This is a genomic window from Streptomyces sp. NPDC055966, assembly GCF_042269865.1.
Classification (GTDB): Bacteria; Actinomycetota; Actinomycetes; order Streptomycetales; family Streptomycetaceae; genus Streptomyces.
On record NZ_JBHJYK010000010.1, the window covers coordinates 57,672 to 171,349 of the forward strand.

Here is a 113,678-nt window from a genome sequence, read left to right on the forward strand (position 1 = left end):
CAGCCAGCTCCAGATGCCGGCGGCGGTGCGGCGGACGTAGCCGGCGCGGACGAGGAGCTTGTGGCTGAGGACCTCGGCGTCCGCCGGGTCGTCGCGCAGGGTCTTCGCCATCAACTGGGACATGCGCTGGACCGGTGCTTTCGCCATGGCTCTCGTACTCCTGCCGGGTAAGGGTGATGTCAGGAGGTTAGCCGGGCCGCCTGTGCGGGCGGAAATCGGTTAGCGCCCGCGCAGCGGCAGCGGGGCGCCCATCACGGCGTACGGCCGCGGCGCGCTCGGGAAGTGGACCTGGCGGGCGAGGTCGACGTAGCCGAGGGAGAAGTACAGACCGCGGGCGGGGCTGTCGGTGTCGATCGCGGAGAGGATCGAGCGGGGCTCGGCGGCGGAGTCGGTGATCATAGTGATCAGCCGCCGCCCGATGCCCCGGTTCTGATGACCGGGGTGGACGTGCAGTTCGGTGATGACGAAGGAGTCGTCCAGCCAGTCGGCGTTGTCGTTGGCCCGGAGGTAGGGCTCCACGACGGTGGACCACCAGTGGGTGCGGGAGTTCGGCATGCCGTAGACGAACCCGACCAGACGCCCCCGGCTGGTGGCCCCGAGCGCCCGCGCACCCCGGTACTGCATGTGCCGCTGGACGATCTGCCGGCGTACGGCGACCTCGTCGGGCCCGAGCCCGAAGGCGACGGCCTGCACGGCCAAGGCCTCGTCGACGTGGGCGGCGAGGTCCAGGGGGCCGATGACGAGGTCCATGCGGGGAGGGTACAGGGAAGCCGACGGGGCCCGGTCCGCCTCCGGACGGGGTGCGACCGGGGGCCTAGGACCGGCGCAGGGGTGCGGCTCGATCCGGCGGCCGATGACCGGCGGGCGGGTACTGCCTACGGTCGGATGTCATGAGCATCGACAGCAGTCTGGACGAGGCATACGAACGACTGCACCACAGCGGGCCGGAGTTCGAGGGCTGGCTGAGCAACCACGGCCCGATGGCCGTGGAGGCACTGGTCAGGAACGGGCACGGGGACCGGGTGCACCGCTGGCTGGACCGCTACATGGACCGGCTGGACGAACTGCCGCGCGGCACGTCGCCCGTGACCGCCGACGACTGGCGTACGGCGCTGGGGGACCCGCGCCGGCTCGGCGACTGGCTCGTGTACTTCGAGCGCGAGGTGCGGGAGCGGCCCTGGCGCGCGGTGCTGGAGACGTGGTGGCCGAGGCTGCTGCCCGGTATCGCGGCGGGCGCCACCCACGGCGTGATCCGCACGGGCCACGCGGTGCACGCCCTGCTCGACGACGGAAACAGCGGAGATGGCGGGGCCGACGGGAACGGCGGGGCGGATCCTCGGCTGACCGAGCTGGGGCAGGCGCTCGGGTACTGGGCGGCGCGCTGGCAGCCGGTCACCGTCGTCGCGCCGTCCGGGGCGGCCGACCCCGCGTCCGCCCTCGCCGCGGTGCCACCGGTCCCGGACCGGAGCGCCGGGATCAACCACCGGCTCGGCCAGCTGCCCGAGACGGCCGGCTGGCCCGCGGCCCCGGCCGCGCTCCGGCCCGCCGCGGACGCGGACCAGGCGCGCGAGCTGCTGGCCGACGTGACGTCCGCCGCCGCGCTCCACTATCTGCCCCACGCGCACGGCTCGCCCGTCATGCTGGTGCACGCGGCGACCGCGCCCATGGCGGCGCTGCGGACCCTCCCGGCGCTCCCCCGCACCCAGTGGGTGCCGACTCTGCACGCGGCGTGGACCGCCGCCGCGGCCGTCACCGCGGCCTACCGCCCGGCCGCCCCCGCCCCGCAGGACGGCCTGCCGGCCGCGCCGGAGTCGGCGGAGGAGACGTTCGAGCTGGCCGCCCGGCACGGGGACGCGCACGTCATCAAGCTCGCCGACACCTGCCTCGACGTGCACCGGCGCACCGGACGCCCCGAGGCGCTCGCGGCGGTGATCCGGGCGGCGGAACTGATCGAGGGCATGTGAGCGAGAGGGTGGTGGCGTTCAGAAGAGGACGCTCATGAACGCGCCCACTTCCTGGAAGCCGACCCTGTGGTACGTCCGTCTCGCCGCCGTGTTGAAGTCGTTCACGTACAGGCTCACCACGGGGGCGACGTCGGCGAGGGCGTACCGCAGGACCGCCGCCATGCCCGGTGCCGCGAGCGCCCTGCCCCGGTACTCGGGAGCGACCCACACGCCCTGGATCTGACAGGCCTGGCTGGTCGCGGCGCCGATCTCGGCCTTGAAGACGACCTTGCCGTGCTCGTCGACGCGGGCGAAGGAGCGGCCGGCGCCGACGAGCTCGGCGACGCGGGCCTGGTAGAGCAGGCCGCCGTCCCCGGCCATCGGGGACACGCCGACCTCCTCGGTGAACATCGCCACGCACGCCGGCATGATCGTCTCCATCTCGTCCTTGCGGACGCGGCGGACGTACGGGTCCGGGGCGACGTCGGCGGACATCCGGTCGGTGACCATGAGCGGCTGATGGGAGCGGACCTCACGGGCCGGTCCCCAGTGCGGCTCCAGCAGACGCCACAGCCTGGCGGTGGCCTCGGCGGGCCCGACGATGGAGGAACAGCGCCGCCCGGCCCTGCGGGCCCGGTCGGCGAAGGCCCGCACGGCACGCGGGGTGGCGCAGATCGGCACCAGATTCGCCCCCGCGTAGCACAGGGACGTGAGCATGCCGTCCTCGTACCAGCCCCACATCTCGCCGCCGAGCCGCCACGGGTCGAGGCCGGCGATCTGGACGCGCGAGGTCACGAACGCGTTCGTGACCGGCTCGCGGTGGAGGACGGCGAGCGCGGCGTCCAGGTCGCTCGGTTCGAGCACCCGTGAGGTGGTCTGGGTCAACACGTGCGGGGCCTCGGGGCTGGGGATCTGCTGATCCTCCGCACTGTACCCCGAGGGGTGGTGGAGCGCTTAGTGGTGCGATCCGGCTGCGGGCGGACCCGGCAGCACGACCTCGAAGCTGCTCCTCTCCTGCCCCGGCAATCCGGGTCTCCCCGCCCAGAAGGTCACGGCGTCGTCCAGGGCCCGCAAGAGGATCTCGCGTTCGTCAGGGGCTTCCGACAGGACCGCGACGGCGTCGTCGATGACGACGAGGAAGCGCGTGGCAGCCATCCAGTGGAGATCGCGCAGGCAGTCCCGCAGGGCGCACCGCGGGCCGTCACGGGTGGTTCCCAGGCGGACAGCACCAGGTCGGCGACTGCCAGGAACCGGAGTCGACACTGAGCCGTGTCGGCACCCGACGCGGTCCAGCCGTCCGGGAAAGGCAGCGGGGGCGTGGCAGGCCAGACACCCCGACAGGAAACTCAGGCGCCGGCATCTCGCAGCCGCCGCGCGACGTCGATGTCCCGTTGCAGCGCACTGAGCCGGGGAGGCTCCCGGCTCGCGTCGAGGACGACGACGTGCAGCCGGTCACCGACCTGGGGTGGTGCCTCGCTCTCGTCCCACCAGGAGGGATGCTTCGCCTGGTCGATGAAGCCGGCCTCGCGGCCGGCTTCGACCTTTGCTCCCGCAGGAGCCACCGCGATCACGGTCACCTCCAGCTCCTGATGATTACGGAACGCCATGCCGCTCCTCATGCTCCACCGCCGGAACATCGGATTCAGACTTCATTGGCGTATGCGGTCAGCTTTGAGATGAAGGCCGTGTCAGCAACGACCCGAATACGAGCCTCAGATGACGTCAGGTTAAGGGTGACACCGTTGTCGGAGGTCAGTGAGACATCTGCTCTGATATCGGTCCCGAAGCCTTCCAGCGCGATCTCCTTGATACCGCTGAACGAAATCTCGACCTGCGTGGTGTTGAAACGCTGCACCGCCCACTTACGCGGAGGCTGTTCCGGGTATCGCGCGAGATCCAGGCGCAGCGTCAAGGTCGGTCCGTCTGTACGGAGTACCGCCTCGTGCAGGTGAACGCCCACGAGGTCCGGCGGGTTGCCCTGGTAGACGGAGGTAATGCCCTCCGGGTTGTGCAACAGGGAGGTCCATGACATGCCGACTCAGCCTTCCGGCCTGGGGAACTCGTACTTTTTTCGGGTCGTAGCGCCACGTCCCAGTAGCTCAGATCCACCGAAAAATTCTCTCCGAAGTCCCGCACGGTGATGCGGCCGACCGCGCCGGATCCTGCTACGGCTACGGCGGGCGACGAGGCGGAGACAACCCGTCGACGTCCGGCGTGGTCGTCGTACGCCGCCCGCGCCGCGCCCCCTCAGTCTGCACACCAGCCCGAAGGCCCGAGCAAGGACGACGAGTTCGCAACCGACGAGGGATGGCGACATACTGCTGCAGTGCGCTGAGCCGAAGCGGCTCGCGTCGAGGACCGCGGCAGGCAGCCTGTCCTACGTCATCTCACATTCGCCGAGTTCCTCCAGGAAGGGAGTCACATTTCCTGTGGAGTGATGAATTCCAGCACACTGCCGGTTAGACGTCCTCCACACACCGGACACTCCGCACGGAACGAGTGGGCCCGATAGCGCTCGACAAGGTCGGGGAACAAGGGAACATCAACCGTGAGATGGACCACTCGGAATTCCGAACCGCAGACGGGATGGGTAATCAGGTAGGGCTCTCCTACGACGGCTCCGGAGAAGTCCTCCCCCGTCGCCGTACCGGCGGCGACACGGCTGTCCAGGGCTGACAAGTCAGTACCGTCACTCCAGTGCAGGTAATAGCGGTGCAGCGGCCAGCCAGGACGTCCCCGGAGCACGATCCGGCGCATCCGCGGATGAGCCGCGAGCAGTCGGTCTTCCAACTCGTCGAACGTGGCGATCGGTTCGTCCGCTTCGACGAGTTCTCCTGCAGGAAAGTACTGCGTCTCCCACCGTCCGAACTTCACTGTCAGCCTGCCCACGGTTCCACCTTGATCATGTTCGGAATCAACACTTCGCTCTCCCCTGCTCCAGGCAAGCTCTGCCAGATCCCTTCGCTCGGGTCGATCATGGCACGATATACGGGACCCCCGTTGGCGAAGTACTTCGCGACCTCCGGGTCTGTCGTGAACGACATCACCGAACGGGGGCCGTATGCCTGCTGCATCTCCGTTCCGAACTCCGAATGGGCCTGAGCAAGGGCATCGGGACCACCCCACTCCGCGAGAGCAGCGGCGTGCGCCCTTTCCGAAGCCTGGAGAGCATCCTCGACGGAGCCGGTCGAGTAGTACACGTTCCTGGCCGACTCGCTCATGAGCAGACCCGTCTCGTCCGCAATCATATTCTCCGCCATCATGCTTGTACCTCGGTAAATCGGTACCTTCCCCCCCTGCGGGTAGGGGGACAAACCGAGGGGGTCCGTCCAGAGGTGCGGGCTGGACACGTAGGTGTTGGGGTTCGGGGCGGGCGCGAGGCCGAGGGGATCCGGGGTGACGTAACGCGCGGTTTCAGGGTCGTAGTGGCGGAAGAAGTTGTAGTGGAGGCCGGTTTCGGGGTCGTAGTACTGGCCAGGGAAGCGCAGCGGGATGTATCCGGTGGCGTCGGCGTTCCATGCCGTAGTGCCCCAGAGGGTACTGCGGGTACGCCAGGCGATCTCACCATGCTCGTCGACGAGTTCGACGGGGCTGCCGACCAGGTCGGTAACAATGGCGAAGAAGCGGCTGTCGATCTCTTCCTGGGAAACACGGGCGGAGTGAACCCGTTCCGTCTGGGCGATGGGGCGCCGCCCCTGATAGTCCCAGGTGAGGGTGACCGGGCTGGGCAAGTCCGTGGATGTCGTCGTCTCTTCGCAGAGGGTGGTGCCGTCCCAGGTGAAGTCGGTCCGCTCGACAACCGTTTCACCGTCCCCTGCGAGGCGGAGTTTCGCCACGCGTCGGCCCAGCGGATCGTAGACGTAGCGCCAGCGAGTGCCGTCCGGCGTGACGGCGGAAGTGAGCCGGTTCTCGCAGTCCCATGTGTAGCGCCAGTTTTCCGGTTTACGGGAGAGTCGGGTCTTCTGGCGGAGAGTGATGCGTCCGAGGGAGTCGTGCTCGTAACGGACGCTTCCTGCGCGAGTGATCCGAGTGCCGAGGTATGTGCGTTCCCCTGTGGCATCGTGACCGGGGTGAGAGGCCGGCCAGGTTGCCTGTGCCTGGTTGCCTGCCCCGTCGTAGGCATAGGTCTCGGTCCAACCCTCCGCTCGAACGGCGGTGACCCTGCCGCTCGCGTCCAGGTCGAAGTCGCGTCTGCCACCCAACTGAGCTTCGATGGCGGTCAGATGGCCGTCGGCACGGTAGGTGTATGCGCGCCTCTGCAGCGTGCGGTGGTCCGGTGACGTCACCGACTGGGCAGCAAGGCGTCCCGCGTCGTCAAACGTGTTGGCGAAGGAGAGGAACTCATCGACATGACGGTTGAGTTCGCGGCCCGCCTCATCGTAGATGAAATCTATGGTGTGCCCGTTGGCCGTCAACTGACGGCGGTTGCCTGCCGCGTCGAACGACCAGGTGCTGTGTGCGCCGGTGGGCGTGGTGCGGCCGACGCGGCGACCCAGAGCGTCATAACCGTATGTCATCGTCCGGCCGTTGACCGTCTCGGACTTGAGACGCCCGTAACGGTCACGGAGTAGCTCGAGAACACTGCCGTCCGGGCCTGTGGCATGGGCCAGTCGGCCGGTGAAGTCGTAGGCGTAGGTGGTGATGGAGCCTGCGGCGTTCTTGGTAGTGACCCGGCCCAGGGCGTCACGTTCAAACGCGATCTGCTGGCCGAGGGCGTCGGTGCGGGTGGCGAGCCGGCCTGCGACGTCGTAGGTGTAGGTCAGGACGCGGTCGTCGAAGTCGGACTCCGATACGAGACGGCCTGCGGGATCGTATGTGTAACTCCAGTTCAAACCGTCAGGATTAGTGACTCGAGTGAGTCGCAGTTCGGTGTCGTGAGTGAATTCGTAGCGGACCCCGTCCGGCCCTGTGCGGGCGCTCAGCAGGTCGAAGTGGGTGTATTCGAAGCGGGTGACGCCACCGGCGGGGTCGGTGTGGCTGGTGCAGTTGCCCTCTCCGTCGTACGTCCATGTCTCCGTGGTGCCGTCGGGAGCCGTGCGGCGGGCAAGGTGACCTTCCACCGTCCAGGCCAAGCGAGTGGTCGAACCTGTGGGATCGGTGACGTCCACGGGGCGGCCGAAGGCGTCCCGGGTGTAACGAGTGACCGCGCCCAGCGGGTCGGTCACCTCGATCGGGAGGCCCGCCTGATTGCAGCGGATGGCTGTCGTGTGGCTGAGCGGGTCGGTCACAGACGTCAGGTGACCGGCCTCCGAGTACGCGAAGTGAGTCGTCTGACCGGACGGGGTGGTTGCCGATATGCGGTTGCCCCGCTCGTCGTAGGCATGGCGATAGGTGTTGCCGTCAGTGCCCGTGATTCGTGTCGGCAGGCCGTGGGTTCCGTACTCGACGCGGGCCTCTTGGCCGTCGGGCCGGATGATGGCGGTCAGGTTGCCTTCGTCGTCGTAGCGGTACATCGTCGCGTGGCCCAGCGGGTCGGTGTGGGACAGCACGCGGTTGTAGCGATCACGGGTGAAATGGGTCGCCGCACCCAGCGGATCAATTTCGGTTATGACTTGGCCGGAGTCGTTGATCACGTAGCGGCGGGTGTGGCCCTCGTCCGTCACGGTGGTGGTGACGCGGTGACCCGTCGCCGGATCCGTACCGTCGTACGACAGGCGCAGCGCTACGTGGCCATGTGAGCCGCTCTCGGCGACGCAGCGGTCCCGGTCGTCGTACTCGTAGGTGTAGCTGCGGTTGTTCGTGTCCGTCCAGGACGTCACGCGAGCTCGGTCGTCGTAGCCGAAGCGGAGGGGGAGGCCGGAGGAGTTGACGACCTCCGTCAGGTGGCCTTCCGGGGAGTAGGCGTAGCGCTTCAGTTCCGTGTCGGTGCCGTCCGGCCCCGCGCCGGCCAGGTGCAGGGCGGTCACCCGGTCACCCTGTGTCGTGATCTTCAGGCGGTAGCCGGCGGACGACACGATGGCGAGTGGGGTGCCCTGCGCGTCGTACTCGAAGGTCAGCCAGTTGCCGTTGCGGTCGTCGATCTGCTCCAGGACCGCCCGGTCCGCCGACTGGTCGGCGAAGTGCCAGACCCGGCCCGAGAGCGGGTCCGTGATCGTGTAGCCGCCGTCCACCCGGACCAGGGGCCAGCGGTTGCTGCCGTGGGCGGGGAGTGTCGCGGTGTCGGACCGGGGGTGGGGGTAGGTGAGGAGGAGGCCGTCCTCCGTCACGAAGATGACGCCCTCGGCGTCGATCGCCAGGTGCTGGTCGAGAGTTGAGGACCAGGACGGGCCGAACCAGTGGCCCAGTTTGTAGCCGGACTCCACGCGGCGCGTGAAGACGAGAGGGAGCGTGCCGGGGAGGGTGACGTCGGTCTGCGGCAGGTACATCTTGCCGGTGACCAGGTCGACCGGGTCGGTGTTGTCGTCCTCGACCTTGTTCTTGGGGTTCTCCGCAGTGCCTTCCGGGTCCTCGCCCGCTGCCTGGCGGGCGGCACTGCGGGTGTCCGCCGCCGCGACGTCGCCCAACCCGTCCAGTTCGCTGGGCAGCGCACGGATTCCGGGGACGGAGACCCCGTCGAAGAGGGCGCGGAAGCCGCCCGCCTCGCCCGCGACCTTGGCCATGGCACCGGCGCCGCCGAACATGCCGCCGAACTCCATCCCGGACACGGCCGAGTCGCTGACCTCGTCCAGGTTGAAGCCCTTGCTCTCACCGGTGGCCATCGAGACCGGCTGGGTGACCGCCAGGTCGACCGTCACCGACTCGATGCCGCCCATCGCGGCCGTGGCCAGGGTGGTGCCCGCGATCGTGGCGATCTCGGTGGAGACCTCGACGCCCAGGGTTCCGGCGAGTTCCACGACGCCCGCCGTGGCCGCGGCCGCCGCGCCCTCGGAGATACCGGCCGTGAAGATCGCCAACGCCGTACCCGCGATGATCGTCGCCCCGACGATCTCCAGCTCGTGTTCCAGCTTCACGACCGCGTGGTGGACGGCGTCGGCGTACTTGTCCAGCGCCTTGGCCATGTCCCGGGCGCCGTCGGCCATGTCCTTCAGCCAGCCGTGGCCGTTGTTGTAGTAACGGCGCCAGTAGGGGTCGTCGAAGGCGGAGATCGCCTCGCCCTTGTTGTCCTCGATGATCCCGCGGGCCGTCCTGTTCGCCGCGGTCATGACCGTCTCGATGTCATCGGCGAAGTCACGCCAGGCCTTGGCCGCCGCCCGCAGCCCGTCCTCGTCGGCCGCCGGCCACCACATGCCGGTCATGTCCTGGACGATCTGCTTCGCCTTGTCCGCCGCACTCACTTCGGCTGACCCCCGCCCTGACCACCCGGCTTCGGATGGATCCGGCTGAACATCGAGCGGACCAGTTGCTCGTTGTCGATGTGGCCGTCCGCCATGTCGGTCATCGCTTCTTCGATGCTGGCCAGACCCTGGGAGAGGACGTCCGCGGCGTGCTCGATCTTCGTCACCAGCGGGCCGTAGGTGTCGTGGAACTCCTTGCCCTGCTTGTCGTCACCCCACGGCGAACCGGCCGCCGCGAGCGCCGTCTTGAGCTTGGTCAGCGCCTTGGTCAGATCGGTACTGTGCGTATGGAAATGCGGAGCCGTCTTCTTCAGATCCTCGATCTTGATGTCGAGAATCTTGCCGTCGCCGCCGCCCTGGTCACCCATGGTGCCGCGCCCCTCCCCCGTCAGCCAACTCATCGGTCCGAAGACCCTAGTTGGCAAGACGCGTTCGCAATCGAGAGCGGCACCAAGGGGCGGTAAAGCCACGTTCAGGATTGCGCAAGCCCGAGGAACGCCTGCCAGGCGGCCGGCGGCACTATGAGGGTGGGGGCGGTGGTGGGGTTCTGCTTTGAGTCACGGATGTGGATGGTGGTGGGGGTGGTGGCGATCTCGACGCATTGGCCGCCTTCGCCGTCGCTGTAGTTGGACTTGTGCCAGGTGAGGGCGACCTCGACGCATTCGCCGCCCTCGCCGCTGCTGTAGCTGCTCTTGAACCACGTCAGCCCGGACGACTCTTCGACGTTCATGTCTCTCCCAGCAACTTCTCTACGAGGGCCAGCGATTCGCGCGGCGTCAGGGCCTGGGCGCGCAGGAGGCTGTACTGCTCCTCCAACTCCCTGACCGTCGCGCGGTCGGCGAAGAGGCGGCTGTGCTTGTGCGCCTCCATGTAAGCGATCCTGCGCCCATTCTCCGTCTCGATCAAGCTGAACGGTCCAGCGAGCGCCGCATGCTCTTCGCGGTCGTCCGGCATCAGCTGGATCTGGACGTTACGCCGTTCACCGACGAGCAGAATCTGCTCCAACTGGCCTCGCCAGACGGTCGATCCGCCCAGACGCTTGCGAACTACGGCCTCCTCCATGACGAAGGACATGGTGGGTGCCGGTTTCCTCGCGAAGACTTCCTGCCGCGCCAGCCTCGCCTCCACCCGCTGCTCGATGGTCACCTCGTCCAGCAGGGGACGCCGCATGGTGAACACCGCCCGCGCATAGTCCTCCGTCTGCAACAGACCCGGAACCCCCTGCACAGCGAAGAAGTACAGAGTGACCGCCTTCTTCTCCAGCGCCGCAGCGTCCTGGAAGAAGGCTGGATACTGCGCCTTCTCCATGTCCTCAAGGAAATCGGTCAGTGCCCCGCGTGCGTTGAGCAACTCGTCGGCCCGCACGATGAACTTCGGGGGCGGGATCCGCCTGCCCTGCTCGAACGACGCGATGGTCGCCGCCGAGTAGCCGGTGAGGGAGCCCAGTTGGGCGCGTTCCATCCCGGCCTGCGTCCTGAACCGCTTCAGCAACCGCCCGAAGGCGACCGGCATGCCCGAGCCCGGCTCGGACTCACCCTCCGATTCCTGCACTTCCTCGCTCACACAACCCACAATGTCCTCGCGCCACCGTCCGTCACGGCGCGCACGCCGACAGCGGCACCCCGCCCTCGTACAACACCTGTTGGTCGAGGTGCAGCCGCTGTTCAACGTTACTGAGCGTGCGGGAGCGTAAACGGCATGAAGTCAGAAATCTCCACCCACGAGTTCGCCCACGAATTCGCGATGCGCTTCACCTCCACCCCGCGCGGCGCACGCCTCGCCCGGCGGCTCGTCTCGCACCGGCTGGACGAGTGGGGGCACCCCTACGACGGGCCCGCCAACGAGGCCGTGACGCTGATCGCCGCCGAGCTGGTCGCGAACGCCGTACGGCACGGGCACGTACCCGGACGGGACTTCCACCTGAAGCTCACCGGAGCAGGTGCGACCCTGCGGCTGGAGGTCTCCGACACCCGTACCGAGTGCCTGCCCGAGCTGCGGGTCCCGCAGGGCGAGGGAGGCCGGGGCCTGCTCCTGGTCGAGGCGCTCGCGGACAAGTGGGGTGTCACGCCACGGCGGCCGGGCAAGTCCGTCTGGGCGGAGGTACGACTGAGTCCCGCCACCGAGCGGTGACGGGACTCACGGAAATCGAGGGTCAGCCCGCGACGGACACCGACGGCTCGCCCGACTCCACGCCCGCGTCCTGCATCTTCTCGGCCAGCTTCATGGCCTCCTCGATGAGGGTCTCGACGATCTTGGACTCGGGGACGGTCTTGATGACCTCGCCCTTGACGAAGATCTGGCCCTTGCCGTTGCCGGAGGCGACGCCGAGGTCGGCCTCGCGGGCCTCGCCCGGGCCGTTCACGACGCAGCCCATGACCGCGACCCGCAGCGGGACCTCCATGCCGGTCAGACCCGCCGTGACTTCCTCGGCGAGCTTGTAGACGTCGACCTGGGCGCGGCCGCAGGACGGGCAGGAGACGATCTCCAGGCCGCGCTGGCGGAGGTTCAGGGACTCCAGGATCTGGGTGCCGACCTTGACCTCCTCCACCGGGGGCGCGGACAGGGAGACGCGGATCGTGTCGCCGATGCCCTGGGAGAGGAGCGCGCCGAAGGCGACGGCCGACTTGATCGTGCCCTGGAAGGCCGGGCCCGCCTCGGTGACGCCGAGGTGGAGGGGGTAGTCGCACTGGGCGGCGAGCTGCTTGTACGCCTCGATCATGACGACGGGGTCGTTGTGCTTCACCGAGATCTTGATGTCGCGGAAGTCGTGCTCCTCGAAGAGGGACGCCTCCCACAGGGCCGATTCGACCAGGGCCTCGGGGGTCGCCTTGCCGTACTTCTGGAGCAGGCGCCTGTCCAGGGAGCCGGCGTTGACGCCGATGCGGATCGGGGTGCCGTGGTCCTTGGCGGCCTGGGCGATCTCCTTGACCTTGTCGTCGAACTGCTTGATGTTGCCGGGGTTGACGCGGACCGCGGCGCAGCCGGCCTCGATGGCGGCGAAGACGTACTTCGGCTGGAAGTGGATGTCCGCGATCACCGGGATCTGGGACTTCCTGGCGATCGTGGCGAGGGCGTCGGCGTCGTCCTGGGTGGGGCAGGCCACGCGGACGATCTGGCAGCCGGACGCGGTCAGCTCGGCGATCTGCTGGAGGGTGGCGCCGATGTCGGACGTACGGGTCGTGGTCATCGACTGGACCGAGACGGGCGCGTCTCCGCCGACGGCCACGCTTCCGACCTGGATCTGCCGGCTCTTCCGGCGCTCGGCGAGCTTGGTCGGAACGGACGGCATGCCGAGAGAAATCGCAGTCATCTGCTGTGCAACCCCAAGTCGTGGATCAGGATCCGGTCCCGTAACGGCGGGCTCCAGGCTTCGAGATTACGGCACCGGCCCGGGCGGGAGCACATCCCGTCCGGCAAACCCACCCGATGGAAGGCGGCCCGGAAGATCATCTTCCGGGCCGCCGCCAACGTCGTGTGGCTACGAGATTTTCACGGGGTTAACCACGTCGGCGATCAGGACCAGGATCGTGAAGCAGACGAAGATCCCCGCCACCACATACGCCACCGGCATCAGCTTCGCCACGTCGAACGGGCCCGGGTCCGGGCGGCGCAGGACGCGGGCCAGGTTGCGGCGCAGGGCCTCCCACAGGGCGCCCGCGATGTGCCCGCCGTCCAGGGGGAGCAGCGGGAGCATGTTGAACAGGAACAGGGAGAGGTTGAAGCCGGCGAGCAGCATCACGAACATCGCCACCTGCTGGGAAGCGGGGATGTTCAGGGTGGCGATGTCGCCGGTGATGCGGGCGGCGCCGACGATGCCGACCGGGGAGTCCGGTTCGCGCGGGCCGTCGCCGAAGGCGGCGTTCCACAGGGCCGGGATCTTGGCGGGCAGGGCGGCGAGGGAGTCGACGGCGTCGCCGACCCGGTCGGTCATCCAGGTCACGGACTCGCCGAAGCTCTGGTGGACCACGCCGGTGGCGGAGCTGAAGCCGAGGAAGCCGGCCTTGACGTACTTGCCCTGGACGTACGTGCCGCTGGAGTCCTTCTTGGCGACCAGGTTCGTGGCGATCGTGGCGTGCAGCGTGAGCTGCTTGCCGTCGCGGTCGACGACGATCGGGACCGTCTTGCCGGCGCTGTCGCGGATCAGGTCGGAGAGGGTGTTCCAGTCCTTGGTCTGCTTGCCGTCGAAGGAGACGATCTTGTCGCGCTTCTGCATGCCGGCGGCCTGGGCCGGGGAGGCGGGGTCGGACTTCTTGCAGGTGTCGCGGTTCTCGCTCTGGGCGATGACGCAGGGGGAGACGGAGGCGACCGTCGTCGTCTGCTGCTGGATGCCGAAGCCCATCAGGACCGTGAAGAAGAGCGCGACCGCCAGGACCAGGTTCATGAACGGGCCGGCGAACATGACGATGACGCGCTTCCAGGGCTTGCGCGTGTAGAACATGCGCGTCTCGTCGCCGGGCTGGAGCTCCTCGAAGGCGGCGGAGCGGGCGTCCTCGATCATGCCGCGCCAGGGCGAGGTGGAGCGGGCGGAGACGCGGCCCGCCTCGTCGGGCGGGAACATGCCGATCATGCGGATGTAGCCGCCGAGCGGGACCGCCTTGATGCCGTACTCGGTGTCGCCCTTCTTCCGCGACCAGACGGTCGGGCCGAAGCCGACCATGTACTGCGGCACGCGGATGCCGAAGAGCTTGGCCGTGGAGAGGTGGCCCAGCTCGTGCCAGGCGATCGAGACGAGCAGGCCGACGGCGAAGACCACTATGCCGAGGATGAACATCAGGGACGTCATGCACGCGCCTCCGCGGTCGCCGTCGTGGCTGTCAGTTCACGGGCCCGGGCTCGTGCCCAGGTCTCCGCTTCGAGGACGTCCGACACGGTGAGTGAGGTTCCCGTGACCGGGGTGCCGTGTTCCTCGACGACCCGGGTGACGGTTTCCATGATCCCGTTGAAGGGCAGTGCGCCGCCCAGGAAGGCCTCGACGCACTCCTCGTTGGCCGCATTGAACACCGCCGGAGCCGTGCCCGCGAGCTGCCCTACGTGCCGGGCGAGGTTCACCGAGGGGAAGGCCTCGTCGTCCAGCGGGAAGAACTCCCAGGTGGAGGCCTTGCTCCAGTCGAAGGCGGGCGCGGCGTCGGGGACGCGTTCGGGCCAGCCCAGTCCGATGGCGATGGGCCCGCGCATGTCGGGGGGCGTCGCCTGGGCGATCGTGGATCCGTCGGTGAACTCGACCATCGAGTGAACATACGACTGGGGATGCACGACCACCTCAATGCGGTCGAAGGGAATGTCGTAGAGGAGGTGTGCCTCGATGACCTCCAGGCCCTTGTTGACGAGGGTCGCGGAGTTGATCGTGATCACCGGGCCCATCGCCCAGGTGGGGTGGGCGAGGGCGTCCTCGACGCCGACGTGCGCCAGTTCGGCCTTGGTACGGCCGCGGAAGGGGCCGCCGGAGGCGGTGACCACCAGCTTGCGGACGTCGGCCCGCGTTCCCGACGCCAGTGCCTGGAAGAGGGCGGCGTGCTCGGAGTCGACCGGGATGATCTGGCCGGGCTCGGCGAGCGCCTTGACGAGCGGGCCGCCGACGATCAGCGACTCCTTGTTGGCGAGGGCGAGGGTGCGGCCGGCCTCCAGGGCGGCGAGGGTCGGGGCGAGGCCGATGGAGCCGGTGATGCCGTTCAGGACCGTGTGACAGTCGGAGGCGGCGAGGTGGGTGGCCGCCTCCGGTCCGGCGAGGATCTCGGGCAGCGGCTCCCCCGCGCCGTACTCGGCGGCGAGCGCCTCGCGCAGGGCCGCCACGGCGTCCTCGCGGGCGACCGCGACGGTGCGCACCCGCAGCCGGCGGGCCTGCTCGGCGAGGAGGGCCACGCGGCCGCCGTTCGCGGACAGGGCGGTGACGCGGAAGCGGTCGGGGTGGCGCAGCACGAGGTCGATGGCCTGGGTACCGATGGATCCGGTGGAGCCGAGGATCACCACGTCCTTGGGGCCGTCGCCCGCGAGAGGGTCGTAGACGAGGTGCGGATCGGCGAGGGGTGCCGGATGGGCGGGGCTGTCGGTCATCTCTCCATTGTTGCCGCATCGGGCAGCGCTCCGGACAGGGCGTCCCCCGGGCGGGTGCGTTAGCAGGTTTCGTTGCCGGATGGAGTGATTCTCCCGATGTGAAGTACTGGTGAAGATCATGTGATAACTCTTCAGGCATGCCGGTCCACCGGTACGTCTTCGGGAGCGTCAGCGTCGGCGCCGGGAAGTACATGAAGATCCACACGGGCCGGGGTACGGACACCGCGACGGACAAGTACCAGGGCCGCCGCGCCTACGTCTGGAACAACGACCGGGACACGGCCACGCTCACCCGGTCGAACGGGGCCAGGGTCTCCTCGTGCTCCTGGACGAAGCCGGACGCGGGGCACACGTACTGCTGACGTACGTAAAGGTGACGTAAGTACTGCTGCCGTAGCGCGAAATCGCGCACGTGTGGTCGTGGATCATGGCATCCTTCCCGTTGGCGCCCGTCAAGTAGGGCGAAACGGGGAGGAGTCACCACCATGAAGCGCATGCGTACGACCACGGCCGTGCTGGCCACGACCGGTCTGCTGGCCGCTGCTCAACTGGGTCTCGCGGGCGGCGCGTTCGCCGCCGCGCAGACGCCGAAGGCCACCGGCTGCCCGGTCGACATCGTCTACCCGAGCCGCTTCTACATCGGCTCGAACCACTGGGTGACCAACGGGGGTCTGTACTTCGGCATCAAGAGCAGGACGGCGACCGGCTTCAAGCGGGTCACGTTCACCGTCACGGACACCAAGAACCTCCGCTTCGGCAAGGCCGGGGCGACCGGCGGCCGGATCACCCACAACTCCTCCACGTCGGTGTCCGTCTACGCGGGGACCCTCAAGGGCAGGGCGAGCCTCGGGATGAGGATCCCCACGCATCTGCTCAACACCCGTTCCTACGGGGTGAAGTTCACGCTTCACGGCTCCGGCTGGAACTGCGCCGTCAACCAGGGCACCTGGGGCAACTGACCTCAAGCGCCGTACGGGCGGCGTTCGTTCTCCCGGGTGGCCGGTCCGGGGGTCGCGTCGGCGATCCACGGGCCGTCCCCGGAGGGATCGATGATTCCCTCTTCCAGCCAGGTGTACGACCCGGCGAGCACGGCCTTGACCACCGTGTGGTCGAGGCCGTCCGTATTGGTCCACAGCCGGCCGAAGAGCTCCTCGATCCGGATGCGGGCCTGGTGGCAGAAGGCGTCGGCGAGCTGGTAGGCCTCGCGGCCGTGTTCGCCCTGGACGCGCAGCCGCTCGGCCCGTACGCAGGCCGCGCTCATCGCGAACAGCTCGGCGCCGATGTCCACGATCCGCCCGAGGAAGCCCTGCTTGGTCTCCATCCGGCCCTGCCAGCGGGACATGGCGTAGAAGGTGGAGCGGGCCAGCTTGCGGGCCGCGCGCTCGACGTACCGCAGATGCCCGGACAGGTCGATACCGTGCTTGAACTCGCCGTAGGACGTGGGAAGTTGACCGGGACCGGCGACCAGCTTGGGCAGCCACCTGGCGTAGAAGACGCCCGCGTTCGCGCCCGCCTTCGCCTTGTCCGTAAGGGACTTGTCGGGGTCGATGAGGTCACCGGCGACCGACAGGTGCGCGTCGACGGCCTCGCGGGCGATCAGCAGGTGCATGATCTCCGTGGAGCCCTCGAAGATGCGGTTGATCCGCAGGTCGCGCAGCATCTGTTCGGCCGGGACGGCCCGCTCTCCGCGCGCCTTCAGGGACTCGGCGGTCTCGTAGCCGCGCCCGCCCCTGATCTGGACCAGTTCGTCGGCCATCCGCCAGGCCATCTCGGAGCCGTAGAGCTTGGCGAGGGCGGCCTCGATGCGGATGTCGTTGCGGTCCTCGTCGGCCATCTGGGAGGACAGGTCGAGGACGGCCTCCAGGGCGAAGGTCGTGGCCGCGATGAAGGAGATCTTCGCGCCGACCGCCTCGTGCAGCGCGACCGGCTTGCCCCACTGCTCGCGCTCCGCCGACCACTCGCGCGCGATCTTCAGGCACCACTTCCCGGCACCGGCGCACATCGCGGGCAGCGACAGCCGGCCGGTGTTCAGGGTGGTGAGCGCGATCTTCAGGCCCGCGCCCTCGGGGCCGATGCGGTTCGCCGCGGGCACCCGGACCCGGTGGAAGCGGGTGACGCCGTTCTCGATGCCGCGCAGGCCCATGAAGGCGTTGCGGTTCTCGACGGTGATGCCCTCCGAGACGGCCTCGACCACGAACGCGGTGATGCCGCCCTTGTGCCCCTCGGACTTCGGCACCCGCGCCATGACGACGAGCAGATCGGCGACCACCCCGTTGGTGGTCCACAGTTTCACTCCGTCGAGGACGTAGCCGTCGTCCCCGTCGGGTACGGCCGTCGTCGCGAGGCGGGCCGGGTCGGAGCCCACGTCCGGCTCGGTGAGCAGGAACGCGGAGATGTCGGTGCGGGCGCAGCGCGGCAGGAAGGCGTCCTTCTGCTCCTGGGTGCCGAACATCTTCAGCGGCTGGGGTACCCCGATCGACTGGTGGGCGGAGAGCAGCGCGCCGATGGCGGGGCTCACGGAGCCGACCAGGGCGAGGGCCTTGTTGTAGTAGAGCTGGGTGAGGCCGAGACCGCCGTACTTGGGGTCGATCTTCATGCCGAGGGCGCCGAGTTCCTTCAGGCCCGCCACGACCTCGTCGGGGATGCGGGCCTCGCGCTCGATGCGGGCCGGGTCGATCGTCGTCTCGCAGAAGGCGCGCAGCGCGGTGAGGAACTCCTCGCCGCGCCGGACGGAGTCGTCGTCCGGGAGCGGGTGGGGATGGATGAGGTCGAGCCGGAAGCGCCCGAGGAACAGTTCCTTGGCGAAGCTGGGCTTGCGCCAGTCCTGTTCCCGGGCGGCCTCCGCCACCTGACGCGCCTCGCGCTCGGTGACGTTGGTACGGGGGGTGGTGGGGGCGGACATGAGGCTCACCTCGCCGCGAAGAGGGATGATGGGGGACCGTTCGCTACCGACCCGTGCTACTGGATCGTTCGTACCCGAAACGGACCGACCTCACCACCCCTCGCGCGTCCGTTCAGCCGATGCCCAGCGACGCGTTGGTTGCCCGGCCGTGGAGCACGAAAGGGCTGTCGAAGCGCTTCGACAGCCTCTGGACACCTCACCCCGGCTGAAGCTAGTGTCGATCTCACCCTCACTCACTCTAGTCGGTTACGCGCTCTGTCGAAGCGCTTCACATAGCTTGGAGAGCCGGATGGTCACCCTCGCCGAGGTCGCCCAGCATGCCGGAGTGTCGGCGAGCACGGTGAGTTATGTTCTCAGCGGCAAGCGGTCCATCTCCGCGACCACCCGGCAGCGGGTCGAGGAGAGCATCCGGGAGCTGGGCTACCACCCGAACGCCGGCGCCCGAGCGCTGGCGAGCAACCGGTCGAACATCATCGCGCTGATGATCCCGCTGCGCACCGACATGTACGTGCCGGTGATGATGGAGATCGCCATCGCGGTGGCCACCACGGCCCGCACACACGGCTACGACGTCCTGCTGCTCACCGGCGAGGAGGGTCCGGACGCGGTGCGCCGGGTCACCGGCAGCGGGCTCGCCGACGCGATGATCCTGATGGACGTCGAGCTGGAGGACGAGCGGCTGCCGCTGCTGCGGGGGACCGACCAGCCCTCGGTCCTGATCGGGCTGCCCGCCGACACGGACGGTCTGACCTGCGTGGACCTGGACTGGACGGCGACCGGCGCGCTGTGCGTGGCGCATCTGGCGGGGCTCGGTCACCGTGACATCGCTGTCATCGGCGAGGCCCCGGCCGTCTACGAGCGGCACACCGGCTTCGCCGAGCGCACCCTCGACGGACTGCGCGCCCGGGCCCGCGAGGCGGGCGTGCGGGTGCTGCACCGCCCGTGCGAGGGCGGGTACGACGCGATGGCCCTCACCCTGGCCCGGATCTTCGACGAGCGTCCGGGCACGACCGGGTTCGTGGTGCAGAACGAGTCGGCGGTGGAGCCGCTGCTCGCGCTGCTGCGCCAGCAGGGAAGGGCCGTGCCCGAGGACGTCTCCGTGGTCGCGATCTGCCCCGACCAGGTCGCCGTGCAGGCCTCGGTGCGGCTGACCTCGGTCGCCATCCCCGCGCAGGAGATGGGCCGGCGCGCCGTGGAGCACCTGGTGGCCAAGCTGGACGGGCGCGGCGGCGACGGCGTCGTCCTGCTGGCACCCGAGCTGACCGAGCGGGCGAGTACGGGACCGGCGTCGGCCGCGTCCTGACCTGCACCGACGGTGCCCTTCCCGGGCACCCCCCTGCCTGCGTCCCTGTCTGCACTCCTCACCTCAGGAGCCGCCGTGAACCAGCCTGCCGGTACTCAGCCCGCCCTCGCGCAGCCCAAGGTCAGCCTCGCCCAGTCCGCCCCCACCGTCGGCCGCCTCCAGGTACGGGAGGGGGCGCTGGAGTGGAGCGGCCGTCAGGAGACGGTGCGGATCGAGCCGTGGGGTCCGGACGCGGTCCGGGTGCGCGCCCGGCTCGGCGGTCCGGTGCTGGAGGGGCTGCCGGGGGCGCTCCTCGACTCCCCGCCGGCCGCCGAGGCGACGATCGCGGTCGGTGCGGCGGGAGGCAGGCTGACGGTCGGCTCACTGACCGTCGAGGTGAGCGCCGAGGGCATGCTCCGCTTCCTGCGCACCGACGACGGCGGCGAGCTGCTCGCCGAGGAGCGGGCGCACTTCTGGTGGCCCGGCCCGCGCCTCTACACGGCGGTCGGCAACGGCCACCACCGTCTGGAGCAGCGCTTCGCCGCCTACGAGGACGAGAAGCTGTACGGCCTCGGCCAGCACCAGCACGGGCGGCTGGACCAGAAGGGCCTGGTGCTGGACCTGGTCCAGCGCAACAGCGAGGTGAGCGTCCCGGTGCTGGTGTCCAGCCGGGGCTACACACTGCTGTGGAACAACCCGGCGATCGGCCGCGTGGAGCTGGCGGGCAACGGCACCCGCTGGGTCGCGGACTCGGCCCGGCAGATCGACTACTGGATCACGGCGGGCACCCCGGCCGACGGCCAGCGCGCCTACAGCGCGGTGACGGGCCGTACGCCCATGCTGCCCGACTGGGCGGCGGGCTTCTGGCAGTGCAAGCTGCGCTACCGCACCCAGGACGAACTCCTCGGCGTGGCCCGGGAGTACAAGCGCCGGGGCCTGCCGATCTCGGCGATCGTGTGCGACTTCTTCCACTGGACGCACCTCGGCGAGTGGAAGTTCGACCCGAAGGAGTGGCCCGACCCGGCCGCCATGGTCCGCGAGCTGGACGAGCTGGGCATCAAGCTGGTCGTGTCCGTGTGGCCGTCGGTGTCCCCGCTCTCGGAGAACCACCAGCTGATGGAGCAGCGCGGCTACTTCATCGGTACGCAGTACGGCCCCGTGGCGCACGCCGACTGGCCGGACAAGGAGGTCGCCACCCCCGTCCAGGTGGCGTTCTACGACGCCACGAACCCCGAGGCCCGCGCGTTCGTGTGGTCGAGGATCCGGGACAACTACCTGATCCCGTACGGCATCACGGCGTTCTGGCTGGACGCGTGCGAGCCCGAGCTGAAGCCCGGCTTCCCCGAGAACCTGCGCTACTGGGCGGGTCCGGGCCTGGAGGTCGGCAACCTGTACCCGCGCGAGAACGCCCGCGCCTTCCACGAGGGGCTGCTCGCGGCCGGACTCGGCGACGACGAGGTGATCTCGCTCAACCGCTCGGTGTGGGCGGGCAGCCAGCGGCACGGCGCGGCCCTGTGGTCCGGTGACATCGGCACCGACTTCGCGACCCTGCGGCGGCAGATCGCGGCCGGGCTCAACACCGCGCTGTCCGGGATCCCGTGGTGGAACACCGACATCGGCGGCTTCCACGGGGGCGACCCGGACGACCCGGCGTACCGCGAGGTGATGGTCCGCTGGTTCCAGTTCGGCACGCTGTCCCCGCTGATGCGGTTGCACGGCTTCCGCGACCCCGGTATGCCGCTCGGCCCGGAGATGACGGGCGGCCCCAACGAGGTGTGGTCGTACGGCGAGGAGGCGGGCGCGATCCTGGAGCGCTGTCTGCGCCTGCGCGAGCGCCTGAGGCCGTACATCCTCAAGGTCATGCGGGAGGCCCACGAGCAGGGCCTGCCCGTGCTGCGCCCGCTCTTCCTGGAGTTCCCCGAGGACCGGACGGCCTGGTCGGTGGACGACTCCTACCTCTTCGGCCGCGACCTCCTCGTCGCCCCGGTGCTGACGGCGGGCGCCAGGGCCCGCACGGCGTACCTGCCGGCCGGGGCGACCTGGACGGACGCCTGGACGGGCACCGCGTACGCGGGCGGTACGGCGGTGACGGTGGACGCGCCGCTGGACCGCATCCCGCTGTTCCTGCGGGACGGCGCGGTACTCCCGATCGCCGGATGAGACCGGGGGCCGGTCCCGTGCGGGACCGGCCCCCTGCACCGCCGGGTGGCTCAGCTGCTGCTGACGCTCTCGCTGTTGACGGTGAAGTTCAGCCCGCCGGCCGAGGAGGTGATCTCGAAGCCGAACTGGAGGTCACCGATGGTCACGTCGCCGAACCAGCCCTTGGTGTCCTTGATCCACTTCAGGATCGGCAGGATGTTGACCGAACCGGAGCTGGAGTTGGAGCTGCGGACGAAGGAGAACACGTCGTTGGATCCGTTGTTGCCCTTGTAGGCGGTCCAGGTGGAGCCGCCGAGGGTGACACTGCCCTGCGAGGTGCCGAGCGGGCCGACGGCGCCGGTCTTGTTGACCCAGAGCATGATCTCGTACTTGTGGTTCGTGTCCCAGATGTCGTACGCCGTCTCGTAGGCGCCGGACGACGGGACGGTGACGTTGTAGCTGCTGGTGAGCGAGGCCAGGGAGCTGACCGACTTGTTGATCACCTTGTTGGCGTTGGGGTAGGACTTGATGCCGCCGGTGTTCGGGTGGTTGGCGTTGACGCCCCAGTTGGTGCCGGAGTTGGCCCAGATGCACTGGGTGCCGGCGCCGGAGCCCCAGATGTCGTTGTAGAGGGTGTAGCCGTTCAGCGTGGTGCTGCCCCACTGGTCGCAGGAGGACCAGACGGCGGCGGAGGCGGGCGCGGCGGCGAGGCCGACGGTGGCGCCGAGGGCCAGGGCGGGGGCGATGAGCGCCGTGGCGGCCTTGCTGAGCGTGCGCAGTGCCATGGTGGCGTCCCTTCCGTTCCATGGGTGGGGGGATGTGCGGGGAGTCACCACGTCCCCAGGGTGAGGACGCGGTCTTCTCCGGCGACGAGGTCGAGCGGCTGTGCGCCGGAGGGAGTCCGCAGGTCGATGCGGGCGGTGCGGCTCGGCCGGAGGGTGACCGTGGCACGCCCCGGAGCCCAGCCGAGGTCGAGTTCGGCACCGAACCGGGTGCGCACGCCCCGGAGTTCGCCGGCCGGGCAGCTGTCCGGGACGGCGGGCAGCAGGACCAGCCGGCCGGGGGTGGACTGGACGAGCATCTCGATCAGGACGCCGGGCAGGGTGTGCGCGGCGTCCGCGTTGTAGACGTCCCGGTCGGGGTAGTGGGCGCTCATCAGCGAGGCGTGGAAGAAATCGCCGCCGAGGACCTCGCGCAGGGCGTCCTCGGCCCGGCCGGCGTCCCGCAGCCGTGCCGCGATCAGGGCGTGGTGCAGATGGCCGTGCGCCGAGTGGTTCTCGGCGCCGCGCAGGGCGAGGGCGCGGTGGGCGGCGGCGGCCAGGCCGGGGGTGTCGTAGGGATTGATCTCGTCGAGCGGCCAGACGCCGTAGAGGTGACTGAGGTGCCGGTGGTCGTAGGTGTCGTCCAGACCGGGCCAGGCCCATTCGGCGAGCGCGCCGTCGGAGTTGACCCGGTGCGGCGGCAACCGCTTCGCCAACTCGCGCCATTTCGCTGCCCGTTCGGGGTAGTAGCGGGCGGCGGTGAGCAGGGCGTGCCGGGCGGCGGACAGATCCATGGCGGCGTTGAGGGCGCCCCAACTCGCGTTCGCGGGCCGGTTCTCGGGCGAGTAGGAGGGCACGACGACGAGCCGGCCGCGCGCGTCGGTGCGGGTGAGGAAGTCCTCGTAGAAGGAGGCGACCTCGGCGAGGACGGCGCCCGTGCGCGGATCCCGCTCGCCCCGGGTCTCGTCGTGGTCGACGAGCGGCTTGAGCAGCCAGTCGGCACCGGCCGTCCACAGCTGGTGGGGGTACGCGCGGTCGAAGTGGTACGTCCGCCCCGACTCGCCGTCGGTGTGGGTGGGCGCGACCACGCCCCGGGCGCCGAAGATCGCGCGGGCGTTCTCGCGCCAGTCGCCGAGCTGGCGGTGGATCAGTTCCGCGAGCGCGTCGGTCACTTCGGGGAGGGCCGCGGCCGGTGCGGAGGCGGTCTGGAGGTTGAGGTTGGCGTTGGTGGTGAACGCCCCGGACCAGGCGGTGTCCCAGTCGCCGGTCCACAGGCCGGTGAGCCGGGGCGGCAGCAGGCCGCTGCTGGAGAGCAGGTGATAGCGGCCGGCGGCGAAGAGCCGTTCCAGCAGGGCGGGGCTGCCGGGGCGCCGCAGCAGCTCCGAGCCGGGCAGTGCGCGCTCGGCGGGGTCGGCGCCGAGGTCGAGGCCGACCCGCCGGTAGGCGGTGCGGTGCGACTCCAGGTGCCGGGCGAGCAGTTCCTCGTACGGCCGCTCGGTGCCGGACACCAGGTTCCGGAGCAGCCCGGCCTCGGCGACGACGTCGGCCTCGCCGGTGTGCCGCAGGACGCGGGTGAGCAGCAGCACCGGGCGGGCGCCGGTGACGCGGACGCCCGGCGGCTGGAGTTCGGCGCCGCCGGCGACGACGAGGGTCACGCCGGTGTAGGCGCGGTCGCCGCCGGGGTAGCGGGCGCGCAGGCTCAGCAGGGCGCCCTCGGGAGTGAGCAGGGCGCCGTGGCCGACCCGGAGCCCGGCCGGGGCGCCGGGCAGCCGGTGGTCGAGGCGGATGTCGAGGTCGCCCGCCGCGATCTCGTGCACGATCACGTCGTCCGCGCGGGAGACGAACGCCCGGCTGCGGAAGTCGGCGCAGACGGCGGTGACCTCGCCGGTGGTGAAGTCGGCGGTCCGCCGGTATCCGCTCCGGCTGTCGCCGGGTCTGCCGAGCCGTATCTGGAAGGCGGGATGGAAGGGCTGGACCCACTGGAGCGGGCGGCCGTCGGTGAAGCTCTCTGCGGCGGTGAGGTCTCCGTCGAGCAACCGGTCCTGGAGCGCGGCGAGTTGATCGGCGAGCCGGGGCGGGCGGGCGTGTTCGCCGCCGTTCGGCCGGACCAGGGTGTGCTGGGTGACGATGACCCGTTCGTCGTTCGGATCACCGAACACAAGGATGCCGTGCCGGCCGTTCCCGCTCAGGAAGGCGTCCTCCCAGCGCTCCGCCGGGGCGGGCTCCCAGGTCCCGTGCACGGGTGCGGGTGCGGATGCGTCGCTCATGGCCGCAGCACCGCCACTCCGTACCGGTCGAGGGTGACGAACCCGGTGACCGGCTCCCCGCCGGTCACCGCGTTGCGCCAGCGGTAGCTCCGCGAGGCCTCGGGGGTGGTTTCGGCGACGGCTTCGGCCGCGGTGGCTCTGGCGGGAAGGGTGAGGAGGGCCGCGGTGGCCGCGGTGCCGGTGAGGACGGTTCTGCGGGTGGGGGTGGGCATGGGGGGACCTCTGAGGGCGTGGGTGGACGGAGTTGCCGCCGGGCGGGGGTGGGGTCGCTCGCCCGCGCTCGCGGGGTGCCGCCCTGGGGGCACCTCCCAGGCCCTTTAGGCACTGGGGGAGGCACGACTCCGCAGGCCGGGCAGGTGAGCGCCTGAAGGCTCGGGTCACCCCTTGACCGCTCCCGTCAGCATCCCCTTCTTGAAGTGCTTCTGGACGAACGGCGACAGGACCGTCACCGGCAGCAGGGCCATGACCATCACGGCCATCTGTACGGCCAGCCCGGACAGTTCGCCCGTCTTGATGGCCTGCCCCAGCCCCACCGGGGCCTGCTGCTTCTGCACCAGCTGGATCATGACGTTCTGGAGCGGCATCTTGTCCTGGTCGTTGAGGTACAGGGACGCGTTGAACCAGGCGCTCCAGTAGCCCACCGCGTAGAAGAGGGTGATGACGGCGAGGACCGCGCGCGACAGGGGCATGACGATCTGCCACAGGATCCGGAAGTCCCCGGCCCCGTCGATGCGCGCGCTGTCGATCAGCTCCTGCGAGATGCCCATGAAGAACCCGCGCAGGACAAGGATGTTGAAGACGCTCACCGCGCTCGGGAGGATGAGGGCCAGGTAGCTGTTCATCAGACCCAGGGACTGGACCAGCAGGTACGTCGGGATCAGGCCCGCGCTGAAGAACATCGTGGCCAGCAGGAACATGAGGAGCCAGCGGTGCCCGAGGGTGCCGATGCGCGAGAGGCCGTAGGCGCACAGGACCGACACGGCCATCGAGAACAGCGTGCCGACCAGCGTGACCAGGACGCTGATGACCGCGGCCCGGGTGACCTGGCCGCCGCTCAGCAGTTCCTTGTACGCGACGAACGTGACGCCCTTCGGGATGATCACCAGTCCGCCCGCCCGGTCGATCGTCCTGCGGGACGACAGGCTGGTGACGATCACGATCCAGAGCGGGAAGAGGATGCCGAGGCAGGCCAGGGTCAGGACCAGGCCCTTGCCGGCGAGACCGGCCCTGCCCGGTTCCTCCTCCCACACCGGGCGGGGCGGCGCTGCCCAGCGGGACGGCGGCCGCTCCGGGACCGGCGGGCTGTCGATGACGGCGGTCACTTCTTGTACACCCCCTGCTCGCCCATGAGATGGGCCACCTTGTTCGCGGCGAGGACCAGGCCGAGGCTGACCACGCCCTTGATCAGACCGGCGGCGGCCGCGTAGCCGAAGTCCTGGTTGCGGACGCCGTTCCACCAGACGAAGGTGTCGAGGACCTCCGCCGCGCCGGGTCCGACGGCGTCGCGTTGCAGCAGGATCTGCTCGAAGCCGACGGTCAGGGCGTCGCCGACCCGCAGCACCAGCAGCAGTGCGATCACCGGTCGCAGTGCGGGCAGCGTGACGTGCCACATGCGGCGCCGGCGGCCGGCGCCGTCCATCGCCGCGGCCTCGTACAGATCGGGGCTGACCGAGGCCAGTGCGGCGAGGAAGATGATGATTCCCCAGCCCGCGTCCTTCCAGATCCCCTCGGCCGTGACGAGGAACTTGAAGGTGGACGGGTTGGTCATGATGTCCAGCCCGTTGTAGCCGTGCCGGCGCAGCAGCTGCGACAACACGCCCGCGCCGCCGAAGAGCTGCTGGAAGACGGCGATGACCAGCACCCACGAGAAGAAGTGCGGGAGGTAGAGCACGGCCTGGGCGAAGGCTCTCACGCGCGGTCTGACCACACTGTTGATGAGCAGCGCGAGCAGGATCGGCACCGGGAAGAACAGCACGAGCTGGAGGACGAACAGGACCAGGGTGTTCTTGACGGCGCTCCAGAAGGCCGAGTCCGCGAAGATCTGCCGGAAGTTGTCGAGACTCACCCAGGCGCTGTGCAGCATCGAGACGATGCCGTTGTCGCTGACGTAGGGGTTGTAGTCCTGGAAGGCGACGATGTTGCCGAGGATCGGCAGGTAGTTGAAGACCAGGATCAGCAGGACCGCGGGCAGTGTCATCAGCAGCAGGACGCGGTCACGTCCGAATCTGCGGCGCAGGCTCGGCTTCCCGCTCACCGTCCTCTTCCCGCTCGCTTTCCTCTTCCCGTCCACCGCCTCCTCCCCGTCCACCGCCTCCTCGCGGGTCCTGCCCGCGCTGTCGTCCGCCCCGGCCCTGCTCCGAGGCTCCGTGCTGTGGGACACGGCCGTCTCCTCGCCTCGTGCCTCGCCTCAGCCGGCCGCCGTGCCGTTCTCGTCGAGCAGCTTCTTGTACCAGTCGCGCAGCTTGTCCCCGCCCTTGCTCTTCCAGTCGGAGACGGCCTGCTGCATGTCGCTGATCTTCTTGCGGCCGCGGGTGATGTCGTCCTCCAGCTGCTCGAAGTCGTTGCCGAGGTCGGTGTAGCGGGACGGCTCGGTGATCATCTGGCCGTAGAAGCTGGACTTCCTGGTGAAGGCGCCCATCCGCTGCTGCCACTCGACCTGGGCCTTGGCGACGTCGGGGAAGTCGGGGTGGGCGATGGTGGCGGCGGGGCTCGCGACCATGACGTAGGCGTTGAGCACCTCGTTGTTGCCCTGGGTGGTCTTGACGGGAACGCCGTTCCTGACCGTGTAATCGGCGCCCTGGACACCGTAGTTGGTGGCCATGTACTCCTTGGTGCCGTACGGCGCGGCGGTGACGTCGGCGACGGCCAGCGCGTCGCGGATCACGGACTCCGAGGCCTTCTTGTTGACGAAGGCGAAGATGCCGGCGGGTTGTTCGGCCCACAGGTGCGGATCGCCGCCGTCGTGGCCGAAGATGTCCATGCCCCAGATCCTGTACGACGGGTTCTGGGCGGCCTGTTCGGCGGTGCGGCTCCACCACTGGCTGATGTTGTTGGGGTAGATCAGGAACTCGCCGGCCGCGAACTTGGGGCCCGGGTCGGGGGCGTTCTTGCCCATCAGGGAGTCGGGGTGGACGTATCCGGCGGCGAAGAGCTTGCGGGTCCACTCCAGCGCTTCGAGGTACTCCTCGGTCTCGATGCGGTTGATCATCTTTCCGTCGACGAGGTTCCAGCCGAGCGGCTTCTCGCTGCCGGAGAGCACGCCGAACATCTGGAACGCGGTCCACTTCATGTCCGTGCACGCCCAGCGCTTGGCCCTGGCGTTGGTGATCTCCTTGCACAGGGCCGTGAACTCGTCCGCCGAGCGCGGTACTTGATACCCCTGCTTGTCGAAGATGTCCTTGCGGTAGAGGGGCACGATGCCGGTGACGTACGGGGCGGGCTGCGGCAGGCCGCGCAGTTTGCCGCCGATGATGCAGCGCCGCCAGGCGTCGGTCGGGATCGCGGCGAGGTTCGGGTAGTCCTTGACCTTGTCGCCGGAGAGGTAGGGGCCGAGGTCGGCGAACTTGTTGATGATGGCGGTGGGTATCTTGCCGCCCATGTTCCAGCTCGGGACGACCACGACGTCGGGGACGTCGCTGGAGGCGAGGACGGCGCCGAGCTTCTGGTCGTAGGTGTTGCCGTCCTGGTTCTGCCAGACGACGTCGACGCCGGTCATGTCGTTCATCGCCCGGTAGTAGGCGTTGTCGCCCTTGGGCGGGGAGCCCCAGAACGGCGACATGATCGTGACCTTGCCGCCCTTGCCGAGCTTCTTGGGCACCGAGGTCTTCAGGGCCGCCAGGTCGGTCTTGCCGGTGAAGCCGATCGCCGAGCCGTTCTTCGCGGGGATGTCCGGGGTCACCACGGTGTTCGCGACGTAGGTGGGCAGCAGTTTCCGGTCGCCCTTGCCGCCGGAGGTGCCGCCGCCGGACCCGCTGTCCGACGCCCCGCAGGCGCTGAGCAGCGGCATGCCTCCGGCGACCACCGCGGCGGCGACCGCGGTGGAGGCGAGGAAGCTCCGCCGGCTGGGAGATTCTCTCCGGCCGGGCGCGGAGGAGGCGGAGGCGGCGTTCGGCGTCATTGCATCAATCCTTCGAGGTCAGTCGAAGCGCTTCGATGTTGCTGCGAGGTTAAGTGAACACATGGGGGCGCACAAGGGTCGCTCCCAAGATTTCCGCGATGCGCCGGGCCCTTGCCCGAGCGCCAACACCCCGTGCAGACTTGGCCGTATACGAGTGTTGATCAGACACGGCACCTTGACACCCCGGCCTCTCCCGTCCGAGCATCGAAGCGCTTCGAAAGCATCTCACCGCTCCATTCGCAAGGGGAACCGCCCGTGACCGTTGACCCGCCGTCCGCCCCGCCGTTCCGCGATCCGCATCTGCCCTTCGCGAAGCGCATCGACGATCTGCTGGCGCGGCTCACCCTGGCCGAGAAGATCTCCTTCCTGCACCAGTTCGCGCCGGCCGTCGAGCGCCTCGGCATCGCCGCGTTCCGCACCGGCCAGGAGGCACTGCACGGGGTTGCCTGGATGGGCCCGGCGACGGTGTTCCCGCAGGCCGTCGGGCTCGGCGCGACCTGGAACCCGGAGCTGGTGCGGCGGGTCGGCGAGGCGGTGTCCCGGGAGGTCCGCGCGATGCGGGCGCGGGACGAGCGGGTCGGCCTCAACGTCTGGGCGCCGACGGTCAATCTGCTGCGCCACCCGCTGTGGGGCCGCAACGAGGAGGGCTACTCCGAGGACCCGAAGCTGACCTCGGCGATCGCCACGGCGTACACGCAGGGCCTGCGCGGCGGCCATCCGCTGTACTGGCGCACCGCACCCGTCCTGAAGCACTGGCTGGCCCACAACAACGAGACGGACCGGGCCACCTGTTCCGCCTCCGTCCGCCCGCGTGTGCTGCACGAGTACGATCTGCGCGCCTTCCGCGAGACGGTCGAGGCGGGCGCGGTGGCCGGGGTGATGCCCGCGTACAACCTGGTCAACGGCCGCCCCAACCACGTCTCCCCGTATCTGCGCGACCCCCTGCGCACCTGGACCGAGGAGGAGCTGCTGGTCTGCTCGGACGCGGGCGCACCCTCCAACCTGGTCGACGCCGAGCACTACTTCGACACCCACGAGGAGGCCGTCGCGGCCGCCCTGCTGGCCGGCGTGGACAGCTTCACCGACCACGGCACGGACGGCTCGCAGATCACCGGACGCCTCGAAAGGGCTTATGAGAAGGGCCTGTTGACCGAGGCGGACATCGACACCGCCGTACGCCGCCAGCTCTCCGTGCGCTTCCGGCTCGGCGAGTTCGACCCGGCGTACGACCCGCACGCGGGCACCGGCGAGTTCGACACCCCGGCGCACCGGGAGCTCGCGCGGGAGGCCGCCGAGCAGGCGGTCGTGCTGCTGAAGAACGACGAGGACCTGCTGCCGCTCGCGCCCGACACCCGGATCGCGGTGGTCGGCCTGCTCGCCGACGAGTGCAAGCTGGACTGGTACAGCGGCAGCCTCCTGCACCGCTCCACCCCGCTGGAGGGCCTGTACGAGCGGTTCGGCGCCGCGCGCGTGGAGTTCGCCGAGGGCGTGGACCGGGTCCGGCTGCGCACCGCCGCCGGGGCGTTCCTGCACGTGGCGCCCACGGACGCGCCAGCCGAGGCGCGGGGCGCCGAGGGCGCCCTCGACCCGGCGCTGCTGGCCGGCCGCACCGATCTGCCGCCGCTCACCACGGACCCGGCCGGCACCGAGTTCGCGCTGGTGGACTGGGGTGAGGGCGTGCTGACCCTGCGCGCGCCGGACGGCCGGTATCTGTCGGTGGCCGACGACGGCTACGTCCGCGCCTCCGCCGACCAGCCCGGCGGCTGGGTGGTCCAGGAGACGTTCCGCCTCGAACCGCACCACAACGGTCACCTCCTCAGGCATCTGGGCACGGGTCGCCATGTCCAGGTCGCCGCCGACGGCGTGAAGGTTGCCGACGCCGAGGGCTCCGGCGACGTCTTCGAGGTGATCACGGTCGAGCGGGGCGAGGAGGCCGTGGTCCGGGCGGCCGAGCAGGCGGAGGTGGTGCTCGTGGTCGCGGGCAACGACCCGCACGTCAACGGCCGCGAGACCGAGGACCGTACGACCCTCGAACTGCCCGCACACCAGCGGCGGTTGCTGCACGCGGCCCGCGCCGCGAACCCGCGCACGGTACTCGTCCTGACCTCGGCCTACCCGTACGCGGTCGACGTGGCGCGGCTCCCGGCCGTCGTGTGGACCGCGCACGGCGGCCAGGCGGCGGGCACCGCCCTGGCCCGCGTCCTGGCCGGCGACGTCTCCCCGGCGGGCCGGCTCCCGCAGACCTGGTACGCCGCCGACGCCGACCTGCCCGGCCTGCTGGACTACGACGTGATCGGCGGCCGCCAGACCTACCTCTACTTCGACGGCCTCCCGCTGTTCCCCTTCGGCCACGGCCTGTCGTACGCGTCCTTCGGCTACGGCGATCTCGCGGCGACTGTCGCGGGCAGCGCGCTCCGCGTCCGCTGCACGGTGACGAACACCGGGGACCGGGCGGCGGACGAGGTGGTCCAGCTCTACGGGCGGGCCGCGGACCCGTCGGTGCCCCGCCCGCGCCGGGAGCTGCTGGCCCACCGCCGGCTCGGTCTCGCGCCCGGCGAGCGGGCCGAGGTGACCTTCGAAGTGCCGCTGTCCGCGCTGGAGTTCTGGGACGTGGCGCTCGGCGGCCCGCGCCTGGAGACCGGGCCGTACGACCTGCTGGTCGGCGCGTCCAGCGAGGACATCCGGCTGCGCACGACCGTGCACGTGGACGGCGCCCCGCCGGCCCCGCGTCCGGTGGTCCGGCGGGGCCTCGCGGGCGCGGACTTCGACGAGCAGTCGGGCATCGCGATCGTGGACCGGACCCGGACGGCGGGCGACGCGGTGACCGCGGCGCACGGCGGGACGGGCGAACTGGTCTACCGTGCCTGCGACTTCGGCCCGGGCGCGACCGAGGTGACCGCACAGCTCGCGGGCGAGGGCGTCCTGGAACTCTCCCTGGACGGCGGCCCGGTGCTCGCGGCCCTGCGGCTCGACACCCCCACCGACGGCCCGTACGCCTACACCACGCTCGGCGCCGGGCTCGTCGCCGAGGGCGTGCACGACGTCCGTCTCAGGCTGCGCGGCCCGCTGCGGCTCGCGCACGTCGGCTTCTCCGGCTGAGGGTCCGGAGGAGACCGACGACAGTGAAGGGGCCCGGCACCGAAAGGCAGCGGTGCCGGGCCCCTTCACCTGCTCAGGACGAATGTCAGCCGCGGCTCGCGCGCGCGAGGGCCGGCACGAAGGTCAGGGCGTTCAGCGTGCCCACACCCGTGGCCATGTCGTAGCCGTCGACGGCCTTGTAGCCCTTGACGCCCTGGTAGCTGTTGTCGGTGCCGTCGTTGACGTCGACGACGCCGGAGCCCTTGCGACCCATGAGGGTGTAGAGGGCCTGGTTGATGTCGCCCACGCGGTGGCCGCCCGCCTGGTCGGCGAGGGCGACGATGCCCGAGAACAGGGGGCTCGCCTCGCTGGTGCCGCCCGCGACGTCCCAGCCGGTGGCGGTCGGGTCGTAGCTGGAGTAGGTCCAGGCACCGCCGTTGACCGCGGCGGCCATCGAGATGTCCGGGGTGCCGCGGCGGGTGCCGACGACGTTCCGCACGCCGTTCTGGAAGGCCGGGCGGGTGAACACGTGCGACTGGCCGCCGCCGCCCGCGCCGTTGTCGTTGTAGACGCTGTCCGGCTTGACGCGCGTGCCCTTGTCGTTCAGGTGGAGCTGGGTACCGCCGATGGAGGTCACCAACGGGTCCGAGGAGGGCCAGGAGTTGACGCGGTACTTGTAGTAGCCCTTGCCGTCCGCGGTGGCGTCGGTCGCGCCGCCGTCGCCGGAGGAGGCGAGGACGGTCACGTGCTTGCGGGCGGCGTCCTCGAAGGCGTACCGCAGCTTCTTGATGCTGGAGAAGTCGCCCTTGTCGAAGCCCGGGAAGGTGTTCTCGGTGGCGCCGAAGCTCTGGCTGATGACGTCGCCGACCCCGTGGTCGATCATGTACTTCTCGGCGTCCATCATCTCCGGCAGACCGGTGGTGCCCTCGGTCTCGGCGACGGCCGTCTCCACCAGCACGATCCTGGCGTCCGGCGCGACGGCGTGCGCCATCTCCACGTCGAGCGTGGTCTCGCCGGCCCAGCCGGTCATGTCGGAGTTCTTCGGGTCGAACGGGGGCACCTTGCCCCACTTGACCACGTTGACCTTGGCGCTCTTCATCCCGAACTGCTTGCTGTACACGTCGAGATCGTGCTGGATCGTCGGCGAGCCGAACGAGTCCACGATGACGATCGTGCGCCCCTTGCCCGTGATGCCCTTCTTGTACAGCGCGTTGAGGTTGTACGCGGTTCTGTACTGGAGCGGGTTGTAGCAGTTGATGTGCCACTTGGCCTGGCACTGCGCGATGGGGAGGGGGCTCGCGACGTCGCGAGCGAGGGTGTGCCCCGCGATGGCCGGCTGCGCGAAGGTGTGCGGTACGCCGGCGGGCGCGGCGGCGGTGGCGCCGGCCGAGGAGACGGTCGCCAGGCCTGCGGCGACCAGTGCGGCGGTGGCGGCGGTGGCGGCGAGGCCGCGCCCGGTACGGGCTATGTGCATGTGTTCCCCTGAGTGGTCCGAAGTCGGACGTAGATCGGTCGCCTAAGTCGACACGGAACCCCACGGGTGAGTCATGCACAGAACAAGATAATTGACCCGCTTATGCCAAATCCTTTACCGGAGCACATCATTCAGCGGGAACACGAACGGCCGTTCCCCGCGCACGCGAACGGCCGCGACCCCCGCACAGTGGGCCGCGGCCGTCCAGTCCGACCTGTCCGTGGCAGGTCAGAGCGCGAGACCGGTGAGGACCAGCACGCGCTCGTATGTGTAGTCCTCCATCGCGAACTTGACACCCTCGCGGCCCACGCCGGACTGCTTGGCGCCGCCGTACGGCATCTGGTCGGCGCGGTAGGACGGGACGTCGCCGATCACCACGCCGCCGACCTCAAGGGCGCGGTGGGCGCGGAAGGCGGCCTGGAGGTCACGGGTGAACACGCCCGCCTGGAGGCCGTACTTGGAGTCGTTGACCGCGGCGAACGCCTCGGCCTCGCCGTCCACCTTCTGCACGCTGAGGACCGGTCCGAAGACCTCCTCGCGGGCGAGGGTGGTGCCGGCCGGGAGGTCGGTGAGCACGGTCGGCGCGTAGGCGGCGCCGTCGCGCTTGCCGCCGGTGAGCAGCTGGGCACCGGCCTCGACCGCCTCCGCCACCCAGGACTCGACACGCTTGGCCGCGTCCTCGCTGACCAGCGGGCCGACGTCGGTCGCGGCGTCGCTCGGGTCACCGGTGTTCTGCGCCTCGACGGCGGCGACGATACGCGGCAGCAGCCGGTCGTAGACCGACGCGTCGGCGATCACGCGCTGCACGGAGATGCAGGACTGGCCGCCCTGGTAGTTGGAGAAGGTCGCGATGCGGGTCGCGGCCCAGTCCAGGTCGGCGTCGGAGGCGTAGTCGCCGAGGACGACCGCGGCGCCGTTGCCGCCCAGCTCCAGCGTGCAGTGCTTGCGCGGCACCGAGTCCATGATCGCGTAGCCGACCTTCTCGGAACCGGTGAAGGAGATGACCGGCAGGCGCTCGTCCTGGACGAGGGCGGGCATCTTGTCGTTGGCGACCGGCAGGATCGACCACGAACCGGCCGGCAGGCCCTCGGTCTCGGCGAGCAGGTCACCGATGAGCAGGCCGGAGAGCGGGGTGGCGGGCGCCGGCTTCAGGATGATCGGCGCACCGGCCGCGATCGCCGGGGCGATCTTGTGGGCGCACAGGTTCAGCGGGAAGTTGAACGGCGCGATGCCGAGCACGACGCCCTTCGGGAAGCGGCGGGTCAGCGCGAGGCGGCCCTGGCCGCCGGCGTCGGTGTCGAGCCGCTGGGCCTCGCCGCCGTTGAACCGCCGGGCCTCCTCGGCCGCGAACCGGAACACGGAGACGGCACGGCCGACTTCCCCTCGGGCCCACTTGATGGGCTTGCCGTTCTCGGCGGAGATCAGCTGGGCGATCTCCTCGGTGCGCTCGGCCAGCCGCTTGCTGACGTGGTCGAGGGCGGCGGCGCGCACGTGGGCCGGGGTGGCGGCGAACTCGTCCCGCACGGCGTACGCGGCGGCCACGGCCTCCTCGACCTGGGCGTCGCTCGGCACGGCGACCTTGCCGACGAGCCGGCCGTCCCACGGGGAGGTGACGTCGAGGGTGTCCTCGCCGGTGACCTGGCGGCCGGCGAGCCAGAAGGCGTGGGTGGAAGTCATAGTGCGAGTCCCGGCCCTTCCGCGTTGGAGGTGTGCTGCTTTCGTGCTCCACGGTAGGGCTGGGGCGTCCGGCGGTCGCTTGTCCGACTCGTAGCAGTCGGGGCGGTGGGTACGCCGTATTGGCGAGGTGAGGTGGCGGGTCGCGCGCCACCGCTCACTCCGCCGAGGTCGCCTTCAGGGCGAGCCACAGCTCCATGCGTACGTCCGGATCGTCCAGGGACCGCCCGAGGATCTCCTCGACCCGGCGCATCCGGTACCGCAGCGTGTGCCGGTGCACACCGAGGTCCGCGGCGGCGGCGTCCCACTGTCCGTGCCGCGACAGCCAGGCCCGCAGCGAGGCGACGAGATCGCCGCGGCCGGTCGCGTCGTGCTCGTGCAGCGCCCGCAGCAGCCCGTCGGCGAACGCCTTCACCGCGTCGTCGGCCAGCAGCGGCAGCACCGACCCGGCGGCCAGCCGCTCGTGCTCGACCAGCACCCGGCCGCGCCGCCGGGCCACCGACAGCGCCTGCTCGGCCTGCTTGTAGGCCGCCGCCGCGGCGATCGGCCCGGCCGGTGCCGACAGACCCACGACCAGCTCCGCCTCGTCGCCCCCGGTACGCTCCGGCGCCGCCCGCGCGGCCTCCAGCGCCGCCGCGTACCGGGTGCAGGCGGCCACGGCCGCGCCCGCGTCGGCGGCCAGCACCACCAGCCGCTCCCCCTCGGGCACGACCAGCACGGCCTCGCCGGAGCGGGCGGCGGCGGACTCCACGCTCTCCGCGAGCCCGCCCAGGGGATCCCCACCGCTGTCGGCGACGACGGCGGTGCGGCCGGGGGCATCCGCCTGCGCCCGTGCCGCCGCACCGGACGCGGACTCGGCGACGATCATCCGGAACGGCGCGTCGAGGAGTCCGCCGTACAGGTCTCCGGCGACGGCCCGGGCGTGGTCGGGCTCCCCGGCGAGCAGCATGCGCAGCACGGCCGCGCCGACGCGCTGTTCGGCCGCGTGCAGGGAGCGGGAGCGTTCGGTGGTGAGGGTGAGCAGCGCGATGGCGGAGTGCACGGCGTAGCGCTCGGCGGTGCCGAGGGCGGCGGCGGTACCGACGGCGAGCGCGGCGCGCGGCCGGCGCCCCGTGCCGAGGGAGTGCAGCTCGACCCGGTCCTCGTGCTCGGGTCCGCCCACCACGGACGACGCGGGCGCGGGCCGCTCCCGCAGCCGTTCCACCTCGGCGGTCAGCCGCGCGGCCCGCCGTCCCGCCCACTCGGGCGCGGCGGCGACGACGGCGCCCGAGGCGTCGTACAGGGCCGCCCACCCGTCGACCTGCGCGGCGAGCGCCCCGAGCAGCCCCTCGGGGCCGGCGTTGAGCGTCTGCTTGGTCAGCTCGCGCTGTGCGGCGAACCCCGCCGTGACGGCACGGTACTGGTCGGCGGCGATGGCGGCGGAGACGGCCTTGCTGATGGCGAGGAAGGGTGTGCGCCGCGGCACCTCCAGCAGCGGCAGCCCCTCCTCGCGCGCGGCGTCGACGAGCGCCTCGGGAATCTCCTCGTAGTTCACCCCGACGGCGAACCCGAGCCCCACGACACCGGCCCCCACCAGCCGCTTCACATAGCGCCGCATGATCTGCGGATCCTCCGCGTCCAGCTTGAGGGCGGTGATCAGCAGCAGCTCGCCGCCCTCCATGTACGGCACGGGGTCGGCCAGCTCGCTCACGTGCGCCCAGCGGACGGGCACGTCGAGGTGGTCCTCGCCCGCGCGCACCGTCAGCTTGAGCGCGGAGTGGTGGACGAGCGAGGCGAGCGTGGGGGGCATGGGTCCTTCACGGTGAGGGGGCATCCACCGGTCTCGGCGATCTCGGCGGTCTCGGCGATCTTTTGGCCGCCGCGTATGAACGGCCCACCCCGATTCTGCCTCACCGTACGAGCCCGCGCCGCCCCCTCACCCCCGCAGATCCACGAGCAGCGGCGGCGCGTGCTCCCCCCGCACACTGGTCAACGACAACACGGCATGCCCCGCGGGCACCCCGTGCGCCAACTCCGAGGCCGACCACCGCTCCCGCTCGACCTGGCGGACGGTGACGGCGTCCGTGGTCACCGGCTTGCCCGTGCCGAGTTTGCGCACCGCGTGGAGCACCCGGGTCAGCGGCTGGTTCGCGTAGACCGTGTGTTTGGCGACCTCCTTCGTCTCCACCCACTCCGTGCCCCACGCCTGCGCGAACAGGGCACCCTCCAGGGTGGTGATGCCCGGGAAGGCCGCGTGGCAGCCGACGGCCGCGATCAGGGGCTGCCTCAGGTGCTCCGGCACATCGGCGAGAGCCCGCAGGCTCAGGACCACACCGGCATGACACTCCCGCAGCCTGCGCAGGGCACGCACCGAACCGGCGGTGATCGCGTGCGTCGCGTCGTCCAGCACGAGGCAGGCGAACAGGGACCGGTCGGGGCGTGTGGCCATGCTCGCCGCGAACTGGGCGAGGAGCAGCCGGGCCAGCAGTTGGGCCGCTTCCGGGTGGGCCCGTTCCGGCAGGTCGATCCGCACCCGCAGCGGGTGGTCAAGAGAGCGCAGAGTGAACGGCCGGGCATCGGCGGAGGTGTCGAAGAATCCGGCAAAAACCGGGCGGTCCAGACAGCCGAGCCGGTCGGCGAGCATTATCCCGGGGTCTCCCGGGACCCCTGCCTGGCGCACCCGCGCGTCAAGTTCCCGGCGCTGTGAGGAGTGTGTGTCCGGGTCGAGCATCTGCTTCAGCCGGTCCAGCACCGACGGCTCGCCGTCCAGCAGGCCCCGCAGTTCGGGTACGGACGGGAACCGGCCGTGAGCGGCCCGGAAGGGCCCCAGAAGCTGGGCCAGCACGGTCCCGGCACGCCGCAGGTCGAGCTCGGCCCAGTCTCCGGCGAGGACGTCGGCGAGGAGCGTGGCCGCTTCGTCGGGATCATCCGTGCCGCCGTAGAGATCGAGGTCGTACTTCGACGTCCGGTCCCCCGGCTTGATCACGACGTCATACGCCTGATCTGCCCCCATGGCCGTTCCGGCGGCACACACCATGACGAGCGCCGCCTGCCCGGCGAGGGCCTGGAGCCCGAGGGACTCGGCGACGGGCCGCACCAGGCGGTCGGTCTTGCCCGAGCCGGGCGGGCCGACCGCCAGAAGCGACGTGCCCAGCGTCGCGGGGTCCACGGCCGCGCCCGCGGCACGGTGGCCGGACGGCGTGCGCTCGACGTCGGCGTACCGGCCGATGCGCACCTGCGAGGTCAGCAGGTCGTGGGTGGCCGTACGGACCGGAAGGTCCCGCTGTCCGGAGGGGTGCAGGCAGGCTCGGGCGCCGTCGCGGAGCACGGCCGAGGAGAACGCGTCGAGGCGGGCCGGGTCGGCCAGCACGGAGCTCCAGGCCCGGCGGATCCGCGCACAGTCCACGTCGTTCATGCGCCCCGCGCGCCCCTCGTCGGCCAGCCGCTCGGCCAGCCCGTTCTGACCGTGGGCAAGCAGCTCGGGCCAGTCCGTACCGGTGGCGGGCCCCGCCGGCTGGCCGTTCGCGGTGGCGGTGCGGGTGCCCTGCACACTACGGAGCAGCCCCAGCCAGTCCCCCACCACCGCGAACGGCACGAGGATCAGCACCATGAGCACGGTCTTCAGGATGTTGAGCCGGTCGATCGTGGCGTGAGGATCCCCGGGCGGGAAGAGCCAGTCGTACGGTGTCAGCCCCGTAGCGAGCGTGTAGTACGGCAGCAGCCCGCGCCAGGCAATCAGCCAGGCGATGAGCCCCCCGAGGACGGCGGCGCGCAGGGCGCGCGACGGCTGACGGTGTTCCGTCACGTACCGCTGGAGGACTTCCTTCCAGTTGCCCACGCGTGCGAAGTAGTAGAGGACGAGGGTGGCGAAAAGGCTGTCGTAGACGGCTCCGGCGGTGAGCGCCGCACGGGGCGGGTGGAGACCAGCCCACCAGTCGGACGGTGTGACCAGCTCCAGCAGGACCCGCTTGTGGGGTACCAGGTTGTTGTTCCACAGCGACCACACGAGCAGGGCGGCGACGAGCGCGCCGACGGCTCCCGTCAGCAGCGCCCGGTCGGAGACCCGGCCGGCGGCCTCCTGGGAGCGGGGCCGGTATCCGAAGCGCCAGACGCCGGCGGAGGCTTCCGGACGAGGAGTGCGCAGCCAGGTCAGGAACGCCGGCCCGTCGGGCTTGGGCGGAACACCAGGTGGCACCGCGGGCATCGGCGGTACCCCTCCCTCCAACGGCGTAGCCGGGCGTGGTACCGGGTGCGCATGCGTGCCGCGTGCGTCGCGTGTGCCGTCGCTGTCCATCGCCCTTGCCCCCTGACCAGCCGTTCCGTCCACCGTCAGCGAGCCAATCTAACGCCCCCGCAGGGGGAGTTCACCGATTACGGGGCCGACAGGGCCGGGCGGGCGGGTGGAATGCGGGCGAACGGCTATGTCCAACGCGGACAAGGAATCGCGCCGACAACGCCCACATGGAGCATGCCCACCCCCCGTTCCCGGCCCTAGCCTGCGAAGAAAGACATGTAAGCGGCCGAAAACGCACGGCCCCGGACCGTTCGGGACACCGGACACCACGCCCGTACGCAAGATCATCAGGAGCCCTCATGACCGCACTTCCGCAGGAGCGCCGCGTCGTCACCGCCATCCCCGGTCCGAAGTCGCAGGAGCTGCAGGCCCGCCGCACCGCCGCGGTCGCGCAGGGCGTGGGCTCCACGCTGCCGGTCTTCGTCACCCGCGCCGGCGGCGGCGTCATCGAGGACGTCGACGGCAACAGCCTCATCGACTTCGGGTCCGGCATCGCCGTGACCAGCGTCGGCGCCTCCGCCGAGGCCGTCGTACGGCGCGCCTCCGCCCAGCTCGCCGACTTCACCCACACCTGTTTCATGGTCACCCCGTACGAGGGCTACGTGGCGGTCGCGGAGGCGCTGGCCGAGCTGACCCCGGGCGACCACGCCAAGAAGTCCGCGCTGTTCAACTCGGGCGCCGAGGCCGTCGAGAACGCCGTCAAGATCGCGCGGGCGTACACGAAGCGGCAGGCGGTCGTGGTGTTCGACCACGGGTACCACGGGCGCACCAACCTGACGATGGCGCTCACCGCCAAGAACATGCCGTACAAGCACGGCTTCGGGCCGTTCGCGCCCGAGGTGTACCGGGTCCCGGTGGCGTACGGCTACCGCTGGCCGACCGGGCCGGAGAACGCCGGTCCCGAGGCCGCCAAGCAGGCCATCGACCAGATGAGCAAGCAGGTCGGTGCGGACAACATCGCCGCGATCATCATCGAGCCCGTGCTCGGCGAGGGCGGTTTCATCGAGCCGGCCAAGGGCTTCCTGCCGGAGATCGTGAAGTTCGCCAACGACAACGGCATCGTCTTCGTCGCCGACGAGATCCAGAGCGGCTTCTGCCGGACCGGGCAGTGGTTCGCGTGTGAGGACGAGGGCATCGTTCCCGACCTCATCACCACCGCCAAGGGCATCGCGGGCGGGCTTCCGCTCGCCGCCGTGACCGGCCGCGCCGAGATCATGGACGCCGCGCACGCCGGTGGGCTCGGCGGTACGTACGGCGGCAACCCCGTCGCCTGCGCGGGTGCGCTCGGTGCCATCGAGACCATGAAGGAGCTGGACCTCAACGGCAGGGCCAAGCGCATCGAGGAGGTCATGAAGGGGCGCCTCACCGCCATGGCCGAGAAGTTCGACGTCATCGGCGACGTGCGCGGGCGCGGGGCGATGATCGCGATCGAGCTGGTCAAGGACCGGGCCACCAAGGAGCCGAACCCGGAGGCCACCGCGGCGCTCGCCAAGGCCTGCCACGCCGAGGGCCTGCTGGTGCTGACCTGCGGCACCTACGGCAACGTGCTGCGCTTCCTGCCCCCGCTCGTCATCGGCGAGGACCTGCTGAACGAGGGCCTCGACATCATCGAGCAGGCCTTCGGCCGCGTCTGAGCCACCCGTGCGCGCACTGCTGACGTGCCGTACGACAGGCCGTGTGAAGAAGGTGTGCGAGGTGGATGACGGGACGCTGTTCCGTCTGCCCAAGCGCGCCCGCCTGCCGTAGGTTCTAGGCAGATGAGAGATACACCCCGCCCACAGGGGACTGTGGGCGATTTCAGGCCGGGGCCTCCCCAGCTTCGACCTGGTCGTGCCCTCGCGCACACATCCGGCGCCTGACGGCTCCGGGATCTCCTCACCGATCGGACGGTCGCCGCCCCAAACCCCCCGGGGCGCGCGACGTTCCGATCCGGACGGCCGCCTCGGAACCACCCCCCCTGTTCCGGGGCGGCCGACCTCCTTCTCCGCGCCGCCCGCCCCGTCTGCGAAGCTGGGCGCCGTGTCGACCGTCGTCCGCAGCACCTCGCGCGCCCTGCGCGCCCTGCTTCTGGTCCTGCCGGCCGTGCTCCTCGCCCTGCTCACCTGGCAGGTCGTGGCGCACGGCCCACTGCTGCGCCTGGACGCCCGGGTCAGCCGGGCCCTCGTCCGTCCGGACACGTTCTCCGAGGTCCTCTCCGACCTCGGCGACATCCAGGTCGCCGTGCCGGTGCTCGTGATCGCCCTCGCCCTCGTGCTGTGGCGGGGCCGGCGCGCCGGTGCGAAGCGCTGGTGGCTGCCGCCCGCCGCCGCTGCCGTCCTCATGGCGCTGCTCCCGGCGGTCGTCGTCCCGCTGAAGGACTGGACCGCGCGGCCGGGGACCCCCGTGATGCCCCCGGCCGTCGGCTACTTCCCCTCCGGGCACACGGCCACGGCGGCCGTCGCCTACGGCTCCGCGACCCTGCTCCTGCTGCCCTGGCTGCGTTCCCCGGCTGCCCGCCGCGCCCTGGTCGCCCTCTGCGCGGCCCTGGTCCTCGGCGTGTCGTACGGCCTGGTCCGGCACGGCTACCACTGGCCGCTGGACGTGGTGGCCAGCTGGTGTCTGTGCACCGTGCTGCTGACCGTCCTCAGCCTGGTGATCAGCCGAAGTACGCGTCGAAGTTCTTCTGGAACTCCCAGTTCGCGTACCGGTCCCAGTTCACCGACCACGTCATCAGACCGCGCAGCGCGGGCCAGGTCCCGTGGGTCTGGTACGAGCCGCAGTTCGTCTTCTTCGTCAGACAGTCCAGCGTCTTCGTGACCTCGGCGGGCGCCACGTAGCCGTTGCCCGCCTCGGTCGAGGCCGGCATGCCGATCGCCACCTGGTCGGGGCGCAGCGGCGGGAAGACGTTGTTCGGGTCGCCGGCGACCGGGAAGCCGGTGAGGAGCATGTCGGTCATGGCGATGTGGAAGTCGGCGCCGCCCATGGAGTGGTACTGGTTGTCCAGGCCCATGATCGGGCCCGAGTTGTAGTCCTGGACGTGCAGGAGGGTGAGGTCGTCGCGCAGGGCGTGGATGACCGGGAGGTACGCCCCGCAGCGCGGGTCCTGGCCGCCCCACTTGCCGGTGCCGTAGTACTGGTAGCCGTTCTGCACGAAGAAGGTCTCGGGGGCCATCGTCAGGACGAACGCCGGGCCGTACTTGGCCTTCAGGGTCTTCAGGGCCGAGATCAGGTTCACGATCACGGGTGTCGTGGGGTTCTTGAAGTCCGTGTCGTTCGTGTCCAGGGAGAGCGAGTGGCCCTCGAAGTCGATGTCCAGTCCGTCCAGGCCCCAGGTGTCGATGATGTTCGAGACCGACGAGACGAAGGCGTCGCGGGCGGCCGTGGTGGTCAGCTGGACCTGGCCGTTCTGGCCGCCGATCGAGATCAGCACCTTCTTGCCGGCCGCCTGCTTGGCCTTGATCGCCGCCTTGAAGTCGGCGTCGGACTCGGCGTTCGGGCAGTCGGTGACCGGGCAGCGGGTGAAGTGGACGTCCCCGGAGGTGGGCGAGGTGGGCTCGCCGAAGGCCAGGTCGATGACGTCCCAGCTGTCGGGGACGTCGGCGAGGCGGGTGTAGCCGGAGCCGTTGGCGAAGCTGGAGTGGAGATAGCCGACGAGGGCGTGCGTCGGCAGGTCCGCCGAGCCGCCACCGCCGCCCGTGCCCGTCGTCGCCGTCACGGCCGCCGACTTCGCGGACTCTCCCGCGTCGTTGCTCGCCGTGACCTGGAAGCTGTACGCCGTTGCCGCCGAGAGCCCCGTGACGGTGGCCGAAGTGCCGGTCACGGTCTGGGACTTCACCCCGTCGCGGTAGACCGTGTAGCTCGTGGCGCCGGTCACGGCCGGCCAGGACAGGGCCACGGAGGACGCGGTGACGGATCCGGCGGTCAGGCCCGCGGGGGCGGCGGGCGGCTGTCCGGTGCCGGTACCGCTGCCGCCGGGGCCGACGAGGGAGATGTCGTCGGCGTCGTAGCCGCCGGTGCCGTACCAGCCGTGGGTGTAGACGGTCACCTTCGTGGTCGTGGCGCCGGTGGTGAAGGTGGTGCTCAGCTGCTGCCAGTCGGGGGCGGACTGGGTCCAGGTGGAGACGTCGCTGGTGCCGGTGCCGGTCGCGCCGAGGTAGACGTAGGAGCCGCGGACGTAACCGGAGAGCGTGTACGTCGCGTTCGGCTGGACGGTCACCGTCTGCGTGCACTGGGCGTCGTCGCTGCCGGCCGGGGTTGCCTGGAGCGCCGAACTCCCGCTGTGCACGGGCGAGTCGACCGTCGTACCGGCCGTACAGGTCCAGCCGGTGAGGCCGGACTCGAAGCCGCCGTTCGTCAGGACGTCCGCGTCGGCCGCACGGGCGGCCGACGAGAGCGCGGTGACTCCGGGGACGGCCAGAGCCACGGCCGTGAGCAGCGCGAGAAGGGGCCTGGGAGGTCTGGCGCGGTCCACAAGGGCCTCCGGTGTCGGGGGAGTTGGAGGAACGGAGCGGCCGCTCCGGGATCGCACTCAACTTGGTCCAGACCAATCGGCTTGTCAAGGTGTCCGGACACCCCCGCCGGAACGTCCGGCACCCCGGCCCTAACCGTCCGCACCCCCTCCTCCCCCGTCCCCGCCCCTGACCAGCCCTGCCGCCGCCTCGTGCATCGCCAGTTCCAGCAGCGCGGGGTCGGTCAGCGTGCCCGAGCCGTCCGGCGGCACCAGCCAGCGCACTCCCCTGGCCGTCCGGCCCGGGTGCGGTACGACGATCCAGGTGCCGGGCCCGGCGGTGCGGATGCCGGTGCCGACCCAGCGGGCCGCGGTGCCCGGTGCCACGAAGAACCCGACCCGGTCGTCGCCGAAGTCGACGAGGACCGGGCCGGGCCGGTCGAGGACCCGGGTGAGCACGTCCAGGGTCGGGTAGCCGAGGCGGCCGGGCAGGATCAGTACGTCCCAGGCCTTGCCGGCGGGCAGCAGTGCGACCCCGAGGGGGTTGCGTTCCCATTCCCAGCGGCAGGCGCCGGGATCCGGTGCGACGGATGCCAGCCATTCGACGGCCGTCTTCGCCCCAGTCATCAAGAAGGCCTCCCTGCTCTTCCTGTCGACGCGGTCGCGTCAGCAGGAGAGAGGGAGGCCGCCTCGGGGCATTACGCGGGTTCCGCGCACCCGATGGAGTGACCTGAGTCACACTTCAGGAGCGGGCGTCAGCTGTCGAAGCCCAGCCCCAGCCGGTCCATCGTCCGCAGCCACAGGTTGCGCCGGCCGCCGTGCGCGTCCGCGCGGGCCAGGGACCACTTGGTGAGGGCGATGCCGGTCCAGGCGAACGGCTCCGGCGGGAACGGCAGTGGCTTCTTGCGGACCATCTCCAGCTCCGTCCGCTCGGTGCGCTCCCCGTCCAGCAGGTCCAGCATCACGTCCGCGCCGAACCGGGTGGCGCCGACGCCGAGCCCGGTGTACCCCGCCGCGTACGCCACCCTGCCCTCGTGCGCGGTGCCGAAGAACGCCGAGAAGCGCGAGCAGGTGTCGATCGCGCCGCCCCAGGCGTGGGTGAAGCGGACGCCCTCCAGCTGCGGGAAGCAGGTGAAGAAGTGGCCGGCGAGCTTGGCGTAGGTCTCCGGCCGGTCGTCGTACTCCGCGCGCACCCGGCCGCCGTAGTGGTGGACCGCGTCGTAACCGCCCCACAGGATGCGGTTGTCGGCGGACAGCCGGAAGTAGTGGAACTGGTTGGCGCTGTCGCCGAGGCCCTGCCGGTTCTTCCAGCCGATCGCCGAGAGCTGGTCGGCGGTCAGCGGCTCGGTCATCAGCGCGTAGTCGTAGACCGGGACGGTGTAGGAGCGCACGCGGCGCAGCAGGCTCGGGAAGATGTTCGTGCCGAGCGCGACCCGGCGGGCCCGGACCTGGCCGTACGGGGTGCGTACGGCCATTCCGCCGCCGTAGCTCTTCAGGGTCAGGGCGGGCGTGTGCTCGTACACCCGCACGCCCAGCTCGACGCAGGCCTTCTTCAGGCCCCAGGCCAGCTTCGCGGGGTGCAGCATGGCCACGCCCCTGCGGTCCCACAGGCCCGCCTCGAAGGTGGGCGAGTGCACCTCCTCGCGCACGGCGTCGGCGTCCAGGAACTCGATGCCGTCCGCGAGGCCCTTCTCCGTCAACTCCCGGTGCCAGTCCTTCAGTTCCCAGGCCTGGTAGGTCTCGGTGGCGACATCGATCTCGCCGGTGCGCTCGAAGTCGCAGTCGATGCCGTGCCGGGCGACGGCGGCCTCGATCTCGTCGAGGTTGCGCCGGCCCAGCTCCTCCAGTTTCCCGATCTCGTCGGGCCAGCGGGCCAGGCCGTTGGGCAGGCCGTGGGTGAGGGAGGCGGCGCAGAAGCCGCCGTTGCGGCCGGAGGCGGCCCAGCCCACCTCGCGGCCTTCCAGGAGCACCACATCGCGCCGCGGGTCGCGCTCCTTGGCATTGAGCGCGGTCCACAGCCCGCTGTATCCGCCGCCCACGACCAGCAGGTCGCAGGTGTCGGTGCCGGTGAGGGCGGGCTCGGCGTGCGGCTTTCCAGGGTCTTCCAGCCAGTACGGGACCGGCTGGGCTTCGGAGAGAGAGGCGATCCAGTTGTCTTTGCCACGGCTCATGGCGCTTGGGGCCATGATTTCAACTCCCTACGAGGGCTTTCCTGAAAAGGCAGGACCTGAAACGGCTTATGCCTTTTGCTTGTTACGGCCGTTGGTGACGACCATCGAGAACAGTGTGATGAGGACGGCGACGAGGAACATGGCCGTACCGATCACGTTGATCTGGACCGGAGTTCCGCGCTGTGCCGAACCCCAGACGAACATCGGGAAGGTGACGGTCGAGCCGGCGTTGAAATTGGTGATGATGAAATCGTCGAAGGAGAGCGCGAAGGACAGCAGCGCGCCCGCGGCGATCCCGGGTGCCGCGATGGGCAGGGTGACCCGCAGGAAGGTCTGCGCGGGACCGGCGTACAGGTCCCGGGCGGCCTCCTCCAGGCGCGGGTCCATCGACATCACGCGCGCCTTGACCGCGGTGACGACGAAGCTGAGGCAGAACATGATGTGGGCGATGAGGATGGTGTAGAAGCCGAGCTGCGCGCCCATGTTGAGGAACAGGGTGAGCAGCGAGGCGGCCATGACGACCTCGGGCATCGCCATCGGCAGGAAGATCAGCGAGTTGACGGCGCCGCGTGCGCGGAAGCGGTAGCGGACCAGCGCGAACGCGATCATCGTGCCGAGGACCGTGGCGCCGATCGTCGCCCACACGGCGATCTGGAGGCTGATGGACAGCGAGCCGCACATGTCGGCGACGCCGCACGGCTGTTTCCAGGCGTCCAGCGAGAACTGCTGCCATTCGTAGTTGAAGCGCCCCTTCGGCTTGTTGAAGGAGAACACCGTCACGATGACGTTGGGCAGCAGCAGATAGGCGAGCGTCAGCAGTCCCGCGATGACGACGAGACGGCGCTTGAGCCAGTTGACGAGGGGCATTAGACCAGATCCTCCGTCCCGGCCCGGCGGATGTAGATCGTGACCATGGCCAGGATGGCGGCCATGAGGATGAAGGAGAGGGCCGCGGCCGTCGGGTAGTCCAGAATGCGCAGGAACTGCGTCTGGATGACGTTGCCGATCATGCGGGTGTCGGTGGAGCCGAGCAGCTCGGAGTTGACGTAGTCACCGGCCGCCGGGATGAAGGTCAGCAGCGTGCCGGAGACCACGCCCGGCATCGACAGCGGGAAGGTCACCTTGCGGAAGGTGGTCCACGGCTTGGCGTACAGATCGCCGGCCGCCTCGTGCAGCCGTCCGTCGATCCGCTCCAGCGAGGTGTACAGCGGCAGGATCATGAACGGCAGGAAGTTGTACGTCAGTCCGCACACCACGGCGAGCGGGGTGGCCAGCACCCGGTCGCCGGCCGTCCAGCCGAGCCAGTTGGTGAGGTCCAGGATGTGCAGCGAGTTCAGCGTGTGCACGACCGGGCCGTTGTCGGCGAGGATCGTCTTCCAGGCGAGCGTGCGGATCAGGAAGCTGGTGAAGAACGGCGCGATCACCAGGATCATGATCAGGTTCCGCCAGCGGCCCGCGCGGAAGGCGATCAGGTAGGCCAGCGGATAGCCGAGCAGCAGGCATCCGACGGTCGCGGCGGCCGCGTAGAGGACGGACCGCAGGAACTGCGGCCAGTACTGGCCGAACGCGTCCCAGTAGGTCGCGAAGTGCCAGGTGACCTTGTAGCCGTTCTCCAGCGAGCCCTGCTGCACGGAGGTGGAGGCCTGGTAGATCATCGGCAGCGCGAAGAAGACGACCAGCCACAGCAGGCCGGGCAGCAGCAGCCAGTAGGGCGTGAACCGGCCGCGCTTGCGCGGGGGCCTGGTCTCCCCGGGCGTGGGAGACAGAGGCGGGGGCGCCTCGGTTTCGGTGACGGTCGACATCAGGCGGCCGCCTCTTCCTCGGTGCCCGCGGAGCCCACCGTCCCAGCAAGCAGGGACTGGGCCGCGTCGAGGCCGAACGTGTGCGCCGGGCTCCAGTGCAGGACGACGTCGGCGCCGGGCACGAGACGGCCGTCGCGCTCGACGTTCTGGACGTACACCGCGAGTTCGTCGCAGACCGGGCTGTCGATGACGTACTGCGTGGAGACGCCGATGAAACTCGCGTCGGCGATCGTGCCGGTGAGGCGGTTGCGGCCCTCGGGTATGTCGCCCGCGTCGTCGGCGTGCGTGAGCGAGATCTTCTCGGGGCGGATGCCGACCAGCACCTTGCCGCCGGCCGTCGTGGGCGCCGAACATCGCGCCTTCGGCAGGACGAGCCTGCCGCCGCCCGCCTTGAGGACGATGTCGTCGCCGTTCTTGGTGTCGACCTCGGCCTCGATGAGGTTGGAGGTGCCGAGGAAGTTCGCGACGAAGGTGGTGTTCGGGTTCTCGTACAGGTCGGTGGGCGAGCCGAGCTGCTCGACGCGGCCCGCGTTCATCACGGCGACCGTGTCGGCCATCGTCATGGCCTCCTCCTGGTCGTGCGTGACGTGCACGAAGGTGATGCCGACCTCGGTCTGGATGCGCTTGAGCTCCAGCTGCATCTGGCGGCGCAGCTTGAGGTCGAGGGCGCCGAGGGGCTCGTCGAGCAGGAGCACCTTGGGGTGGTTGATGAGGGCGCGGGCGACGGCGACGCGCTGCTGCTGGCCGCCGGAGAGCTGGTGCGGCTTCTTGCGCGCCTGCTCGCCGAGCTGGACCAGGTCCAGCATGTCCTCGACCTGCTTCTTCACGCTCTTGATGCCGCGCCGGCGCAGCCCGAAGGCGACGTTCTCGAAGATGTCGAGGTGCGGGAAGAGGGCGTAGGACTGGAAGACCGTGTTCACCGGCCGCTTGTAGGGCGGCAGGTGGGTCACGTCCTGGTCGCCGAGGCGGACGGAGCCCGTCGTGGGCTCCTCCAGGCCGGCGATCATGCGCAGGGTGGTGGTCTTGCCGCAGCCGGAGGCGCCGAGCAGGGCGAAGAAGGAGCCCTGCGGGACGGTCAGGTCGAGCGGGTGCACGGCGGTGAAGCCGTTGTCGTACGTCTTGCTGATACCGGAGAGGCGGACGTCGCCGCTGTTGTCTGGTGTCGTCATCGTCGTCACGCCCCTGTGAGCTTCGAGAACTTCTGCTGGTAGGCCGTCTCTTCCTTCTGCGTCAGCGCGCGGAAGGCATGGGACTTGGCCTGCATGGCCTTGTCGGGAATGATCAGCGGGTTCTTCGCCGCCGAAGCGTCGATTTTCGCAAGGTAGGGCTGCACTCCGGCGACGGGGCTCACGTAGTTGATGTAGGCGGCCAGCTCGGCGGCGGGCTCGGGCTCGTAGTAGTAGTCGATGAGCCGCTCGGCGTTCGTCTTGTGGCGCGCCCGGTTGGGGATGAGCAGGTTGTCCGTCGACGTCATGTAGCCGCTGTCGGGGATGACGTAGCCGACGTCCGGGCTGTCCGCCTGGAGCTGGACGATGTCGCCGCCCCAGGCGATGCAGGCCGCGAAGTCGCCCTTGGTGAGGTCCGAGGTGTAGTCGTTGCCGGTGAAGCGGCGGATCTGGCCCTTGTCGACGGCCTTCTGGAGGCGGGCGATCACCGCGTCGTAGTCGTCGTCGGTGAACTTCGCCGGGTCCTTGCCCATGTCGAGCATGGTCATGCCGATGCTGTCGCGCATCTCGGTCAGGAAGCCGACGCGGCCCTTGAGCTTGGGGTTGTCGAGCAGGTCGGAGACCGACTTCACCTCGATGCCGTCGAGCGCCTTCTTGTTGTAGGCGATGACGGTCGAGATGCCCTGCCAGGGGTACGAGTAGGCGCGGCCCGGGTCCCAGTCGGGGGCCCGGAACTGGTCCGACAGGTTGGCGAAGGCGTGCGGCAGGTTGGACGCGTCCAGTTTCTGGACGTACCCGAGCCGGATCATGCGGGCGGCCAGCCAGTCGGTGAGCACGATGAGGTCGCGGCCGGTGTCGTGGCCGGCGGCCAGCTCGGGCTGGATCTTGCCGAAGAACTCGTCGTTGTCGTTGATGTCCTCGGTGTAGGTGACCTTGATGCCGGTCCGCCGGGCGAAGTGGTCGAGCGTGGGGTGGCTCTTGCCCTTGGCGTCCACGTCGATGTACTCGGGCCAGTTGGAGAAGTTGACGGTCTTCTCCGTGGCCGAGTGGTCGTCGGCGGAGACCCCGCCCTGGTTCTTGCTCGCCGCGGGGATCCCGCAGGCGCTCAGCGCCCCGAGTCCGCCGACCGCGAGCGCGCCGCCCGCCGAGGCGCGCAGCAGCGACCGGCGGGTCGGGGCCGCGACAGGGGTCGGGCGGTGGGGCTCGTAGTGCTCCATGCGCGTGGTGCCTTTCGGGAAGTGCCCTTGGAGGAGGTGCCCTTGGAGGGGGAGGTGCCGGCCTGGTCGGTGGCCGGGCGGGTGCCGAGCGCTCCGCTGGAAGCGCCGCGATGTGCCGTCGGTCGTCTGCGGGTCCGTCGTGGCCGGCCACGCAGTTCCGCGCCCCTTCGGGGCGTTGCCGAACCGGACCGGACTTCGCCGGGCCTGCTCAGCGGTCCCCGAAGACGGTGCGGTGCCAGTCCTTCCTCGCCACCGCCGTGTTGTCGAACATGACGTGCTTGACCTGCGTGTACTCCTCGAAGGAGTACACCGACATGTCCTTGCCGAACCCGGACGCCTTGTAGCCGCCGTGCGGCATCTCGCTGATGATCGGGATGTGGTCGTTGATCCACACACAGCCCGCCTTGATCTCGCGGGTCGCGCGGTTGGCCCGGTAGACGTTGCCGGTCCACGCGGAGGCGGCCAGGCCGTAGGGGGTGTCGTTGGCCAGCCTGAGCCCCTCCTCGTCGCTGTCGAAGGGCAGGACGACCAGGACCGGGCCGAAGATCTCGGACTGGACGATCTCGCTGTCCTGGGCGGCGTCGGCGACCAGCGTCGGCCGGTAGTAGGCGCCGTCCGCCAGCTCCCCCTTCGGTGCCTCGCCGCCGGTCACCACGCGCGCGTAGGCACGCGCCCGGTCCACGAAGCCGGCGACCCGGTCCCGCTGGACGTGCGAGATGAGCGGCCCGAGGTCGGTGCCGGGGGCGAAGGGATCCCCCAGCCGCACGGTCTCCATGAGCGCGGCGGTCCGCTCCACGAACGCCTCGTACAGCGGGCGCTGCACGTACGCGCGCGTGGCGGCCGTGCAGTCCTGGCCGGTGTTGATGAGCGCGCCGGCGACGGCGCCGTTGGCGGCGGCCTCCAGGTCGGCGTCGTCGAACACCACGAAGGGGGCCTTGCCGCCCAGCTCCAGGTGCAGGCGCTTGACGGTGGCGGTGGCGACCTCGGCGACGCGCCTGCCGACGGCGGTGGACCCGGTGAACGAGGTCATGGCGACGTCGGGGTGCCCGACGAGGTGCTCCCCCGCCGCCCGCCCGGTCCCGGTGACGATGTTGATCACGCCGTCGGGGAGGCCGGCGTCCGTGGCGGCCTGAGCGAACAGCAGCGAGGTGAGCGGGGTCAGCTCGGCGGGCTTCAGCACGATCGTGTTGCCCGCGGCGATCGCCGGGAGGATCTTCCAGGCGGCCATCTGGAGGGGGTAGTTCCAGGGGGCGATGGACCCGACGACACCGATGGGTTCCCGGCGGACGTACGAGGTGTGGTCCCCGGAGTACTCGCCGGCGGACTGACCGGCCAGGTGCCGGGCGGCGCCCGCGAAGAAGGCGGTGTTGTCGATGGTGCCCGGCACGTCGAACTCGCGCGTGAGCTTCAGCGGCTTGCCGCACTGGAGGGACTCCGCGCGGGCGAACTCCTCCGCCCGGTCGGCGAGCACGGCGGCGAAGCGGTGCAACGCGTCCGAGCGCTCGCCCGGGGTGGTCGAGGACCAGCCGGGGAACGCGGCGCGGGCGGCGGCCACGGCCGCGTCGACGTCGTCGGCGCCGGCCAGCTCGTAGGTGTACACCTCCTCGCCGGTCGCGGGGTCGGCCACGGCGTGGGTGCGGCCCGAGGTCCCCTTCGTCAGGCGGCCCGCGACGAACTGCGCACCCTCGGCGAACCGGTCCTGTGCGGGAAATCGTTCCGGGGTGGCGGTGCCCGGGTTGTGCATGTCGCTCTCCTCCGCCGTGCGCCCCGTCCCCGGGGGTTGGGTGGCGTAGCTCCAGCTCGATTTGAGTGCCGATCCTGACAGAGCAAGTGGACTCCAACAAGTGATTCCGTTGTTGCCTTTTGGTTACGCGACGGAATCTGTCGACCAGATGTCGAGTCGGGGCAGAAAAGGACGGACGGAGTGTCAGTGGTGCGTGCCAGACTCGCGTGCATGGGGAAGATCGACGGGCTCGAAGCCCTGATCAGCGAGGTCCGGTCCGGGGCCCGGGTGAAGTACCTGCACTTCTGGGGGCACCGGCCGACGAAGGACGGCAGCATCGGCGCGAGCTGTCTGAGCCAGTGGTGGCCGTCACCGTTCGTGGTCGACGGTGTCGAGTACGCGACGGCCGAGCACTGGATGATGGCGGGCAAGGCACGGCTCTTCGAGGACGAGGAGGCCGAGCGCAAGGTGCTCGCCGCCGGGCATCCCTCCCGGGCGAAGAAGGCCGGGCGGCTGGTCCGGGGCTTCGACGAGGAGATATGGGAGCGGGAGCGGTTCCGGATCGTGGTCGAGGGCAGCGTGCACAAGTTCGCGTCCGACGACGCGCTCCGCGCCTTCCTGCTCGGCACCGGTGACCGGGTGCTGGTGGAGGCGAGCCCGGTGGACCGGGTGTGGGGAATCGGCCTCGCGGCGACGGACGAGGCGGCGATGGACCCGCAGCGCTGGAAGGGCCCGAATCTGCTGGGGTTCGCGCTGATGGCGGCGCGGGAGAGGCTGGCGTAGCTCTCCCCCGGGCCGAGCGCCGCTCGGGTCGGCCGCGCTCGGGGGACTCAGTGGAGCAGGGCTATGACGACTGCCCAGAACCCCAGCACCAGCACGATGCCCACCGACCCGCAGATGAGCCCCGCCAGGGCCATGCCCGGGTTCGTCGCCTCGCCCCGCTTCGCCTTGCCCCGGCCGATCGCGCCGAAGATGATCGCGAGGATGCCCAGCACCAGGGCGATCGGCCACAGCAGGAAGCCGACCGTGGACAGGATGCCGCAGACCAGGGCGGCCGTGCCCAGGCCGTTGCTCGGGGCCGGCTGCATGCCCGGCCAGCCGTAGGCGTGCGCGGCCGGGTAGGCGCCGGGGTCGCCGTAGGCCGACGGCGCGGGCGGGTAGTACGGCAGCTGCCCGGGGCCGTCGGGCGCGATGGGCGGCGGGGGCACCGCCTCGGACGCCGGGTACTGCCCGAGGGGCGGGGCGTACGGCTGCGCGGGGGCGGCCGGGGCGCCGTACGGGTGCGCGGGCGGCGCCGTGGCCGTCGGCGGGGCGTACGGGTCGGCCGGGGCCGCGAAGGGGTTCGCCAAGGGCGCGGCGGCGGGGGCGGGCGGGGCCCAGGACGCCGCCGCGGCGTCGGTGGGCAGCGAGATCACCGTCTGCTGGTCATGGACCGAGCCGAAGGAGCCGAACCCGGGCCCCTGGCCGGGAGCCGGGGCCTGCGCGGCCGCAGGCACGGTACCCGCCGGGGCCTGCGGAGCCGCCGGGGCCTGCGGAGCCGCCGGTGCCGTGCCCGCGACCCTCTCCTGCGACGCCTGGCTCCCCGCGGTCTGCTCCTCCGCGGTCTTGTTCAGCGACACCGGGGACGACGCGGGCCGCTCGCCGGCACGTTGCTGCTCCGGTGGCGTGTGGTGCGGCACCTCGTCGGACATCGTGAACGCAACCCCCTCAACTGGATGTGTTCATGCTACGGGCCGCCCCGGACGGCGGCGCGGGCCGGGGGCCTACGATGATCCCGCGCAACCGATCAGCCGATCACCGCGCCCGCACCACGGACCGGTTCCACGGACCCCGTCCCGAACCCCGTTCCGCGGGCGCCCGTTTCCGGGGAGGACCCCTTGACCGACCACAGCTCCGCACCCGCCACCGGCACCGCCGACCGCGATCTGCGGACCTTCATCGCCGGCCTCCCCAAGGCCGAACTGCACGTCCACCACGTCGGCTCCGCCTCCCCCCGCATCGTCTCGGAACTGGCCGCCCGGCACACCGACTCCAAGGTCCCGGCCGACCCGGAGGCCCTGGCCGAGTACTTCACCTTCACCGACTTCGCGCACTTCATCGAGGTGTACCTGTCGGTGGTGGACCTGATCCGCACCCCCGAGGACATCCGGCTGCTGACCTACGAGGTGGCCCGTGACCTGGCCCGCCAGCAGGTGCGGTACGCCGAGCTGACCCTCACGCCGTTCTCCTCCACCCGGCGCGGCATCGACGAGCTGGCCTTCATGGCGGCCATCGAGGACGCCCGCAAGGCGGCCGAGTCCGAGTTCGGGACCGTGCTGCGCTGGTGCTTCGACATTCCCGGCGAGGCCGGGCTGGAGTCCGCCGAGGAGACTGCCCGGCTGGCCACCGACGACCGGATCCGGCCGGAGGGCCTGGTGTCGTTCGGGCTCGGCGGGCCCGAGATCGGCGTACCCCGGCCGCAGTTCAAGCCGTACTTCGACCGGGCCGTCGCCGCCGGACTGCACTCCGTGCCGCACGCCGGGGAGACGACCGGCCCGCAGACGGTGTGGGACGCGCTGACCGAGCTGAGCGCCGAGCGCATCGGGCACGGCACCAGCTCCGCGCAGGACCCGAGGCTCCTCGCGCACCTCGCCGAGCACCGGATCCCGCTGGAGGTGTGCCCGACCTCCAACATCGCCACCCGCGCGGTGAGCACCCTGGACGAGCACCCGATCAAGGAGTTCGCGAAGGCCGGGGTGCTGGTCACGATCAACTCCGACGACCCGCCGATGTTCGGCACCGACCTCAACAACGAGTACGCGGTGGCCGCCCGCCTGCTCGACCTGGACGAGCGGGGCCTGGCCGGACTCGCGAAGAACGCGGTGGAGGCCTCCTTCCTGGACGCTGCGGGCAAGGCGCGGATCGCGGCGGAGATCGACACCTACACCGCCGCCTGGCTGGCCCGCTGACCCCTTCCGTTCGACCGGGCCCGCCACAATGGGGGTCATGCAGACCGTGACCGCCGTGGCCCACCGCGGCGACCCCTACCGCTTCCGCGAGAACACGACCGACTCGCTGCGTTCCGCGCTCGACCAGGGCGCGGACGCGGTCGAGATCGACGTACGGCTCAGCCGTGACGGTGTCCCCGTGCTGCTGCACGACGAGACGCTGAAACGGCTGTGGGAGGTCGACCGGCCGCTCGCCGCGCTGTCCGCCGAGGAGGTGCGCGGGCTCACCGCGGGCGGTGTGCCGACGCTCGCGCAGGCGCTGGCCGCGACCGGTGACGCCCGGGTGATGGTGGACCTGTGCGGGCGGGTGGAGCGGCGCATGGTGGACCGGGTCATGGACGTGGTCCGGCAGTGCGGGGCCGAGGACCGCGTCTACTACTGCGCGCACGCCGAGGCCATGCTCGCCGTGCGCGCCGCCGACCCGGCCGCCGAGATCGCCCTGACCTGGACGACGCTCGCCCCGCCCCGGCCCGCGCTGCTCGACGTGATCAGGCCGCGCTGGCTCAACTACCGCTTCTCGCTGGTGAGCCGGGAGCTGGCCGCGCGTGTCCACCACGACGGCTACCTCGTCTCCGTCTGGACCCCGGACACCCGCCGCTCGATGAGCCGGCTGCTGGACCTGGGCGTCGACTCGGTCACCACGAACCGCGTCGAGGTGCTGCACGCCCTGCGCGGCGGCAGCTAGGCATCGGCTAGACGTCGGACCGCTGGGCGACGGTCGAGGTGTCCGCCGGGGTGGCGCGGGTGAGGTACTGCGGGACCGGGGTGTCGTCCCTGCCGGTGTCGCGGACCAGCCCGTAGCGCCTGGCGCCCTGGGCGGGGCCGGTCGTGACGTCCTTCTCGACGGCGTCCCAGGTGCTCGGGAGGACGCTCAGGCCGTAGTCGGCGCCGCGTTCGTTCTGGGTGAGGGTGACGGCGCCGTCGAGGTAGAAGTACTCGTTCTGCCACATCTGTTGCGTCCCGGGCGGCAGGACGTCGTAACCGACGGCTCTGCTGCCCATGCCCGTGGCGGTGGGGTCGGTGGTGCTCACGGGGTCGTCCATGCGCCGCCCGCCGCCCGAGGCCACATGGAAGAGCTTGCCCGTCAGGCCCGTCCAGGCGGGCATGACCAGGCCGCCGGAGCGGTACTGCGGCGAGATCTGCCAGCGGACCAGCACATAGCCCTGCCCGCGCAGCGTCACGCTCTCCCCGCGGTGGTTCATCACGGCGTGCGCGCCGCCGGTGCTCGTGACACCGGTCGCGGGCCGGCGGGGCAGGGCGGCCGGGCGCGTGTCCGGGTCCGGCGCCCGGTCGACGGCGTCGACGACCGTGCCGTACAGAGCGGTGGGAGAGGCCGACGGGGCCGGAGTCGGAGACGTGGACGGGGCCGGGGACGGCGGCCTGAGCCCCGGCGGTGCCACGGCCGTTCCGCTCGCCGTGGAGGTGACGGCCGGACCGCTCCCCGGCCGGTGGTGGTCCGGGGCGTGTACGGCGATATAGGCGCCGCCCGCCACGGCGGTCGCCCCCGCCGCCAGGGCCACGGCGGGCTTGGTCAGCGCGCCGAACACCTTCGCCGACCAGCCCACGGAGGCGCCGGCCGCCGCCGTCCTGCCGCCGAGCGCGAGAGACAGCGCGAACCCCGCCGGGACCGGCACCAGGGCGAGGCCGACCAGCAGCCGCTCCGCCGGGACGAGCGACTCGGGGGCGTCACCGCAGTAGCCGCAGCCGCGCAGATGCCGGGCCAGCCGTTTGCGCCAGACGGAGTCGGGCCGCCCGTCCCAGCGGGCGGTCAGCTCACCCAGCTCCGGGCACGCCCCGTCCAGCGCGCGCACGATGCCGCGCGCCGTCTCCAGGCGCCCCTTCAGCCGCTGGACGCGTACGGCGGCGTGCTGCCGGCTGATGCCGAGGCCCTCCGCCAGTTCGCGCCGGGTCAGCTCGCCCGCCACCTCCAGCCACCACAGCGACACCAGCTGCCGGTCCTCGTCGTCCAGCCAGCGCACGGCCCGCGCGACCTCGCGCCGCTGACCCTCCAACTGCAGCCGCAGTACGGTGAGTTCGGCGAAGTCGGCGGTGTCCGCGGCGGCGTCCTCGGCGAGCCGGTCGGCGGAGCGGCGGCGCGCCCGGTCCCGGAGCTGCCGCATGGCGATGGCCACGAGCCAGGACCGGAAGCTGTCCGGGTCGCGCAGCGAACCGAGGTTGCCGACGGCGCGCAGCATGGTCTCCTGCACGACGTCGTCGACGTCCGCGTGGCCGCCCAGGGCGCGGCCGACGATGTTGTAGACGAGCGGCAGCCAGCCCGCGGTCAGCTCGTCCAGGGCCCGCCGGTCGCCTCCTTGCGCGGCCGCGACCGTGGTGCGCCAGTCCCGCCCGTCCACCGATCCCGACTCCCGTTGGTGTCTCACTTGCTGTAGAGCAGCGTCCCGAAGCCGAGCTGGTCGTAGCCTCCGCTGTTCGGCCCGTAGTCGCCGCCCCCGCCCTCCGCGCGCACCTTCTCGGCCATGGCCGTGACGTACGGCGTGCTGAGCCTGCGGCGGCGGGCGTAGTGGTTGTGCAGGATCTCCCAGACGGGCCGGAGCTGGCCGCGGGCCGTGGCGGAGATCACGGTCTGCTCGCGCCACTGGCCGTGTCCGGTGCCCGAGCGCCAGCCGTACGGCGTGAAGGGCACGTCCGCGCCGAGGTTGTAGCGGGCGACGTACTCGGCGGCGTGCAGGAAGCGGTTGTCGCCGTAGCCGTAGAGGTCGGCGCCCTGGTTCCAGGCCATCTCGCAGATCGCGCCGAGCAGGCCGATGCCCATCATGCTGTGCCCCTGGTCGCGGCCGCTCTCCTGCCACTGGGCGAGGCCCTGCCCGGCGTAGCGGAAGGGGATGGCGTTCTTGAAGGAGCCGTTGCCCTCGCCCTTCTTGAGGTACGTCACGGCGCCGCGGAACAGGGCGTGGTCGTCGAGCAGGATCCCGATGGCCATCACCGAGGCGAGGTTGCACAGGTCCCAGTTGGCCCAGTAGTTGGAGATGACGGCGCCGTTGTGGCGGGTCAGGAAGTCGATGTTCATCGGGTAGAAGACCGTGCGCAGCATCTTCCGGAAGCGGGCGAAGTCGAAGTCCGGGTGGTCGCGGACGAGTTCGGCAGCGTTGGCGAACTGGTAGCCGTAGATCCCGGCGGCCAGGAAGCGGTCGGCGTTGCCGGTGAGCGTGGTGAGGGTGGCCGACCAGGTGTTGAGGAGGGCGACGGCCGTGTCGCCGTTGGCCCTGGTACCGCCGATCTTCCAGCGCAGGGCGTTCTGGTAGGCGGCGTGGATGTCGTTGTAGAGGACGGTGTAGTTCTGGCCGGGCACGGCGCCGCGGACGACGGTGGCCTGCGGGCGAGGCCGCCAGGAGCTGGCGGAGTGCGGGTTGGCGGTGAGCCGCTTCCAGCCGGCGAGCCACGGGTCCCGGCCGGCGGCGACACGGACCTTGGCGCGGTGCAGGTCACCGGCGTTGTGCAGCAGGCCGGGGTGGGTGAAGTGCTTGCGCCCGGCGGACGCCGTGGCGGCGGCACTCGCGGAGGGGCTCGCGCCGGCCGCGCGCGGGGACTGCGCGGCGTCCGCTCCGGCACCGGAGAACGCGGCGATCCCACCGCCGAGCACTCCGGCCGCCGCGAGTCCGCCGCCGACGGTGAAGAGGCCCCGGCGGCTGAGACGGTGCTTGTTGACGTGCTGGTGGGCGGGGCTGGGCATGAGGGGGACTCCGCGCGTGAGGGAACGGTGACGTGCGAGGAGACGGAGTGGAGGGGGCGCGGATAACAGTTTTCCGTCCGCCCGCGCACCGTTCTCGACGACGGTCCACGCACCGGCACGGCACCGGCGGGCCCGCCCTGCGGTCAACCGCTGACGGCCGGCCGGGGCAGCGCCTCCAGTCGCTTGATCTTCTTCCGTACGACGTACAGCGGGACGACCCCGAAGATCCCGAAGGACATGTCGATCAGGCTCCACCAGAAGGGGATCGAGCGGATCGGCCCGCAGACGAGGGCCAGCGGGACGATCCCGGCGCAGGCGATCATCCCGAACTCGACGACCCAGATGTTGCGGACCGGGTCGCGGTACGGCCCGTAGAAGGCGACGGCGATGACGAGATGGGCGAAGGCCAGCCAGTCGGTGCCGTAGAGAAGGAACGGGTAGTCGGCGTCGGCGGTGTCGAGCCCGTGCCGCACCCGCACGATCCAGTCCATCAGCCCCGGCAGCCGCTCCGGCACGGACAGCGCGCGCAACAGGCTCTCGGTCCAGCGCAGTTCGTGCACGAGGGGGAAGGCGGTGGCCCCGCTGAGGACGAGACACACCACGAAGAGGACCAACCAGACGCGAATGCCCTTGAGAAGGGCGGCTCTGTCGCTCATGACGGCAGCCTACGCCGACAATTGAACACGTTCAAAAGCGCCCGATGGCGAGCAGAAGCCCGCCGCTCCAGTTCCGCGAGCGGCCGCGCCTCCGACATCGTTGTCGAAGGCGCGGCCTGCGGAAGGGACGGTCGGACTATGGCGCGTAGACGGCGTCACTGCCGTACAGCTCCCTGGTGAACGCGGAGACGTCGGCGCTGCGATCGGCGCCGTCGAGGTTGTAGGTCAGGTAGACGCCGTACCCCTCAGCGACCGTGCGGCGGGCGAGGTCGGCGGCCGTGCTCTGCGAGGTCCCGCCGATCTCGACGGCCGCGGGCGACAGCTTCGACTTGGGCAGGGCGATGCCGGGGACCTGCCAGGTGCCGTAGTACGGGTTCCAGGCGTAGTCGAAGTCGGACGAGACGTCGACGCCGCCGTAGGACAGACTCGACGCGGCCGGGCCGATGTCGTAGAGGCTGATGATCTTGTCCGGCATGTTCGCGCGCAGTGCCGACACCAGGTACACGAACGAGCTGTCGTTGGGCTGGCCGGTCCCGTTGTTGCCGTACTCGGCGTACTCGTCGTCGAAGTCGATGCCGTCGAGGCCGTACTCGGCCACGGTGTCCGAGAGTTGTTTCGCGAACGCCGAAGCCGCCTGCCGGGACGGGAAGTTGGCGAAGCCCGCGCCCTGGTGGTTGCCGAGCACCGAGAGGACGACCTTGATGCCCTTCTGCTGCAACGGCCGTATCTGCGTGGCGGCGTTGTCGAGGACGCGTTGCACGTTCTCGTTGAAGTACAGGGTCGCCGCCTTCGTGCCCGTGTCGTAGTTGATGTTCGCCGCGAAGATCACGGCGATGTCGAAGACGTTGCCGCCGCCGCCCGCGAGGGTGTACTTGCCGACGTTCAGCATGCTGTTGTTGTTCACCTCGACATAGGCCACCGAGGTTGGTCCCTGTTTCGCGGGAGCGGGGGCCGCTGCCGCACCGGTCGTGGGGGTCGCGCCGAGGGCGAGGGCCGTAGCGGCCAAGAGCGCGAGCGCGGCCGTCCGTACTCTGCTGCGCACCGGAGTGAACATCGTCGATCGGTCTCCCATCGCATGGGGCGGCGCCCGACCTGTCCGCAAGCGCCGAGTGCCCTCCGATCTTTCCGCTCCCGTGACCGAATCCCCAGAACCCTGCGAGAGCTCTTCACGACTCCCACACCAACGGAGAGCGCGGGAGATCGGAATTGTCAGAGGGGAGCCGAGCCCCCGTCAGAGCCCCACGATCGTGTTCCAGCGCTTGGCGAACTCCACGCGTTCCGTGGAGGTGATGTCGCGGGCGATGGCGAGGCGCCCCCGCATGGTGGTGTCCGGGAAGATCAGGGGGTTGTCGGCGAGGGCCGCGGTGTCCTTGTCCTTCGAGGACGCCAGGACCTCCTTGGCCGCGGGGACCGGGCAGACGTAGTTGACCCAGGCGGCGAGCTTCGCGGCGACCTCGGGGTCGTAGTAGTAGTCGATCAGGCGCTCCGCGTTGGCCTTGTGGCGGGCGCGGTTGGGGATCATGAGGGAGTCCGACCACAGCTCGGCGCCCTCCTCGGGGACGACGAAGCGGATGTCGGGGTTGTCCGCCTGGAGCTGGATGACGTCACCGGAGTAGGCCTGGCAGGCGAGCACGTCGCCGCTGACCAGGTCCTTGGTGTAGTCGTTGCCGGTGAAGCGGCGGATCTGGCCGCGGTGGACCTGCCGTTCGACCTGGTCGCAGACGGCGTGGAAGTCGGCCGCCGTCCACCGGGTGATGTCCACCCCGTTGCCCTGCATGAGCAGCGCGAACGACTCGTCCAGGCCGGACAGGAGGGTCACGCGGCCCTTGAGGTCGCTCGCCCAGAGGTCCTTCACCCGGCGGATCTCGCGGCCCAGCTTCTTGTGGTTGTAGGCGATGCCGGTGATGCCCGACTGCCAGGGCACGGTGGACATGCGGCCCTTGTCGAAGGCCGGTGAGCGCAGCAGCGGGTCGAGGTACTTCGCGATGTTCGGCTGGTGGGCGCGGTCCATCCGCTGCACCCAGCCGAGGCGCACGAACCGGGCGCACATCCAGTCGCTGATGACGATCAGGTCGCGGCCGGTGGACTGGTGGTTCATCAGCGCGGGGCTGATCTTGCCGAAGAACTCGTCGTTGTCGTTGATCTCCTCGACGTAGTCGACGGAGATGCCGGTGCGCTTCTGGAAGGCCTCCAGGGTGGGCCGCCGGTTCGGGTTCTTGTCGTCGGTGTCGATGTACAGCGGCCAGTTCGCCCAGGTCAGCTTCTTGTCGGCCGCGGAGTCGTCCGGGGCGGCGCGGTCGCCGGGCTGGACGTAGGCGGCGGGCACCCCACAGCCGGCCAGCGCGCCGAGCGCGGCGGTGCCGCCGAGGGCGCGCAGCAGGGAACGGCGGGACATCACGGACGTACGAGAGGGAGTCTGGGGCACCCCGGAAGGATGCCCTCCCGCCCGCCGAACGGACAATCGACGCTGCGTCGAGCATGCCGTTCCCCGTCCGACACCTTGTCGATCGCGGTCGCGGGGCCGCGGTGTCGACCCGGTTGGGCGCCAACTCCCAAGGGGCGCGGGGAACTGCGCGACCAGCCCCCACGCGCCCGCACCCGGAACGCGGCCGAAACCCGCGGAGCGTTACGCGTCGAGGGACGTCATCACGTGCTTGATGCGCGTGTAGTCCTCGAACCCGTACGCCGAAAGGTCCTTGCCGTAGCCGGACTTCTTGAAGCCGCCGTGCGGCATCTCGGCGACCAGCGGGATGTGGGTGTTGATCCACACGCAGCCGAAGTCGAGCCGCTTGGACATGCGCATCGCGCGGGCGTGGTCCTTGGTCCACACCGAGGAGGCCAGGGCGTAGTCCACGCCGTTGGCCCACTCCACCGCCTGCTCCTCGTCCGTGAAGGACTGGACGGTGATGACCGGGCCGAAGACCTCGTTCTGGATGATCTCGTCGTCCTGCTTCAGGCCGGAGACGACGGTCGCCGCGTAGAAGTAGCCCTTGTCGCCGACCCGCTGGCCGCCCGCCTCGACCTTGGCGTGGGCGGGCAGGCGCTCGATGAAGCCGGAGACCTGCTTGAGCTGGTTCGGGTTGTTCAGGGGCCCGTACAGCACGTCCTCGTCGTCCGGCTGACCCGTCTTCGTCTCGGCGGCGGCCTTGGCCAGCGCGGCCACGAACTCGTCGTGGATGGACTCCTGGACGAGGACACGGGTCGCGGCCGTACAGTCCTGGCCCGCGTTGAAGAAGCCCGCCACGGAGATGTCCTCGACGGCCTTGGCGATGTCGGTGTCCTCGAAGACGACGACCGGGGCCTTGCCGCCCAGCTCCAGGTGGACCCGCTTGAGGTCCTTGGACGCGGACTCGGCGACGGACATGCCCGCGCGGACCGAGCCGGTGATCGAGGCCATCGCCGGGGTGTCGTGCTCGACCATCAGGCGGCCGGTGTCGCGGTCGCCGCAGACGACGTTGAAGACGCCCTTGGGCAGGATCGAGCCCATGATGTCGGCGATCAGGACGGTGGAGGCCGGGGTGGTGTCCGACGGCTTCAGGACGACCGTGTTGCCCGCGGCGATCGCCGGGGCGAACTTCCACACGGCCATCATCATCGGGTAGTTCCACGGGGCGACCTGGGCGCAGACGCCGACCGGCTCACGGCGGATGATCGAGGTCATCCCGTCCATGTACTCACCGGCCGAGCGGCCCTCCAGCAGCCGTGCCGCGCCCGCGAAGAAGCGGATCTGGTCGACCATCGGCGGGATCTCCTCGGAGCGGGTCAGCCCGACCGGCTTGCCCGTGTTCTCCACCTCGGCCGCGATCAGCTCCTCGGCGCGCTCCTCGAAGGCGTCCGCGATCTTCAGAAGCGCCTTCTGCCGCTCGGCGGGCGTCGTGTCGCGCCAGGCCGGGAAGGCGTGGGCGGCGGCCTCCATGGCCGCGTCGACGTCCGCCGCACCGGACAGCGGCGCGGTCGCGTACGCCTCGCCCGTCGCGGGATTGACCACCTCGGTGGTCCGTCCGTCGGCGGCGTCCCGGAACTCACCGTCGATGTAGTTGCGCAGACGACGCAGCTCGGTGCTCACTGCCGGCCTCCTGATTCAGGTACTCGCTGTTACTCGCTGTCCGATTGCTGAGACACCCACCCTAGTCGTCAGGCCCACGTTTTCAACACCCCCAGCGGTACCACTTCTGCGAAATCCGCAAGCTTCGAAGCCGTAAACAACGAATTTCATCGCTGGAGGGTTGCGGAACTGTCGAGACCTCGTGCACAGTGAAGTCGTGGCCAGTCGAAGCGCAGACCAGAGGGACTCCACCCGCGAGTCCAGGAACGGCAACAGCCCCCAGCTGGACGCCGTCTCCCTCGCCATCATCCAGCAGCTCCAGGAGGACGGCCGGCGGCCGTACGCCGCGATCGGCAAGGCCGTCGGCCTGTCCGAGGCGGCCGTGCGCCAGCGCGTCCAGAAGCTGCTGGACCAGGGCGTGATGCAGATCGTCGCCGTCACGGACCCGCTCACCGTGGGCTTCCGCCGGCAGGCGATGGTCGGGATCAACGTCGAGGGCGACGTCGAGTCGATCGCGGACGCGCTGACTGCCATGTCGGAAGTCGAGTACGTGGTGATGACCGCGGGCTCGTTCGACATCCTCGCCGAGATCGTCTGCGAGGACGACGACCACCTGCTGGACGTCATCAACAAACGCATCCGGGCCCTGCCCGGGGTGCGCTCCACCGAGAGCTTCGTCTACCTGAAGCTGAAGAAGCAGACCTACATGTGGGGAACCCGATAACCGTGACCCAGAAGGACCTCAGCCGCACCGCGTACGACCACCTGTGGATGCACTTCACCCGCATGTCCTCGTACGAGAACTCCCCCGTCCCGACCATCGTCCGGGGTGAGGGCACCTACATCTACGACGACAAGGGCAGGCGCTACCTCGACGGTCTCGCGGGTCTGTTCGTGGTCCAGGCCGGTCACGGCCGCACGGAACTCGCCGAGACCGCCTTCAAGCAGGCCCAGGAGCTCGCCTTCTTCCCGGTGTGGTCCTACGCCCACCCGAAGGCCGTGGAGCTGGCCGAGCGCCTCGCCGACTACGCGCCGGGCGACCTGAACAAGGTCTTCTTCACCACCGGCGGCGGCGAGGCCGTCGAGACCGCCTGGAAGCTCGCCAAGCAGTACTTCAAGCTCAAGGGCAAGCCGACCAAGTACAAGGTCATCTCCCGCGCGGTCGCCTACCACGGCACCCCGCAGGGCGCCCTGTCCATCACCGGCCTGCCGGCCCTGAAGGCCCCCTTCGAGCCGCTCGTCCCGGGCGCGCACAAGGTGCCGAACACCAACATCTACCGCGCCCCGATATTCGGCGACGACCCGGAGGCCTTCGGCCGCTGGGCCGCCGACCAGATCGAGCAGCAGATCCTCTTCGAGGGCCCCGACACCGTCGCCGCGGTCTTCCTGGAGCCCGTGCAGAACGCCGGCGGCTGCTTCCCGCCGCCGCCCGGCTACTTCCAGCGCGTGCGCGAGATCTGCGACCAGTACGACGTACTGCTCGTGTCGGACGAGGTCATCTGCGCCTTCGGCCGCCTCGGCACGATGTTCGCCTGCGACAAGTTCGGCTACGTCCCGGACATGATCACCTGCGCCAAGGGCATGACCTCGGGCTACTCCCCGATCGGCGCCTGCATCGTCTCCGACAGGCTCGCCGAGCCGTTCTACAAGGGCGACAACACCTTCCTGCACGGCTACACCTTCGGCGGCCACCCGGTGTCGGCGGCCGTGGGTGTCGCCAACCTCGACCTGTTCGAGCGCGAGGGCCTCAACCAGCACGTGCTCGACAACGAGGGCGCCTTCCTGCAGACCCTGCAGAAGCTGCACGACCTGCCGATCGTCGGCGACGTCCGCGGCAACGGCTTCTTCTACGGCATCGAGCTGGTGAAGGACAAGAACACCAAGGAGTCCTTCAACGAGGAGGAGACCGAGCGCGTCCTGTACGGCTTCCTCTCCAAGGCGCTCTTCGAGAACGGCCTGTACTGCCGTGCCGACGACCGCGGCGACCCGGTGATCCAGCTCGCCCCGCCGCTGATCTCCAACCAGGAGACCTTCGACGAGATCGAGCAGATCCTGCGCGCGACGCTGACGGAGGCGTGGACGAAGCTCTGAGCCTCGGTCCTCTGATCAGCTGATCATCACCGGCCCCGGTGCCGTCCGTTCGAGTGGGAACGGCGGCCCGGGGCCGTGTGCTGTCCGGCCTCCCGGCACCGGCTGCCTAGCGTTCCAGTGACCGATCGGCCCAGCCTTCGTTCCCCCACACGAGGGATGAGGCAAACGGGAAAACGGATCAGAACCGAGGTGTACGCCCATGGAGGCCCCACCGGACAACGACGTGCTCTGGGCACGCTCGCTGCACTACCGGCACCCCGACGGCTCCCCCGGGCTCGCCGGGGTCTCGCTCGCGGTGCGGGAGGGCGAGATCCTCGCCGTCACCGGCGCCCGCGGCAGCGGCAAGTCGACCCTGCTGTCCTGTCTGTCCGGCCTGGTGCCGGCGAGCGGCGGCGAGGTCTGGTTCAACAGCGTGCCCGTGCACACCCTCGGCCCGATGGCCCGGGAACGGCTGCGCCGGGACCGCTTCGGCTGGATCGGCCCCGCCCCGGTCCTGATCCCCGAGCTGAACGCCTGGGAGAACGCCGCCCTGCCCCTGATGCTGCGCGGCACCGGCCGCCGCCGGGCCAAGGTCGCCGCGCAGGAGTGGCTGGTGCGCCTCGACGTCGGCGACAAGTCCCGCTGCCGGCCGCACCAGCTCCAGCAGGCCGAACGCCAGCGCGTCGCCATCGCCCGGGCGCTGGCCACGGCCCCCACGGTGCTGTTCGCCGACGAACCGACGGCCCCGCTGCACCGCGGCGACCGCACCCATGTGCTGCGCACGCTCACCACGGCCGCCCGCTCGCACGGCATCACCGTCGTCCTCGCCACGACCGACCCCGACATCGCTGCCCTCGCCGACCGGACGGTCTCGCTGCTGGACGGGCGGCGCGTGCAGACCCTGTACCTGCCGGCGAGCTCGCAGGCGGAAGGCCGGGCCGCGTGCTCGCTCTCCGTCTGACCCGCGCGGCCCGGCCCGCCGTCCAGCTGCGCCGCCTGCTGGTGGCGACGGCCACCGCGGGCACCGGGTTCCTCCTGCTGTCCTGCCTCGGCTACGCCCTGGGCCACCCGGAGTCGGCCCACGCCGCCACGCTGCGCCTGGTCTGGTGCGCGGTGCCGCTCGCCGCCACGGTGTACCTCGCCCTCGCCGTCGCCCGCACCGACCCCGCCACCCGGCAGCGCCCCGGACTGTCCGCGGCGGGCCTCGGCCCGGCCCGGCTCATGGCGGTCTCCGCCCTGACCACGGCCCTGTCCTGCACGCTGGGTTCGCTGCTCGCCCTGCTGGCCTTCCTCCATCTGCGCGGCGACCTGACGGGCCTGCCCTTCGACGGCGCGGCGGCCGGCTTCCTGGCCGCCGGCCGGCCCTTCCCGGTCCCGGCGGCCCTGACCCTGCTGACCCTGGTCCCGGTCACGGCGTCCGTGACGGTGGCGCTGTCCCTGCGCCCGCGGGACCCGCGCCCCGCCACCCCGGCACCGCGCAGATTCGGCCGCTTCGGGGCGTACGGCGAGGTGAGGGGCCGCGAGACGTTCGGGGCGTACGGCAGGTTCGGCGCGCGTCTGGGCCGCAAGGCCGCGGGCGGCGGCACCAGCGTGACGGCCTCCGGCCCGGAAGCGGGCACCACCGCATCCGAATCCGAAGCCGGCCCCGAGCTCCCGGCCCCGGACCCCGCGCCGGAAGCCACCTGGGCCGACGGCACTCCCCCGCCTCCCCGGGACGCCCCCGCCGGTCTGCCCTGGGGCATCACCCTCGTCACCGCCGGCCTCGCGATGCACGCCTACGCCGCCCGCCAGGACCTCGCCGTCCTCGGCGGCTGGCTCCTCATCGCCATCGGTCTCGTCCTCGCCGCCCCCGGCCTCACCCACCTGTGCGGCCTGCTCCTCCAGTGCACCCGCCCCGGCGCCCTCCGGCTCCTCTCCGGCCGGGTGCTCATGGCGGAGGCCACCCGGATCGGCCGCCCCCTCGGCGTCGTCTGCGCGGTCGTCTCCGCCGGGTACGCCATGACGTCGCTGTACGCCGGCCCGGCGGCGGCGTTCGGCCCTCTGGCCGGCCTCGGCGCGCTGCTCGTCACCGGCTGCACGGTCGCCACCCTGCTCACCGCGGCCGTGGAGACCCGCCAGTGCCGGTCCGACACGACCGCCGCGCTGCTCCGGCTCGGCGCCCCGCCCACGATGCTGCGCGTGGCCGCGGCCCTGCGCGCGGCGGCCCTGCTGGCCCTGTTCGGCCCGCTCACCCTCGCCGTCGCCGCCCTGGCGGCGCTGCCCGTGGGCCGCTGAGCAGCGACGGCGGAAACCGCGGCGACTGCGGACGCGGAGACTGCGGAGAAGATCCGCCGAAAGACTTCCGCGATCGCCGATGAGTTCGAGCCGGCCCCCCGGTCTACCTCTCGAACACGCTGACCCCAGCACGCACACCACGGGAGAGAAACCCCATGTACCAGCAGATGATCTTCGTGAACCTGCCCGTGAACGACCTCGACGCCTCGAAGAAGTTCTTCACCGAGCTGGGCTATTCGATCAACCCCCAGTTCAGCGACGAGAAGGCGGCCTCCGTGGTGATCAGCGACACCATCGTCGCGATGCTGCTCACCAAGCCGTTCTACGCGACCTTCACCGAGAAGGAGATCGCCGACGCCACGAAGACCAGCGAGGTGCTGGTCTGTCTGAGCGCGGAGAGCCGTGCGAAGGTCGACGAACTGGTGGACAAGGCGATCGCCGCGGGCGGCACGGAGACCGGCCCGACCCAGGACCAGGGCTTCATGTACGGCCGGGCCTTCGACGACCTCGACGGCCACACCTGGGAGGTCATCTGGATGGACCCCGCCGCGATCGAGGGCTGAGCCCACTCCGCCCGGACGTACGCGCCTAGCATGGGCGGGTGGATCCGACACCCGCCCAGCCGCTGCGGGGCGCCCGCAGCCGGGGCATCGAGTCACTCGCCGAGTTCGACGAGGTCGTCGCCGAGCAGGGCACCCTCGCCCGGTACCGCGTCCAGGCCGTCGACCTGACCGGCCGTACGGACGTCCTGGTGAGCCTCGACACCGCCGGCGCCGTCTTCCTCGGCTGTGCGATGAACCCCGGGGCCGCCGCCCGGGTCCGGTCGGCCGGAGCCCTGGTCTTCCCGCCGGTCCCGGGTCTGCCCTTCGACCCGTACCGCGCCTTCACGTACACGCCCGACGAGCTGTTCGAGTCGTTGGAGGAGGGCTACGAGGCGACGCCGGACGCGCGCGCCTACGCCTGGTACCGGCGCACGAAGGCCGACGGCGACGTCTTCGCCTCGATGCTGCGCGCGATCCACGACGACGCCGTGTCCGACGCCATGGACGAACTCCTCGTCGGCGCGCGGGTGGTGGGCGTCATGGGCGGGCACGCGACGGGCCGGGGCACGGCCCGGTACGCGGGGGCCGCGCGGCTGGGCCGGGAGCTGGCCCGGGCCGGGTTCACCGTCGCGACCGGCGGCGGGCCGGGATCGATGGAGGCGGCGAACCTCGGCGCGTACGCGGCCCCCTTCGAGGACACGATGCTGGACGAGGCGCTCCAACTCCTCGCCGCGGTCCCCTCGTTCCGGCCGTCCGTCACCGACTGGGCCCGCGCCGCCTTCGCGGTGCGGGCCCGCTGGCCCAAGGGCGGCGCCTCCGTCGGCATCCCCACCTGGTTCTACGGCCATGAGCCGCCGGGCGCCTTCGCCTCGGACATCGCGAAGTACTTCGCCAACGCCACCCGGGAGGACGGTCTGCTGGCCCGCTCCACCGCCGGGGTGGTCTTCCTGCCGGGCGCCGCCGGGACCGTACAGGAGATCTTCGACAACGCGACGCCGAACTACTACGAGTCGCACGGCGAGCCCGCGCCCATGGTGCTGGTGGACGAGGCCCACTGGACACGGGAGTTGCCCGCCTGGCCGCTGCTGCGCTCGCTCGCCGCGGACCGGTCGATGGAGTCCCGTATCGCCCTCGTTGACCGGATCGAGCAGGCTCCGGAGGCGATCAAACGTCTCGGCGTTTAATAAGAAGGTAAAGCCAACTGCCGTTGACGGCATATGCATTGACACTGCTTACGGAGCGCTTATAGACCTGTGAGCCTCCTGGGGGTGCTGGGGCGTCTCCCTCATCCGTCGCCGCAACTCCCTCTCAACCCCCCGCAGTTGTGCACTCTGTAAAGGACAAACGTGTCCATATCCCGCCGCAGCGCACGCCGTTCCGTGCGCATCCTGGGTGTTGCCTCCGCCTCTGCCGCCGTGGTCCTGGGCCTGTCCAGCACCGCGTCCGCGTGCAACATCCGTGAGTTCAAGGCCGAAGCCAAGTGCGACGGCAACAAGGGTGTCCTCGTCGTGACCGACAACGACGCCTCCGGTACCCCCGCCACCATCACCGTGTTCCGCACGAACAACGGCGGGGTCGAGAAGCAGATCGGCGAGCAGCCGGTCAAGGGCTCCGCCGAGGGCACCGAGGTCACCTTCCAGGAGAACTGGAAGCCGAACGCGACGTACCGCGTCCACGTCACGGCCAGCCCCTTCGTCGACCAGGACATCACGCCTGCGCTGAGCACCCCGTCCACCGCCTGCGCGACCGGGAGCTCCACCCCGACCCCGCCGGCCTCCACGACGCCGAAGCCGTCGCCGTCGAAGTCCACCCCGGCCCAGTCGGCGTCCCCCACCCCGTCGGACTCCGCCTCCAGCTCCGCCCCGGCGAGCGCGGCCCCGAGCAACGCGCCGTCCCCGGCCGCCGGCAGCTCGAACCTCGCCGAGACCGGTGCGAACTCCAACACCCCCCTGATCGCCGGAGTCGCGGGCGCGCTGGTCGTCGTCGGCGGTGGCGCGGTCTGGTTCGGCATGCGCCGTCGCGGGGCGCGCGGCAACGGCTGACCCCCGCCCCTGCGCACCGCCGCCGCGGCCCGCCCCCTGGTCCTTGCCAGGGGACGGGCCGCGGTCGTACGCCGGGACCTCCGCTCAGCCGAAGGTCGCGCGCTGCAGCCAGAACTCCAGCAGCTCCCGCTCGCCGAGCACCTCCAACTCGGGGCTGTCCAGCGGCAGTCGGCGGTAGAAGGCGAGCAGCACGGAGGTGAGCGGGCCGCGCAGGGCGACCGCGGCCTTCTCGTGCCCGCGCCGCCAGCGCACGCCCTCCGCGCCGAACTCCAGCAGCCATTCGGCGTTCAGGCCGGGATCGGCGTCGGTGGCGTGGAGGTGGATGGAGCGGATGGGGCCGTCCAGGCGCAGGGCCTCTTCACGGCCCCGGACCTGCTGGAGGAAGACGGCGAAGTCCAGCCACTCGTCCATCGCGTCGACGGCGATCTCCGGTGCCAGTTCGTAGTCGAGCCCGGCGGCGAGGGTCGCGTCGGCGCGGTGGACGGTGATCTCGTGGGTCATCCGGCGGGCCCAGAACCCGGAGACGGCCTTCCCCGGCACGAAGCTCCACACCGCGGTGTCCGGGCCCGCCTCGCGCAGCGTGGCGACGACCAGCTCACCGGTCTGCGCGAGCCACTTGTCGAGTGCCGCCGCATCGCCCCGTTCCTCGGGCCCGGCACCGAGCGGCACCTGGTCGCGGGGAACGCGCTCCTGCGCCCGGATGCGCACGGTCGTCTCCACCCACCGCAGGGCGCCGCCCATATGGCGTACGAGGTCCTCCAGCGACCAGTCCGGGCAGGTCGGCACGGTCGCGGACAGATCGGCGCCGGAGGTGACCACGGCCCTCAACTGCGCCACCTGATGAGCGATTTCGTCACAGTAACGGTCATGCGCGAGCAAAGTCATGCCCCTCACCCTAGAGGTGGGCGTTCAGTCGATCACCACGATTTCGGCCACGTCGAACTCCACGCCGACCGTGTCCCCGACCGCGGGCGCCTCCCGCAGCGCGCAGGCGGCCTCCAGACGCGGCTGCCCGTCCCCCGGCTGGAGGTGGACGGCCACATGGGTGCCCTTGAAGGTACGGGCGGTCACCGTGCACGCCAGGCCCGCGTCGGCCGCCACGAGCCGTACACCGGCGGGCCGGACGAGCACGCTGCGCGCGCCCTGCGGGGAGCCGTCGGGCACCGGGAGCTTGCCCCACGGGCTGTCGGCGGCCGCGCCGGCGACGGTCGCCTCGGCCACGTTGTCGAAGCCGAGGAAGCGGGCCACGAACGCGTCGGCGGGCCGCTGCCAGACATCGAGGGGCGTACCGGTCTGGGCGATCCGCCCGTCGCGCATCACCACCACCCGGTCGGCCAGCGCGAACGCCTCGCCCTGGTCGTGGGTCACGGCGAGCACGGTCGTCCCCAACCGGCCGAACAGTTCCCGCAGTTCGACCACCAGCCGCTCGCGCAGCGAGCGGTCGAGCTGGCCGAGCGGCTCGTCCAGCATCAGCAGCCGGGGCCGGGGCGCGAGCGCGCGGGCGAGGGCCACGCGCTGCTGCTCGCCGCCGGACAGGGAGGCCACGGCCCGCCGCGCCGCCCCGGGCAGTCCGACCAGCTCCAGCAACTGCGCGACCTCGGCGTCCCGTACGCCCCTGGCGACGCCGCGCACGCGCGGCCCGAAGGCGACGTTCGCGCCGACGTCCCGCTGCGGGAAGAGCTGGTGGTCCTGGAACATCAGGCCGACGCCCCGCTTGTGCGCGGGCACGCCCGCCTGGTCGCGGCCGTCCAGCAGGATCCGTCCGCCGGACAGGGGCTGGAGCCCGGCGACCGCCCGCAGCAGGGTGGACTTCCCGCTGCCGCTGGGCCCGAGGACGCACACCACCTCGTGCTCGGCGACGTCGAGGCCGACCGCGTCCAGCACCGCCCGCCCGCCGAAGCGCACGGTCGCGGCGTCGAGGCTGAGCAGCATCAGAACTCCCCCGTCGGCATCTAGAACTCCCCGGTCCGGTCGGTGCGCAGCCGCTCCAGGAGCAGCAGCGCGACGGCGCACACCACCATCAGAATGGTCGAAAGGGCCATCGCCTGGCCGTAGTTGAGATCGCCGGGGCGGCTCAGCAGCCGGGCCACGGCGACCGGGAGCGTGGGGTTGTCGGGCCGGGCGATGAACACGGTCGCCCCGAACTCGCCGAGCGAGACGGCGAACGCGAACCCGGCCGCGACCAGCAGCGCCCTGCGCACCAGTGGCAGATCCACCTCCCGCCACACCCGCCACGGCGAGGCCCCGAGCACGGCGGCGGCCTCCCGGAGCCGGCCGTCCACCGCGCGCAGCACGGGCAGCATGGTCCGTACGACGAAGGGGGCGCCGACCAGCGCCTGGGCGAGGGGGACGAGGATCCAGGACTGCCGCAGGTCCAGCGGCGGCTTGTCGAGGGCGATCAGGAAGCCGAAGCCGACGGTCACGGCGGAGACGCCGAGCGGCAGCATCAGCAGCGCGTCGAAGCTCCGGACCAGCCGTCCGGCGTCCCGGCGGGCGAGCGCGGCGGCGGCGAGAGCGCCGATCACGACGGCGATGGCGGTGGCGGCGACGGCGTACTGGAGCGAGGTCCACACCGCGTGGATGGGCGCCACCAGGAACGTACCGCCGTCGGAGCTGGTGAGGGCCCGGTAGTAACCGAGGCCGGGGGCGTCGAGGGAGCGCTGGACGAGGACGGCGAGCGGCAGCACGAGGAGCAGCGCGACGGTGACGAGGACACCGGCGAGCAGTGCCCACTGCCCGCTCCCGCGCGGCCGGCGGGCGGTCGTCTCGGGGGCGACGAGCCGCAGCGCGGTCTCCCGGCGCCGCACGGTCCAGGCGTGCACGGCGAGGATCGCGCCGACGGCGGCGAACTGCAGGAGGGTGAGGACCGCGGCCGTGGACAGGTCGAAGACCTCGGAGGTCTGCCGGTAGATCTCCACTTCGAGGGTGGAGAAGGTGGGGCCGCCGAGGATCTGGACGACGCCGAAGGAGGTGAAGGTGAACAGGAACACCATCAGCGCGGCGGCGGCCACGGCGGGCGCGAGCGCGGGCAGGGTGACCTTGCGCCAGGCGCCGAACGGGGAGGCGCCCAGCATGCGGGCGGCCTCCTCCTGCCGGGGGTCGAGCTGGGCCCACAGACCGCCGACGGTCCGTACGACGACGGCGTAGTTGAAGAAGACATGGGCCAGCAGGATCGCCCACACCGTGGTGTCCAGCCGTACGCCCCACAGGTCGTCCAGCAGCCCGCCGTGCCCGACGAGCGCGAGGAAGGCGCTGCCGGCGACGACCGTCGGCAGCACGAACGGGACGGTGACCACGGCCCGCAGCACCTGCTTGCCCGGGAAGTCGAGCCGGGCGAAGACATGGGCGGCGGGCAGCGCGAGGAGCAGGGTGAGCGCGGTGGAGGCGAGCGCCTGCCAGGTGGTGAACCACAGCACGTGCCGGATGTCCGGCTGCGTGACCACGTCCGCGATCCGCCCGAACCGCCAGGCGCCGTCCGCCTTCAGCCCGCGCGCGACGATCGCGGCGACCGGCCAGGCGAAGAACAGCGCGAAGAACGCGACGGGCAGGGCCATCAGCCCGAGCCGCGTCACGTTCCCGCGTGTCCTCCGCCGTGTTCCGGCTACTTCAGTACGAGCGAGGTCCACGCCTTGACCCACTGGTCGCGGTTGGCGGCGATCGTGCCGGGGGCCATGGTCTCGGGGTGCTGGGCGGCCGGGCCGTACGCGGTGAACTCGGCGGGCACCTTCGCGCCCTTCAGCACCGGGTAGACGTACATGTTCAGCGGCATGTCCTCCTGGAACTCCTTGGAGACCAGGAAGTCGATGAACGCCTTGGCGCCCTTGGGGTTGTGGGCGTTGCTCAGCAGCCCGGCGAACTCGATCTGCCGGAAGCAGGTGCCGTTCGCCACGCCGGTCGGTGCCGTGCTGGGCCGCTTCTTGGCGTAGATCACCTCGGCGGGCGGGGAGGAGGCGTACGACACGACCAGCGGCCGGTCACCGCCCGCCTTCTTGCCCTCGGAGGAGCCGGAGAACTCCTGGTAGTAGGCCTGCTCCCAGCCGTCGACGACCTTGACGCCGTTGGCCTTGAGCTTCTTCCAGTAGTCCTGCCAGCCGGTGTCGCCGAACTGCGCGGCGCTGCCCAGCAGGAAGCCGAGGCCCGGCGAGGAGGTGGCCGCGTTCTCGGTGACCAGGAGGTTCTTGTACGCGGGCTTGGCCAGGTCGGCGAAGGACTGCGGCGGGGTCAGCTTGTGCGCGCTGAAGTAGGCCTTGTCGTAGTTGACGCAGATGTCGCCGTAGTCGATCGGCGTGACCCGGTGCTTGTCCTTGTCCAACTGGTAGGCGGCGCCGACCTGGTCGAGCCCCTTGGCCTGGTACGGCTGGAAGAGGCCGTTGTCGAGGGCGCGGGAGAGCAGGGTGTTGTCGACGCCGAAGAAGACGTCGCCCTGCGGGTCGTCCTTGGTCAGGACGGCCTTGTTGACGGCCTGCCCGGCGTCGCCGTCCTTGAGGACCTTGACCTTGTACCCGGTCTTCTTCTCGAAGTCCTGGAGCACGCTCTTGGAGACGGCCCACGAGTCGTGGCTGACGAGGGTGACGGTCTTGGAGCCGGCACCGCTCTTGGTGTCCGCGGATCCGCACGCGGTCAGCGTCGACATGGCGACGAGGCCGAGGCCGACCGCGGTGGCCACGAGGGTCTTGTTGTGCACTGGATGTCCTCCTGGGGTTGGCCAGGAAGAACGCGGCCCTGCCCAGGGAGCTGGGCAGGGCGCAACAGCTTGAGTGATGACCGAACTTCCTACCCAGAATGACCTGGGCGAGGTTCAGAGGGTCTGCGGCCCTGTCCGCCGCACTCTCAGCGCTGTGGCGCTCCCCTGTCGGAATATGAAGGTGTCGATATGGAGATGTCGATATGAAGATGTGCGTGACGGTGGCCAGATTACCGCTCGGTGGCCGCCAGCTGACCACAGGCTCCGTCGATCTCCTGGCCCCGGGTGTCCCGGACGGTGACGGGCACGCCGTGCGCCGCGATGGCTTCGACGAACGCCTTCTCGTCCTCGGGCCGCGAGGCGGTCCACTTCGAGCCCGGCGTCGGGTTCAGCGGAATGAGGTTGACGTGCACGGGCTTGCCGCGCAGCAGCCGGCCGAGCCGGTCACCGCGCCAGGCCTGGTCGTTGATGTCCCGGATCAGCGCGTACTCGATGGACAGCCGGCGCCCGCTCTTCTCGACGTACTCGAACCCGGCGTCCAGCACCTCGCGCACCTTCCACCGCGTGTTCACGGGGACGAGGGTGTCGCGCAGCTCGTCGTCGGGAGCGTGCAGGGAGATCGCGAGCCGGCACTTGAAGCCCTCGTCGGCGAACCGGTGGATGGCCGGCACGAGCCCGACGGTCGAGACGGTGATGCCGCGCTGCGAGAGCCCGAGCCCGTCCGGCGCCGGGTCGGTGAGCGCGCGAATGGCTCCGACCACCCTCTTGTAGTTGGCGAGCGGCTCCCCCATGCCCATGAAGACGATGTTGGAGAGCCGGGCAGGCCCGCCGGGCACCTCCCCGTCCCGCAGCGCGCGCATGCCGTCGACGATCTGGTGGACGATCTCGCCGGTGGACAGGTTCCGGTCCAGGCCCGCCTGTCCGGTGGCGCAGAACGGGCAGTTCATGCCGCAGCCCGCCTGCGAGCTGATGCACATGGTGACCCGGTCCGGGTAGCGCATCAGCACGGACTCGACCAGCGTGCCGTCGAACAGGCGCCACAGCGTCTTGCGGGTGGTGCCCTGGTCGGTGGACAGATGCCGGACGACGGTCATCAGCTCCGGGAACAGCGCGTCGCGCAGTTTCTCCCTCGACCCGGCAGGGATGTCCGTCCACTGCTCCGGGTCGTGCGCGTACCGCGCGAAGTAGTGCTGCGAGAGCTGCTTGGCGCGGAACGGCTTCTCACCGATCTCGGCCACCGCGTCCTTGCGCTCGGCGGGCGTGAGGTCGGCGAGATGCCGCGGCGGCTTCTTGGCTCCGCGCGGGGCGACGAAAGTGAGTTCTCCGGGCTTAGGCATGGCTGTACCAGTGTCTCAGATCAAATTCCGTGACCTGCGGCCCATGACGCGTACGGTGATCGTCGGCCGTCGCCATTTGTCATCGCTGGCCACCCTCGGACGGCCCAGAGACGGCCCGGCTCCTGGCCCGGAGAAGTCGCTGGCGCTAGCGGCGGGAACGCTGACGTCAGCGACCCCGCCAGCGGCCGAAACGCCCGGTGACCAGCATGTCAGCAGTCAGCGGGCCGGTTCCTGCGCGATCCCCGCAGCACTCGGCATACGTGGCCGTCCGACCAGGAGGAGGGCTCAGTCGAGCGTGAATGAGCCGCCCTGGTCCGATGCGCCACTCAAATGCAGGGGACGTTGGCGTAGCCCGGGTAGAAGTAGCGCCCGGCCGGACCGGCGCTGTGGACGCAACGGTCGAAGGCGGGGCTCTGGGGCTTCGGGCTCTCGGTGGCGGCGGTCGCGGTCGGTGCGACGAAGGCGATCACTCCGAGGATCATTGCCGCCACCACCGATTTCTTGCCCGGGATGCACCTCCGGAACGTCTTCATTGCCGCCCTCCTTCGAGCCGGGATGGGAGCGCCGCACGGTTCACAAGGCGACTGTTCGGCGCTCGCGATTCCGCCTATCGTCATATGCCTCACACATAACGTCAATACCCAAAATCAGGGCATTAGTGTTGAAAGACGACCATCGGATCGTCCGTCCGACGCCACAGGCAGGCGTGATCACCCATGGCGGCGAGAGGCGCCCCGGTAAGGAGGGTCGCCGGCCTGTGACGCCGGCCGAACGTCTTGCCGCCGGTTCGGGCACGGCCAGGGCACGCGTGCAGCCTTGCGGTGGCTCAGAGAGGAAGACGCAGCACGCGTCGCGCCGTCCTCGGCTCGCTAGGCTGACGGCCGCACCGGGGGGGGCGGCGGGCGGCGTGTGAAATTCTGCCGACGAACGGTCGGGTTTCCTGGTCAGCCCTTGTCCTGCCCTTTGCCGTGCCGTAACAACTGGCGCCATGAACCTTTTCGGCCGCAATTCATTTCACCGGCGCGCGCAGCCGTCCGCCGCGCCCGGGGCGACCGCGTCACCGGTGGCCGGCGCCGCCGCCACCGCCGTACTGCCCGACCCCGAGCTGGCGGCTCTCACCGGCGAGTGGCTGATCGATCCCGCACACAGCAGGATCGGGTTCTCCGTACGGCACGCGATGGTGACCACGGTGCGCGGCGCGTTCGCGCAGTACGAGAGCCGCCTGTACTTCGACGGGCGCGACCCGTCCCGGTCCCGGGCCGACATCGTGCTGTACACCTCCAGCATCGACACCGGCGTCGAGCAGCGGGACGCCCATCTGGTCGGCCGCCAGTTCCTGGACGCCGCGGCCCATCCGAGAATGACGTTCACGAGCACCACCGTGCGGCTCGTGGGCAAGGACGTCTACCGCATGACCGGCGACCTCACGATCAAGGACACCACCCGTCCGATCGAGCTGGACCTCACCTACATCGGCCACGTCACCGACGCGTTCGGCGACGAGCGGGTCGGCTTCGACGGCACCACCACGATCAACCGCTCCGACTGGGGCCTGACCTACGACGCCCGGCTCGCCCAGGGCGGGTCCATGGTGAGCGAGACGGTCCGCCTCCAGTTCGACATCGCGGCGATCCGCACCACCCGCGCAGCCTGACCCCGCCACACCAAAGTGCCCCCACCCTGCGTCCAGGGCGGGGGCACTTCCGCGTACGGCCACCGACTCACGCCGACCCGACGAACACCACCAACAACAACCACACCACCGGCGCGGTCGGCAGCAGGGAGTCCAGGCGGTCCATGATGCCGCCATGGCCCGGGAGCAAGGTGCCCATGTCCTTGATGCCCAGGTCGCGCTTGATCATGGACTCGCCGAGGTCGCCCAGCGTGGCGCTGCCCGCGACCGCGAGGCCGAGCAGCAGGCCCTGCCACCAGGTGCCGTCGTCGATCAGGAACTGCATGCACAGCGCGCCCGCGACCATCGCGAAGGCCACCGCACCCAGCAGGCCCTCGCGGGTCTTGCCGGGGCTGATGCGCGGGGCCAGCTTCGTCCTGCCGAAGCGCCAGCCGACCGCATAGGCGCCGGTGTCGCTGACGACCGTCAGCAGGAGGAAGGTCAGGACGCGCCACGGGCCGTCGTCGGCCGTCAGCATCATCGCCACGAACGTGGCGAGGAAGGGCACGTAGAACGCCGCGAAGACGCCTGCCGTGACGTCCTTGAGGTAGCCCTCCGGCGGTTCCGTCATGCGCCAGACCAGGACCGCGAGCGCGGTGAGTGCCATGGCGACCCAGGCGCCCTCGGCGCCGCGCACGTACCCGGCGACCACCATCGCCGCACCGCCCACCGCGAGCGGCACGAGCGGCGCCTTGATCTCCTTGCGCTCCCGCAGCCTGCTGGTCAGCTCCCACAGGCCCACGACCACGGCGACCGCGACCACGCCGACGAACACGGCCTTGTACACGAACAGGGACGCGACGATCACCACACCGAGTCCGACGCCGACCCCTATGGCCGCGCTCAGGTCACGGCCCGCGCTCTTCTTCTGCGGCGCTGGCGCCGGCTGGGGGGCGTCGGGCATGGGCTCCGGATTCTGGTTCTCGGCCGAGAGGGACCCACCCGGTGCGGGCTCGGGCCGTACCTCGTTGTGGAACGGGGGGCCGCTCGGCCGAGCGGCCCCCCGGTCGTCCTGGTCTCCGCCATACGCGGGTGCGTCGGGCACGATGGGCATGGGGCGAGTGTGCTGCGCCTGAGGCGCATCGTACGCGGGACCCGCCGGGGCGGCTCCCTGGACAGGCCCGCCCCCGGTGGGCCCCCAGTAGCCGGCCGGATCCGCCGCCCGCGGCGCCCCCCAGGAAGAGTCGCTCATCAGACTTCGAGCAGTTCCGCTTCCTTGTGCTTCAGGAGCTCGTCCACCTGGGCGACGTACTTCGCCGTGGTGTCGTCCAGCTCCTTCTCAGCACGACGGCCCTCGTCCTCGCCGACCTCGCCGTCCTTGATCAGCTTGTCGATGGTGTCCTTGGCCTTGCGGCGCACGGAGCGGATGGACACCCGGGAGTCCTCCGCCTTGCCCTTGGCGACCTTGATGTAGTCGCGGCGCCGCTCCTCGGTCAGCTCGGGGAACACCACTCGGATGATGTTGCCGTCGTTGCTCGGGTTGACGCCCAGGTCGGAGTCGCGGATGGCCTGCTCGATGTTGCGCAGCGCGCTCTTGTCGAACGGCGTCACGACCGCCATGCGCGGTTCCGGCACGGAGAACGAGGCCAGCTGGTTGATCGGCGTCAGGGCACCGTAGTAGTCGGCCACGATCTTGTTGAACATCGCCGGGTGCGCACGGCCGGTGCGGATCGCGGCGAAGTCCTCCTTGGCGACCACGACGGCCTTCTCCATCTTCTCCTCGGCCTCGAGGAGGGTCTCTTCGATCACCACTTGCTCCTGCGTGTCTTGAGTAAGGCCCGGCTGCGGTTCCTCGTCGGGGCGGCGGCCGGCTGCGTCGCGTCTTCTTCCTGCACGGTTCCCGACCGGCAGGACATTGTCCATCCCCCGGCCGGCAGCCGGCCCCGTCACGGGGCCGTGCACCACCGGCCGGATCGATGCCGGGTCAGTCCCGGCTGCCCTGGTCGCCGACCAGCGTGCCGATCTTCTCACCCTTGACGGCCCGAGCGATATTGCCCTCCGCGAGCAGCTCGAAGACCAGGATCGGAAGTTTGTTGTCGCGGCACAGCGTGATGGCGGTGGCGTCGGCGACCTTCAGGTCGCGGGTGATGACCTCGCCGTAGCCGAGGGCGTCGAACTTGACGGCGTCCGGATTCCGCTTCGGGTCGGAGTCGTAGACCCCGTCCACGCCGTTCTTGCCCATGAGCAGCGCCTCGGCGTCGATCTCCAGGGCGCGCTGGGCGGCGGTGGTGTCGGTGGAGAAGTACGGCATGCCCATACCGGCGCCGAAGATGACCACACGGCCCTTCTCCAGGTGGCGCACGGCGCGCAGCGGGATGTACGGCTCGGCGACCTGGCCCATGGTGATGGCGGTCTGCACCCGGCTGTCGATGCCCTCCTTCTCCAGGAAGTCCTGGAGGGCGAGGCAGTTCATGACCGTGCCGAGCATTCCCATGTAGTCGGAGCGGGCCCGGTCCATGCCGCGCTGCTGGAGTTCGGCGCCGCGGAAGAAGTTGCCGCCGCCGATGACGACCGCGATCTCGGCACCGTCCCGGACGACGGCCGCGATCTCGCGGGCGATCTTGTGCACCACGTCCGGGTCCACGCCCAGGCCCCCGCCGCCGGAGAAGGCCTCTCCGGACAGCTTCAGCAGAAACCGGCCGCGCACTTTGCCGTCGTCGCTCTTCTGGGCCTTGGTGGTCATGGGAGATTCCGCCTCTTTCACGTGGTGCACATACGAAGAAGGCCATTGCCGGTGGGGTCGCTTTTCGCTCCCATACGCGGCAATGGCCTCCTCGTCAGATCTGCTGCCGTCCGCCTCACGCCGGGGTGGGGCGGTGTACGCGGACGACTGCTTACGACCCTATCGGGATTTCTCCCGGGATCGCTCCCGGAATCCCTCTGTGGGTCGTACGTCGATCGCGGTACGGACTCAGATGCCGACCTTGATGCGCGTGAAGCGCTTCAGGGTGACACCGGCCTCGTCCAGAACCTTCTGGACCGACTTCTTGTTGTCCAGCGCGTAGGGCTGGCCGAGCAGCGTGGCGTCCTTGAAGAAGCCGTTGAGGCGACCCTCGACGATCTTCGGCAGGGCGGCCTCGGGCTTGCCCTCGGCGCGGGTGGTCTCCTCGGCGACGCGGCGCTCGGACTCGACGACCTCGGCCGGGACCTCGTCCTTGGAGAGGTACTTCGGCGCGAAGGCGGCGATGTGCTGGGCGACACCCTTGGCGATCTCGGCGTTCGGCTTGTCCAGCTCGACCAGGACACCGATCTGCGGGGGCAGGTCGGGCATGGTGCGGTGCATGTAGGCCGTGACGTAACCGCCGGAGAACTGCGCGAAGCGGTCCAGGACGATCTTCTCGCCGAGGTTGGCGTTGGCCTCGTCCACGAACGCCTGGACGGTCTTGCCGGCCTCGATCTCGGAGGCGAGCAGGGCCTCGATGTCGGCCGGGGAGGTCTTGGCGACGTGCTCGGCGATGGCGTTGGCCACGGCCTGGAACTTCTCGCCCTTGGCGACGAAGTCCGTCTCGCACTTCAGCTCGACGAGGACGCCGGAGGTGTTGTCGTCGGCGATGATGGAGACCACGGCGCCGTTCTCGGCGGAGCGGCCCTCGCGCTTGGCGACGCCCTTCTGGCCCTTGATGCGGAGCGCCTCGACGGCCTTGTCGACGTTGCCCTCGGCCTCGTCCAGCGCCTTCTTGCAGTCCATCATGCCGGCGCCCGTGAGCTCACGGAGCTTCTTGACGTCGGCGGCGGTGTAGTTCGCCATGAGTCTGTGAGTCTTTCTCGAAGTCTGGAAGATCTTCAGGTCACCACGGTTTTGCGTTCCACATGTACGCGCGGATCACATACATCGTGCCGACCTACGGGTGAACAGCGGGGGCGGACTTCACCGCGCCGGGGCGCTGTGGTTGCAGTTCCGCCCCCGCTGTCGACGCCTGCGTCAGGCCTGCTCGCCCTCGGCGGCCTTCTCCTCGGCCGGGGCGGCCTCGGCGGCGGGGGCCTCGGCGGCCGGAGCCTCGGCGGCAGCCTCGGCCGGCTTCTCGGCCTCGGCGGCCGGAGCCGCGTCCTCGGAGTCCGTCTTCTTCTCACCCTCGAGCAGGTCGCGCTCCCACTCGGCGAGCGGCTCGCCCGCGGCCTTCTCGCCCTTGTCACCGGTGGCGACGCGAGAGCGGGAGATGAGGCCCTCGGCGACGGCGTCGGCGATCACGCGGGTGAGCAGGGTGACGGAGCGGATCGCGTCGTCGTTGCCCGGGATCTTGTAGTCGACCTCGTCGGGGTCGCAGTTGGTGTCGAGGATCGCGACGACCGGAATGTTGAGCTTCCGGGCCTCACCAACGGCGATGTGCTCCTTCTTGGTGTCCACGATCCAGACGGCGCTGGGCACCTTCTGCATCTCGCGGATACCACCGAGGGTCTTCTCCAGCTTGGCCTTCTCGCGCGAGAGCACGAGAAGCTCCTTCTTGGTCAGACCCGACGCGGCGACGTCCTCGAAGTCGATCTGCTCAAGCTCCTTGAGGCGCTGCAGACGCTTGTAGACGGTCGAGAAGTTGGTGAGCATGCCGCCCAGCCAGCGCTGGTTGACGTAGGGCATGCCGACGCGGGTGGCCTGCTCGGCGATGGCCTCCTGCGCCTGCTTCTTGGTGCCGACGAACATGACCGTGCCGCCGTGGGCGACGGTCTCCTTGACGAACTCGTAGGCGCGGTCGATGTACGACAGCGACTGGAGCAGGTCGATGATGTAGATGCCGTTGCGCTCGGTGAAGATGAAGCGCTTCATCTTCGGGTTCCAGCGACGGGTCTGGTGACCGAAGTGGACGCCGCTCTCCAGCAGCTCCCGCATCGTGACGACGGCCATGGCCGTATCTCCTCGAAATTCTCGGTTGTGCCGCGTCCGCCGGACGGCGGTCGCGCCTGACGCCCGCGATGCGCCGTGCCGCAAAGGACCGAGAGGCGCTGACACCGACCGCTTGGCGGCCCGATGTCGGGGCGTGCGAAGTCGACCCGGTGACCCGGATCGCCAGAAGAAGTGTACGGGACCGCCGGGGCACCGGGTGACGCCGCTCTCCACAACCGGAGAGTCGTCCACAGACTCCGGCCATGATCGGCGGGGGTGCGGGACGGTTCTCGCATGCTGCGAGCGATGCGATACGCCCTGGTGCCGACGGCCGTGCTCCTCTGTCTGGCAACGGTGGCCCTGCTGCCGCGCTGGGCCTGGGCGGAGCCGTCTCCCCCGGCCCCGCAGACCCCGGTGCCCCGGATCGCCCGCACCTGGCCGGTGGGCGTACGGCCGCCTGTACTGCGCGGCTGGAACCCCCCGGCGATGCCGTACGGCCCGGGCCACCGCGGCGTCGACCTGTCGGCCCCGCCCGGCGCGCCGGTCCGGGCGGTGGCGCCGGGCCGGGTGTCCTTCGCGGGGCGGGTGGCGGGGCAGGGCGTGGTGTCCCTGGACCTGACGGGCACGGACCTGCGCACCACCTACGAGCCGGTCAGCCCGTCGGTACGCGAGGGCGACGAGGTGCGGGCGGGAGATGTCGTGGGCACGCTCGAACAGCCGAGCAACCCCCACTGCCCGTCGGCGTGCCTCCACTGGGGACTGCTGCGAGGCGGCACGTACGTGAACCCACTGTCCCTGCTGCCCCCATGGCTGCGGGAGAGCGGCCCATCGAGATTGCTGCCGGTGCTGGACGTACCACTGCCGGACGGTGGGGAGCGGTAGCGGGGTGCTGGAGCAGCGGCCGGCCGGACCGCGGGAGCGTTCGGGCCACGCGGGCCATGGGGTGGCGGCTCGGCGGACGGTCGCGGCAGGTCGACCGCCGCAGTGACGGAGCCACGGACGGTCTTGCCGCCATGGTGGTGAAGCCGCAGGCGGTCCGGGCGATGGGCCGCGCGCCGTCGGGGCGAGGGGGTCGCTGTCGGCCGGGTGCCGGTGGCGGGCCCGGCGTGGGCGGAGGCGTCAGCCCTGTACGCCGTGCAGGACCATCGTCACCGCCGCGTCGGTGATGGCTGCGGGGTCCTCCGCCGCGCCCAGCTCGATCCTGCGCACCGCCGCGTCCACGACCCCCTGCACCAGCATGGCCGCCAGCCGGGGCTGCTCGTGCCCCATGTCCCCGAGTGCCTCGACGATCATCGCGACCAGCCCGCCGTGCGCCGCCCGGATCTTCTCCCGCGCGCCGGCGTCCAGCTCGCTCGCGGAGATGGCCACGACGGCCCGGTGCCGCCGGTCACCGACCAGCGCCAGCTGCCTGCGCACGTACGCCTCGACCTTGCCCTCGGCCGACTCCTCCCGCTCCATCGCGGCGGCCACCTCGGCCGCCCACAGCGGGAAGTCGACCTCGCACAGCTCCTCGACCACGGCGGCCCGCGACCGGAAGTACTCGTACACGGACGAGCGCGCGAGCCCCGTCCGCTCGGCGAGAGCCGGGAAGGTCAGTGCCTCCGTCCCGCCCTCGGACAGCAACGACCGGGCCGCGTCCAGCAGGGCGGCTCGCTGCATCGACCGGTGCTCGGCCACGGAGGCCGCTCGAATCCTTGGCACGCCGACCACTTTACGGACGCCTCGACCCGAGCGGGAGAGCCGCTCACCCGCTGTGCGGCCACCGGCACCGGGACGACGACACGACGGCACCGGCCGCGCGCCGGCCTCACTGTCCGAAGCTCGCCAGCTTGGCCCGCAGCTGGAGCACGGACTTGGTGTGGATCTGGCTGACCCGGCTTTCGGTGACCCCGAGGACATTGCCGATCTCGGCGAGCGTGAGCCCCTCGTAGTAGTACAGCGTGACCACGGTCTTCTCGCGCTCGGGCAGTGTGTTGATCGCGCGCGCGAGGAACCTCCGCAGCTCCCGGTCCTCGGCCACCTCCACCGGATCGTCCGCGGCGGTGTCCTCCAGCGTGTCCATGAGGCTGAGCCGGTCGCCGCCCTCGCCGCCGACGTGCAGCAGCTCCTCCAGGGCGACCACGTTGGCCAGCGACAACTGACTGAACACTGCGTGGAGTTCGTCCACCTCCATCTCCAGCTCGGCGGCGACCTCGCCCTCGCTCGGGGTGCGCCGCAGCCGCGCCTCCAGGGTGGCGTAGGCCCGCTCCACGTTGCGCGCCTTCTGCCGCACCGAGCGCGGGATCCAGTCCAGCGCCCGCAGCTCGTCGATCATCGCGCCCCGGATCCGGGTGATCGCGTACGTCTCGAACTTGATCTCCCGGTCGATGTCGAACTTCTCGATCGCGTCGATCAGCCCGAAGACCCCGGAGGAGACGAAGTCGGCCTGCTCCACGTTGGGCGGCAGCCCGACGCTCACCCGGCCCGCCACGTACTTCACGAGCGGCGAGTAGTGCAGGATCAGCTGCTCCCGCAGCCGGTCGTCCCCCGTCGCCTTGTACGACCGCCACAGCTCGTCGAGCGTCGAGGGAGCGGGCGGCCGCACGCTGCCACCGTCGCGGGCGGCTGGGGGGATCGCCGCCCGGTCTGACCCGGAGGTGTGCTGGGGCATTCGTCGCCTAGTGCCGTTCTGCCGTGAAGTGCTGTGAAGTGCTGTGAAGCGCCGTGGGGTGTCGTGGGTGCCGCGGGCCGGCGGGGGTGGGGTTGGTGGGTGAATGGGCTGCCTGGGTGAGCTGTCGGTCTGATGTCGAGTTGGTGCGATCTGTATCACTGTCTTCGTGAGCGTAGCGTGACTGAGGTGTCGCGGTGTGCGAACAGCGAGGCTCCACCCCTGCGCGGGCCCTCCGGCCGGTCTCGCGGGCGCGCTGCGCGACCCGCTCCGCGTGACCGGCCGACGACGCCAACTCCGGGAAACATCAAGGGCGTCGGGGATTCCCCCGGACGGCCGAACCCTCCGGGTCAGCGGGGATCGCGACCGGTGCGGACGGACATCACCGCCTGGCGTGTCAACTTCCAGCCGTCGCCGTGTCGTTCGACGTAGCCAAGTGCTCGGAGTTCGTACAGTCTCGCGATCGCCTCGTCCCGCGTGGTCCGCGCGCCGAGCGCGATCTCGTCGGCGGGGGCCGCGCGGTCGCCGGGCAGGGCGGCGAGCACGGCCCGGACGGGGGGATCCAGCAGATCGCGCGGAAGTACGGGGCCGCGCCGCACCGGCGCCAGCTCGCCGATGTCGCCGACCAGCTCGACGACCTCCGCGGCATCGGTGACCAGGGCGGCCTCGCCCCGCAGCAGTTCGTGCACGCCGACGGAGAGTGCGCTGGTCACGGGGCCGGGCACGCCCATGGTGAACCGGCCGAGGCGCTGTGCGGCCCGCGCGGTGGACAGGGAGCCGCTGCGCTGGGCGGCCTCCACGACGACGGTGCCTCGGGTCAGTGCGGCGATGACGCGGTTGCGCAGGATGAACCGGCTCGGCGTCGGGTGGTCGCCCGGCGGCAGCTCGCCCACGACCAGTCCCTGCTCCGCGATCCTGCCGATCAGGGCGGCGTGGCCGCGGGGGTAGGGGCGGTCGACACCGCAGGCCAGGACGGCGACGGTGGCTCCGCGGGCGGCGAGGGCGCCTCGGTGGGCGGCGCCGTCGATGCCGTAGGCCCCGCCGGACACCACCACCCAGCCCCGCTCGGCGAGCCCGCTGGCGAGGGCGGCGGCCGCATGGGCCCCGTACTCGGTGCAGGCCCGCGCCCCCACGACGGCCACGGATCTCAGCGCCCAGACCCGCAGGCTGGGCCGCCCGCGCACCCACAGCCCGAGCGGCCGGCCGTCCCCGAGGTCGTCGAGCTGCCGGGGCCACTCCGCGTCGCGGGGTGCCACGAACCGCGCCCCCGCTCTCGCGGCCGCCTCCAGATCCCGCCCGGCATCGGCCTGCCCGGCCCGCGCGACCAGCCCCGCCCAGCGCTGCTCGCTCACCCCCGGCAGCGCCTCGCCGCCCCGCAACCGCCGCACCACCTCCCCCACCCCGAACTCCCGCACCCAGCGGCCCCCGGCCTCGTCCCCGGGCTCGATGACGCGGGTGAGGAAGATCCGGCCGAGCAGTTCGTCGTCGGGGCTGTCGTCCGCCGTCATGTCAGCGCCCCGATGGCCATCGGCACACCGCGCGGCACTCCGGTGCGCAGTTGCAGGGCCAGGGCGACGTCCGTCGCGTCCGGCCGGTCGTGTCCGACGAGGTCGGCGACCGTCCAGGCGACGCGCAGGACCCTGTCGATCCCGCGGGCGGTGAGCACGCCCCGTTCGAGGTTGCGCTCGGCCTCGTCCATCGCGCCGGGCGCCGCGTGATAGCGGCTGCGCAGCTCCCGGCCGGGCACCTCGCTGTTGGTGCGCCACGCGGTGCCGGCGAGACGGGCCGCCGCCCTGTCCCGGGCCTGCCGCACCCGCCCGGCCACGGTCGCCGTCGGCTCGCCCCGGGCTCCGGGGTCGGTGAGCTGGGCGCGTGTGACCGGGTCGACCTCGACGCGCAGGTCCACCCGGTCCAGCAGCGGGCCGGAGAGCCGGGACTGGTAGCGGCGGATCGCCGACGGCGGGCACTCGCACAGCGAGTCGCGTTGCGAGAAGCGGCCGCAGGGGCAGGGGTTGGCCGCCAGCACCAGCAGGAAGCGGGCCGGGAACCGCACGACGCCGGCGCTGCGCGCGATCACCACGTGCCCCGACTCCAGGGGCTGGCGCAGCGCGTCGAGGGTCTGGCTGTGGAACTCCGGCGCCTCGTCGAGAAACAGGATTCCGCGATGGGCGAGGGACACGGCGCCGGGGCGTGCGATGCCGGGGCCGCCGCCGACGAGTGACTGCATGGTGGCCGAGTGGTGCGGGGCGCAGTAGGGGGCGACGTCGATGAGCGGTTTGCCCGGTGGCAGCAGTCCGGCCACCGAGTGCACGGCCGTGACCTCCAGCGATTCCTCCCGGGTGAGCCGGGGAAGGACGGCGGGCAGCCGTTCGGCGAGCATGGTCTTGCCCGCGCCCGGCGGTCCTTCGAGGAACAGGTGGTGTCCTCCGGCGGCGGCCACCTCCACGGCCGTACGGGCCGAGGTCTGGCCGACGACGTCCGCCAGGTCGTGCTCGTGGTCGTGCTGTGCGGCCCCACCGCTGTGCATGCCGGTGGCCGCGCCGGTGCCGGGCATGCGCAGACCGGCCAGGAGCGGGTCCGGGCGGCCCTGCTCGTCCGGTTCCTCGTCGGGGACGGGTTCGTCGGTGAGGACCGCGACGAGCTGGCGCAGGCTGCGGACGCCGAGCACGGACACCCCGGGTACCAACGAGGCCTCCGCGGCGGCGCATTCGGGCACGACCACCTGCTCGTAGCCGGCGCCGGCCGCCGCCAGCACCGCGGGCAGGATGCCCCGCACCGGCCGTACCCGGCCGTCCAGGCCCAGCTCGCCGATCATGACGATGTCGGCGAGGACGCGGGGATCGATCCGTTCGGCGGCGCCGAGCACCGCGCAGGCGACGGCCAGGTCGAAGCCCGAGCCGGCTTTCGGCACCGATGCCGGGCTGAGCCCGACGGTGAGTTTCTTCTGCGGCCACTCGCCGCCCGAGTTCACCACCGCCGCCCTGACCCGGTCCCGGCTCTCCGACAGGCTCTTGTCCGGGAGGCCGACCAGGGTGAAGGCGGCGACGCCGGGTTCCAGGTCGGCCTGGACCTCGACGACGACTCCTTCGACACCGACCAGGGCGACCGAGCATGTGCGGGCGAATCCCATTCAGGCCACCCCCCGCGCGTGCTCGACGGACGGGGCACCGCGCAGGGGCAGCAGGACGCCGATCAGATCGATGCGGACGCCGCCCGGGGGCGCCCCTCCGTGGGCCTGGATCCAGCGTTCGGCCAGTTCGCGAAGTCTCGCCGCCTTCTCCGGGCCCACCGCGGCCATCGGGTGTTCGTAGCCGCCGCCCCGGCGGGTCTTGACCTCGCAGACGACCAGCGCGTCCCCGTCGCGCGCCACGATGTCGATCTCGCCGGACCGCCCGCAGCGCCAGTTCCGTTCCAGGATCGTCATGCCGGATGCGGCGAGCCGCCGGGCTGCCAGGTCCTCGCCGTACTTGCCGAGTGCTTCTCGTGCGTTCATGTCGGCACCACCTCCGGCGCCCACGGTCACGCACCCGGCCGAGACATGTTGATCTTGGTGAGCTACCGGCCGGTTGTGGAAAACTCCGTCACCCGATCGGGTACACCTCGCCCCGTCGGGCCGGGCGTGCCGCGCCCCGCCGGGCGACGCCGGTGGTCATCAGCCGCCCGGAAGCTCCAGGTCGCTCTTGTTCAGCTCTTCGATGTTCACGTCCTTGAACGTCAATACGCGTACCTGCTTGACGAACCGAGCCGGCCGGTACATGTCCCAGACCCAGGCATCGGCCATCGTCACCTCGAAGAACACCTCGCCCTGGACCGAGTGCACCTGCATCTCGTAGTCGTTGGTGAGGTAGAAGCGCCGCTCAGTCTCGATCACGTATTTGAACAGACCGACGACATCTCGGTACTCCCGGTAGAGCTTCAGCTCCATCTCGGTCTCGTACTTCTCGAGGTCCTCGGCGCTCATGGCATGTTCCCCTTCAGCCGTGCGATCCCACCATTGTGCGCCAGTCCCAGGTGTCCTCAGACGATTTCGGTGTCGAGGGTCACGGGACTGGCCGGGGGACCCTCGTCGAGCAGTCGCTGGAGCAGCTCGGCGAGTCTGGTCGGATACACCGTCTCATGTGCCCGGGTCAGTTCCCGGCACGTCCACCAGCGCGCTCCGGCGACACTGCGCCGCTCCAGCTCCGTCAGTGCGGTGGGTGCGGTCGCCGTCTGTGTCGTACGGGCCAGGTAGTACCACTCGTCCTGGTCCCAGCGACGGCCTGCGAAGGGGAAGGAGCACCTGCGCCGCCACAGCACCGGGCCGAGTACGACGTCGGTGACGCCCGTCTCCTCGGCCAGTTCCCTGAGCGCCGCCTGCTCGCGCGTCTCGGCTCCCTCCAGGCCGCCGCCGGGGGTGAACCACCAGTCGTCCGCCGGGTCTCCCGGCTCGTGGCCGTGCAGGAGCAGGATGCGGTCGTCCGGGTCGAGAAGGACCACCCGGGCCACCTTGCGCAGCCCGCCCTCGTACGTCTCCTCGCCGGTCCGCGCGGCCTCAGCGGGCACCGGCCGCCTCCGGCCGGGCACCGCGCGCGCGGGAGCGGCCCGTGCGCGCGGCGACAGGACCGTAGGCACCGCCGACGAGCACCAGCACGGCACCGGCGACGATCACGAGCTCGATGATGCGCAGCGGCCCGGGCTGGGAGAGGGGGCCCAGGGTCTCGAAGCCGGTGGGGCGCCCCAGCATGCCCTTCCAGGGCCAGACGACGGCGTCCACGCGCGCGGAGACGGCGTCGCTGGAGACCGTGCCCTTGGCCGCGTCGGTGAGGTGGGCGGTGGAGTCGAGGGAGCCCTGACGCTCGTCGCCGAGGAGGAAGAGGCGGCCCCTGGGCACGGTCACGGTCGGGAAGTTCATGTTCTCGGCCAGGCTGCCCTTGGGCAGATACGGTTCGTCGATCTGCTTGCCGTTGACGGTCAGCTTGCCGTTCGTGCAGCAGGAGACGGTGTCACCGCCGACCGCGACAACCCGCTTGACCACCTTGGAGTTGGTGACCCAGGTCTTGTCCTCGAAGACGACGACGTCACCGCGGCGGACGTCACCGCCGTGGACACGCTGGGCCAGTACGCGATCGCCGGCGTCGATGGTGGGGGTCATGGAGCTGGTGGGCACGGTGTAGGGCCGGTAGGACACCGCTCCCCAGGCGAATCCGCCGAGGAACAGCACCAGACCGAGTGCGACGGCCACCCCGGACAACCGCTGTCCGAGCCGGCTGCCGCCGGCCTGTGCCGTGCCTGTCCCGCCGCTGCGCGGGGCCGTACGCGTCGTGCTCTCGCCGCTCATGGATCCGCACCCTACCCGGCGGTACCGGGCGGGGGCAGCCCCTGTCGCGGACCGGCGGCAAAGGCTCGGCCACCGCCGGACTCACGGCCTCCGGATCGCCTCGTCGTCACGGACACGCGGAAGGCCCGGTGCGCATCGACGAGTCGGTGCGCACCGGGCCCTTCGTGGTCACTTGCCGCCCGCGGACGCCTTCTGCCGCGTCTTGGACTCCAGCCGGTCCCGGCGGCTGCGCCGCCACACCACCACCGGCAGCACCGCCGCGATGGCCACGCCCTGCGGGGCCACCGTGAGGGCGGCGGACGCGGAGGACTGCTGGTTCAGGTTGGGCTGGTCGAAGGTGTCCGGGACGGGCAGGGTGCCCCAACGGTTGATCGGCCAGGCCTTGACGATCGCGCGGCCCACGACGTCGCTGACCGGGACCATGCCGTGGTGCTTGTCGGTCTGGTTGTAGCGCGAGTCGCGGGAGTTCTGGCGGTGGTCGCCCATCACCCAGATGTATCCCTGGGGGACCGTCACCTTGAACTGGCCGCCCTGGTCGTCCACGCTGCACGGCGTGTTGCCGGGGTAGACGTACGGCTCGTTCAGCGGGTGGCCGTTGACCAGCAGCGGGCCCGAGTTCTTGCACTCGACCGTGTCGCCGCCGACTCCGATCACCCGCTTGATCAGGTCCTTCTCCTCCGCCGACGGCATCAGGCCGATCCAGCTCAGGACCTTCTGCACCGGGTTCGGGGTCGGCGTCGGCTCGCCCGCCAGCCAGTTGTCCGGGTCGTGGAAGACGACCACCTCGCCCCGCTCGGGCTCGGAGCCGAACCACGGGGTGAGCTTGTCGACCAGGACACGGTCACCCTGTTGGAGGGTGTTCTGCATCGAGTCCGACGGAATCGAGAACGCCTGCACCAGGAACGTCTTGATCAGCAGCGCCAGGACCAGCGCGATGCCGATGAGGATCGGCAGCTCCTTCCAGAAGGAGCGGGGTTTCCTCGGCGCGGGGGCGGCCCCGCCCTCGCCCGTGCCGTCCGCCCCGGGGGGCCGCTGCTCGTCGTCCCGCGTGCCGTCGTCGTCCGTCATCTCGTCATTCCCGGAGGTCACGGCGCCGTCCGGGCCGCTGGCGTTCGCTTCCACGGGGTGCCCGCGGTGCTCTTCGCCGTCGTGTCCCGACCGTGCGCCAACCGCCACATCCCCCACGCCAACTCCTTACTCTGTGCCACCGCCTGCCCGTGACACGGCGCAGGCCCACCACTCCCATAACGAGCGGGAGTTCCGCAGGGGTCGGGAGCTGAGTGATTCCGTTCGGATTCTCGGGGGTAACCCTATGCGACAGCACGGGAGCGGCGGCCGTACCCGACACGGAGTGGGCGACGCTTGCGAAGGTTTTAGGTTCCTGGAGACGGGTCCAGTGGTCGAAGGGCCAGCCGATGGCGACGGCCCGGCCGACGACGGAGTCCACGGAGACCGTGCCGCCGTAGGGCGTGTTCATGTGGAACCGGGAGTCCGCGGAGTTGCCCCGGTGGTCACCCATCACCCACAGCCGGCCCTTGGGGACGGTGATGTCGAAGCGCATCGCAGACGGGGCGTCGCCCGGGTAGATGTAGTTGCCCTCGGTGAGCGGGGTGCCGTTGACGGTCATCCGGCCCTGCGCGTCACAGCACTTGACATGGTCGCCGCCGACCCCGATGACCCGCTTGATCAGGTCCTTCTCATTGTCCGAGGGCAGCAGGCCGATGAAGGTGAGGCCTTCCTTGACCTGCTTGACGACGATGGGGTCGTTCGTCTTGGTGGTCTGCTCGTCGGCGAGCCAGCCACCGGGGTCGTGGAAGACGACGACGTCCCCGCGCTGTGGCTCGGAGCCGAACCACGGCGTGAACTTGTCGACCAGGACGCGGTCGCCGATCCGGATCGTCTGCTCCATGGAGCCGGACGGGATCACGAAGGCCTGGACGAGGAAGGTCTTCAGGACGAGCGCGATGAGGACGGCGACGCCGACCAGAAGAGGGACCTCACGAACGGCTGAACGCCTGCGCTTGCGCTTGACCTTGCGCTGGAGCTTGCGCCGTTCCGCGCGCGTGCGGCCGCCGCCGGGCGCCGAGGTGCGGCGCGCTCCCGTGGGCAGCAGGTTGTCGGCGGGACCGGCCGGCACCCCGCGTGGTTTGCCGCGGTTACCCATGCGCACCGTCCGCGGACGGCACGCGCGCGTAGGCGGAGGGTCGCGTCAGATGTGTCCAGTGGGCGTACGGCCAGACGATCCAGTCGGCCCGGCCGATGACGTCGCCGACCGGGATCATGCCGCCGCCGGGCGAGCCGAGGTGGTCGCGGGAGTCGCGGGAGTCGCTGCGGTGGTCCCCGAGGACGAACAGGCGCCCCTCGGGCACCGAGACATCGAAAGGCACGCTGGAGGCGCTGTCCCCGGGATAGAGGAAGGACGACTCGTCGACCGCGCGGCCGTTCACCTCGATCCGTCCCTTCTTGTCGCAGCAGACCACATGGTCTCCCCCTACCCCGACCACGCGTTTGACGTAGTCGGCGTCCCCGAAGTACCCGGAGCCGTCGAACACGATCACGTCGCCGCGGCGCGGCCGGGCTCCGAAACGGTACGCCAACTTATCTACGAGAATGCGGTCGCCGATCCTCAAGCCCTGCTCCATCGATCCGCTCGGAATCTGGAACGGTTGCACCACGAATGCGTTGAGGAGCAGCAAAAACGCCAGGCAGACGAAGAGGGTGAGGGTGATGCGGCCGCCCGGCAGCCAGTCGGTGATCCGCGACACCAACGCGAAACGCGACCGTTCCTCCGGCCCCGGGGATTCCGGGTGGGAGGGGCGGTCGCGTTCCGTCGGCTGCGCTTCGGTGTCCATCGGGGCGAGATGCTATCCCGCCTCGCTATGGGCTCCGCGGTGCGCTCAGTTGTCGCGCTTCTCCTTGATCTTCGCGGCCTTGCCGCGCAGGTCACGGAGGTAGTACAGCTTGGCGCGGCGCACGTCACCACGGGTGACGAGCTCGATCTTCTCGACGATCGGGGTGTGCACCGGGAAGGTGCGCTCGACGCCGACGGAGAACGAGACCTTGCGGACCGTGAAGGTCTCGCGGACGCCGGAGCCCTGGCGGCGGATCACAACGCCCTTGAACTGCTGCACACGGGAGCGGTTGCCCTCGATGACGCGGACGTGGACGTTGACGGTGTCGCCCGGGCGGAAGGCCGGGACGTCGCTGCGCAGCGACGCGGCGTCGACGGAGTCGAGCAGGTGAGACATTTCGTCTGCTTTCTTCGCTGATGCCACAGGTCATCAACGGAAACTAGGTGTACAAGAGGTCTGCCGTGCGCGTCGGGGCGGGCGTCGTGTCCCCCTGCGGCAGGGGCGCACACCGGACGGACGCACAACAGCGAGCTATTCTTCCATGCCCTGGGCCCGCCGCCAAAATCGGCCGAACGGCTCTCCTCCGGGGTCGGGCTCCCAGCCCAGGATCGAGAGCATCTCGCGGTCCTTCTTGTCGAAGGCCTTGGGGTCGCAGCGCTCGATCAGATCGGGCCGGTGCGCGGTCGTACGCGTCAGGGCCTCGTCGCGGCGCCAGCGGGCGATCTTGCCGTGGTGGCCGCTGAGCAGCACCTCGGGGATGTCCCGGCCGCGCCAGACGGGCGGCTTGGTGTAGACGGGGCCCTCCAGCAGGCTCGCCATGGCACCGGGCGCGAAGGAGTCGTCGCGGTGGGACTCGGCGTTGCCGAGGACGCCGGGCAGCAGCCGGGCCACGGCCTCGGTGATGACGAGGACGGCCGCCTCGCCGCCGGCCAGGACGTAGTCGCCGATGGAGACCTCGTAGACGGGCACCCGGGTCGCGTACTCGTCCGTGACGCGCCGGTCGATGCCCTCGTAGCGGGCCGGCGTGAAGATCAGCCAGGGTCGCTCGGAGAGCTCCACGGCCAGTTCCTGGGTGAAGGGGCGGCCGCTGGGTGTGGGCACGATGATCGCGGGGGCGCTCGCGCCGGTCTCGTAGCCGTCGGCGAGGACCGTGTCGAGGGCGTCGCCCCAGGGGCCGGTCTTCATGACCATGCCGGGGCCGCCGCCGTACGGGGTGTCGTCGACCGTGTTGTGCCGGTCGTACGTCCACGCGCGCAGGTCGTGCACCTGGACGTTCAGCTGTCCACGCGCGCGTGCCTTGCCGACGAGGGAGACGTTCAGCGGTTCGAGGTACTCGGGGAAGATCGTGACGACGTCCAGGCGCATTACGACTCTTCTCCGGACTGTTCCCCCGGCTCTTCCCGGTTGGAGTCGATCTCCGCACGGTCGTCGATCAGGCCCGGCGGGGGCGCGATGACGGCCTTCTGCTCCGCCAGGTCGATCTCGGTGACGATCTCCTCCACGAAGGGGATCATCACCTCGCTGCCGTCGGGGCGCTCCACGATGAACAGGTCCTGGGACGGCAGGTGCGAGATCTCGGTGATCCGGCCGACCTCCTGCCCGTCCTCGGTGACCACGTCGAGGTCCATGAGCTGGTGGTCGTAGTACTCGTCCTCGCCCTCGGGGAGTTCCTCGGGGTCGATCTCGGCGATGAGGAGCGTGTTGCGGAGGGCCTCGGCGCCGTTGCGGTCCTTGACGCCCTCGAAGCGCAGGAGCAGACGGCCGCTGTGCACCCGGCCGGTCTCGATGGTGAGCGGTCCCGCGGCGGCGGGATCGGTGGCGAGTACGGCGCCGGGCGCGAGCCTGAGCTCGGGTTCGTCGGTGCGTACCTCCACGGTGACCTCGCCCTTGATGCCGTGGGCGCGGCCGATCCGTGCGACTACGAGCTGCACTGTGCTTGGTCTCCTGTCATACGACTACGGGCCGGGGACGGCCCAAGGGCCCTCCCCGGCCCGAGCCGGTTGCGATGAAGCGTCAGCGGACGTGGTCCACGTCGACGAGGTCGACGCGGACACCGCGGCCGCCGATGGCGCCCACGACGGTACGCAGAGCGCGCGCGGTACGGCCGTTGCGGCCGATTACCTTGCCGAGGTCGTCGGGGTGGACCCGGACCTCCAGCACGCGCCCGCGGCGCAGGTTGCGCGAGGCGACCTGCACATCGTCAGGGTTGTCGACGATGCCCTTCACGAGGTGCTCAAGCGCCTCTTCGAGCATGCTGCTCAGGCCTCGGTCGACTCGGACTCAGCCGCGGCCTCGTCCTTCTTCTCAGCCTTCTTCTTCTGGGTGATCGCCTCACCCTTGCCCTCGTCGTCGCCGCCGAGCGCCTCGAACGACGGACGGGTCGCCTTCGGGGCGGCGACCAGCAGCGGCGCCGGGGCGGGCTCGCCCTTGAACTTCTGCCAGTCGCCGGTCTTCTTCAGGATGGCGAGGACGGGCTCGGTCGGCTGCGCGCCGACACCCAGCCAGTACGCCACGCGGTCGGCGTCCACCTCGATGACCGACGGGTTGTAGGTCGGGTGGTACTTGCCGATCTCCTCGATCGCACGGCCGTCACGGCGGGTGCGGGAGTCGGCGACGACGATGCGGTAGTGAGGCGAACGGATCTTGCCCAGACGCTTCAGCTTGATCTTGACTGCCACGGGAGTGGGTTCTCCTGGATTTGACGTGGTTGGGCACGGCGAGATTGCCGCGTGGGGTTGCGGTACCCGAGTGCCCGATGGACGCGTCAGCCGGAGGAGAGAGGGGTCCTGTGCGGCTGTCGAGTACAGCTAGCCATTGTGCCATACCCTGCGGGTCGCTTCCGGCCGAGGGGTTCTGCGCCGTATCCGGGCATGCCGGACAGGCATCCGGCGTGGAGGTGAGATCACGTCGGATGCGCTGTCCGCTGCCCGCGGCGAGGAGCCCGCTTCCGGCACCCACGAGATGCCGGTGTACGCGGCTCGCGTCACGCCGCTCCGGCGACCTCCGGGATTCTGAACGGCTTGCCGCAGCCGCCGCAGACGATCGGCGCCTGGGCCAGGACCGAGGGCACCACCCGGACGTTGCGGCCGCAGTCGCAGACCGCCTTGACGCGGACGCCGCCGCCGGAGGAGCCGTGCCGGGCGGCCGGGCCGCGGAAGCTGCGGGTGGTGTCGGACGTCGTGGCCGCCGTGTGGGCCTTCAGCGCGCGCTGGAGCCGCTCGATAGTCGGGCGGTAGCGCCGCCGCGCCTCGGGGTTGAGCGTGACCAGGGAGAAGCCGCTGCTCGGATGCGGCTCCTCGGGATGGTCCAGGCCCAGCTCCTCGGCGATCGCCAGGAAACGGCGGTTGTGGTATCGGCCGGCGCGGGAGGTGTCGCGGATCCCACGGGCGGCTGCGATGCCGTGGACTGCCTCATGCAGCAGTCGTTCGAAGGAGAGCTCGTGACCGCACGCGGACGACGACTCTCCGATCAGGGACTCTGGCGCGGCGAGGTCCGGCAGCTCGGGGTGGTACCGCTGAATGTCGGCCCACGCCTGTGCCAGCTCCGCGGCGAGAACAGGTGGTGTCTGTGTCGTGCTCACGTAATGACAACGAGCGGGAGCTCGAATGTGTTCCTATTCCGGGTCATCCCAAATATTTTGCACGTACCCGTCAGTTGCCGCTGATGCGTCCTGACGAGGGCGGGTGCGCTGATCTGCGGAGAAGCCTCACAGCTCGTAACAAGCTGGTGCGTAGTCCGCCGTACGATCCGGCGCGTAGTGCCCACTGCGGGGTGAGGTCGGGAATGCGCAAGAGACGTTTCGGCCGCGATCGGCGTCACGTCTCGTCTTGATCTGCGTCCGTGACGGCCGTGACGTTACCGCGCACCGCCCGGACCCCTGGCACCGGCCCCGCCGCGGGAACGCACACCGTACGGCCGTCCAGATTGCCGGGATGTGAAATCTCGCCACAGACACACCCGGACCTCAAGCGGGGCTCCACGACCCCTGGACGCCGTCGCGAGCCGGGAGTTACCTGACATACGTGGGAAGTGCGCGCGCACGGCACGGGGGCCGAACGACCGGGCGCAGCGGCGAACTGTCGGCGGATTGGGGCGCTTACCTATGACACCTGTGCTCGTGCCGCAGCACCTGGCTCACGCGGACTCCGAACCCCGCGTGGACCTGTGCGCACGCGCGCGTGACTGGTCCGAGATCCAGGAGCGGATGCTGGTGCCGCTCTACGAGGCCGTTCACGAACGGCTGGAAGTGGGCCCCGCCACCCGGCTGCTGGGCCTGCGCTGCGGCTCGGGGCTCGCCCTGCTGCTGGCCGCCGGCAGAGGGGCCGAGGTCACCGGCTGCGAGGCCGCCTCCCCCGAACGCCTCGCCCTCGCCCGCGAACGCCTGCTCCCGCACGCCCCGCGCGGCGCGGACAGGGGCCTGCCGGGCGTCCCCGGCCACCCGGCCGGGTGGGGCGAAAGCGGCCGTACGCGTGCGCGTGCCGGTGTGCGGCTCATCGCCGGGTCGCCCGCCGACCGGGACGACGCCGAGGCGGAGCCGTACGACCTGGTGACCGTCTTCGAGCCGGTCGGATGTCTCGCCGGGGACGCCGAGGGGCTCGGGGAATCGCTGGCGCAGGCGCTGCCGTTCGCCGCGCGGGGGGCCGCCGTGGTGCTGACCGGGTGGGGTCCGCCCGAGCGGTGTGCCGCCTCCTCGGTGCTGCGGGTGGCGGCGAAGCTGGCCGATCCGCTGCGCGGCGCGGGCAGTTGGCGGCCCGCCGGGCGGGACGACCTGGAAGAGGTCGCGCAGCGCGCCGGCCTCAGGCCGGACGGCTCCGGACGGGTCGCCTGCCCCTTCGGGTACGCCGGCCTCGACAGTGCCGTACGCGGCCTGCTGTCGACGGCGCTGTTCGACGCGGCGATCGCGGCGACGGACGCCAAGCAGGTCGACAAGGAGCTGACCGAGGCCCTGCATCCGTACCGGCGCCCGGACGGCACCGTATGGATGCCGAACGTGTTCCGCTATCTCGTCGCACGCGTGCCCTGAACGTCCGTCACGAGTCGACGTCCTTGGTCAGGCGGGTGATCCCGGCGACGCGGTACGCGTCCGCCTCCTCCAGCGTCTCGTTGACCAGCAGCGCCTGCGCGAGGGCGTCCAACTGGCCGCGGTGGTCGCGGAGTTTGCGGCAGGCCTCCTCGTAGCACTCGTCCACGATCCGGCGCATCTCGGCGTCGATGACGTCCAGCGTCTGCGGTGCGGCGGCGAGCCCGTAGGCCTGCTGGGCGTCGTTCGGGAGCGCGGAGAGCCGGCCGACCTCCTCGCTCATGCCCCAGCGGGACACCATTCCGCGCGCGATGTTGGTGACCTGCTCCAGATCGCTCTCGGAGCCGGTGGTGACCACGTCGTAGACGACGTGCTCGGCCGCCATGCCGCCGAGCGCGCCGATGATCCGGCCGCGCAGGTACTCCTCGGTGTACGCGTACTTGTCGGCGTCCGGCGTGGAGAGCGTGACGCCGAGGGCGCGGCCGCGCGGCACGATGGTGATCTTGCGGACCGGGTCGGCGCCGGGCTGGAGCATGCCGAGCAGGGCGTGCCCGCTCTCGTGGTAGGCGGTGCGCCGGCGCTCCTCCTCGGGCATCACCAGCGGACGTTCCGCGCCGAGCTGGACCTTCTCCAGCGCGTCGGACAGGTCGGACTGGGTCACGGCCTGCTGCTGGCGCTTCACCGCGAGCAGGGCGGCCTCGTTGGCGAGGTTGGCCAGATCGGCGCCGGTCATGCCCGGGGTCGTACGGGCCACCTGGGCGAGGTCGACGTTCTCGGCGAGCGGGATGTCGCGGGTGTGGATCTCCAGGATGGCCTCGCGGCCGCCGCGGTCCGGGGGCGAGACCTGGACGACCCGGTCGAAGCGGCCGGGGCGGGTCAGCGCCGGGTCGAGGATGTCGGCGCGGTTGGTGGCCGCGATGACGATGACGCCCTCCGAGCCGGAGAAGCCGTCCATCTCGGTGAGGATCTGGTTCAGCGTCTGCTCGCGCTCGTCGTGCCCGCCCATGGACGCGCCGCCGCCGCGGGCCCGGCCGATGGTGTCGATCTCGTCGATGAAGATGATCGACGGTGCGACCTTGCGGGCCTCCGCGAACAGCTCCCGCACGCGCGAGGCGCCCACGCCCACGATCATCTCGATGAACTCGGACGCGGACGCGGAGAAGAACGGCACGCCCGCCTCGCCGGCGACCGCGCGCGCGAGCAGTGTCTTTCCGGTGCCGGGCGGGCCCGCGAGCAGCACACCGCGGGGCATCTTGGCGCCCATGCGCCGGTAGGCGTCGGGGTTCTTCAGGAAGTCGACGACGTCGTTCAGCTCGCCCTCCACCTCGTCGATCCCGGCCACGTCGGCGAAGGTCGTGCGCTTCTCCCCCGGCACCAGCTCGACCGGCTTGGGCGGCGCCTTGCGGCCCAGCATGCCGCCCGCGCCGCCGAGGCCCGCGCTCATCCGCCGCGCGACGAAGATCCACAGAGCGACGATGACGATCATCGGCGCCAGGGAGATCAGCAGATTGGCGAGAAAGCTGCGGTGCTGGACGACGGGCTGCGCCGTGACGGTGACGCCGTGCTTGGTCAGATTCGACCAGAGGTTGTCGTTCGCGAAGGACGGCCGCTCGGTGTTGAACTTGGTGTACGTGCCGCCGCCGGGGTTCTTCTGCTCCTTCTTGAGCTGCCCCTGGATCGAGTCGCCCTTGGCGTAGATCTTGGCGACATTGCCGTCGTTGACCTGCTTGCTGAACTCGGTGTACGAGATCGTCGGCTCGTTGGCCTGGTCGAAGTAGGACAGCACCAGGTTGGCGATCAGGTACACGACCAGCGCGGTGAGGATCAGCCGCCACCAGCCACCGCGCATCCGGGGCCCGCCCGGCTGCTTCGGCGGCTCCTCCGGGGCACCTTCGGTACGCCAGGGCTGGTCGGGCGACTTGCGCGGCGGGGCGGGGTTGGTCATATCCGGACGGTACGACAATGACCAACCCCCGGCATGCCCAGTGAGGGCTCAGGGGCGAGCTCAGCCCATGAACTTCTTGAACTCGTCCGGCAGCTCGAACTCCTGGCCGCCCTGCTGCGGCACCCCGAAGGCGCCGCCGCCCTGGGCCGCGGCCTCGCGGCGCTGGGCCTCCTCCAGCTCCTGCTGCTTGCGCTTCATCGGGTTGCCGGAGCGCTGCTTGCCCTTGGCCTTCTTCTGCTGCTTCTTCTGCCGGCCGGGGCCGCCGCCCATGCCCGGGATCCCCGGCATGCCCGGCATGCCGCCGCCCTGGGCCATGCGGGACATCATCTTGCGGGCCTCGAAGAACCGCTCGACCAGGTTCTTCACCGCGCTGACCTCGACACCGGAACCCTTGGCGATACGGGCACGGCGCGAGCCGTTGATGATCGTCGGCTCCTGGCGCTCGGCCGGGGTCATCGACTTGATGATCGCGGCCGTGCGGTCGACGTCCCGCTCGTCGATGTTCTGGATCTGGTCCTTGATCTGGCCCATGCCCGGGAGCATGCCGAGCAGCTTGCTGATGCTGCCCATCTTCCGGACCTGCTCCATCTGGGCCAGGAAGTCGTCCAGGGTGAAGTCCTGGCCCTTCTTGGACGCCAGCTTCGAGGCCATCTTGGCGGCCTCTTCCTGGCTGAAGGTCTTCTCCGCCTGCTCGATCAGGGTGAGCAGGTCACCCATGTCGAGGATGCGGGAGGCCATCCGGTCCGGGTGGAACGCGTCGAAGTCGTCCAGCTTCTCGCCGTTCGACGCGAACATGATCGGCTTGCCGGTGATCTGCCGGATCGACAGGGCGGCACCACCTCGGGCGTCACCGTCGAGCTTGGAGAGCACCACGCCGTCGAAGCCGACGCCGTCGCGGAAGGCCTCGGCGGTGTTGACCGCGTCCTGGCCGATCATCGCGTCGACGACGAAGAGGATCTCGTCCGGGGAGACGGCGTCGCGGATGTCCGCGGCCTGCTGCATCATCTCCTGGTCGATGCCGAGGCGGCCGGCGGTGTCCACGATCACGATGTCGTGGACCTTGGACTTCGCGAACTCGATGGAGTCCTTGGCGACCTGGACCGGGTCGCCGACGCCGTTGCCCGGCTCGGGCGCGAAGACCGCCACGCCGGCGCGCTCGGCGACGACGCTCAGCTGGTTGACGGCGTTCGGGCGCTGGAGGTCGGCGGCGACCAGCAGCGGCGAGTGGCCCTGCTCCTTCAGCCAGCGGCCGAGCTTGCCCGCGAGGGTGGTCTTACCGGCACCCTGGAGACCGGCCAGCATGATCACGGTGGGCGGCTGCTTGGCGAAGCGCAGCCGGCGGGTCTCGCCGCCGAGGATCGTGACCAGCTCGTCGTTGACGATCTTCAGGACCTGCTGGGCGGGGTTCAGCGCCTTGGAGACCTCGGCGCCGAGGGACCGCTCCTTGATGTTCTTGATGAACGTCCGGACGACCGGCAGCGCCACGTCCGCTTCGAGGAGCGCGATGCGGATCTCACGCGCGGTGGCGTCGATGTCCGCCTCGGAGAGCCGTCCCTTGCCGCGCAGGTTCTTGAAAGTCGCTGACAGGCGATCGGAGAGAGTGTCGAACACGGCGCTCGCGGTCCTCGGGGTCGGTGACGGTCTTGATGGGAATCGCCCTCCAGGGTATCCCGGCGTCGAAAGTACCGGGGCAGGTCGTCCCCCGGCTCATCCGCGCAGTGTCTCCTCCAGCACCCGCGCCAGCGATGCCGCGTCCTGCGCCGGGAGCTGTGCGCCCGTGCCCGTCGTGACGTAGAAGGCGTCGACGGCGTTGGAGCCCAGCGTGCTGACGTGCATGCTGCGCACCCGTACGGCCGCCTTCTCCAGGGCCATGCCGATGCGGTGCAGCAGGCCGGGGGCGTCCTGGGCGCGGACCTCGATCACCGTGGCGTGGTGCGAGGCGGCCGGGGCCACCGTGACACGGGGCGGCGGGGCGGTCCAGCCGCGCCTGCGGGGGTAGGCCGCGTCCCGCTCGGCGAGGCGGCCGGCGATGTCCAGCGAGCCGTCGAGGGCGCGCACGAGGTCGGCGCGCAGCCGGGCGGCCTGGGGCAGGGAGCCGTACTCGGCGGCGACCCGCCAGTTGAGCAGCAGGACCGAGCCGTCGTCGACGTCGTCGGGCAGGCTCAGGGCGCGCAGCTCGGCGGTGCGCACGGTCAGCCGGTGCACGGCGAGGACCCCGGCGACGGCGGGGAGCACGGCGGGCTGGTCGGGTACGGCGATGAGCAGCTCGACGCCGAGGGGTTCCTGGGCGGACGCCTCCCCGGTGGCCGGTTCCGTCTGGGCGCGCAGGGCGAGGACCGGGCCGCCCGTGCGGAACGCCTCGATCGCCAGCCGCTCCTGTTCGGCGGTGGGCGCGGCGGTCGGCTCGGGCTCGTCCGGTGCGTCCCCGGCGAGGACGGCGCAGACGCGACGGACGAGGTCGGCGACGAGGGAGCCGCGCCAGGAGGACCAGGCGGCCGGGCCGGTGGCGAGGGCGTCGGCCTCCGTCAGCGCGTGCAGCAGCTCCAGGGTGCTCTGGGTGCCGACCGCCTCGGCGACCGAGCGGACCGTGGCCGGGTCGTCCAGGTCGCGGCGCGTGGCCGTCTCGATCAGCAGGAGGTGGTGGCGGACCAGCGAGGACAGCACCGTCACGTCCGCGCGGTCGAAGCCGATCCGGACGGCCACGTCCTTGGCGATGATCTCGCCGGCCACCGAGTGGTCGCCGGGCCAGCCCTTGCCGATGTCGTGCAGCAGGGCGGCGACCAGGAGCAGGTCGGGGCGGCTGACGCGGCGGGTGAGTGCGGAGGCGCGGACGGCCGTCTCGATGAGGTGCCGGTCGACGGTCCAGAGGTGGACGGCATTGCGCTGGGGGCGGCAGCGGACCCGCTCCCAGTCCGGCAGCAGGCGGCTGATCAGGCCCTCCGCCTCCAGCGCCTCCCAGACCTCGACGGTCGGGCGGCCGGAGCCGAGCAGCGTGACCAGCTGCTCCCGGGCCTCGGCGGGCCACGGTGTGGGCAGGGGGCGCGTGGTCGCCGCCATCCGCCGGACGGCGTGCAGGGAGAGCGGGAGGCCGGCCTGCGCGGCGGCGGCCGCGGCGCGCAGCGGCAGCACGGGGTCGCGCTCGGGGCGCGCGGCGCGGGCGAGCACCACCTCGCCGTCCTGCTCCACCACGCCCTCGGCGAGCGGGGAACGCTCGGTGACGGGCTTGCCGCCGCCTCCCAGCATGGCGCGCAAGCGCGGCCGCACGGCGCGCGAGCGCAGTACGCGCCCCACCTCGCGCCAGGTGACGTCACTGGCGTACGCGATCACCCGTGCGGCCTCGTACACCTGCCGCAGCAGGGTGTCCGCGTCCAGCAGGCCCAGCTCGGCCGCCACCTGGTCCTGCTCCTGGAGGGACAGCCGGTCGGTGGCGCGGCCCGTCGCCAGGTGCAGGGCGTCACGGACGTCGAGGAGGCGCCGGCATGCGTCGGCGAGGCCCTCGCGCGGGGCGTCGGCGAGCCAGGAGGCGGCGACGGCGCGCAGGGCGGTGGCGTCGCGCAGGCCGCCGCGCGCCTCCTTCAGGTCGGGCTCCAGCAGGTACTGCAGCTCGCCCTGCCGCTCGGCGCGTCCGGCACACAGTTCCTGGAGTTCCGGCAGCCGCTTGGGGGCCTGGTTGCGCCAGTCGGTGAGGACGGCCGTGCGCAGGCCGGCGGTGAGGCCGGCGTCGCCGGCCAGGTGGCGGGCGTCCAGGAGACCGAGGTGGACCTTCAGGTCGTCCCCGGCGGTCCTGCGGGCCTCCGCCGGGGTGCGCACCGAGTGGTCGAGGGCGAGGCCGAGGTCCCAGATCGGGTACCAGAGGCGGTCGGCCAGCGCGGCGACCTCCTTGGTGTCACCGCCGTCGTGCAGCAGGAGCAGGTCCAGGTCGCTGCGCGGGGACAGCTCGCCGCGGCCGTAGCCGCCGACGGCGACCAGCGAGACCCCCGTGAGCCCCTTGGCCGCCGCGCCGAACAGTCCGCCGAGCCAGTCGTCGGTCAGCTCCGCGAGGGCGGCACGGCGCGGCGGCCCGGATCGCGCCCCCTCGGTGAGGAGGCGCAGCCGGGCCGCCGCGTAGCCGCCGGGTCCCGAGTCCTCTGCTGCCATGCGCTCGTCCGTTCCCGTCACCCGGCGACTCCCGTTCTCAGAGATGCTGGTCAGAGCGCGTCGGGGCCGCGCTCGCCGGTGCGGACCCGTACGGCCGTGTCGACCGGCAGGGCCCAGACCTTGCCGTCACCGATCTTTCCGGTGCGGGCCGCCTTCACGATGACCTCGATCAGCTGCTCGGCGTCGTCGTCCTCGGCCAGCACCTCGACGCGGATCTTCGGGACCAGGTCGACGGTGTACTCGGCACCCCGGTAGACCTCGGTGTGGCCCCGCTGCCGACCGTAACCGCTGGCCTCGGTGACCGTCAGTCCCTGGACGCCGAACGCCTGAAGGGCCTCCTTGATCTCGTCCAGCCGGTGGGGCTTGACGACGGCGGTGATGAGCTTCATGCGTCCACCTTCTTGGTCTGCGTGGCGGCGGCCAGGGCCGAGGAGTGCGCGGCGGAGCCGATGACACCGCCGCCGGTGCCACTGAAGTCGTAGGCGCTCTCGGCGTGCTCGGCCTGGTCGATGCCGGAGATCTCCTCGTCCTCGGTGACCCGCATGCCGATGGTCTTGTCGAGGAGGAAGGCGAGGACCGCGGAGACGACCAGGGAGTAGGCGAGGACCGCGCCGACACCGGCGCACTGCTTCCACAGCTGGGTGAAGGAGTGGTCGCCGTAGAAGACGCCGGTCGCGGTGGACTGGCCCTTGCCGGTGGCGAAGAAGCCGATCAGCAGGGAGCCGAGGATGCCGCCGACCATGTGGACGCCGACCACGTCGAGGGAGTCGTCGTAGCCGAACTTGAACTTCAGGCCGACGGCCGCGGCGCAGGCGACACCGGCGATGGCGCCGACGGCGATCGCGCCGAGCGGGGAGACCGCGCCGCCGGACGGGGTGATCGCGACCAGACCGGCGACCGCACCGGAGGCGGCACCGAGGGTGGTGAACGCGCCGTGGCGGATCTTCTCGTAGGCGAGCCAGGCCAGCATGGCGGCACCGGTGGCGACCTGCGTGTTGACGAACATCAGCGCGCCGACGCCGTCGTCGTTGCCGAGCCAGGAGCCCGCGTTGAAGCCGAACCATCCGAACCACAGCAGACCCGCGCCGAGCATGACCAGCGGGAGGCTGTGCGGGCGCATCGGGTCCTTCTTGAAGCCGACGCGCTTGCCGATGACGAGGATGACACCGAGCGCCGCCGCACCCGCGTTGATGTGGACCGCCGTACCGCCCGCGAAGTCGATCACGCCGAGCTTGAAGGCCCAGCCGTCGGCGCCCCAGACCCAGTGGGCGACCGGAACGTAGACGATCGTGGCCCACAGGGTGATGAACAGGCACCAGGCCGAGAACTTCACGCGGTCGGCGAGGGCGCCGCTGATCAGGGCCGGGGTGATGATGGCGAACATCATCTGGAAGACCATGAAGACGAAGACCGGGATGGTGTACCCGGGCCAGAGCTCCGTCAGGCCGATGTGGCTGAGCCCGAACCAGTTCGAGTTCCAGCCGATGAAGCCGTTGTGCGTGCCGAAGGCGAGGGAGAAGCCGTAGAGCGTCCAGAGGATGGTGATGATCCCCATGGCGATGAAGCTCATCATCAGCATGTTGAGGGTGCTCTTGACCCGGACCATGCCTCCGTAGAAGAAGGCCAGGCCCGGGGTCATGATCAGCACCAGGGCGGAAGCAATGAGCATGAAGCCTGTGTTCGCGGACGACAGCTTGGGTGCCTCCGCGGCAAGCGTGATGGCTGGGGCCATCGGCGTCTCCTCGTCGGTTTCAACGGCCCCGTGCGGGCGGTACCGGGCCTGGGCGGTCCGGTCGGGTGAGGGGTGGGCCGGTTATGCGCCATGAGATTGACGCAGCGCGGTTTCGGTGGAGGCCCCTCGTTGTTTCGCCGGGGTGACGAAGACGCCGTGCGTGTTACGCGTGGATGAACGGCCGGATCTCCGGGAGGGAGACGGGCCGACCGCGGCGGGCCTCTCGATGACCTGGCATGGGGGAGCCGAGTCGAGCGGTTCGGGAGGCCCGGCCGCGGCCGGGGCTTGGCGCCGGGGTCGGTCAGACGGCCTCGGCGGTCTCGGGAAGGTCCACGGCGAGCTGGTCGGTGAGGTCGACGACGACGGCGAGGTCGCCGTAGTCCCGCGCGGCGGTGTCGACCGTCTTTCGGATACGAGTGTTCACGCGCTCGGAGCGGACCTTCTTGGCGATCTCCATGGCCCGGGAGGCGTACTCCGTGCCTCGCTCGGGCTCGCGCTGGAGCAGGTGCACGGTGGCCTTGCCGATCAGGTTCAGCGCATACGACCGCTGGTGCTCCGGGTCCTTGGCGAACAGCTCCACCGCCCGCCGCATGAGCGGCTCGGCGAGGGAGGCGTAGGTGGGGCTGCGGCCGGCGACGTAGGCGAGGTCGCGGTAGGAGTGGGAGTTCTCGCCGTGCAGCTCGGCCTCGGAGAAGAAGCGGATCCAGTCGGGGTCCGGCTCGTCCCACTCGTCGGCCTCGGCGAAGGTGTCCTCGGCCATGCGGACCGCGCGCTTGGTCTTGCCGGGCTGGCCCATGTTCGCGTACGCGCGGGCCTCCATCGCATACAGCATCGACTGGGTGCGCGGGCTCGCGCAGTCGCGGCTGCCGTACTGGGCGAGGTGGATCAGCTCCAGGGCGTCGTCGGGACGGCCGAGGTGGATCATCTGGCGGCTCATGCTGGAGAGGATGTAGGAGCCGAGCGGCTTGTCACCGGCTTCCTTGGCGGCGTGCAGGGCGAGCACGAAGTACTTCTGCGCGGTGGGCTGGAGGCCGACGTCGTACGACATCCAGCCCGCCAGCTCGGCCAGTTCGGCGGCGACCTTGAACAGGATGCGGGTGGTGGCCTCGGGCTGGGGTTCCTGGAGCAGGTCGGTGACCTCGTGCAGCTGTCCGACGACCGCCTTGCGGCGCAGGCCGCCGCCGCACTGGGCGTCCCACTGGCGGAACATCCTGGTGGTGGACTCCAGCAGGTCCAGCTCGGGCCGGGACAGACGGCCGGGGCGGCGCGGGTCGAGGGCGGGCCGGGGCTCGGGGCAGCCCGGGGAGGCCGGGCTCGGCACGAGCCAGCGCTGCATCGGCTCGATGAGGGAGGGACCGGCGGACAGGGCGAGGGAGGTGCCGAGGAAGCCGCGCCGGGCGAGCATCAGGTCGCTGCGCGAGAACTCGCTGAGCAGGGCGACGGTCTGCGGGCCGGTCCAGGGCAGGTCGACGCCGGTCGCGGAGGGTGACTGGCGCGCGGCGCGCAGGCCGAGGTCCTCGATGGAGACCACGCAGCCGAAGCGCTCCGAGAACAGCTCCGAGAGGATGCGCGGGATCGGTTCGCGGGGGTTCTCGCCGTCCAGCCAGCGCCGTACGCGCGAGGTGTCGGTGGAGATGTGGTTGGCGCCCAACTGGCGCGCCCGGCGGTTCACTTGGCGGGCCAGCTCGCCCTTGGACCAGCCGCTGCGCACGAACCACGAGCCGAGCAGCTCGTTGGGGCGCTTGTCAGCGTTCGTCCCGCTACCGCCGTTGCCGCTCACTGGAACGCCCCCATTCCTGAGACCACTTGTCGCCGCGTACGCCAAGCCCTATCAGAATGCCGGTAAATACGGCCTCCTGTCCGCCGGTTCTCACCCTTCGAACGGGATGACGACTCGCCTCCGGCATACCCACGGATGCATATGCCCCGAGGACTCGCACACTCACAGTAATCCTACGATCACCCGTCCAGCCATGGCGATCCGGGAAACGCCACCATTCGCCACCCCTTCGAATGAACTCACGTTCCCTGGGACGCGATTCACTTGACATAGGACGGCCGGAGGTGGGCGGAGTGATGCACCCCGGGGCGCGTGCCAACCGGTGCGCCACCTCAGGCGCTTCCAGGCGCTGCCTTGACCCCGCGCTTGATCGACGGCCGGTGCGGGAAGGCGGAGCCGTAGCGTTACGTTCCGCTTTCGTCCCGTTCCGTGTCGTAACCACCGGCGCGCTGGACCCGTTGGAGGGGGCATGGGCTTCACGATCGGCGGCATCCGCGAGATCCGCTCCGGCGCGCGTCGGCGCGGCCGGTCCTCGGAGTGCACGGCCGTCGCCGAGTTCACCGGACTGTGGGGCTGGGACGTGGTGCCGGGCGCGCGGGCCGCGGCGGGCGCCTGTTCCTGCGGGCGCGCCGACTGCCCGGCGCCGGGCGCCCATCCGCTGGACTTCGCGCCCCAGGTGCCGGCCGGGGCGACGCTGGACGAGGTGAGCAAGGCCTGGTCGGAGTTCCCGGGCGCCGCGGTGATGCTGCCGGTGGGCCAGGCGTTCGACGTCGTCGAGGTCTCCGAGGCGGCCGGCCGGCGCGCCCTGGTCCGCCTGGAGCGGATGGGGCTCCCCCTCGGTCCGGTGGCCGCGACCCCGGACGGCCGCGCGCACTTCTTCGTCGCGCCCGGCTCCGCCGCCGAACTGCCCCGGCTGCTCTACCGCCTGGGCTGGGACGACCCCTCCGCCCTGGACCTGAGCGGCCTCGGCCCTGGTGCGTACGTCACGGCGCCGCCCTCCGACCGTGGCGGTCTGGGCCCGGTGCGCTGGCTGCGCCCGCCGGCGCTGGACTCGGCGACGGCACCGCCGGCGGCCCGGCTGGTGCTGGGCACGCTGGCCTATGTGGCGCACCGGTCGCGGGCGCGGGCCTGACGGCTCCCCCGCGCACAAAGGCGAAGTGCCCGTCCCCAACTGCACCTTGGGGCCGGGCACTTCCTTTCTTTGCGCATAAGCCGGCGCCGCTCTCGCGGACGTGGTTGATCGCCGTCGTGGTTCCTCGATTATCGGCTGCGGTCCGTGGGTGAAGGCTGATCCACAGGGAGTTACTCGCCGATCAGCGCGTCCACGAACGCCTCCGGCTCGAACGGGGCCAGGTCGTCCGCGCCCTCGCCGAGGCCGACGAGCTTGACCGGCACGCCCAGCTCACGCTGGACCGCGACGACGATGCCGCCCTTGGCGGTGCCGTCGAGCTTGGTCAGCACGATGCCGGTGATGTCCACGACCTCGGCGAACACGCGGGCCTGGACCAGGCCGTTCTGGCCGGTGGTGGCGTCGAGGACGAGCAGCACCTCGTCCAGCGGCGCGTGCTTCTCCACGACCCGCTTGACCTTGCCCAGCTCGTCCATGAGGCCGGTCTTGGTGTGCAGGCGGCCGGCGGTGTCGATGAGGACGACGTCGACCCCCATCTCCTTGCCCTCCTTGACCGCGTCGAAGGCCACGGACGCCGGGTCGCCGGCCTCGGGGCCGCGCACGGTGTGGGCGCCGACGCGCTCGCCCCAGGTCTGGAGCTGGTCGGCGGCGGCGGCGCGGAAGGTGTCGGCGGCGCCGAGCACGACGGTGCGGCCGTCGGCGACGAGCACGCGCGCGAGCTTGCCGGTGGTGGTGGTCTTGCCGGTGCCGTTGACGCCGACGACCATCACGATGCCGGGCTTGCGGTCCTCGGGCTCGGTCCTCACCGTGCGGTCGACGTCGGTGCCGACCAGCTTGAGCAGCTCCTCGCGCAGCAGGCCGCGCAGCTCCTCGGGGGTGCGGGTGCCGAGCACCTTGACGCGCTCGCGCAGGCCCTCGACCAGCTCCTGGGTGGGCTGCACGCCGACGTCGGCGGTGAGCAGCGTGTCCTCGATCTCCTCCCAGGTGTCGTCGTCGAGGTGCTCGCGCGACAGGAGCGTGAGCAGGCCCTTGCCGAGGGCGTTCTGGGAGCGGGACAGGCGGGCGCGCAGGCGGACCAGCCGGCCTGCGGTGGGCTCCGGGATCTCGATCTCCGGAGCCTCTTCGAGAGTGGGCTCGGCGGCGGGAGGCTCCTCCACGGCGACCGGTGCGGGGCCGCCGGGGAGATCCACCTCCTCGATGGTCCGGCGCGGTTCGTCGCGCGGTGTCTCGGCCTCGTCGCCGACGTGCGGCTCGGCCGGGGGCGCGGTGATGTCGGGCGTCTTCGGGGGTGGCGGAGGCAGCGGCTTCCGGCGCCGGGTGCCCACGATCAGCCCGCCGAGCGCGCCGATCACGACCACGGCGATGACTACAGCAAGGATGACGGTTTCCATAACCCGTCCAGTATCAGTCATGGGTGACGACGGGAGCCGGTTTGTGGCTTCCTCTGAGAGACAAACGCCACGTACGGCGAGGAGTCGGAGCAAAGTACGATGGTGGCGACTCTGTCGACGCGCGTAGAGTCCGAGCGTCCCCCTTCCCCCCACGGCAGGCCCGTTTTCCATGAGCAAAACCGTCGAGACCGAAGGCGCTCTCGAGACCCGAGGGATCGAGCAGGTCCCGGATCACGAGCGCACCGCGAAGACCCGCGAGCTGTTCCCGACCTGGGTCGGCGCCAACATCAGCGTGCTGCTGCTGACGATGGGCGCGAGCCTCGTCGTCGCGTACCACCTGGACATCTGGCAGGCGCTCGTGGTCGCGGCGGCCGCGCCGGTCGTGTCGTACGGCCTCGTCGGGCTGATCGGCATCGCGGGCAAGCGGGGCGGCGCGCCCGGCATGGCGCTGTCGCGGGCGGTCTTCGGCCAGCGCGGCAATCTGCTGCCCGGGTCGCTGATCTGGGTCGCGCGCTGGGGCTGGGAGACGATCAACGCGGTCACCGGCGCCTACGCGATGCTCACCATCCTGGACATCGTGTGCGGCCTGAAGGCGAACAGCGTGCTGGACATGGTCATGCTGCTGGCGTTCGTCGTGGCGACGTTCGCGATCTCCGGGCTCGGCATCAACGCCGTGCAGAAGTGCAACAAGTACGCGACGTACCTCTTCGGCGTCTTCTCGGTGCTCGTCCTCGCCTACCTGGTGGCGAACACCGACTGGTCGAAGGTGATGCACCACGGCGGCGGTTCGACGGCCGCGGTGATCACCGGTGTCGGCATGATCGCGGCCGGCGGTGTCAGCTGGATCCCGACCGCGCCGGACTTCACCCGCTACCTGCCGCGCACGGCGTCCTCCAAGGCGATCGTCGGCACGGCGGTGGGCGGCGCCGGTGTCGTGGTGCTCCCGATGGTCCTGATGGGCGCGGTGATGGCGGTCTCCACGCCGGACCTGGCCTCGGCGACCGATCCGGTGTCCTTCCTCGGCGAGATCCTGCCGACCTGGATCGCGGTGCCGTACCTGTGCATCTCGCTGATCGGCATGCTGCTGATCAACTCGATGTCGATGTACTCGGCGGGCTTCACCGCGCAGACCCTCGGCTTCAAGGTGCCGCGTCACTGGGCGGTCTCCGTCAACGCCGTGATCTCGCTGATCTTCGGCGGCGTGCTGATGCTGGTGGCGACGAGCTTCATGGGCTCGTTCATCGCCTTCCTCTCCCTGCTGGCGGTCGCCTTCTCCGCGTGGGTCGGCGTGTTCGGCGCGGACATGCTGCGCCGCACCGAGTACGACGGCGCGGCGATGGCCGACACCACCCGCACCAGCGCCTACTGGTACAAGGGCGGCTTCTCCCCCGCGGCCGTGGCCGCCTGGGCGATCGGCCTGGTCTCGGGCCTGATGTTCACGACGTCGGACTGGTTCACCGGCCCGCTCGCGAAGAACAACGTCCTCGGCGAGTACGGCCTCGGCTGGGTCGCCACGATCGTGATCTCCGGCCTGCTGTACCTGGTCCTGCCGAAGCCGGCGGCGACGCGGCCGGCCCCGGCCACCGAGCCGGCCGAGGAGCCCTCGACCGTCGGCGCCTGAGACACCTCAGTGCGGCCGGCCGCTCTTGTGGAGGGCCGCACTCGCCCGGAACCGCAGGCGTGAGCAGCGGTCCTTCGTCTCCTGGCCGGCGTCGTCCGGACAGCAGCAGTGGCGGGCGAGCCACCACAGATCGTCCGGTGCGAGCCAGAGGGCGACGCGGTCCCGCTCGGCCTCCGCCCGCGGGTCCGTGGGTACGGTGTCGGTCATCCCGCGAGCCTACCTCCGCCCCGCCATGGCCATCTGACGCCGCGTCAGCTAACGTCCCCCTCCACCGAGCCGTACCGGAGGGGGACTTGCCATGCCCGTCACGGTCGTCCGTTTCAACCTCGTCGCCCCGGGGGCCACGCCCGCCGCCCTCTCCGCCCGCTACCGGGCCGCCCTGGAGATGGCCGCGTACGCCGACGAGCACGGGATCAGCACCGTGCAGACCGAGGAGCACCACGGCGCCGAGAACAACTGGCTGCCGTCGCCGTTCGCCTTCGCCGGCGCGGTGTTCGGGGCGACCCGGAACATCGCGGTGACGGTGTCGGCGGTGATCGGCCCGCTGCACGATCCGCTGCGGCTGGCCGAGGAGATCGCCGTACTGGACCTGCTCAGCGGCGGGCGGCTCGTGACGGTGGCCGGCATCGGCTACCGCCCCGAGGAGTACGCCCTGTTCGACGTGGACTGGAAGCGCCGGGGCCGGATCCAGGACGAGTTGCTGGAGACGCTGCTGGCGGCGTGGTCCGGCGAGGAGTTCACCTACCGGGGCCGTACCGTACGCCTCACCCCGCGCCCGTTCACCGCGCCGCACCCGCTGCTGCTGGTCGGCGGCTCCTCGAAGGCCGCCGCCCGCCGGGCCGCCCGGTTCGGTCTGCCGTTCTTCCCGAGCGCGCATCTGCCCGAGCTGGAGGCGTACTACAAGGAGCGGCTCACCGAGTACGGCACCGAGGGCTGGGTCATGATGCCCGCCCCGCAGACACCGCTGCTGCACGTCGCCGAGGACCCGGACCGGGCCTGGACCGTGTACGGCGAGCACTTCCTGCACGAGGCGCGCACGTACGCCTCCTGGCAGTCGGGGCAGATCCGCTCGGCGGTGAAGTCGGCGGCCACGACGGTGGCGGAGCTGCGCACGGAGGGCGTGTACCGGATCCTCACGCCGGAGCAGTGCGTGGCGCAGGGGCTGGACAACCTGGTCCTGCACCCGCTGGCGGGCGGGATGCCGGTGGAGGAGGGGTGGCGCAGCCTCACCCTGTTCGCGGAACGGGTGCTGCCCGCGCTCGGCGCCTAGGGGGTGTCGCAACGACACCGCCGCCCCCGCTCCAGGCAGTGGCCGGAGCGGGGGCGGCGGATGGTACGAGGAGAGGGGCAGCGGGGACTTGGCCCCTACTCCTCGGTCTCGGGAGGCGATCCGGGAGGATCAGCCCATCTCCTCCAGCGACTTGCCCTTCGTCTCCTTGACGTACTTCAGGACGAACGGGACGGAGAGCGCCGCGAAGACCGCGTAGATCACATAGGTGCCGGCCAGGTTCCAGTCGGCCAGCGACGGGAAGCTCGCGGTGATGGCCCAGT

Annotated in this window: 100 protein-coding genes, 2 pseudogenes and 1 riboswitch (2 of these 103 cut by a window edge); of the genes and pseudogenes, 25 read left to right on the forward strand and 77 right to left on the reverse strand. The window is 70.8% G+C overall.

The window, feature by feature from the left end; all coding sequences use genetic code 11:
- Nucleotides 1-147, reverse strand: partial view of a proline--tRNA ligase gene (locus ACFC8N_RS21995; RefSeq protein WP_356024376.1) — the 5' portion only. Its footprint begins 1,560 nt before the window's first position; the window shows 147 of its 1,707 coding nt (coding positions 1-147); its start codon is at nt 145-147; its stop codon lies beyond the left edge, outside the window.
- 72 nt (nt 148-219) lie between these two features.
- Nucleotides 220-750, reverse strand: coding sequence for a GNAT family N-acetyltransferase (locus ACFC8N_RS22000; protein WP_356024378.1), 531 nt, complete (start codon nt 748-750; stop codon nt 220-222).
- 140 nt (nt 751-890) lie between these two features.
- Here ACFC8N_RS22000 and ACFC8N_RS22005 point away from each other — a divergent pair, with 140 nt between their 5' ends.
- Nucleotides 891-1,964: a questin oxidase family protein gene (locus ACFC8N_RS22005; RefSeq protein WP_376289187.1), complete on the forward strand. Its 1,074-nt coding sequence runs from the start codon at nt 891-893 to the stop codon at nt 1,962-1,964.
- A gap of 18 nt (nt 1,965-1,982) precedes the next feature.
- Here the strand turns inward: ACFC8N_RS22005 and ACFC8N_RS22010 are convergent, their stop codons facing one another.
- The 9 genes from ACFC8N_RS22010 to ACFC8N_RS22050 form a co-directional block, all read right to left on the reverse strand.
- Complete coding sequence (locus ACFC8N_RS22010; RefSeq protein WP_376289189.1) at nt 1,983-2,831, reverse strand: GNAT family N-acetyltransferase; 849 nt, start codon at nt 2,829-2,831, stop codon at nt 1,983-1,985.
- 66 nt (nt 2,832-2,897) lie between these two features.
- Nucleotides 2,898-3,206: a barstar family protein gene (locus tag ACFC8N_RS22015; RefSeq protein ID WP_376289191.1), complete on the reverse strand. Its 309-nt coding sequence runs from the start codon at nt 3,204-3,206 to the stop codon at nt 2,898-2,900.
- Nucleotides 3,207-3,289: 83 nt separating this feature from the next.
- Nucleotides 3,290-3,550, reverse strand: coding sequence for a hypothetical protein (locus tag ACFC8N_RS22020; RefSeq protein ID WP_376289192.1), 261 nt, complete (start codon nt 3,548-3,550; stop codon nt 3,290-3,292).
- A gap of 35 nt (nt 3,551-3,585) precedes the next feature.
- Nucleotides 3,586-3,975, reverse strand: a complete 390-nt coding sequence (locus ACFC8N_RS22025; RefSeq protein WP_376289193.1) for an Imm50 family immunity protein — start codon at nt 3,973-3,975, stop codon at nt 3,586-3,588.
- Between the two features lie 386 nt (nt 3,976-4,361).
- Nucleotides 4,362-4,832, reverse strand: coding sequence for a hypothetical protein (locus tag ACFC8N_RS22030; RefSeq protein ID WP_356024393.1), 471 nt, complete (start codon nt 4,830-4,832; stop codon nt 4,362-4,364).
- Nucleotides 4,820-9,217: a DUF6531 domain-containing protein gene (locus tag ACFC8N_RS22035; protein ID WP_376289195.1), complete on the reverse strand. Its 4,398-nt coding sequence runs from the start codon at nt 9,215-9,217 to the stop codon at nt 4,820-4,822. Before ACFC8N_RS22035 ends, ACFC8N_RS22030 begins: the two co-directional genes overlap by 13 nt.
- On the reverse strand, nt 9,214-9,585 hold the full coding sequence (locus ACFC8N_RS22040; protein WP_362821927.1) for a hypothetical protein: 372 nt from the start codon (nt 9,583-9,585) through the stop codon (nt 9,214-9,216). Before ACFC8N_RS22040 ends, ACFC8N_RS22035 begins: the two co-directional genes overlap by 4 nt.
- Before the next feature lie 104 nt (nt 9,586-9,689).
- Nucleotides 9,690-9,947, reverse strand: a complete 258-nt coding sequence (locus ACFC8N_RS22045; RefSeq protein WP_376289197.1) for a DUF397 domain-containing protein — start codon at nt 9,945-9,947, stop codon at nt 9,690-9,692.
- Nucleotides 9,944-10,780, reverse strand: coding sequence for a helix-turn-helix transcriptional regulator (locus tag ACFC8N_RS22050; protein ID WP_356024404.1), 837 nt, complete (start codon nt 10,778-10,780; stop codon nt 9,944-9,946). Before ACFC8N_RS22050 ends, ACFC8N_RS22045 begins: the two co-directional genes overlap by 4 nt.
- A 135-nt stretch (nt 10,781-10,915) precedes the next feature.
- Between ACFC8N_RS22050 and ACFC8N_RS22055 the strand changes: the two genes are divergently transcribed.
- Nucleotides 10,916-11,347 (forward strand): ATP-binding protein, encoded by a 432-nt coding sequence (locus ACFC8N_RS22055; RefSeq protein WP_362821930.1) that lies wholly within the window; start codon nt 10,916-10,918, stop codon nt 11,345-11,347.
- 22 nt (nt 11,348-11,369) lie between these two features.
- Here ACFC8N_RS22055 and ispG read toward each other — a convergent pair whose 3' ends face one another.
- The 3 genes from ispG to dxr form a co-directional block, all read right to left on the reverse strand.
- Nucleotides 11,370-12,527 carry a flavodoxin-dependent (E)-4-hydroxy-3-methylbut-2-enyl-diphosphate synthase gene (gene ispG / locus ACFC8N_RS22060; protein WP_356024409.1) on the reverse strand — a complete coding sequence of 386 codons (1,158 nt, stop codon included), beginning with the start codon at nt 12,525-12,527 and terminating at the stop codon, nt 11,370-11,372.
- 168 nt (nt 12,528-12,695) lie between these two features.
- Entirely contained in the window at nt 12,696-14,000 is a 1,305-nt protein-coding gene (locus ACFC8N_RS22065; RefSeq protein WP_362821931.1) for a site-2 protease family protein, read from the reverse strand.
- Nucleotides 13,997-15,268, reverse strand: coding sequence for a 1-deoxy-D-xylulose-5-phosphate reductoisomerase (gene dxr, locus ACFC8N_RS22070; protein WP_356024413.1), 1,272 nt, complete (start codon nt 15,266-15,268; stop codon nt 13,997-13,999). Before dxr ends, ACFC8N_RS22065 begins: the two co-directional genes overlap by 4 nt.
- A gap of 137 nt (nt 15,269-15,405) precedes the next feature.
- On the opposite strand from dxr, the gene ACFC8N_RS22075 reads away from it, so the two are divergent.
- Together ACFC8N_RS22075 and ACFC8N_RS22080 are read left to right on the forward strand one after the other, a co-directional pair.
- Nucleotides 15,406-15,630, forward strand: coding sequence for a lamin tail domain-containing protein (locus tag ACFC8N_RS22075; RefSeq protein ID WP_376289200.1), 225 nt, complete (start codon nt 15,406-15,408; stop codon nt 15,628-15,630).
- 132 nt (nt 15,631-15,762) lie between these two features.
- The gene (locus ACFC8N_RS22080) at nt 15,763-16,227 is read left to right on the forward strand and encodes a hypothetical protein (RefSeq protein WP_356024418.1); all 465 of its coding nucleotides are present in this window, start codon (nt 15,763-15,765) and stop codon (nt 16,225-16,227) included.
- A gap of 2 nt (nt 16,228-16,229) precedes the next feature.
- Here ACFC8N_RS22080 and ACFC8N_RS22085 read toward each other — a convergent pair whose 3' ends face one another.
- Entirely contained in the window at nt 16,230-18,170 is a 1,941-nt protein-coding gene (locus ACFC8N_RS22085) for an acyl-CoA dehydrogenase family protein (protein WP_376289202.1), read from the reverse strand.
- A gap of 289 nt (nt 18,171-18,459) precedes the next feature.
- Here ACFC8N_RS22085 and ACFC8N_RS22090 point away from each other — a divergent pair, with 289 nt between their 5' ends.
- Together ACFC8N_RS22090 and ACFC8N_RS22095 are read left to right on the forward strand one after the other, a co-directional pair.
- Complete coding sequence (locus ACFC8N_RS22090) at nt 18,460-19,473, forward strand: LacI family DNA-binding transcriptional regulator (RefSeq protein ID WP_356024423.1); 1,014 nt, start codon at nt 18,460-18,462, stop codon at nt 19,471-19,473.
- A gap of 75 nt (nt 19,474-19,548) precedes the next feature.
- Nucleotides 19,549-21,612: a TIM-barrel domain-containing protein gene (locus ACFC8N_RS22095; RefSeq protein WP_376289205.1), complete on the forward strand. Its 2,064-nt coding sequence runs from the start codon at nt 19,549-19,551 to the stop codon at nt 21,610-21,612.
- Between the two features lie 50 nt (nt 21,613-21,662).
- Here the strand turns inward: ACFC8N_RS22095 and ACFC8N_RS22100 are convergent, their stop codons facing one another.
- The 6 genes from ACFC8N_RS22100 to ACFC8N_RS22125 form a co-directional block, all read right to left on the reverse strand.
- Nucleotides 21,663-22,376, reverse strand: a complete 714-nt coding sequence (locus ACFC8N_RS22100; protein WP_376289207.1) for a hypothetical protein — start codon at nt 22,374-22,376, stop codon at nt 21,663-21,665.
- Nucleotides 22,377-22,420: 44 nt separating this feature from the next.
- Entirely contained in the window at nt 22,421-24,619 is a 2,199-nt protein-coding gene (locus ACFC8N_RS22105; protein ID WP_376289208.1) for a glycoside hydrolase N-terminal domain-containing protein, read from the reverse strand.
- Nucleotides 24,616-24,831 (reverse strand): hypothetical protein, encoded by a 216-nt coding sequence (locus ACFC8N_RS22110; RefSeq protein WP_376289210.1) that lies wholly within the window; start codon nt 24,829-24,831, stop codon nt 24,616-24,618. Before ACFC8N_RS22110 ends, ACFC8N_RS22105 begins: the two co-directional genes overlap by 4 nt.
- Before the next feature lie 165 nt (nt 24,832-24,996).
- Complete coding sequence (locus ACFC8N_RS22115; RefSeq protein ID WP_356024434.1) at nt 24,997-25,941, reverse strand: carbohydrate ABC transporter permease; 945 nt, start codon at nt 25,939-25,941, stop codon at nt 24,997-24,999.
- Entirely contained in the window at nt 25,938-26,909 is a 972-nt protein-coding gene (locus ACFC8N_RS22120; RefSeq protein WP_376289432.1) for an ABC transporter permease, read from the reverse strand. Before ACFC8N_RS22120 ends, ACFC8N_RS22115 begins: the two co-directional genes overlap by 4 nt.
- A 117-nt stretch (nt 26,910-27,026) precedes the next feature.
- Nucleotides 27,027-28,736, reverse strand: coding sequence for an extracellular solute-binding protein (locus ACFC8N_RS22125; protein ID WP_376289212.1), 1,710 nt, complete (start codon nt 28,734-28,736; stop codon nt 27,027-27,029).
- A gap of 255 nt (nt 28,737-28,991) precedes the next feature.
- On the opposite strand from ACFC8N_RS22125, the gene ACFC8N_RS22130 reads away from it, so the two are divergent.
- Nucleotides 28,992-31,835: a glycoside hydrolase family 3 C-terminal domain-containing protein gene (locus ACFC8N_RS22130; RefSeq protein WP_376289214.1), complete on the forward strand. Its 2,844-nt coding sequence runs from the start codon at nt 28,992-28,994 to the stop codon at nt 31,833-31,835.
- Between the two features lie 85 nt (nt 31,836-31,920).
- Here the strand turns inward: ACFC8N_RS22130 and ACFC8N_RS22135 are convergent, their stop codons facing one another.
- The 4 genes from ACFC8N_RS22135 to ACFC8N_RS22150 form a co-directional block, all read right to left on the reverse strand.
- A complete protein-coding gene (locus ACFC8N_RS22135) occupies nt 31,921-33,288 on the reverse strand; it encodes a S53 family peptidase (RefSeq protein WP_362821940.1) in 1,368 nt (455 codons plus the stop codon).
- Between the two features lie 228 nt (nt 33,289-33,516).
- Complete coding sequence (locus ACFC8N_RS22140) at nt 33,517-34,965, reverse strand: aldehyde dehydrogenase family protein (RefSeq protein WP_376289216.1); 1,449 nt, start codon at nt 34,963-34,965, stop codon at nt 33,517-33,519.
- A gap of 154 nt (nt 34,966-35,119) precedes the next feature.
- Complete coding sequence (locus ACFC8N_RS22145; RefSeq protein ID WP_356024448.1) at nt 35,120-36,751, reverse strand: PucR family transcriptional regulator; 1,632 nt, start codon at nt 36,749-36,751, stop codon at nt 35,120-35,122.
- A gap of 126 nt (nt 36,752-36,877) precedes the next feature.
- Complete coding sequence (locus tag ACFC8N_RS22150) at nt 36,878-39,145, reverse strand: ATP/GTP-binding protein (protein WP_376289218.1); 2,268 nt, start codon at nt 39,143-39,145, stop codon at nt 36,878-36,880.
- Nucleotides 39,146-39,534: 389 nt separating this feature from the next.
- Between ACFC8N_RS22150 and gabT the strand changes: the two genes are divergently transcribed.
- Nucleotides 39,535-40,869, forward strand: a complete 1,335-nt coding sequence (gabT, locus tag ACFC8N_RS22155) for a 4-aminobutyrate--2-oxoglutarate transaminase (RefSeq protein WP_376289220.1) — start codon at nt 39,535-39,537, stop codon at nt 40,867-40,869.
- A gap of 385 nt (nt 40,870-41,254) precedes the next feature.
- Nucleotides 41,255-41,929, forward strand: a pseudogene (locus tag ACFC8N_RS22160) (phosphatase PAP2 family protein); the annotation flags it as partial.
- Here the strand turns inward: ACFC8N_RS22160 and ACFC8N_RS22165 are convergent.
- The 8 genes from ACFC8N_RS22165 to ACFC8N_RS22200 all read right to left on the reverse strand — a co-directional run bounded on the left by ACFC8N_RS22165 (nt 41,871) and on the right by ACFC8N_RS22200 (nt 51,761).
- Nucleotides 41,871-43,685, reverse strand: a complete 1,815-nt coding sequence (locus ACFC8N_RS22165; RefSeq protein ID WP_376289222.1) for a chitinase — start codon at nt 43,683-43,685, stop codon at nt 41,871-41,873. The pseudogene ACFC8N_RS22160 and the gene ACFC8N_RS22165 sit on opposite strands and share 59 nt — an antisense overlap.
- 129 nt (nt 43,686-43,814) lie before the next feature.
- Nucleotides 43,815-44,288, reverse strand: a complete 474-nt coding sequence (locus ACFC8N_RS22170) for a hypothetical protein (protein WP_376289224.1) — start codon at nt 44,286-44,288, stop codon at nt 43,815-43,817.
- Nucleotides 44,289-44,416: 128 nt separating this feature from the next.
- Nucleotides 44,417-45,847 (reverse strand): FAD-dependent oxidoreductase, encoded by a 1,431-nt coding sequence (locus tag ACFC8N_RS22175; protein WP_356024462.1) that lies wholly within the window; start codon nt 45,845-45,847, stop codon nt 44,417-44,419.
- Nucleotides 45,848-45,898: 51 nt separating this feature from the next.
- Nucleotides 45,899-46,699: an ABC transporter permease gene (locus ACFC8N_RS22180; protein WP_362821947.1), complete on the reverse strand. Its 801-nt coding sequence runs from the start codon at nt 46,697-46,699 to the stop codon at nt 45,899-45,901.
- Nucleotides 46,699-47,634, reverse strand: a complete 936-nt coding sequence (locus tag ACFC8N_RS22185) for an ABC transporter permease (protein WP_376289226.1) — start codon at nt 47,632-47,634, stop codon at nt 46,699-46,701. The genes ACFC8N_RS22180 and ACFC8N_RS22185 overlap by 1 nt, the downstream gene beginning before the upstream one ends.
- A complete protein-coding gene (locus ACFC8N_RS22190) occupies nt 47,634-48,812 on the reverse strand; it encodes an ABC transporter ATP-binding protein (protein ID WP_376289228.1) in 1,179 nt (392 codons plus the stop codon). Before ACFC8N_RS22190 ends, ACFC8N_RS22185 begins: the two co-directional genes overlap by 1 nt.
- A complete protein-coding gene (locus ACFC8N_RS22195) occupies nt 48,809-50,017 on the reverse strand; it encodes a spermidine/putrescine ABC transporter substrate-binding protein (RefSeq protein WP_356024470.1) in 1,209 nt (402 codons plus the stop codon). Before ACFC8N_RS22195 ends, ACFC8N_RS22190 begins: the two co-directional genes overlap by 4 nt.
- A 208-nt stretch (nt 50,018-50,225) precedes the next feature.
- Nucleotides 50,226-51,761 (reverse strand): gamma-aminobutyraldehyde dehydrogenase, encoded by a 1,536-nt coding sequence (locus tag ACFC8N_RS22200; RefSeq protein ID WP_376289230.1) that lies wholly within the window; start codon nt 51,759-51,761, stop codon nt 50,226-50,228.
- A 210-nt stretch (nt 51,762-51,971) separates the two neighbouring features.
- On the opposite strand from ACFC8N_RS22200, the gene ACFC8N_RS22205 reads away from it, so the two are divergent.
- Nucleotides 51,972-52,523, forward strand: coding sequence for an NADAR family protein (locus ACFC8N_RS22205; protein WP_376289232.1), 552 nt, complete (start codon nt 51,972-51,974; stop codon nt 52,521-52,523).
- A 47-nt stretch (nt 52,524-52,570) separates the two neighbouring features.
- Here the strand turns inward: ACFC8N_RS22205 and ACFC8N_RS22210 are convergent, their stop codons facing one another.
- The gene (locus tag ACFC8N_RS22210) at nt 52,571-53,431 is read right to left on the reverse strand and encodes a DUF4190 domain-containing protein (RefSeq protein ID WP_376289234.1); all 861 of its coding nucleotides are present in this window, start codon (nt 53,429-53,431) and stop codon (nt 52,571-52,573) included.
- A gap of 70 nt (nt 53,432-53,501) precedes the next feature.
- Between ACFC8N_RS22210 and ACFC8N_RS22215 the strand changes: the two are divergent.
- Both ACFC8N_RS22215 and ACFC8N_RS22220 read left to right on the forward strand, forming a co-directional pair.
- A pseudogene (locus ACFC8N_RS22215) lies at nt 53,502-54,688 on the forward strand (adenosine deaminase); the annotation flags it as partial.
- Between the two features lie 37 nt (nt 54,689-54,725).
- Nucleotides 54,726-55,412 (forward strand): glycerophosphodiester phosphodiesterase, encoded by a 687-nt coding sequence (locus ACFC8N_RS22220; protein ID WP_376289236.1) that lies wholly within the window; start codon nt 54,726-54,728, stop codon nt 55,410-55,412.
- A gap of 7 nt (nt 55,413-55,419) precedes the next feature.
- Here the strand turns inward: ACFC8N_RS22220 and ACFC8N_RS22225 are convergent, their stop codons facing one another.
- From ACFC8N_RS22225 to ACFC8N_RS22250, 6 genes are all read right to left on the reverse strand, one after another.
- Nucleotides 55,420-57,081, reverse strand: coding sequence for a sigma-70 family RNA polymerase sigma factor (locus ACFC8N_RS22225; RefSeq protein ID WP_376289434.1), 1,662 nt, complete (start codon nt 57,079-57,081; stop codon nt 55,420-55,422).
- Between the two features lie 23 nt (nt 57,082-57,104).
- On the reverse strand, nt 57,105-58,418 hold the full coding sequence (locus ACFC8N_RS22230) for an alginate lyase family protein (RefSeq protein WP_376289238.1): 1,314 nt from the start codon (nt 58,416-58,418) through the stop codon (nt 57,105-57,107).
- Between the two features lie 143 nt (nt 58,419-58,561).
- Nucleotides 58,562-59,074, reverse strand: coding sequence for a hypothetical protein (locus ACFC8N_RS22235; RefSeq protein WP_376289240.1), 513 nt, complete (start codon nt 59,072-59,074; stop codon nt 58,562-58,564).
- Between the two features lie 136 nt (nt 59,075-59,210).
- A complete protein-coding gene (locus tag ACFC8N_RS22240; RefSeq protein ID WP_356024486.1) occupies nt 59,211-60,128 on the reverse strand; it encodes an endo-beta-N-acetylglucosaminidase H in 918 nt (305 codons plus the stop codon).
- Between the two features lie 177 nt (nt 60,129-60,305).
- Nucleotides 60,306-61,499 carry a PotD/PotF family extracellular solute-binding protein gene (locus ACFC8N_RS22245; RefSeq protein ID WP_376289242.1) on the reverse strand — a complete coding sequence of 398 codons (1,194 nt, stop codon included), beginning with the start codon at nt 61,497-61,499 and terminating at the stop codon, nt 60,306-60,308.
- Between the two features lie 201 nt (nt 61,500-61,700).
- Entirely contained in the window at nt 61,701-63,140 is a 1,440-nt protein-coding gene (locus ACFC8N_RS22250) for a gamma-aminobutyraldehyde dehydrogenase (RefSeq protein WP_376289244.1), read from the reverse strand.
- Nucleotides 63,141-63,321: 181 nt separating this feature from the next.
- On the opposite strand from ACFC8N_RS22250, the gene ACFC8N_RS22255 reads away from it, so the two are divergent.
- The 7 genes from ACFC8N_RS22255 to ACFC8N_RS22285 all read left to right on the forward strand — a co-directional run bounded on the left by ACFC8N_RS22255 (nt 63,322) and on the right by ACFC8N_RS22285 (nt 70,047).
- Nucleotides 63,322-63,843 carry an Lrp/AsnC family transcriptional regulator gene (locus tag ACFC8N_RS22255; protein ID WP_071375713.1) on the forward strand — a complete coding sequence of 174 codons (522 nt, stop codon included), beginning with the start codon at nt 63,322-63,324 and terminating at the stop codon, nt 63,841-63,843.
- A 2-nt stretch (nt 63,844-63,845) separates the two neighbouring features.
- Nucleotides 63,846-65,210: an aspartate aminotransferase family protein gene (locus ACFC8N_RS22260; protein ID WP_356024494.1), complete on the forward strand. Its 1,365-nt coding sequence runs from the start codon at nt 63,846-63,848 to the stop codon at nt 65,208-65,210.
- 199 nt (nt 65,211-65,409) lie between these two features.
- A complete protein-coding gene (locus tag ACFC8N_RS22265) occupies nt 65,410-66,150 on the forward strand; it encodes an ABC transporter ATP-binding protein (protein ID WP_376289246.1) in 741 nt (246 codons plus the stop codon).
- Complete coding sequence (locus ACFC8N_RS22270) at nt 66,132-67,463, forward strand: hypothetical protein (protein WP_356024498.1); 1,332 nt, start codon at nt 66,132-66,134, stop codon at nt 67,461-67,463. The genes ACFC8N_RS22265 and ACFC8N_RS22270 overlap by 19 nt, the downstream gene beginning before the upstream one ends.
- 155 nt (nt 67,464-67,618) lie before the next feature.
- Nucleotides 67,619-68,026 carry a VOC family protein gene (locus ACFC8N_RS22275; protein ID WP_362821958.1) on the forward strand — a complete coding sequence of 136 codons (408 nt, stop codon included), beginning with the start codon at nt 67,619-67,621 and terminating at the stop codon, nt 68,024-68,026.
- A 38-nt stretch (nt 68,027-68,064) separates the two neighbouring features.
- On the forward strand, nt 68,065-69,189 hold the full coding sequence (locus ACFC8N_RS22280) for an LOG family protein (RefSeq protein WP_356024503.1): 1,125 nt from the start codon (nt 68,065-68,067) through the stop codon (nt 69,187-69,189).
- Between the two features lie 162 nt (nt 69,190-69,351).
- Nucleotides 69,352-70,047: an LAETG motif-containing sortase-dependent surface protein gene (locus tag ACFC8N_RS22285; protein WP_356024505.1), complete on the forward strand. Its 696-nt coding sequence runs from the start codon at nt 69,352-69,354 to the stop codon at nt 70,045-70,047.
- Between the two features lie 84 nt (nt 70,048-70,131).
- Here ACFC8N_RS22285 and ACFC8N_RS22290 read toward each other — a convergent pair whose 3' ends face one another.
- From ACFC8N_RS22290 to ACFC8N_RS22315, 6 genes are all read right to left on the reverse strand, one after another.
- Nucleotides 70,132-70,932, reverse strand: a complete 801-nt coding sequence (locus tag ACFC8N_RS22290; protein WP_356024507.1) for a maleylpyruvate isomerase family mycothiol-dependent enzyme — start codon at nt 70,930-70,932, stop codon at nt 70,132-70,134.
- 24 nt (nt 70,933-70,956) lie between these two features.
- Nucleotides 70,957-71,979 carry an ABC transporter ATP-binding protein gene (locus ACFC8N_RS22295; RefSeq protein WP_356024509.1) on the reverse strand — a complete coding sequence of 341 codons (1,023 nt, stop codon included), beginning with the start codon at nt 71,977-71,979 and terminating at the stop codon, nt 70,957-70,959.
- Between the two features lie 20 nt (nt 71,980-71,999).
- Nucleotides 72,000-73,601 carry an ABC transporter permease gene (locus ACFC8N_RS22300; RefSeq protein WP_376289436.1) on the reverse strand — a complete coding sequence of 534 codons (1,602 nt, stop codon included), beginning with the start codon at nt 73,599-73,601 and terminating at the stop codon, nt 72,000-72,002.
- 47 nt (nt 73,602-73,648) lie between these two features.
- On the reverse strand, nt 73,649-74,731 hold the full coding sequence (locus ACFC8N_RS22305) for a thiamine ABC transporter substrate binding subunit (protein ID WP_376289250.1): 1,083 nt from the start codon (nt 74,729-74,731) through the stop codon (nt 73,649-73,651).
- Between the two features lie 68 nt (nt 74,732-74,799).
- Nucleotides 74,800-74,908: riboswitch (TPP riboswitch) on the reverse strand.
- A 53-nt stretch (nt 74,909-74,961) separates the two neighbouring features.
- Nucleotides 74,962-76,068, reverse strand: a complete 1,107-nt coding sequence (rlmN, locus tag ACFC8N_RS22310; protein ID WP_356024514.1) for a 23S rRNA (adenine(2503)-C(2))-methyltransferase RlmN — start codon at nt 76,066-76,068, stop codon at nt 74,962-74,964.
- 326 nt (nt 76,069-76,394) lie between these two features.
- Nucleotides 76,395-76,601 carry a hypothetical protein gene (locus tag ACFC8N_RS22315; RefSeq protein ID WP_356024516.1) on the reverse strand — a complete coding sequence of 69 codons (207 nt, stop codon included), beginning with the start codon at nt 76,599-76,601 and terminating at the stop codon, nt 76,395-76,397.
- Nucleotides 76,602-77,056: 455 nt separating this feature from the next.
- On the opposite strand from ACFC8N_RS22315, the gene ACFC8N_RS22320 reads away from it, so the two are divergent.
- Nucleotides 77,057-77,722, forward strand: coding sequence for a YceI family protein (locus ACFC8N_RS22320; RefSeq protein WP_362821962.1), 666 nt, complete (start codon nt 77,057-77,059; stop codon nt 77,720-77,722).
- A 67-nt stretch (nt 77,723-77,789) separates the two neighbouring features.
- Here ACFC8N_RS22320 and ACFC8N_RS22325 read toward each other — a convergent pair whose 3' ends face one another.
- The 5 genes from ACFC8N_RS22325 to rpsB all read right to left on the reverse strand — a co-directional run bounded on the left by ACFC8N_RS22325 (nt 77,790) and on the right by rpsB (nt 82,577).
- Nucleotides 77,790-78,932, reverse strand: coding sequence for a phosphatidate cytidylyltransferase (locus tag ACFC8N_RS22325; RefSeq protein ID WP_356024520.1), 1,143 nt, complete (start codon nt 78,930-78,932; stop codon nt 77,790-77,792).
- A complete protein-coding gene (gene frr, locus ACFC8N_RS22330) occupies nt 78,932-79,489 on the reverse strand; it encodes a ribosome recycling factor (RefSeq protein WP_071375743.1) in 558 nt (185 codons plus the stop codon). Before frr ends, ACFC8N_RS22325 begins: the two co-directional genes overlap by 1 nt.
- A gap of 175 nt (nt 79,490-79,664) precedes the next feature.
- Nucleotides 79,665-80,423, reverse strand: coding sequence for a UMP kinase (pyrH, locus tag ACFC8N_RS22335; protein ID WP_071379606.1), 759 nt, complete (start codon nt 80,421-80,423; stop codon nt 79,665-79,667).
- A gap of 228 nt (nt 80,424-80,651) precedes the next feature.
- Nucleotides 80,652-81,488 (reverse strand): translation elongation factor Ts, encoded by an 837-nt coding sequence (tsf, locus tag ACFC8N_RS22340; protein ID WP_356024522.1) that lies wholly within the window; start codon nt 81,486-81,488, stop codon nt 80,652-80,654.
- Between the two features lie 174 nt (nt 81,489-81,662).
- Nucleotides 81,663-82,577 (reverse strand): 30S ribosomal protein S2, encoded by a 915-nt coding sequence (gene rpsB, locus ACFC8N_RS22345; RefSeq protein ID WP_356024524.1) that lies wholly within the window; start codon nt 82,575-82,577, stop codon nt 81,663-81,665.
- 285 nt (nt 82,578-82,862) lie between these two features.
- Between rpsB and ACFC8N_RS22350 the strand changes: the two genes are divergently transcribed.
- A complete protein-coding gene (locus tag ACFC8N_RS22350; protein WP_376289254.1) occupies nt 82,863-83,438 on the forward strand; it encodes a murein hydrolase activator EnvC family protein in 576 nt (191 codons plus the stop codon).
- 237 nt (nt 83,439-83,675) lie between these two features.
- Here the strand turns inward: ACFC8N_RS22350 and ACFC8N_RS22355 are convergent, their stop codons facing one another.
- The 17 genes from ACFC8N_RS22355 to ACFC8N_RS22435 all read right to left on the reverse strand — a co-directional run bounded on the left by ACFC8N_RS22355 (nt 83,676) and on the right by ACFC8N_RS22435 (nt 96,952).
- On the reverse strand, nt 83,676-84,233 hold the full coding sequence (locus ACFC8N_RS22355; protein ID WP_356024736.1) for a helix-turn-helix domain-containing protein: 558 nt from the start codon (nt 84,231-84,233) through the stop codon (nt 83,676-83,678).
- Nucleotides 84,234-84,363: 130 nt separating this feature from the next.
- A complete protein-coding gene (gene whiG / locus ACFC8N_RS22360) occupies nt 84,364-85,206 on the reverse strand; it encodes an RNA polymerase sigma factor WhiG (RefSeq protein ID WP_071370652.1) in 843 nt (280 codons plus the stop codon).
- 347 nt (nt 85,207-85,553) lie between these two features.
- Nucleotides 85,554-86,711: a DNA-processing protein DprA gene (gene dprA, locus ACFC8N_RS22365; protein ID WP_356024528.1), complete on the reverse strand. Its 1,158-nt coding sequence runs from the start codon at nt 86,709-86,711 to the stop codon at nt 85,554-85,556.
- Nucleotides 86,708-88,333: a YifB family Mg chelatase-like AAA ATPase gene (locus ACFC8N_RS22370; RefSeq protein ID WP_376289256.1), complete on the reverse strand. Its 1,626-nt coding sequence runs from the start codon at nt 88,331-88,333 to the stop codon at nt 86,708-86,710. The genes dprA and ACFC8N_RS22370 overlap by 4 nt, the downstream gene beginning before the upstream one ends.
- Nucleotides 88,334-88,726, reverse strand: coding sequence for a YraN family protein (locus tag ACFC8N_RS22375; protein ID WP_376289258.1), 393 nt, complete (start codon nt 88,724-88,726; stop codon nt 88,334-88,336).
- Between the two features lie 129 nt (nt 88,727-88,855).
- Nucleotides 88,856-89,164 carry a DUF2469 domain-containing protein gene (locus ACFC8N_RS22380; protein ID WP_014675276.1) on the reverse strand — a complete coding sequence of 103 codons (309 nt, stop codon included), beginning with the start codon at nt 89,162-89,164 and terminating at the stop codon, nt 88,856-88,858.
- A gap of 56 nt (nt 89,165-89,220) precedes the next feature.
- Complete coding sequence (locus ACFC8N_RS22385; protein WP_356024535.1) at nt 89,221-89,745, reverse strand: NUDIX hydrolase; 525 nt, start codon at nt 89,743-89,745, stop codon at nt 89,221-89,223.
- Nucleotides 89,735-90,520 carry a signal peptidase I gene (lepB, locus tag ACFC8N_RS22390; RefSeq protein ID WP_356024537.1) on the reverse strand — a complete coding sequence of 262 codons (786 nt, stop codon included), beginning with the start codon at nt 90,518-90,520 and terminating at the stop codon, nt 89,735-89,737. The genes ACFC8N_RS22385 and lepB (ACFC8N_RS22390) overlap by 11 nt, the downstream gene beginning before the upstream one ends.
- Nucleotides 90,521-90,688: 168 nt before the next feature.
- Nucleotides 90,689-91,705, reverse strand: a complete 1,017-nt coding sequence (lepB, locus tag ACFC8N_RS22395) for a signal peptidase I (RefSeq protein ID WP_356024539.1) — start codon at nt 91,703-91,705, stop codon at nt 90,689-90,691.
- On the reverse strand, nt 91,593-92,684 hold the full coding sequence (gene lepB / locus ACFC8N_RS22400; protein WP_362823494.1) for a signal peptidase I: 1,092 nt from the start codon (nt 92,682-92,684) through the stop codon (nt 91,593-91,595). Before lepB (ACFC8N_RS22400) ends, lepB (ACFC8N_RS22395) begins: the two co-directional genes overlap by 113 nt.
- The gene (lepB, locus tag ACFC8N_RS22405; RefSeq protein ID WP_356024544.1) at nt 92,677-93,372 is read right to left on the reverse strand and encodes a signal peptidase I; all 696 of its coding nucleotides are present in this window, start codon (nt 93,370-93,372) and stop codon (nt 92,677-92,679) included. The genes lepB (ACFC8N_RS22400) and lepB (ACFC8N_RS22405) overlap by 8 nt, the downstream gene beginning before the upstream one ends.
- 45 nt (nt 93,373-93,417) lie before the next feature.
- The gene (gene rplS, locus ACFC8N_RS22410) at nt 93,418-93,768 is read right to left on the reverse strand and encodes a 50S ribosomal protein L19 (protein WP_071370661.1); all 351 of its coding nucleotides are present in this window, start codon (nt 93,766-93,768) and stop codon (nt 93,418-93,420) included.
- A gap of 135 nt (nt 93,769-93,903) precedes the next feature.
- Nucleotides 93,904-94,737 carry a tRNA (guanosine(37)-N1)-methyltransferase TrmD gene (gene trmD / locus ACFC8N_RS22415; protein ID WP_356024547.1) on the reverse strand — a complete coding sequence of 278 codons (834 nt, stop codon included), beginning with the start codon at nt 94,735-94,737 and terminating at the stop codon, nt 93,904-93,906.
- Nucleotides 94,737-95,303 carry a ribosome maturation factor RimM gene (gene rimM, locus ACFC8N_RS22420; RefSeq protein ID WP_356024549.1) on the reverse strand — a complete coding sequence of 189 codons (567 nt, stop codon included), beginning with the start codon at nt 95,301-95,303 and terminating at the stop codon, nt 94,737-94,739. Before rimM ends, trmD begins: the two co-directional genes overlap by 1 nt.
- An 82-nt stretch (nt 95,304-95,385) precedes the next feature.
- A complete protein-coding gene (locus ACFC8N_RS22425; RefSeq protein ID WP_003973401.1) occupies nt 95,386-95,625 on the reverse strand; it encodes an RNA-binding protein in 240 nt (79 codons plus the stop codon).
- Nucleotides 95,626-95,630: 5 nt separating this feature from the next.
- Nucleotides 95,631-96,050 (reverse strand): 30S ribosomal protein S16, encoded by a 420-nt coding sequence (rpsP, locus tag ACFC8N_RS22430; RefSeq protein ID WP_093498844.1) that lies wholly within the window; start codon nt 96,048-96,050, stop codon nt 95,631-95,633.
- 305 nt (nt 96,051-96,355) lie between these two features.
- Complete coding sequence (locus tag ACFC8N_RS22435) at nt 96,356-96,952, reverse strand: hypothetical protein (protein ID WP_067041283.1); 597 nt, start codon at nt 96,950-96,952, stop codon at nt 96,356-96,358.
- Nucleotides 96,953-97,474: 522 nt separating this feature from the next.
- On the opposite strand from ACFC8N_RS22435, the gene ACFC8N_RS22440 reads away from it, so the two are divergent.
- On the forward strand, nt 97,475-98,395 hold the full coding sequence (locus ACFC8N_RS22440) for an SAM-dependent methyltransferase (RefSeq protein WP_376289264.1): 921 nt from the start codon (nt 97,475-97,477) through the stop codon (nt 98,393-98,395).
- A gap of 7 nt (nt 98,396-98,402) precedes the next feature.
- On the opposite strand, the gene ftsH is transcribed toward ACFC8N_RS22440, so the two are convergent.
- From ftsH to ACFC8N_RS22470, 6 genes are all read right to left on the reverse strand, one after another.
- Nucleotides 98,403-100,337: an ATP-dependent zinc metalloprotease FtsH gene (gene ftsH, locus ACFC8N_RS22445; RefSeq protein ID WP_362823496.1), complete on the reverse strand. Its 1,935-nt coding sequence runs from the start codon at nt 100,335-100,337 to the stop codon at nt 98,403-98,405.
- 60 nt (nt 100,338-100,397) lie between these two features.
- Complete coding sequence (ffh, locus tag ACFC8N_RS22450) at nt 100,398-101,948, reverse strand: signal recognition particle protein (RefSeq protein WP_356024558.1); 1,551 nt, start codon at nt 101,946-101,948, stop codon at nt 100,398-100,400.
- A gap of 96 nt (nt 101,949-102,044) precedes the next feature.
- On the reverse strand, nt 102,045-104,495 hold the full coding sequence (locus tag ACFC8N_RS22455) for a [protein-PII] uridylyltransferase (RefSeq protein ID WP_376289267.1): 2,451 nt from the start codon (nt 104,493-104,495) through the stop codon (nt 102,045-102,047).
- 29 nt (nt 104,496-104,524) lie between these two features.
- Complete coding sequence (locus ACFC8N_RS22460) at nt 104,525-104,863, reverse strand: P-II family nitrogen regulator (protein ID WP_356024562.1); 339 nt, start codon at nt 104,861-104,863, stop codon at nt 104,525-104,527.
- Nucleotides 104,860-106,206: an ammonium transporter gene (locus ACFC8N_RS22465; RefSeq protein WP_362823498.1), complete on the reverse strand. Its 1,347-nt coding sequence runs from the start codon at nt 106,204-106,206 to the stop codon at nt 104,860-104,862. Before ACFC8N_RS22465 ends, ACFC8N_RS22460 begins: the two co-directional genes overlap by 4 nt.
- A 301-nt stretch (nt 106,207-106,507) precedes the next feature.
- Nucleotides 106,508-107,986: a hypothetical protein gene (locus tag ACFC8N_RS22470; protein ID WP_376289269.1), complete on the reverse strand. Its 1,479-nt coding sequence runs from the start codon at nt 107,984-107,986 to the stop codon at nt 106,508-106,510.
- Nucleotides 107,987-108,455: 469 nt separating this feature from the next.
- Between ACFC8N_RS22470 and ACFC8N_RS22475 the strand changes: the two genes are divergently transcribed.
- Nucleotides 108,456-109,118, forward strand: a complete 663-nt coding sequence (locus ACFC8N_RS22475; RefSeq protein WP_356024570.1) for a bifunctional DNA primase/polymerase — start codon at nt 108,456-108,458, stop codon at nt 109,116-109,118.
- Nucleotides 109,119-109,288: 170 nt separating this feature from the next.
- Here ACFC8N_RS22475 and ftsY read toward each other — a convergent pair whose 3' ends face one another.
- Complete coding sequence (ftsY, locus tag ACFC8N_RS22480) at nt 109,289-110,506, reverse strand: signal recognition particle-docking protein FtsY (RefSeq protein WP_356024572.1); 1,218 nt, start codon at nt 110,504-110,506, stop codon at nt 109,289-109,291.
- A gap of 169 nt (nt 110,507-110,675) precedes the next feature.
- Here ftsY and ACFC8N_RS22485 point away from each other — a divergent pair, with 169 nt between their 5' ends.
- Nucleotides 110,676-112,127: a cytosine permease gene (locus ACFC8N_RS22485; protein WP_376289272.1), complete on the forward strand. Its 1,452-nt coding sequence runs from the start codon at nt 110,676-110,678 to the stop codon at nt 112,125-112,127.
- Nucleotides 112,128-112,133: 6 nt separating this feature from the next.
- On the opposite strand, the gene ACFC8N_RS22490 is transcribed toward ACFC8N_RS22485, so the two are convergent.
- Nucleotides 112,134-112,334, reverse strand: a complete 201-nt coding sequence (locus ACFC8N_RS22490; RefSeq protein ID WP_376289273.1) for a hypothetical protein — start codon at nt 112,332-112,334, stop codon at nt 112,134-112,136.
- A gap of 91 nt (nt 112,335-112,425) precedes the next feature.
- Between ACFC8N_RS22490 and ACFC8N_RS22495 the strand changes: the two genes are divergently transcribed.
- A complete protein-coding gene (locus ACFC8N_RS22495; RefSeq protein WP_376289275.1) occupies nt 112,426-113,397 on the forward strand; it encodes an LLM class flavin-dependent oxidoreductase in 972 nt (323 codons plus the stop codon).
- Between the two features lie 129 nt (nt 113,398-113,526).
- On the opposite strand, the gene ACFC8N_RS22500 is transcribed toward ACFC8N_RS22495, so the two are convergent.
- Nucleotides 113,527-113,678, reverse strand: partial view of a sugar porter family MFS transporter gene (locus ACFC8N_RS22500; protein WP_362823246.1) — the end only. The gene runs 1,267 nt beyond the window's last position; only the last 152 of its 1,419 coding nucleotides appear in the window; its start codon lies beyond the right edge, outside the window — the gene reads right to left on this strand; its stop codon occupies nt 113,527-113,529.

Bases quoted from the DNA above. Each gene is read 5' to 3' on its own strand.
- ACFC8N_RS22065 (WP_362821931.1), bottom strand. From the start codon at position 14,000: ATGACGTCCCTGATGTTCATCCTCGGCATAGTGGTCTTCGCCGTCGGC.
- ACFC8N_RS22210 (WP_376289234.1), bottom strand. From the start codon at position 53,431: ATGTCCGACGAGGTGCCGCACCACACGCCACCGGAGCAGCAACGTGCC.
- ACFC8N_RS22495 (WP_376289275.1), top strand. From the start codon at position 112,426: ATGCCCGTCACGGTCGTCCGTTTCAACCTCGTCGCCCCGGGGGCCACG.
- ACFC8N_RS22440 (WP_376289264.1), top strand. From the start codon at position 97,475: ATGACACCTGTGCTCGTGCCGCAGCACCTGGCTCACGCGGACTCCGAA.
- whiG (WP_071370652.1), bottom strand. From the start codon at position 85,206: ATGCCCCAGCACACCTCCGGGTCAGACCGGGCGGCGATCCCCCCAGCC.
- ACFC8N_RS22425 (WP_003973401.1), bottom strand. From the start codon at position 95,625: ATGCTCGAAGAGGCGCTTGAGCACCTCGTGAAGGGCATCGTCGACAAC.
- ACFC8N_RS22110 (WP_376289210.1), bottom strand. From the start codon at position 24,831: ATGCCCACCCCCACCCGCAGAACCGTCCTCACCGGCACCGCGGCCACC.
- ACFC8N_RS22025 (WP_376289193.1), bottom strand. From the start codon at position 3,975: ATGTCATGGACCTCCCTGTTGCACAACCCGGAGGGCATTACCTCCGTC.
- dprA (WP_356024528.1), bottom strand. From the start codon at position 86,711: ATGACGGCGGACGACAGCCCCGACGACGAACTGCTCGGCCGGATCTTC.
- ACFC8N_RS22180 (WP_362821947.1), bottom strand. From the start codon at position 46,699: ATGCCCCTCGTCAACTGGCTCAAGCGCCGTCTCGTCGTCATCGCGGGA.
- ispG (WP_356024409.1), bottom strand. From the start codon at position 12,527: ATGACTGCGATTTCTCTCGGCATGCCGTCCGTTCCGACCAAGCTCGCC.
- ACFC8N_RS22290 (WP_356024507.1), bottom strand. From the start codon at position 70,932: ATGACTTTGCTCGCGCATGACCGTTACTGTGACGAAATCGCTCATCAG.
- ACFC8N_RS22090 (WP_356024423.1), top strand. From the start codon at position 18,460: ATGGTCACCCTCGCCGAGGTCGCCCAGCATGCCGGAGTGTCGGCGAGC.
- ACFC8N_RS22040 (WP_362821927.1), bottom strand. From the start codon at position 9,585: ATGGGTGACCAGGGCGGCGGCGACGGCAAGATTCTCGACATCAAGATC.
- ACFC8N_RS22195 (WP_356024470.1), bottom strand. From the start codon at position 50,017: ATGGAGCACTACGAGCCCCACCGCCCGACCCCTGTCGCGGCCCCGACC.
- ACFC8N_RS22230 (WP_376289238.1), bottom strand. From the start codon at position 58,418: ATGCCCAGCCCCGCCCACCAGCACGTCAACAAGCACCGTCTCAGCCGC.
- ACFC8N_RS22105 (WP_376289208.1), bottom strand. From the start codon at position 24,619: ATGAGCGACGCATCCGCACCCGCACCCGTGCACGGGACCTGGGAGCCC.
- ACFC8N_RS22320 (WP_362821962.1), top strand. From the start codon at position 77,057: ATGAACCTTTTCGGCCGCAATTCATTTCACCGGCGCGCGCAGCCGTCC.
- lepB (WP_362823494.1), bottom strand. From the start codon at position 92,684: ATGGGTAACCGCGGCAAACCACGCGGGGTGCCGGCCGGTCCCGCCGAC.
- ACFC8N_RS22125 (WP_376289212.1), bottom strand. From the start codon at position 28,736: ATGACGCCGAACGCCGCCTCCGCCTCCTCCGCGCCCGGCCGGAGAGAA.
- rlmN (WP_356024514.1), bottom strand. From the start codon at position 76,068: ATGCCTAAGCCCGGAGAACTCACTTTCGTCGCCCCGCGCGGAGCCAAG.
- ACFC8N_RS22485 (WP_376289272.1), top strand. From the start codon at position 110,676: ATGAGCAAAACCGTCGAGACCGAAGGCGCTCTCGAGACCCGAGGGATC.
- ACFC8N_RS22220 (WP_376289236.1), top strand. From the start codon at position 54,726: ATGCAGACCGTGACCGCCGTGGCCCACCGCGGCGACCCCTACCGCTTC.
- ftsY (WP_356024572.1), bottom strand. From the start codon at position 110,506: ATGGAAACCGTCATCCTTGCTGTAGTCATCGCCGTGGTCGTGATCGGC.
- dxr (WP_356024413.1), bottom strand. From the start codon at position 15,268: ATGACCGACAGCCCCGCCCATCCGGCACCCCTCGCCGATCCGCACCTC.
- ACFC8N_RS22300 (WP_376289436.1), bottom strand. From the start codon at position 73,601: ATGGCCCTGCCCGTCGCGTTCTTCGCGCTGTTCTTCGCCTGGCCGGTC.
- ftsH (WP_362823496.1), bottom strand. From the start codon at position 100,337: ATGACCAACCCCGCCCCGCCGCGCAAGTCGCCCGACCAGCCCTGGCGT.
- ACFC8N_RS22465 (WP_362823498.1), bottom strand. From the start codon at position 106,206: ATGGCCCCAGCCATCACGCTTGCCGCGGAGGCACCCAAGCTGTCGTCC.
- ACFC8N_RS22020 (WP_376289192.1), bottom strand. From the start codon at position 3,550: ATGGCGTTCCGTAATCATCAGGAGCTGGAGGTGACCGTGATCGCGGTG.
- ACFC8N_RS22055 (WP_362821930.1), top strand. From the start codon at position 10,916: ATGAAGTCAGAAATCTCCACCCACGAGTTCGCCCACGAATTCGCGATG.
- ACFC8N_RS22295 (WP_356024509.1), bottom strand. From the start codon at position 71,979: ATGCTGCTCAGCCTCGACGCCGCGACCGTGCGCTTCGGCGGGCGGGCG.
- ACFC8N_RS22135 (WP_362821940.1), bottom strand. From the start codon at position 33,288: ATGCACATAGCCCGTACCGGGCGCGGCCTCGCCGCCACCGCCGCCACC.
- ACFC8N_RS22150 (WP_376289218.1), bottom strand. From the start codon at position 39,145: ATGCCCGCGGTGCCACCTGGTGTTCCGCCCAAGCCCGACGGGCCGGCG.
- gabT (WP_376289220.1), top strand. From the start codon at position 39,535: ATGACCGCACTTCCGCAGGAGCGCCGCGTCGTCACCGCCATCCCCGGT.
- trmD (WP_356024547.1), bottom strand. From the start codon at position 94,737: ATGCGCCTGGACGTCGTCACGATCTTCCCCGAGTACCTCGAACCGCTG.
- ACFC8N_RS22315 (WP_356024516.1), bottom strand. From the start codon at position 76,601: ATGAAGACGTTCCGGAGGTGCATCCCGGGCAAGAAATCGGTGGTGGCG.
- ACFC8N_RS22045 (WP_376289197.1), bottom strand. From the start codon at position 9,947: ATGAACGTCGAAGAGTCGTCCGGGCTGACGTGGTTCAAGAGCAGCTAC.
- tsf (WP_356024522.1), bottom strand. From the start codon at position 81,488: ATGGCGAACTACACCGCCGCCGACGTCAAGAAGCTCCGTGAGCTCACG.
- ACFC8N_RS22265 (WP_376289246.1), top strand. From the start codon at position 65,410: ATGGAGGCCCCACCGGACAACGACGTGCTCTGGGCACGCTCGCTGCAC.
- ACFC8N_RS22350 (WP_376289254.1), top strand. From the start codon at position 82,863: ATGCGATACGCCCTGGTGCCGACGGCCGTGCTCCTCTGTCTGGCAACG.
- lepB (WP_356024544.1), bottom strand. From the start codon at position 93,372: ATGGACACCGAAGCGCAGCCGACGGAACGCGACCGCCCCTCCCACCCG.
- ACFC8N_RS22145 (WP_356024448.1), bottom strand. From the start codon at position 36,751: ATGCCCCCCACGCTCGCCTCGCTCGTCCACCACTCCGCGCTCAAGCTG.
- ACFC8N_RS22075 (WP_376289200.1), top strand. From the start codon at position 15,406: ATGCCGGTCCACCGGTACGTCTTCGGGAGCGTCAGCGTCGGCGCCGGG.
- ACFC8N_RS22140 (WP_376289216.1), bottom strand. From the start codon at position 34,965: ATGACTTCCACCCACGCCTTCTGGCTCGCCGGCCGCCAGGTCACCGGC.
- rplS (WP_071370661.1), bottom strand. From the start codon at position 93,768: ATGTCTCACCTGCTCGACTCCGTCGACGCCGCGTCGCTGCGCAGCGAC.
- ACFC8N_RS22205 (WP_376289232.1), top strand. From the start codon at position 51,972: ATGGGGAAGATCGACGGGCTCGAAGCCCTGATCAGCGAGGTCCGGTCC.
- ACFC8N_RS22185 (WP_376289226.1), bottom strand. From the start codon at position 47,634: ATGTCGACCGTCACCGAAACCGAGGCGCCCCCGCCTCTGTCTCCCACG.
- ACFC8N_RS22460 (WP_356024562.1), bottom strand. From the start codon at position 104,863: ATGAAGCTCATCACCGCCGTCGTCAAGCCCCACCGGCTGGACGAGATC.
- lepB (WP_356024537.1), bottom strand. From the start codon at position 90,520: ATGAGCGGCGAGAGCACGACGCGTACGGCCCCGCGCAGCGGCGGGACA.
- ACFC8N_RS22275 (WP_362821958.1), top strand. From the start codon at position 67,619: ATGTACCAGCAGATGATCTTCGTGAACCTGCCCGTGAACGACCTCGAC.
- ACFC8N_RS22100 (WP_376289207.1), bottom strand. From the start codon at position 22,376: ATGGCACTGCGCACGCTCAGCAAGGCCGCCACGGCGCTCATCGCCCCC.
- ACFC8N_RS22200 (WP_376289230.1), bottom strand. From the start codon at position 51,761: ATGCACAACCCGGGCACCGCCACCCCGGAACGATTTCCCGCACAGGAC.
- ACFC8N_RS22380 (WP_014675276.1), bottom strand. From the start codon at position 89,164: ATGAGCGCCGAGGACCTCGAGAAGTACGAGACCGAGATGGAGCTGAAG.
- ACFC8N_RS22490 (WP_376289273.1), bottom strand. From the start codon at position 112,334: ATGACCGACACCGTACCCACGGACCCGCGGGCGGAGGCCGAGCGGGAC.
- ACFC8N_RS22240 (WP_356024486.1), bottom strand. From the start codon at position 60,128: ATGTTCACTCCGGTGCGCAGCAGAGTACGGACGGCCGCGCTCGCGCTC.
- ACFC8N_RS22370 (WP_376289256.1), bottom strand. From the start codon at position 88,333: ATGGGATTCGCCCGCACATGCTCGGTCGCCCTGGTCGGTGTCGAAGGA.
- ACFC8N_RS22170 (WP_376289224.1), bottom strand. From the start codon at position 44,288: ATGACTGGGGCGAAGACGGCCGTCGAATGGCTGGCATCCGTCGCACCG.
- ACFC8N_RS22235 (WP_376289240.1), bottom strand. From the start codon at position 59,074: ATGAGCGACAGAGCCGCCCTTCTCAAGGGCATTCGCGTCTGGTTGGTC.
- ACFC8N_RS22080 (WP_356024418.1), top strand. From the start codon at position 15,763: ATGCGTACGACCACGGCCGTGCTGGCCACGACCGGTCTGCTGGCCGCT.
- ACFC8N_RS22475 (WP_356024570.1), top strand. From the start codon at position 108,456: ATGGGCTTCACGATCGGCGGCATCCGCGAGATCCGCTCCGGCGCGCGT.
- ACFC8N_RS22005 (WP_376289187.1), top strand. From the start codon at position 891: ATGAGCATCGACAGCAGTCTGGACGAGGCATACGAACGACTGCACCAC.
- ACFC8N_RS22175 (WP_356024462.1), bottom strand. From the start codon at position 45,847: ATGGCCCCAAGCGCCATGAGCCGTGGCAAAGACAACTGGATCGCCTCT.
- rpsB (WP_356024524.1), bottom strand. From the start codon at position 82,577: ATGGCCGTCGTCACGATGCGGGAGCTGCTGGAGAGCGGCGTCCACTTC.
- ACFC8N_RS22085 (WP_376289202.1), bottom strand. From the start codon at position 18,170: ATGTCCGCCCCCACCACCCCCCGTACCAACGTCACCGAGCGCGAGGCG.
- pyrH (WP_071379606.1), bottom strand. From the start codon at position 80,423: ATGACCACCAAGGCCCAGAAGAGCGACGACGGCAAAGTGCGCGGCCGG.
- ACFC8N_RS22325 (WP_356024520.1), bottom strand. From the start codon at position 78,932: ATGAGCGACTCTTCCTGGGGGGCGCCGCGGGCGGCGGATCCGGCCGGC.
- ACFC8N_RS22000 (WP_356024378.1), bottom strand. From the start codon at position 750: ATGGACCTCGTCATCGGCCCCCTGGACCTCGCCGCCCACGTCGACGAG.